At 52.9% G+C, this 115,343-nt stretch carries 101 protein-coding genes, 1 other RNA gene and 2 pseudogenes (1 of these 104 running past the window's edge); 59 read left to right on the forward strand and 45 right to left on the reverse strand.

Features of this window, described 5'->3' with window-relative positions; all coding sequences use genetic code 11:
* Positions 1-279 precede the first annotated feature (279 nt).
* From nrdE to HHI26_RS09020, 4 genes are all read right to left on the reverse strand, one after another.
* A complete protein-coding gene (gene nrdE, locus HHI26_RS09005; RefSeq protein WP_133845800.1) occupies positions 280-2,430 on the reverse strand; it encodes a class 1b ribonucleoside-diphosphate reductase subunit alpha in 2,151 nt (716 codons plus the stop codon).
* Entirely contained in the window at positions 2,403-2,813 is a 411-nt protein-coding gene (gene nrdI / locus HHI26_RS09010) for a class Ib ribonucleoside-diphosphate reductase assembly flavoprotein NrdI (protein WP_133845801.1), read from the reverse strand. Before nrdI ends, nrdE begins: the two co-directional genes overlap by 28 nt.
* Before the next feature lie 4 nt (positions 2,814-2,817).
* Positions 2,818-3,060 (reverse strand): glutaredoxin-like protein NrdH, encoded by a 243-nt coding sequence (gene nrdH / locus HHI26_RS09015; RefSeq protein WP_133845802.1) that lies wholly within the window; start codon positions 3,058-3,060, stop codon positions 2,818-2,820.
* A 285-nt stretch (positions 3,061-3,345) separates the two neighbouring features.
* Complete coding sequence (locus tag HHI26_RS09020; protein WP_133845803.1) at positions 3,346-3,669, reverse strand: DUF883 family protein; 324 nt, start codon at positions 3,667-3,669, stop codon at positions 3,346-3,348.
* A 151-nt stretch (positions 3,670-3,820) separates the two neighbouring features.
* Between HHI26_RS09020 and HHI26_RS09025 the strand changes: the two genes are divergently transcribed.
* Complete coding sequence (locus tag HHI26_RS09025) at positions 3,821-4,156, forward strand: DUF2002 family protein (protein WP_133845804.1); 336 nt, start codon at positions 3,821-3,823, stop codon at positions 4,154-4,156.
* 112 nt (positions 4,157-4,268) lie between these two features.
* Positions 4,269-4,691 (forward strand): hypothetical protein, encoded by a 423-nt coding sequence (locus HHI26_RS09030; RefSeq protein ID WP_166653754.1) that lies wholly within the window; start codon positions 4,269-4,271, stop codon positions 4,689-4,691.
* Between the two features lie 42 nt (positions 4,692-4,733).
* On the opposite strand, the gene speG is transcribed toward HHI26_RS09030, so the two are convergent.
* The 20 genes and pseudogenes from speG to HHI26_RS09135 all read right to left on the reverse strand — a co-directional run bounded on the left by speG (position 4,734) and on the right by HHI26_RS09135 (position 23,012).
* On the reverse strand, positions 4,734-5,300 hold the full coding sequence (gene speG, locus HHI26_RS09035; protein ID WP_133845806.1) for a spermidine N1-acetyltransferase: 567 nt from the start codon (positions 5,298-5,300) through the stop codon (positions 4,734-4,736).
* A gap of 113 nt (positions 5,301-5,413) precedes the next feature.
* Entirely contained in the window at positions 5,414-6,280 is an 867-nt protein-coding gene (locus tag HHI26_RS09040) for a nucleoside-specific channel-forming protein Tsx (RefSeq protein WP_133845807.1), read from the reverse strand.
* A gap of 410 nt (positions 6,281-6,690) precedes the next feature.
* Positions 6,691-7,836 (reverse strand): DUF4056 domain-containing protein, encoded by a 1,146-nt coding sequence (locus HHI26_RS09045; protein ID WP_133845808.1) that lies wholly within the window; start codon positions 7,834-7,836, stop codon positions 6,691-6,693.
* The gene (locus HHI26_RS09050) at positions 7,836-8,843 is read right to left on the reverse strand and encodes a BamA/TamA family outer membrane protein (RefSeq protein WP_241008255.1); all 1,008 of its coding nucleotides are present in this window, start codon (positions 8,841-8,843) and stop codon (positions 7,836-7,838) included. The genes HHI26_RS09045 and HHI26_RS09050 overlap by 1 nt, the downstream gene beginning before the upstream one ends.
* A 128-nt stretch (positions 8,844-8,971) precedes the next feature.
* Positions 8,972-10,006: a hypothetical protein gene (locus HHI26_RS09055; protein ID WP_171148949.1), complete on the reverse strand. Its 1,035-nt coding sequence runs from the start codon at positions 10,004-10,006 to the stop codon at positions 8,972-8,974.
* A gap of 250 nt (positions 10,007-10,256) precedes the next feature.
* Complete coding sequence (locus tag HHI26_RS09060) at positions 10,257-11,108, reverse strand: PA4780 family RIO1-like protein kinase (protein WP_167863440.1); 852 nt, start codon at positions 11,106-11,108, stop codon at positions 10,257-10,259.
* Between the two features lie 582 nt (positions 11,109-11,690).
* Positions 11,691-12,206, reverse strand: a complete 516-nt coding sequence (locus HHI26_RS09070) for a hypothetical protein (RefSeq protein ID WP_171148950.1) — start codon at positions 12,204-12,206, stop codon at positions 11,691-11,693.
* Between the two features lie 109 nt (positions 12,207-12,315).
* A pseudogene (locus tag HHI26_RS09075) lies at positions 12,316-12,757 on the reverse strand (integrase); the annotation flags it as partial.
* Between the two features lie 210 nt (positions 12,758-12,967).
* Entirely contained in the window at positions 12,968-13,282 is a 315-nt protein-coding gene (locus HHI26_RS09080; protein WP_159338574.1) for a hypothetical protein, read from the reverse strand.
* 2 nt (positions 13,283-13,284) lie between these two features.
* Positions 13,285-13,692, reverse strand: a complete 408-nt coding sequence (locus HHI26_RS09085; protein ID WP_171148951.1) for an RNase A-like domain-containing protein — start codon at positions 13,690-13,692, stop codon at positions 13,285-13,287.
* 9 nt (positions 13,693-13,701) lie between these two features.
* Positions 13,702-14,106 (reverse strand): hypothetical protein, encoded by a 405-nt coding sequence (locus HHI26_RS09090; protein WP_171148952.1) that lies wholly within the window; start codon positions 14,104-14,106, stop codon positions 13,702-13,704.
* 109 nt (positions 14,107-14,215) lie between these two features.
* Positions 14,216-14,788 (reverse strand): annotated as a pseudogene (locus HHI26_RS09095) (integrase arm-type DNA-binding domain-containing protein); the annotation flags it as partial.
* Positions 14,789-15,605: 817 nt separating this feature from the next.
* Positions 15,606-17,873: a hypothetical protein gene (locus HHI26_RS09100; protein WP_171148953.1), complete on the reverse strand. Its 2,268-nt coding sequence runs from the start codon at positions 17,871-17,873 to the stop codon at positions 15,606-15,608.
* A gap of 1 nt (position 17,874) precedes the next feature.
* The gene (locus tag HHI26_RS09105) at positions 17,875-18,588 is read right to left on the reverse strand and encodes an NYN domain-containing protein (RefSeq protein ID WP_171148954.1); all 714 of its coding nucleotides are present in this window, start codon (positions 18,586-18,588) and stop codon (positions 17,875-17,877) included.
* 456 nt (positions 18,589-19,044) lie between these two features.
* On the reverse strand, positions 19,045-21,366 hold the full coding sequence (locus HHI26_RS09110; protein ID WP_171148955.1) for a primase-helicase zinc-binding domain-containing protein: 2,322 nt from the start codon (positions 21,364-21,366) through the stop codon (positions 19,045-19,047).
* A gap of 14 nt (positions 21,367-21,380) precedes the next feature.
* Positions 21,381-21,719, reverse strand: a complete 339-nt coding sequence (locus HHI26_RS09115) for a DUF5375 family protein (RefSeq protein WP_171148956.1) — start codon at positions 21,717-21,719, stop codon at positions 21,381-21,383.
* The gene (locus HHI26_RS09120; protein ID WP_171148957.1) at positions 21,709-21,972 is read right to left on the reverse strand and encodes a hypothetical protein; all 264 of its coding nucleotides are present in this window, start codon (positions 21,970-21,972) and stop codon (positions 21,709-21,711) included. The genes HHI26_RS09115 and HHI26_RS09120 overlap by 11 nt, the downstream gene beginning before the upstream one ends.
* Complete coding sequence (locus HHI26_RS09125; RefSeq protein WP_171148958.1) at positions 21,969-22,496, reverse strand: host cell division inhibitor Icd-like protein; 528 nt, start codon at positions 22,494-22,496, stop codon at positions 21,969-21,971. The genes HHI26_RS09120 and HHI26_RS09125 overlap by 4 nt, the downstream gene beginning before the upstream one ends.
* Before the next feature lie 13 nt (positions 22,497-22,509).
* Positions 22,510-22,758, reverse strand: a complete 249-nt coding sequence (locus HHI26_RS09130; RefSeq protein ID WP_171148959.1) for a hypothetical protein — start codon at positions 22,756-22,758, stop codon at positions 22,510-22,512.
* Positions 22,755-23,012, reverse strand: a complete 258-nt coding sequence (locus HHI26_RS09135) for an AlpA family transcriptional regulator (RefSeq protein ID WP_171148960.1) — start codon at positions 23,010-23,012, stop codon at positions 22,755-22,757. The genes HHI26_RS09130 and HHI26_RS09135 overlap by 4 nt, the downstream gene beginning before the upstream one ends.
* Before the next feature lie 514 nt (positions 23,013-23,526).
* Here HHI26_RS09135 and HHI26_RS09140 point away from each other — a divergent pair.
* Positions 23,527-24,237 carry a hypothetical protein gene (locus HHI26_RS09140; protein ID WP_171148961.1) on the forward strand — a complete coding sequence of 237 codons (711 nt, stop codon included), beginning with the start codon at positions 23,527-23,529 and terminating at the stop codon, positions 24,235-24,237.
* Positions 24,234-24,479, forward strand: coding sequence for an ogr/Delta-like zinc finger family protein (locus HHI26_RS09145; RefSeq protein WP_171148962.1), 246 nt, complete (start codon positions 24,234-24,236; stop codon positions 24,477-24,479). Before HHI26_RS09140 ends, HHI26_RS09145 begins: the two co-directional genes overlap by 4 nt.
* A gap of 566 nt (positions 24,480-25,045) precedes the next feature.
* Here HHI26_RS09145 and HHI26_RS09150 read toward each other — a convergent pair.
* From HHI26_RS09150 to smpB, 3 genes are all read right to left on the reverse strand, one after another.
* Positions 25,046-26,257, reverse strand: a complete 1,212-nt coding sequence (locus HHI26_RS09150; RefSeq protein WP_171148963.1) for an integrase domain-containing protein — start codon at positions 26,255-26,257, stop codon at positions 25,046-25,048.
* A 193-nt stretch (positions 26,258-26,450) separates the two neighbouring features.
* Positions 26,451-26,814, reverse strand: a transfer-messenger RNA (tmRNA) gene (gene ssrA, locus HHI26_RS09155).
* A gap of 49 nt (positions 26,815-26,863) precedes the next feature.
* A complete protein-coding gene (smpB, locus tag HHI26_RS09160) occupies positions 26,864-27,346 on the reverse strand; it encodes an SsrA-binding protein SmpB (RefSeq protein ID WP_133845816.1) in 483 nt (160 codons plus the stop codon).
* Positions 27,347-27,505: 159 nt separating this feature from the next.
* Here smpB and HHI26_RS09165 point away from each other — a divergent pair, with 159 nt between their 5' ends.
* Together HHI26_RS09165 and HHI26_RS09170 are read left to right on the forward strand one after the other, a co-directional pair.
* The gene (locus tag HHI26_RS09165) at positions 27,506-27,940 is read left to right on the forward strand and encodes a type II toxin-antitoxin system RatA family toxin (protein WP_171148964.1); all 435 of its coding nucleotides are present in this window, start codon (positions 27,506-27,508) and stop codon (positions 27,938-27,940) included.
* Positions 27,933-28,220: an RnfH family protein gene (locus HHI26_RS09170; RefSeq protein ID WP_171148965.1), complete on the forward strand. Its 288-nt coding sequence runs from the start codon at positions 27,933-27,935 to the stop codon at positions 28,218-28,220. Before HHI26_RS09165 ends, HHI26_RS09170 begins: the two co-directional genes overlap by 8 nt.
* Positions 28,221-28,262: 42 nt before the next feature.
* On the opposite strand, the gene bamE is transcribed toward HHI26_RS09170, so the two are convergent.
* From bamE to nadK, 3 genes are all read right to left on the reverse strand, one after another.
* Positions 28,263-28,610 (reverse strand): outer membrane protein assembly factor BamE, encoded by a 348-nt coding sequence (bamE, locus tag HHI26_RS09175; protein ID WP_133845819.1) that lies wholly within the window; start codon positions 28,608-28,610, stop codon positions 28,263-28,265.
* 183 nt (positions 28,611-28,793) lie between these two features.
* Positions 28,794-30,455: a DNA repair protein RecN gene (gene recN / locus HHI26_RS09180; RefSeq protein WP_171148966.1), complete on the reverse strand. Its 1,662-nt coding sequence runs from the start codon at positions 30,453-30,455 to the stop codon at positions 28,794-28,796.
* Between the two features lie 86 nt (positions 30,456-30,541).
* The gene (gene nadK, locus HHI26_RS09185) at positions 30,542-31,420 is read right to left on the reverse strand and encodes an NAD(+) kinase (protein WP_133845821.1); all 879 of its coding nucleotides are present in this window, start codon (positions 31,418-31,420) and stop codon (positions 30,542-30,544) included.
* Positions 31,421-31,543: 123 nt separating this feature from the next.
* Between nadK and grpE the strand changes: the two genes are divergently transcribed.
* Positions 31,544-32,125 carry a nucleotide exchange factor GrpE gene (gene grpE, locus HHI26_RS09190; protein ID WP_171148967.1) on the forward strand — a complete coding sequence of 194 codons (582 nt, stop codon included), beginning with the start codon at positions 31,544-31,546 and terminating at the stop codon, positions 32,123-32,125.
* A gap of 90 nt (positions 32,126-32,215) precedes the next feature.
* Here the strand turns inward: grpE and HHI26_RS09195 are convergent, their stop codons facing one another.
* The gene (locus tag HHI26_RS09195; protein ID WP_133845823.1) at positions 32,216-33,781 is read right to left on the reverse strand and encodes a methyl-accepting chemotaxis protein; all 1,566 of its coding nucleotides are present in this window, start codon (positions 33,779-33,781) and stop codon (positions 32,216-32,218) included.
* A gap of 190 nt (positions 33,782-33,971) precedes the next feature.
* Entirely contained in the window at positions 33,972-34,655 is a 684-nt protein-coding gene (gene ung / locus HHI26_RS09200) for a uracil-DNA glycosylase (protein ID WP_133845824.1), read from the reverse strand.
* A 290-nt stretch (positions 34,656-34,945) separates the two neighbouring features.
* On the opposite strand from ung, the gene grcA reads away from it, so the two are divergent.
* Complete coding sequence (gene grcA / locus HHI26_RS09205) at positions 34,946-35,329, forward strand: autonomous glycyl radical cofactor GrcA (RefSeq protein WP_133845825.1); 384 nt, start codon at positions 34,946-34,948, stop codon at positions 35,327-35,329.
* A gap of 229 nt (positions 35,330-35,558) precedes the next feature.
* Here grcA and srmB read toward each other — a convergent pair whose 3' ends face one another.
* Complete coding sequence (gene srmB, locus HHI26_RS09210; protein ID WP_133845826.1) at positions 35,559-36,887, reverse strand: ATP-dependent RNA helicase SrmB; 1,329 nt, start codon at positions 36,885-36,887, stop codon at positions 35,559-35,561.
* A gap of 132 nt (positions 36,888-37,019) precedes the next feature.
* On the opposite strand from srmB, the gene HHI26_RS09215 reads away from it, so the two are divergent.
* Entirely contained in the window at positions 37,020-37,757 is a 738-nt protein-coding gene (locus HHI26_RS09215) for a tRNA1(Val) (adenine(37)-N6)-methyltransferase (protein WP_133845827.1), read from the forward strand.
* Here HHI26_RS09215 and nadB read toward each other — a convergent pair whose 3' ends face one another.
* Entirely contained in the window at positions 37,758-39,359 is a 1,602-nt protein-coding gene (nadB, locus tag HHI26_RS09220) for an L-aspartate oxidase (protein ID WP_133845828.1), read from the reverse strand.
* Between the two features lie 474 nt (positions 39,360-39,833).
* Between nadB and rpoE the strand changes: the two genes are divergently transcribed.
* The 11 genes from rpoE to acpS all read left to right on the forward strand — a co-directional run bounded on the left by rpoE (position 39,834) and on the right by acpS (position 49,161).
* Entirely contained in the window at positions 39,834-40,409 is a 576-nt protein-coding gene (gene rpoE / locus HHI26_RS09225; protein ID WP_062744587.1) for an RNA polymerase sigma factor RpoE, read from the forward strand.
* A 29-nt stretch (positions 40,410-40,438) separates the two neighbouring features.
* Positions 40,439-41,092, forward strand: coding sequence for an anti-sigma-E factor RseA (rseA, locus tag HHI26_RS09230; protein WP_133845829.1), 654 nt, complete (start codon positions 40,439-40,441; stop codon positions 41,090-41,092).
* Positions 41,089-42,045 (forward strand): sigma-E factor regulatory protein RseB, encoded by a 957-nt coding sequence (rseB, locus tag HHI26_RS09235; RefSeq protein ID WP_133845830.1) that lies wholly within the window; start codon positions 41,089-41,091, stop codon positions 42,043-42,045. The genes rseA and rseB overlap by 4 nt, the downstream gene beginning before the upstream one ends.
* The gene (rseC, locus tag HHI26_RS09240) at positions 42,042-42,506 is read left to right on the forward strand and encodes a SoxR-reducing system protein RseC (RefSeq protein WP_133845831.1); all 465 of its coding nucleotides are present in this window, start codon (positions 42,042-42,044) and stop codon (positions 42,504-42,506) included. The genes rseB and rseC overlap by 4 nt, the downstream gene beginning before the upstream one ends.
* 238 nt (positions 42,507-42,744) lie before the next feature.
* Positions 42,745-44,544 (forward strand): translation elongation factor 4, encoded by a 1,800-nt coding sequence (gene lepA, locus HHI26_RS09245; protein WP_133845832.1) that lies wholly within the window; start codon positions 42,745-42,747, stop codon positions 44,542-44,544.
* 29 nt (positions 44,545-44,573) lie between these two features.
* The gene (gene lepB / locus HHI26_RS09250) at positions 44,574-45,509 is read left to right on the forward strand and encodes a signal peptidase I (protein ID WP_133845833.1); all 936 of its coding nucleotides are present in this window, start codon (positions 44,574-44,576) and stop codon (positions 45,507-45,509) included.
* Positions 45,510-45,649: 140 nt separating this feature from the next.
* The gene (gene rnc / locus HHI26_RS09255; protein WP_133845834.1) at positions 45,650-46,330 is read left to right on the forward strand and encodes a ribonuclease III; all 681 of its coding nucleotides are present in this window, start codon (positions 45,650-45,652) and stop codon (positions 46,328-46,330) included.
* On the forward strand, positions 46,327-47,232 hold the full coding sequence (era, locus tag HHI26_RS09260; RefSeq protein WP_133845835.1) for a GTPase Era: 906 nt from the start codon (positions 46,327-46,329) through the stop codon (positions 47,230-47,232). Before rnc ends, era begins: the two co-directional genes overlap by 4 nt.
* A gap of 5 nt (positions 47,233-47,237) precedes the next feature.
* Entirely contained in the window at positions 47,238-47,975 is a 738-nt protein-coding gene (gene recO / locus HHI26_RS09265) for a DNA repair protein RecO (RefSeq protein WP_133845836.1), read from the forward strand.
* 74 nt (positions 47,976-48,049) lie between these two features.
* The gene (gene pdxJ / locus HHI26_RS09270; protein ID WP_133845837.1) at positions 48,050-48,781 is read left to right on the forward strand and encodes a pyridoxine 5'-phosphate synthase; all 732 of its coding nucleotides are present in this window, start codon (positions 48,050-48,052) and stop codon (positions 48,779-48,781) included.
* Positions 48,781-49,161, forward strand: a complete 381-nt coding sequence (gene acpS, locus HHI26_RS09275; RefSeq protein ID WP_159338031.1) for a holo-ACP synthase — start codon at positions 48,781-48,783, stop codon at positions 49,159-49,161. The genes pdxJ and acpS overlap by 1 nt, the downstream gene beginning before the upstream one ends.
* On the opposite strand, the gene HHI26_RS09280 is transcribed toward acpS, so the two are convergent.
* Complete coding sequence (locus tag HHI26_RS09280) at positions 49,158-49,412, reverse strand: YfhL family 4Fe-4S dicluster ferredoxin (protein WP_133845839.1); 255 nt, start codon at positions 49,410-49,412, stop codon at positions 49,158-49,160. The genes acpS and HHI26_RS09280 overlap by 4 nt on opposite strands.
* Before the next feature lie 58 nt (positions 49,413-49,470).
* On the reverse strand, positions 49,471-50,310 hold the full coding sequence (locus HHI26_RS09285; protein WP_133845964.1) for a MurR/RpiR family transcriptional regulator: 840 nt from the start codon (positions 50,308-50,310) through the stop codon (positions 49,471-49,473).
* Between the two features lie 187 nt (positions 50,311-50,497).
* Here HHI26_RS09285 and murQ point away from each other — a divergent pair, with 187 nt between their 5' ends.
* The 4 genes from murQ (at position 50,498) to tadA (ending at position 53,969) form a co-directional block, all read left to right on the forward strand.
* On the forward strand, positions 50,498-51,394 hold the full coding sequence (gene murQ / locus HHI26_RS09290; protein ID WP_171148968.1) for an N-acetylmuramic acid 6-phosphate etherase: 897 nt from the start codon (positions 50,498-50,500) through the stop codon (positions 51,392-51,394).
* 17 nt (positions 51,395-51,411) lie between these two features.
* Positions 51,412-52,776, forward strand: a complete 1,365-nt coding sequence (locus HHI26_RS09295; RefSeq protein ID WP_171148969.1) for a PTS transporter subunit EIIC — start codon at positions 51,412-51,414, stop codon at positions 52,774-52,776.
* A gap of 3 nt (positions 52,777-52,779) precedes the next feature.
* Positions 52,780-53,418: a phosphatidylglycerophosphatase C gene (yfhb, locus tag HHI26_RS09300; protein ID WP_133845842.1), complete on the forward strand. Its 639-nt coding sequence runs from the start codon at positions 52,780-52,782 to the stop codon at positions 53,416-53,418.
* A gap of 71 nt (positions 53,419-53,489) precedes the next feature.
* Positions 53,490-53,969: a tRNA adenosine(34) deaminase TadA gene (gene tadA / locus HHI26_RS09305; protein ID WP_133845843.1), complete on the forward strand. Its 480-nt coding sequence runs from the start codon at positions 53,490-53,492 to the stop codon at positions 53,967-53,969.
* 43 nt (positions 53,970-54,012) lie between these two features.
* Here tadA and mltF read toward each other — a convergent pair whose 3' ends face one another.
* Positions 54,013-55,470 carry a membrane-bound lytic murein transglycosylase MltF gene (gene mltF, locus HHI26_RS09310; protein WP_133845844.1) on the reverse strand — a complete coding sequence of 486 codons (1,458 nt, stop codon included), beginning with the start codon at positions 55,468-55,470 and terminating at the stop codon, positions 54,013-54,015.
* Between the two features lie 270 nt (positions 55,471-55,740).
* On the opposite strand from mltF, the gene purL reads away from it, so the two are divergent.
* From purL to glnB, 5 genes are all read left to right on the forward strand, one after another.
* The gene (gene purL, locus HHI26_RS09315; RefSeq protein WP_171148970.1) at positions 55,741-59,625 is read left to right on the forward strand and encodes a phosphoribosylformylglycinamidine synthase; all 3,885 of its coding nucleotides are present in this window, start codon (positions 55,741-55,743) and stop codon (positions 59,623-59,625) included.
* Between the two features lie 621 nt (positions 59,626-60,246).
* Positions 60,247-61,677, forward strand: coding sequence for a HAMP domain-containing sensor histidine kinase (locus HHI26_RS09320; RefSeq protein WP_133845846.1), 1,431 nt, complete (start codon positions 60,247-60,249; stop codon positions 61,675-61,677).
* Positions 61,677-62,408: a two-component system QseEF-associated lipoprotein QseG gene (gene qseG / locus HHI26_RS09325; RefSeq protein WP_133845847.1), complete on the forward strand. Its 732-nt coding sequence runs from the start codon at positions 61,677-61,679 to the stop codon at positions 62,406-62,408. The genes HHI26_RS09320 and qseG overlap by 1 nt, the downstream gene beginning before the upstream one ends.
* A complete protein-coding gene (gene glrR, locus HHI26_RS09330) occupies positions 62,405-63,739 on the forward strand; it encodes a two-component system response regulator GlrR (RefSeq protein WP_133845848.1) in 1,335 nt (444 codons plus the stop codon). Before qseG ends, glrR begins: the two co-directional genes overlap by 4 nt.
* 176 nt (positions 63,740-63,915) lie before the next feature.
* Entirely contained in the window at positions 63,916-64,254 is a 339-nt protein-coding gene (gene glnB / locus HHI26_RS09335) for a nitrogen regulatory protein P-II (RefSeq protein WP_062744629.1), read from the forward strand.
* Positions 64,255-64,329: 75 nt separating this feature from the next.
* Here the strand turns inward: glnB and hmpA are convergent, their stop codons facing one another.
* Entirely contained in the window at positions 64,330-65,514 is a 1,185-nt protein-coding gene (gene hmpA, locus HHI26_RS09340) for an NO-inducible flavohemoprotein (protein ID WP_133845849.1), read from the reverse strand.
* Between the two features lie 332 nt (positions 65,515-65,846).
* Here hmpA and glyA point away from each other — a divergent pair, with 332 nt between their 5' ends.
* Positions 65,847-67,100: a serine hydroxymethyltransferase gene (glyA, locus tag HHI26_RS09345; protein ID WP_133845850.1), complete on the forward strand. Its 1,254-nt coding sequence runs from the start codon at positions 65,847-65,849 to the stop codon at positions 67,098-67,100.
* A 121-nt stretch (positions 67,101-67,221) separates the two neighbouring features.
* The gene (locus HHI26_RS09350) at positions 67,222-68,358 is read left to right on the forward strand and encodes a 3-phenylpropionate MFS transporter (RefSeq protein ID WP_133845851.1); all 1,137 of its coding nucleotides are present in this window, start codon (positions 67,222-67,224) and stop codon (positions 68,356-68,358) included.
* On the opposite strand, the gene csiE is transcribed toward HHI26_RS09350, so the two are convergent.
* A complete protein-coding gene (csiE, locus tag HHI26_RS09355; RefSeq protein WP_171148971.1) occupies positions 68,359-69,627 on the reverse strand; it encodes a stationary phase inducible protein CsiE in 1,269 nt (422 codons plus the stop codon).
* A gap of 201 nt (positions 69,628-69,828) precedes the next feature.
* Here csiE and HHI26_RS09360 point away from each other — a divergent pair, with 201 nt between their 5' ends.
* Positions 69,829-70,407 (forward strand): DUF1007 family protein, encoded by a 579-nt coding sequence (locus tag HHI26_RS09360; protein WP_241008257.1) that lies wholly within the window; start codon positions 69,829-69,831, stop codon positions 70,405-70,407.
* Entirely contained in the window at positions 70,398-71,399 is a 1,002-nt protein-coding gene (locus HHI26_RS09365) for a nickel/cobalt transporter (RefSeq protein WP_133845854.1), read from the forward strand. The genes HHI26_RS09360 and HHI26_RS09365 overlap by 10 nt, the downstream gene beginning before the upstream one ends.
* 62 nt (positions 71,400-71,461) lie before the next feature.
* On the opposite strand, the gene suhB is transcribed toward HHI26_RS09365, so the two are convergent.
* On the reverse strand, positions 71,462-72,265 hold the full coding sequence (gene suhB, locus HHI26_RS09370; RefSeq protein WP_133845855.1) for an inositol-1-monophosphatase: 804 nt from the start codon (positions 72,263-72,265) through the stop codon (positions 71,462-71,464).
* Between the two features lie 268 nt (positions 72,266-72,533).
* Between suhB and trmJ the strand changes: the two genes are divergently transcribed.
* The 5 genes from trmJ to sseB all read left to right on the forward strand — a co-directional run bounded on the left by trmJ (position 72,534) and on the right by sseB (position 77,605).
* Positions 72,534-73,259: a tRNA (cytosine(32)/uridine(32)-2'-O)-methyltransferase TrmJ gene (trmJ, locus tag HHI26_RS09375; RefSeq protein WP_133845856.1), complete on the forward strand. Its 726-nt coding sequence runs from the start codon at positions 72,534-72,536 to the stop codon at positions 73,257-73,259.
* A 168-nt stretch (positions 73,260-73,427) separates the two neighbouring features.
* Positions 73,428-73,925: a Fe-S cluster assembly transcriptional regulator IscR gene (gene iscR / locus HHI26_RS09380; protein ID WP_133845857.1), complete on the forward strand. Its 498-nt coding sequence runs from the start codon at positions 73,428-73,430 to the stop codon at positions 73,923-73,925.
* A gap of 141 nt (positions 73,926-74,066) precedes the next feature.
* Positions 74,067-75,266 carry an IscS subfamily cysteine desulfurase gene (locus HHI26_RS09385; RefSeq protein WP_167864706.1) on the forward strand — a complete coding sequence of 400 codons (1,200 nt, stop codon included), beginning with the start codon at positions 74,067-74,069 and terminating at the stop codon, positions 75,264-75,266.
* A 183-nt stretch (positions 75,267-75,449) separates the two neighbouring features.
* Positions 75,450-76,739 carry an aminopeptidase PepB gene (pepB, locus tag HHI26_RS09390; protein WP_133845859.1) on the forward strand — a complete coding sequence of 430 codons (1,290 nt, stop codon included), beginning with the start codon at positions 75,450-75,452 and terminating at the stop codon, positions 76,737-76,739.
* Positions 76,740-76,825: 86 nt separating this feature from the next.
* Entirely contained in the window at positions 76,826-77,605 is a 780-nt protein-coding gene (gene sseB, locus HHI26_RS09395) for an enhanced serine sensitivity protein SseB (RefSeq protein ID WP_133845860.1), read from the forward strand.
* 86 nt (positions 77,606-77,691) lie between these two features.
* On the opposite strand, the gene sseA is transcribed toward sseB, so the two are convergent.
* A complete protein-coding gene (gene sseA, locus HHI26_RS09400) occupies positions 77,692-78,546 on the reverse strand; it encodes a 3-mercaptopyruvate sulfurtransferase (protein ID WP_133845861.1) in 855 nt (284 codons plus the stop codon).
* Between the two features lie 182 nt (positions 78,547-78,728).
* Here sseA and HHI26_RS09405 point away from each other — a divergent pair, with 182 nt between their 5' ends.
* The 14 genes from HHI26_RS09405 (at position 78,729) to HHI26_RS09470 (ending at position 100,642) form a co-directional block, all read left to right on the forward strand.
* Positions 78,729-84,683: an alpha-2-macroglobulin gene (locus tag HHI26_RS09405; protein WP_171148972.1), complete on the forward strand. Its 5,955-nt coding sequence runs from the start codon at positions 78,729-78,731 to the stop codon at positions 84,681-84,683.
* A 24-nt stretch (positions 84,684-84,707) separates the two neighbouring features.
* On the forward strand, positions 84,708-87,023 hold the full coding sequence (gene pbpC / locus HHI26_RS09410; RefSeq protein WP_171148973.1) for a penicillin-binding protein 1C: 2,316 nt from the start codon (positions 84,708-84,710) through the stop codon (positions 87,021-87,023).
* A gap of 219 nt (positions 87,024-87,242) precedes the next feature.
* Positions 87,243-87,674, forward strand: a complete 432-nt coding sequence (ndk, locus tag HHI26_RS09415) for a nucleoside-diphosphate kinase (protein WP_062744669.1) — start codon at positions 87,243-87,245, stop codon at positions 87,672-87,674.
* 169 nt (positions 87,675-87,843) lie between these two features.
* Positions 87,844-89,013: a bifunctional tRNA (adenosine(37)-C2)-methyltransferase TrmG/ribosomal RNA large subunit methyltransferase RlmN gene (locus HHI26_RS09420; RefSeq protein WP_133845864.1), complete on the forward strand. Its 1,170-nt coding sequence runs from the start codon at positions 87,844-87,846 to the stop codon at positions 89,011-89,013.
* 87 nt (positions 89,014-89,100) lie between these two features.
* Positions 89,101-89,832: a type IV pilus biogenesis/stability protein PilW gene (gene pilW / locus HHI26_RS09425; protein ID WP_133845865.1), complete on the forward strand. Its 732-nt coding sequence runs from the start codon at positions 89,101-89,103 to the stop codon at positions 89,830-89,832.
* On the forward strand, positions 89,822-90,805 hold the full coding sequence (rodZ, locus tag HHI26_RS09430) for a cytoskeleton protein RodZ (RefSeq protein ID WP_133845866.1): 984 nt from the start codon (positions 89,822-89,824) through the stop codon (positions 90,803-90,805). The genes pilW and rodZ overlap by 11 nt, the downstream gene beginning before the upstream one ends.
* A 40-nt stretch (positions 90,806-90,845) precedes the next feature.
* Positions 90,846-91,967, forward strand: coding sequence for a flavodoxin-dependent (E)-4-hydroxy-3-methylbut-2-enyl-diphosphate synthase (gene ispG / locus HHI26_RS09435; protein WP_133845867.1), 1,122 nt, complete (start codon positions 90,846-90,848; stop codon positions 91,965-91,967).
* A 64-nt stretch (positions 91,968-92,031) separates the two neighbouring features.
* A complete protein-coding gene (gene hisS / locus HHI26_RS09440; RefSeq protein ID WP_133845868.1) occupies positions 92,032-93,309 on the forward strand; it encodes a histidine--tRNA ligase in 1,278 nt (425 codons plus the stop codon).
* Positions 93,310-93,346: 37 nt separating this feature from the next.
* Entirely contained in the window at positions 93,347-93,967 is a 621-nt protein-coding gene (locus HHI26_RS09445; protein ID WP_133845869.1) for a YfgM family protein, read from the forward strand.
* Between the two features lie 44 nt (positions 93,968-94,011).
* Positions 94,012-95,193, forward strand: a complete 1,182-nt coding sequence (bamB, locus tag HHI26_RS09450) for an outer membrane protein assembly factor BamB (RefSeq protein ID WP_133845870.1) — start codon at positions 94,012-94,014, stop codon at positions 95,191-95,193.
* Between the two features lie 219 nt (positions 95,194-95,412).
* Entirely contained in the window at positions 95,413-96,912 is a 1,500-nt protein-coding gene (der, locus tag HHI26_RS09455) for a ribosome biogenesis GTPase Der (protein WP_133845871.1), read from the forward strand.
* 65 nt (positions 96,913-96,977) lie between these two features.
* Positions 96,978-97,196, forward strand: coding sequence for a zinc ribbon domain-containing protein (locus tag HHI26_RS09460; protein ID WP_133845872.1), 219 nt, complete (start codon positions 96,978-96,980; stop codon positions 97,194-97,196).
* A 261-nt stretch (positions 97,197-97,457) separates the two neighbouring features.
* Positions 97,458-99,884, forward strand: coding sequence for a glucose/quinate/shikimate family membrane-bound PQQ-dependent dehydrogenase (locus HHI26_RS09465; RefSeq protein ID WP_171148974.1), 2,427 nt, complete (start codon positions 97,458-97,460; stop codon positions 99,882-99,884).
* A 224-nt stretch (positions 99,885-100,108) separates the two neighbouring features.
* Positions 100,109-100,642 carry a hypothetical protein gene (locus HHI26_RS09470; RefSeq protein ID WP_171148975.1) on the forward strand — a complete coding sequence of 178 codons (534 nt, stop codon included), beginning with the start codon at positions 100,109-100,111 and terminating at the stop codon, positions 100,640-100,642.
* 113 nt (positions 100,643-100,755) lie between these two features.
* Here HHI26_RS09470 and xseA read toward each other — a convergent pair whose 3' ends face one another.
* On the reverse strand, positions 100,756-102,129 hold the full coding sequence (xseA, locus tag HHI26_RS09475; RefSeq protein ID WP_159338042.1) for an exodeoxyribonuclease VII large subunit: 1,374 nt from the start codon (positions 102,127-102,129) through the stop codon (positions 100,756-100,758).
* A 170-nt stretch (positions 102,130-102,299) separates the two neighbouring features.
* Between xseA and guaB the strand changes: the two genes are divergently transcribed.
* From guaB to HHI26_RS09505, 6 genes are all read left to right on the forward strand, one after another.
* On the forward strand, positions 102,300-103,766 hold the full coding sequence (gene guaB, locus HHI26_RS09480; RefSeq protein ID WP_133845876.1) for an IMP dehydrogenase: 1,467 nt from the start codon (positions 102,300-102,302) through the stop codon (positions 103,764-103,766).
* A gap of 84 nt (positions 103,767-103,850) precedes the next feature.
* Positions 103,851-105,431, forward strand: coding sequence for a glutamine-hydrolyzing GMP synthase (guaA, locus tag HHI26_RS09485; RefSeq protein WP_133845877.1), 1,581 nt, complete (start codon positions 103,851-103,853; stop codon positions 105,429-105,431).
* Positions 105,432-105,776: 345 nt separating this feature from the next.
* Entirely contained in the window at positions 105,777-106,214 is a 438-nt protein-coding gene (locus HHI26_RS09490; protein WP_171148976.1) for a HigA family addiction module antitoxin, read from the forward strand.
* 215 nt (positions 106,215-106,429) lie between these two features.
* Entirely contained in the window at positions 106,430-108,682 is a 2,253-nt protein-coding gene (locus HHI26_RS09495) for an AAA family ATPase (RefSeq protein ID WP_171148977.1), read from the forward strand.
* Positions 108,679-110,964, forward strand: a complete 2,286-nt coding sequence (locus tag HHI26_RS09500) for a restriction endonuclease (protein WP_107333261.1) — start codon at positions 108,679-108,681, stop codon at positions 110,962-110,964. Before HHI26_RS09495 ends, HHI26_RS09500 begins: the two co-directional genes overlap by 4 nt.
* Positions 110,965-111,510: 546 nt before the next feature.
* Positions 111,511-112,323 (forward strand): DUF6602 domain-containing protein, encoded by an 813-nt coding sequence (locus tag HHI26_RS09505; protein WP_107333260.1) that lies wholly within the window; start codon positions 111,511-111,513, stop codon positions 112,321-112,323.
* Between the two features lie 76 nt (positions 112,324-112,399).
* Here the strand turns inward: HHI26_RS09505 and HHI26_RS09510 are convergent, their stop codons facing one another.
* On the reverse strand, positions 112,400-112,636 hold the full coding sequence (locus tag HHI26_RS09510) for a hypothetical protein (protein ID WP_241008258.1): 237 nt from the start codon (positions 112,634-112,636) through the stop codon (positions 112,400-112,402).
* Positions 112,637-112,734: 98 nt separating this feature from the next.
* Here HHI26_RS09510 and HHI26_RS09515 point away from each other — a divergent pair, with 98 nt between their 5' ends.
* Positions 112,735-113,541, forward strand: coding sequence for a hypothetical protein (locus tag HHI26_RS09515; RefSeq protein ID WP_223878568.1), 807 nt, complete (start codon positions 112,735-112,737; stop codon positions 113,539-113,541).
* Positions 113,542-113,823: 282 nt separating this feature from the next.
* Here the strand turns inward: HHI26_RS09515 and HHI26_RS09520 are convergent, their stop codons facing one another.
* Positions 113,824-114,531, reverse strand: a complete 708-nt coding sequence (locus HHI26_RS09520; protein WP_107333259.1) for a hypothetical protein — start codon at positions 114,529-114,531, stop codon at positions 113,824-113,826.
* Positions 114,532-115,343: the 3' portion of an HAD family hydrolase gene (locus tag HHI26_RS09525; protein ID WP_107333258.1), read on the reverse strand. Its footprint extends 37 nt past the window's final position; the window shows 812 of its 849 coding nt (coding positions 38-849); the start codon falls outside the window, past its right edge; the stop codon is at positions 114,532-114,534.

A 115,343-nucleotide genomic window follows, 5' to 3' on the forward strand; every position in this document is an offset into this window, starting at 1 on the left:
CAGGCATGCCTGACCCCTACGCGATACGGTACTGTACATATGGTGCACTATTTGTCGGGTCAGGCATGCCTGACCCCTACGCAATACGGTGCTGTGCATGTGGTGCACGATTTGTCGGGTCGGCATGCCTGACCCCTACGCAATACGGTGCTGTACATGTGGTGCACGATTTGTCGGGTCGGCATGCCTGACCCCTACGCAATACGGTTCGGGGCATGCTGTGCATGCTGTGCATGATGTGTAGGGGCGAGGCATGCCTCGCCCTCCCACAGCGATGTTTTACAGCGAGCAGGACACGCAGCCTTCAACTTCGGTGCCTTGCAGTGCCATCTGGCGCAGACGGATGTAATACAGCGTCTTGATGCCTTTTTTCCAGGCGTAAATCTGAGCTTTGTTGATATCGCGCGTGGTGGCGGTATCACGGAAGAACAGCGTCAGTGACAGTCCCTGATCCACGTGGCGCGTGGCTTCCGCGTAAGTATCAATAATCGCTTCCGGGCCAATGTCATAGGCATCACGATAGAACGCCTGGTTATCGTTGTTCATAAACGGCGCAGGGTAATAGACACGGCCCGTTTTTCCTTCCTTGCGGATTTCAATGCGCGACACAATCGGATGGATGCTCGATGTGGCGTGGTTGATATAAGAAATCGAACCGGTCGGTGGGATCGCCTGTAAATTCTGGTTATACAGCCCGTACTGCATCACCGATTCTTTCAGTGCCTGCCATTGTGCCTGCGTAGGGATGGCGATCCCCGCTTTGGCAAACAGCGCAGCGACCTGAGCCGTGCGCGGCTGCCAGCTCTGTTCTACATATTGATTGAAGTATTCACCGCTGGCATAACGTGAGTCGGCAAAGCCACTAAAGCTGGCACCACGTTCGCGCGCCAGCAGGTTTGAGGTGCGCAGCGCGTGATAGGTGACGGTATAGAAGTAGATATTGGTGAAATCCAGCCCTTCGTCGGAACCGTACTGAATGCTTTCACGCGCCAGATAGCCATGCAGGTTCATCTGTCCCAGGCCGATAGCGTGCGACTGCGCATTGCCCTGTTCAATGGAGGGCACGGAATGGATATGGCTTTGATCTGACACCGCTGTCAGGCCACGTACAGCAATCTCCACCGTGCGTGCGAAATCGACAGAATCCATGGCATGGGCGATATTCAGCGAGCCGAGGTTACAGGAAATATCCTTACCGATGCGCTTGTAGCTGAGGTCATCGTTATATTCCGTAGGGGTATTGACCTGCAAGATCTCCGAACACAGGTTGCTCATATTGATGCGGCCATGAATCGGATTGGCGCGGTTAACCGTATCTTCGAACATAATGTACGGGTAGCCGGACTCAAACTGGATTTCGGCCAGCGTCTGGAAGAATTCGCGCGGATTAATAAAGGTGCGACGGATGCGCTCATCGGCCAGCATTTCGTCATACTTCTCGCTGATGCTGATATCGGCAAAGGGCAGGCCGTAAATGCGTTCGACATCGTACGGCGAGAACAGCGCCATCGGCTGGTTGTCTTTCGCCAGCTGGAAGGTGACATCCGGGATCACCACGCCAAGCGACAGCGTTTTGATACGAATTTTTTCATCGGCGTTTTCACGCTTGGTATCAAGAAAACGCAGGATGTCGGGGTGGTGCGCATTGAGATAGACAGCCCCTGCGCCCTGGCGCGCACCCAGCTGATTGGCGTAGGAGAAGGCATCTTCCAGCATCTTCATCACCGGGATCACCCCGGAAGACTGATTTTCGATGCGCTTGATTGGCGCACCGGACTCACGCAGGTTTGACAGCAGGAAGGCAACACCACCGCCGCGTTTGGAGAGTTGCAGCGCGGAGTTCACCGCACGGCCAATCGACTCCATATTGTCTTCGATGCGCAGCAGGAAGCAGGAAACCAGCTCACCGCGTTGCTGCTTACCGCAGTTCAGGAAGGTTGGCGTGGCAGGCTGGAAGCGGCCAGCGAGAATTTCATCGGTCAGTGACAGGGCGAGCGCCTGATCGCCTTTTGCCAGCGTCAGGGCCACCATGCAGACGCGTTCAGTGAAGCCTTCCAGATAGCGTTTTCCGTCGAAGGTTTTCAGCGTATAGCTGGTGTAAAACTTCCATGCACCGAGAAACGTCTGGAAGCGGAAACGACGGTCGTAAGCCTGCTGAAACAGCGAACAGACGAACTCAAACGGATAGGCATTCAGAACGTCAGCTTCGTAATAGCCTTCGGAAACCAGATACTGTAAACGGTCAGCAATAGAGTCGAACTGAACGCTATTAGGGATCACGTGCTGGATAAAATACTGACGCGTGGCCTCACGATCTTTCTCGAACTGAATATGACCTTCAGCATCGTACAGATTAAGCATGGCATTAAGCGCATGGTAATCCGGCGTTGCTGCGGTGGCCTCTATGAGTGTGCTGTCTGTCGCTGCCAAAATTGGGTTACTCCCTTGTGTACGTTAGCGATATCGTCAGAGGTGCCCATTAGCTCAAAGCGATAGAGATAAGGCACCTGACATTTTCGCGCAATAATGTCGCCAGCCAAGCAGTAAGCCTCGCCAAAATTGCGGTTGCCAGCAGCGATAACGCCGCGGATCAGCTGACGATTATTGGTGTCATTCAAAAACTGAATCACCTGTTTAGGGACCGCACCCTGAGCCGTGCCGCCGCCGTAGCTGGGCACCACCAGAATGTAGGGCTGATCAACCTGCAAGCACTGCGCGTAGTCCAGTGGAATACGCACAGCAGGCAGATTTAAACGGGTGATAAATCGATGGGTATTTTCAGACAGGCTGGAAAAGTAAACCAGCGTGGTCATGATCTCATCCCCGCGCCGCAGCCAGGTGGCTCAGCGCATGGATTTTGTCCGGACGAAAACCGCTCCAGTGATCCTGTTCAGCCATCACCACCGGCACCTGGCGGTAACCGAGAGACTTCAGTGTCTCCACATGTGCAGGTTCGCTGTCCAGATTGATCAGCTGATAATCGATGCCTTTCTTGTCCATGGCATTTTTTGTGGCATTGCACTGGACACAGTTATCTTTAGTGTAAATAATAATGCGCATGATTCGTATTTACCTTGTGGGCTGGTTATCTTGAGTATCTGGCGCCAGTTTACTGCCCAGGAAGCGCCACCACTGCCACACCATGTTGTGTGGTCTTGATGGGGTAAATACTAGATATAGTGCCGCCGAAATGCAACCACACAACATATAGGATTTTAGTATTTGTTAAGTCAGCTCACACTGAAGCCTTGTGCCACAAGGATTGCGCCCGATTAAAAAGTTTTGCTGACAAAAAAAGCCCGCAGCTTTCGCCACGGGCCTCTTTTTCTAACGCAAATTTTTCGACTATCTGCTGGATGTGGTGGTGGCAATAAGCGCCCCAACGAGGATACCCAGTGCTGTACCGATACCTACACCATGCCAGGGCTTATCGTGGATGTAGTTGTCGACATGATTTCCGGCGTCTTTCGCGGCCTGGGTTACGCGGTTGCGGCCATGGAGTTTGGCCCGCGTCTCTTTCAACAGGGATTCGGCCCGAGAGCGTGCCTCATCCGCTTCTTCCTTTGATTTGCTTCCCCAGGATTTCAATAAATCATCCAGGCTATCAGCCAGCAGAGAAACATCCTGATTCAGGTCTATATCGTTATTTTTTGTGGTCCGGTTGAACATTTTTTGCTCCCTTACTCTGAAAACGTACTATTAAGTATAGAACACACGCAGAGAACGCCATGCACGACAGGGCGTTTATGGACTATTCCGAAAGCGCTGACTGTGCAGCCTGTTGTAAGGTTGCCGGGTTAGCAGACTTAGAGGAGCAAGTATGTATTTACGACCTGATGAGGTAGCTCGCGTACTGGAAAAAGCGGGATTTGAGATGGATGCGGTCACCGCAAAAACTTACGGTTACTGTCGCGGTGAAGACTATGTGTATGTTAACCGTGAGGCACGTCTGGGTCGAACCGCTCTGGTCATTCACCCAACGCTCAAGGAGCGAAGCCAGGCGATCGCCACGGCATCATCGGATGTTAAAACCTGCGACCATTACGTCCGTTTCCCGATGTATCTGGTCGGGGAATCAAACGATCACTACGGCATCCCTCATGGTTTCAGCTCACGCGTTGCGCTGGAACGCTATCTGGAAAGAATGTTTGGTTAACCCCAGCGTGCCAATGGCTGAATAAACCACCAATTCGTCGCGCTATTAACGCGCTAGCTTGCCTTATCTGACGCGTAGACTGTTAGCATGATGGATTCAGGCAGGATGAATGATGAAACGGCTGATAGCAGCGCTGGCAGCAGCGTGGATGTTAAGTGGTTGCGCCACGATTGTCGGTAGTGAAACCCAGGATGTGACGCTTCAGACTCAGCCCCCAGGGGTGAAGTTTGTGGTACAGGATGAAACGGGTAAAGCGGTGGCCGAAGGTTACACGCCAAAAACCGTTACGCTGCAGAAGTCTAACGGCAACTACTTCGGTAAGAAAAAGTATCTGGTGATGCTGGAGCGCGCAGGCTATGTTCCGCAAACGCTCCCACTGAAAGAGAGCCCGAACCTGTGGTATCTGCTGGGCAACATTCCGCTGCTTGGCATCCCTGGCTGGCTGGTGGTCGACCCGTTCTACGGGGGCATGTACAAGATTGAACCGGAACGCTTGCAGACCATCATGAATCCGGTTGGCGCGCGAGGCGGCTAAACGAACAACGGCAGGTCGGGCTATCCCACCTGCCGTTGTTGTTTACTGCGCCGTGGTTTTGACCATACCCTGCGCGGGTTTAAATTTTTCCAGATACTGATGCTGGAAAATGCACATGCGGATGGTATTGCGATATTCACCGTTGATAAAGAACTCGTGGATCAGCTCGCCTTCAATTTCAAAGCCCAGCTTACGGTAAATATGGATGGCCTTTTCGTTCTCTTTATCGACGATCAGGTAAAGTTTGTAGAGATTAAGGACCGAAAATCCGTAATCCATCGCCAGTTTCGCGGCTTTACTGGCCAGCCCTTTTCCCTGATGGCTGGGGGCAATAATTATCTGAAACTCTGCACGACGGTGGATATGATTAATCTCCACCAGTTCAACCAGCCCGGCATTACTTCCATCGTGTTCAACCACAAACCGACGTTCGCTCTGATCGTGGATATGCTTGTCGTAGAGATCGGACAGCTCAACAAACGCCTCGTACGGCTCTTCAAACCAGTAGCGCATCACGCTGGCGTTGTTATCCAGCTGATGAACAAAACGCAGATCCTCGCGTTCGAGCGGGCGCAGTTTCACACTGTGATCAACAGACTTGGCAGACATAAAAATTCCTTTTAGCGGACGCAATATTGCCGGAGGAGTATAGCGGTTTATTGCAGGCAAAAAAAACGCGCCCGAAGGCGCGTTATGTCAGCATTGGGGATATCCCCGGGTTATCAGAAGTTGTAACCGACAACCAGGTAGTAACCGAAACCGTTTGATTTCACGTTAAAATCACCTTTACCGAAGTTCAACTCGGTGCCGTCATTCCACTGGCCGCCGTTGTGGAAGTAACGCGCCACAACAGAGTAGTGCCAGTGATCATAGCCCAGCGAGAGAATATGGCTGGACGCGATAGAGTTGCTGGTGCGTGACGGGCCGGCTTTATCGGCGAGGTCAGAACCCCAGTCAAAGTTGGTAAAGCCGATATAGGTCAGGTTGCCGCCCCACAGCTGAGTCAGTGGAACGAAGTATTTCACCTTGAAGCGGTAGCCGTCCCAGCTGTCTTCATTGGCTGCACCGTAGTTTTCCCACTGGTATTTGGCATACACGTTCAGTGACAGGCCCACATCAGAATGGGTGTCGATGTCGGTACCCAGACCCATATACCAGGTATTCTGGCGGCTCGCCTTGTTGTCGCCCATATCGTAGATATAGTTGTTGGCGAAATACCACTCTTTGAACGGACCAAAACCAAGGTTGGTGCCGGTCAGTTTATCAATAGAGAAGCGCGGTTCGATCTCCATGAAGAACGGAGAACCATCATCCCACGCGCCGACATCGTTACCGTTACCCACGCCGAAGAATTTAGGAACGTCGATGTAGCCGTAGAAATCGAACCAGTCCTTTTTCGCAAACGCTTCATATTCCAGATAGACGTCGTTGTTCAGCTGCGGCCCGAAGCGGGTGTGATAGCTTCCTACGACGTTCACGCTCTGATGCCACCAGTCAGAAACATATTCCGGACTGTTGGTTTCGGCGAGAGAAACATTGGTATAGGAAAGTGCTGCCAGTGCGCCAGCCATCATAATTTTATATTTCATTATTATTACCACATGCTCTGAGACCCTGCTCGGCAGCCAGCGCGCTGGTCGGGTCATGTTATCTACGGGCGACAAATGGGTGCTTGTGACTGTAACAAAAACACCCGCCATGAATACTGCGGCAGTGTGCCGCTATCAGGGCATTAGGAAATAGAGATTGCTCACACTTGTCAAATTCAGTTTCATTTTAATTCAGTTAAAGTGTGATGAATGTCACATTAAAGTGCCGTGTGAGGGGAACTTTTCCCGTAATGGGGTTTAGGGCCGTTTGTGGCAAGGCGAAAACGGTTGCCTGCCGGAAATGGCAGAAATACGGGGAGAGTGGACATACTGAAACACCAGGAGTGTGCTTCACGCTCTCTGGTTATTAATAATATTTTCTTATATTACGGAGGGTTGGCAGGGGGGCGTTAATCACACTGGTTACCGATTTTTGCCAGGGCGTGGCGGTCATTTTTTGCTGCCTGTTGCGCCAGAGTGACAAAATCATTATCGCTATACATCAATGACGGCGAAGGCAGGTTAGCCATATGATCACCGCGCCAGATTTCAAGTCGTGCAAATTGTGACAACGGACGATGGTCAAAATGATCGGGTAACGTCAGCCACAGTTCCGGCACAGTATCCGCAGGACGCGACGGCAGCCGCTGGTGACTGACGCTGTAGTTGCGCAGACGCACCAGAAATTTGTCGGGCAGGCGACAATGGTTGTTCCACCATATGCCATCCAGCATATCAAAGTGAAAGCGGGTGGCTTGCGGGCTGACGGCTTGTAGCTGTGCGAGCGCCTGCGGAAGCATCTGTGCCATCGAATATTGATACTGCGGCAGTGATGATGCTCCGCCCGCATTAAGTATATCTGTAGCCATGCGCGCCCCGAGCAGATTGGAATAGAGATCTTCTGGTGAAAATGCGGAAACGGTTTCAGGATAGCCGGGTACGGACTCGAAGCCATACCACTGAGCGACCTCATGCCAGGCGGCGAGCTGAAAGGCGAGGTAAGCCGCCAGACTGACACTCAGATTGTAACGCGCCAGCGTGTCTTCAGGGGGCGAGAACTGCCGTAGTCGGATAATGCGTTGCCCGAGTTCATCGCTCATCTTTATCGTGGTAGCACGCCCCAGCGCTGGCCAAATTTTGCTGAACAGCCATAGCGTGTTGTCCGCGGTATCACGCACATGAGCAAGGTCAATAAATCCGCCCCGTCGGGTATAGATAATACCGTTGAGCTCACTGTTTATTCCCGTCAGTGTCGTAAAGATGCTTTTCCAGCTGTCGTTATAGTGATGCTTTCCCGTGTTATCAGGATCGACGACATTACGTAATTGAAAAAAGGGGACAGGAACCCCTAAAAGCTTAGCCCGAATGTTATAGCCAAAAGCACAACAAGGGCGCAGACCATCAGGAGGAGGGAGTGGCAGGATCGCTGGCCAGACGTGTTGCGCGGGTGGGGGCGGAAGCTGAAAATCACCCGGCGTTATCGGCTTATCAGTCAGGGGAATGCTGGCATGGCAGGCGTTAAGGAACAGGCATAACAGGAGCAGTACTTTTTTCATCAGAAGGCTTCTCCTACCTGAAAATAGAAGCCTGAGCTTTTCTGTCCTACACCGTAATCCAGACGCAAATTCATTCTTTTCTTAATTTCAAAACGATAGCCGATACCGACAGAAGGGAGCCAATGCCCGTCCACAACCTCACTGGGATGGGGAGACATGCTGCCTGCGCCAGCCCAGGCAACCATTCCATGTCGCCAGCTGAGTTTTTTACGCAGTTCAATCTGCGTAGTGAGCACATTGCGATCGCGATATCGTCCCTGGTAGTAACCGCGCAGGTGATGGCTGTCGCCGAGTGTGCCGTCCATCGTCCAGGGCACATTGCCGCCGGCAAAACGGCCGTACAGATCCCATGCCAGCAGCGTGGTTGGGTTGACGGCGTGGTAAAGGTTGTATTGCATATCCCAGATGGAGAGTCGGTTATCTCCGCCTAATTCCGGGAGGTAATCGGTGTAGCGGAGATTCAACAACTGTCCCTTAGAGGGGTTAATGGTGACATCTCGTGTGTCGTAGCTGAATAGCAAACTGACACCGGTGTTAAGCTCGTTTAGCGGTACCGGATGCTGGAAGAAACTGCCTGCCGCCTTATTCTGTAGTCCGGTTGCCTTCTCATAGGCGAGGGCCCCCCCCATACCGACATAGGTATGCGCCTGTAATCGATACAGGATCTCTGGATTGAACGACAGGGTGCGCGAGTTATAGGACTGTTTCCCTCGCTGGTGATGGCCCTCCGCATATCCCTGGCCCCAATAATCCAGTGGGCGATAGCTGACATCGCCGCTCAGAATAAAACGCCATTGGTCATTACGCAGAAATGTGTTGTTTTCGTAACCAACGCCAAAGGCGCCTGTAGAGCTGACAAATCCGGTCAGTGAGAGCGACGAAATCGGGGCCCGCTGTTGTTCTTCATCGGGACGATAAAAGCCTACAGCCGCCACCCCGATGCCAATGCCCAGCTCGGGAGTATAAAAGGGGCCTGGCACAACGCCCCAGTCGATCCTTTTGTGCATATCAACAGGGTCTGAGCTGAATCTGGCAAGATAGCCGTCGACTGTCGCCCTGCTGGGTAATAATGTTGCCTCAGACAAAGTTGGAATTAACAATAACCCCACTAACAGGGCGCGGAAATAGCGCATATTTAGAAACGGAACTCGCCGCCAACCATAATACTATTACGTTTCTCAAAGCCCACTTCAGTCATGACATTAAAGTTACGTGTCAATTCGTACTGACCACCCACCAGTATATTCCAGGGTGACTGGAGGTGCTGTTTGACACGAAAGCGTCCTTCTTTGTCTTTATTAACGAAGTTAACCAGGTTAATCAAATTAGCCGGCATATGTAGATTGCTCAGATTGCCACCAAAATTCTGGGAAACATCCTGGTACATGCTGCCAACCCATAAACTGGCGTGAGAAACGGGAATAGAATATTTCGTTGATCCAGGAACGGTAAAACGATACCCAATGCGCGGCGTAAACGTATAGGCGGTAGTACTACCGTCAAGGATATCAAAGTTCGTACGGGTATAATTGAAATCCATAGTGCCAAACCAGTTATGGTAGCCATAGGCCATGGTTGTGCCCGCACCATAGGTGGTCCCTTTGAATTTCAGGATAAAATCGATATCTGACATTTTTCCGATGATGGGTGCATTAACGGAAACAGTAGAGTTTGAACTTCCCTTGGTATGCCCGACAACCGCGTAAACATTTAAGAAAGGGAATAACCAGGTGTCCAGTTTCGCGGTATCAGTCAGAGACCTTTCCCGCGTGTGGCCGACATCGATTTTAAAAATGCTCTGAGGGATAGGAAAGCCGAAAAGTTTAAGTCCGGAAAAGTCGATGCTATTAACTTTGATGTTCTGGCGCATATTCATATGGTTATAGCCAATCCCATAAGGATCGGGCAAGTCATAACCCCGCTTGCGTATTTCTTCACCAAAGAAAGGCAGCGGTCCTGTCGTTGGGCCAAATAAGTCTGGGGACTTTGTTGCTTCTGCTTCTTTTGCTTCTTTTTCTTTCTTTAAATCGACATTATCACCGTTATAGTCGAGTGAAAGCGGCGTACGTATTGCGTTTGGGACACCGGCAAGGGCGGCTGTGACCGGGGCTGTACAAAAAAAAATGCCGAAAAGCAGTCTCGCTGTCGCGTGAGGATAATTCTTCATCATAACAATCCATGTATTTTAAGAAGTGAGGGACTGCAGCATAACGACAGCGAGAGGGGGTTTCATTTCAGAAAATGCGATGTCTTAAGGAGGAGCACTTTGTAGCGGCTGTTAGGGAAGGGAGGTATTAGATTTTATAACATGGCAAGGTATCACATTTTTCTACGCTATCGGTTCAGTGTTAAATAAGCCCACCAGTATTAACCTTGTGGGCTGTCATCATCCTGCTGCTGTAACCTGGCGCACTCTCTTATTAATCTTCGCGTTCCTGGGCTGCTCGCTGACGGTCGTAAAACTCATCTTCTGCTGAGATGATTTCATCCATCAGGGAATCCATATCCACATCATGGACCTCTTCAACGAACAGACCGGTGAGCGGGGCTTCTGGTGTTAATTTGCCGTCTTCATACAGCAACCAGATTTCTTTCGCATAACGTGTTTGCAGAAGCTGTGGTGCGAACTGGCCGTAGTAAGTAGTGATGTTATTCACATCACGTTCAAACATGGATTCAGCATGATTATTAGCGGCGGCATCAACGGCCTGGGGCAAGTCGATAATGACCGGCCCTTGTGCATCCAGCAGCACGTTAAACTCCGATAAATCACCATGCACAATCCCTGCACACAACATGCGCACGATATTGCGGATCATCTCGTGGAAATCAGTAACGGCCATCTCTTCCGTTAAGGTCACATCACTGAGACGTGGGGCAACTCCACCGTTTGCATCAGTGACCAGTTCCATCAACAACACCCCGTCCATACAAAGATAGGGCTGTGGCACGCGAACTCCGGCATTCGCCAGGCGGAACAAGGCATCAACCTCTGCCGTTTGCCAGGTCTCTTCCTGTTGCTTACGGCCGAACTTTGAGCCTTTTTGCATGGCACGGGCATTACGGGTATTACGGACTTTACGCCCTTCCTGGTACTGCACGGCTTGCTTGAAGCTACGCTGGGTTGCTTCTTTATAAACTTTGGCGCAGCGGATGTTGTCACCGCATAAAACGGTGTAAACGTCTGCTTCTTTACCGCTTTTTAGTCGCTGAAGCACATCGTCTATCAGGCCATCATCAACCAGAGGCTGGAGTCTGTTGGGAATTTTCATGCGGCTTTATACCTTATTTCAGCCGATTTTCGTATCAATAACAAAGACGGCGGTACTGGAAAAAATGGCAAATTTTGAATCTATATTATACCAGGCCGAACCGGTGCCAGGAGCGTAGCGATGATACCCGTAGACAGGCCCGGCAGAAAGCGAAACTGTGACGCCATAAGATGCCCGGAATACGCCACGGCTGCCCCTGTGCGTAGCAGTGCAAATCAACGTGGGGGATGCTAAAAAACCGGGGGATGGTGCCATCCTGCTAACGGATTGTACATGATGACGTTACAGTCCGGCACCATACCATGAAACCGTAGAGGATGTCAGATGAACCCGGGTAAGAAAGGCCTCTGCGGCTTCGGGGGGGTATGGGATGAGAATTGCCACAAGCAACAGCAGTCAAAGACGGCGCTGATTGCCATCGACTATCTGCGCCTGATTCAGCTGAAGGAAACAGCCGTCACGATCTGGTCGTTGGTGAGGTGTCCAAAGGACTTACATCACTGGCTAAAACCATCCGCACACCTGTGGTCGCACTCAGCCTGCTTTCCCGCAGCGTTGAGTAGCGGGCTTCATATTTATTCGTCACGCTTTTGCTTCAGGTAAGCTGAGAGCCAGGTCAGGAAGTCGATTAACGTTGGGGGGAAACCCGGCGCAATCGCCAACTCTGTTTTCAGTAATTAGGTTCATGGCTGGTCCAGCCAGCTCATTTGTTGGATATTCAGCAAGAAATTTATCGATTTCATCAATAAGATCATTATCTATTGCACCAATAACGTCTATCGAAGAGTCCACAACTTCAGGGTAAGTTTCTCCATACGCATCGATATCATTACCGAGAAATACAGAGAAGTATGTTCTGATATTTTTGTAATCAATCATGATTTCACTTCCCATCCAGACTGTGTGCCCCCACAATAATGCATCCCGCTTCACTCCGGTAGGTTCCGGGACCAGGCAAAGGGCGGTGGCACCGGCCAGCTCCAGCACACTCCCGAGAAACCCGATGCCACCCCAGATACGCTCAGTGAGCACAGATTCATCAGCCATGACGGCTGCCAGCTGGACCGGGGTCATTGCAATACTAAAACCGTTTTCCATAACCTTTCCTTGTTATCAAGCTATCCAGAATTGATAGTAATGGCGCGGAGTGAACGGGTAAACGTTATCCTGTACGCCATCATCTTTTTCGTAAAAACACTTATTTTCATAAAGCTGGCATATTCTTCTTTTGAGTTTTCTCAAAGGCCTTACCGATATTAACGCTATAAACAACGCCAATAAGCCCGGTATTTTTGGCGTATACCATCACCTCATTAACACGCTTGCTTGAACCGGCTGTATGGCTTTGAGCAGAGCATTGGCTTCGATGTCGGTAATGCAGATTTCACCAATAACAGGAAAAAAATCTCTCTCCAAAGACCGCCAGATATCTTCAGCATAATTTTCAGTTACGCTTGTTTTCTTCACGTTCCCCCAACATTCGGCAATCAATTTGAAAGTTTTGATTTTGGCTTCTTGTGAAGATCGAAGCTGCTCTTTCTGATGTTCAAGAGGATCGATCTGCTTTGCAAGTAATGCACGCGATTCTGCTCTCAGCTTCCATGCGTCGGAAAGTGTGACCGAGGGGGGGGGGAGGTTCCAAAACTCTGCCGGTTGCCTGGATATGCAGCCAACATGAAGTGATCTCTTCCCTTTGTTCTTTGTTCAGTACCGGCATTAATTGGTATACATTATTGGGATTCATCTTTCTGTATACCAATATTCACCGGATTTGGCTGAATCTCTATGGACAGCTATAAATACAAAAAAGCCCGCAGGGCTTACGCCTTTGGACTGAACCCATATAGCGGGCTTTATATTTATTCGTCACGCTTTTGCTTCAGATATGCTGATAGCCACGCTAGGAAATCCAGTAAAGTTGGGGTGTAATAGCGAGTGTCCCCAGCAGACCCTTTTGTCAGAAGATTAAGAGCGACAGCAGCAGATTCATTGTCAGGGTAAGTTTGACGAAAATCATCTATGTTGCTGATTAGATTATCGAGATAAGAACCGCCGCCTTCGGCATAATCGTTGAAAGCAGAATCGACGATCTCAGGATAATTTTCGCCATATTCATCACTATCCTGACCGAAAAATACAACGAAAAAATTACTTATATCAGTAAAGTCTTTCATTTTTAATGAACCGGGTAAGCTGTCAAAATGTAATAGGGCATATTATTGTACAATTGTTTTTTTAAAATAATTTCTATTTTTGTGGTTTTAGCTGTACTGGTTTCTCCATATTTAACGAGGATACCTACATACTCTTTTACGTCATAACGTAAAACCAGATTATGTTTTGAGCCTGCACTGGTATTTTTTGCCCACTGGCGAATTTTGTTTCGGTTGGCTTTAAGCGCTTTACTTGCTGCTTTCTCTGCAATTTTAAGCGAAGAAAATGAGCTGGCCGCATGGGTGGGTTTAAAGGTACCTGACTGTGTGCCCCTGGCAACTTTATCGACTAATTCTTGTGCGGTTTTACCGACGTGTTTTCTGATTGCATGCCCACCCCCACGGGCACGCGTCAAAGCCTCATGTCGCATAAGTTGGACCTATCCCAATCTGACCGAAGCAACCCGCGCAGCGCCAGCTACAGAGAACGGGAGGATCACATCCACGGCGATACCAATCTGGTCAGCAGTGGACTTATCTGCTCCCAGCTCTCTTGCGATACCCGCCGTAGCGCGAGCGGTCACTGAGGCTGTTGGTCTGCCGGAATACACCTGATAGGCAGAAGCACTCATCCCATCCAGACTGTGCGCCCCCACAATAATGCATCCCGCTTTTGTCACTCCGGTAGGTTCCGGGACCAGGCAAAGGGTAGTGGCGCCGGCCAGCTCCAGCACACTCCCGAGAAACCCGATGCCACCCCAGATACGCTCAGTGAGCACAGATTCATCAGCCATGACGGCTGCCAGCTGGACCGGGGTCATTGCAATACTAAAACCGTTTTCCATAACCTTTCCTTGTTATCAAGCTATCCAGAATTGATAGTAATGGCGCGGAGTGAACGGGTAAACGTTATCCTGTACGCCATCATCTTTTTCGTAAAAACACTTATTTGCATAAATCTGGCATATTCTTCTTTTGAGCTTTCTCAAAGGCGTTACCGATATTAACGCCCGGAACAGCGTCAATAACCCCGGTATTTTTGGCGTATACCATCACCTCATTAATGCGCTGGCTTGAACCGGCTGTATGGCTTTGAGCAGAGCATGAGCTTCGATGTCGGTAATGCAGATTTCACCAATAACAGGAAAACCTCTCTCTCCAAAGACCGCCAGATATCTTCAGCATAATTTTCAGTTACGCTTATTTTCTTCACATTCCCCAACGTTCGGTAATCAATTTGAAAGTATTGATTTTGGCTTCTTGTGAAGATCGAAGCTGCTCTTTCTGATGTTCAAGAGGATCGATCTGCTTTGCAAGTAATGCACGCGATTCTGCTCTCAGCTTCCATGCGTCGGAAAGTGTCATCGGGGGGGTAGGCTTCAAAACTCTGCTTGGTGAAGGGGTGATAGTAGCGAAATTGCCAGAGTTTACTTCCACTGGATTTCATTAAGAGCGTCAGCCCATCATTATTTAAAGTTGGTAATAGACGTCTTTAGGTTTGGCGGCTTTGATTTCCGTATCGGTCAATGGCTATGGTTTGACTTGCCATGCTCAGTCTCTGCTCCTGGAGGCCCATCGAAAAACATAATCGTTTTCATTGGGCCTATCAACCGGCCTAAAATGTTCGGATTTAATGAGTTGAGTTCGGACTTCACGGGGCAAATCGAGGGCACAAAAAAGCCCGCAGGGCTTACGCCTTGCGGGCTTTTAGGGCTGGCGGAATCTGACTTTTATCCATAAGTATATGTTTTTTTGGTTTTTTTGTCTAATTCAATTTCAGTTGATATACCTAAGCGTATACCAATACTGTTTAGTCTGTGACTTTTCTACAGCTTACAAGTTAAGGCCGTAGGAAACTAAATTCTCAGATTATCATCAGAAAAAAAAGATTTTACGAAAAAGTGTTCACCCTGTTCACTTTTTATTTTTATGATGATTAATCATGAGGTTAATTGGTGATCACTTAGGCGAGTACTCTTCACCACTCTTCACCCGAGTTAACACTATTCACCCACAGGCGTAAAAAGTGAACAGATCGGTTTGATTTTTTTCACATTGCGCAGGTGAACAGCTTTACTGTTTGGCCGAGCGCACTTGTAGGAGTTAAGACTAAGATTACTGAGCATGTCAGGGCGTTGTGAAATTTCGTATTTCTAGCTTGTCACTAAGGCATAGTATAACTGCTAAGCATAAAGCTTGTGTCATACGTTGGGAAGGAGATGGAAAACATTGTGCTTGATTTTTAATTCGCATCACGAATAAGTAATGACTGGCAAATATAAATATTATAGAAATAATATCAAAAATAAATTCATGGGCTGAAGTCTCGTTCAGCCCCTAGGTATCAGTTGAACCCAGATATGAAGTTTTTGTATGACCCCTGTGCGCTTGCTAAATGTGAATTCAGTTCCTGAAGAGGACGGCCAAGTTTGAAACGACGTTGCTGCCCTGCACCTCTGTTCTCAATTTCTTCGATGATTTTAGTTTCTATTAATTCTGGTAATGTTATATCGATAAATGATTTACCTCTATCGCCTAATTTAATCTTAATGACAGATTCGCTAATGTGAGTGCTTCTCATGAAGTATCGTAGTAGTTTTTCAACATTTACAAGTTCATCGTCCATAGACATCATTTCAATATCAAATGATGTTAGCAGTTCTCTACTTGGTGTCGTGGAATTGTATTTGCCAAGATAAGATTCAATTGCCACTGGCTCCCAGATTTCAAGGCCTGCGTATTCTACTCTCACCGAATCAAACTTACATTCTGAGAATAAATTATTTTCTATTTTACTAGATGCATGTATCCTCATTTGACCAAAGTTACATTTTTCAAAGTTGCAGAGTTCAACTTCAGTATTTTCATAACTACTTTGTGAGAAATAACAATTGATGAAAGTGACATTTTTCAGTTTGCAATCACGAATTGCATCAATACCAAACATCATGTCCATTAACTCTAGTCCATTTGAGTCAATATCACTAAGCAATTTCAAAATTATATTGCCACAGTTTTCTTTTGTGTAAGATGCTTGTCCATCTAGTTTATTTACAGATGATAAGAAATTTGCAACTTCGATGATTCTGTCTAAATCCTGTCGTTTAATAGATCTAATTAATTCCAGCTGGGAGTTTTCAGGTAAAATCCCGCGACGTAAAATACTTAATGTTTCTGATGAAGATGTTTTATTTAATGGAATTATAGCACGCGCAAGTCCATCACCAAGAAAATACTGACGGAATTCATCGTGATCGAACTCAACGGCAAGGCTAATATCTGATGAGGATACTAAAAGAGCATGCCCTTTAATTCTCTCCCTTATTTGTTGTGATTTTTGGGCTGATAGTTTTTTTGATTCGCAAAAAAATTCTGTGACGACATCTAGGTGATCTTGCTTTAAATATTCTATGCGGCTTTCCCACATGTTTATTGCAATTAGCGAAAGTAACTCGCAATGCTCATCGACTGTTATAAGTGTGGCGCCAATATCACCAGAACGATCTATCCATTTTTCATTGGCTTCTCGTTCTATTATACTTCTAACGAATACTGAAAAGAAATCCGAACCGGAAGAGTGAATTTTCTCTATAAATTTATCTATTGATATACTTTGTTGCGCGATATCTACTAGGCGCTTGACTAAAACTGGGCGAGTTAATAAAGAATGATCTTTCCCCAATCGCTCAGCAACTCGATTGTAAATATCTTCAGGGTTTATTAATTTGCGATTTTTACAATATTGTAAAAACTGCACTTCTGCCCAGCGGTGTAATTCAACCTTTGAAAACCCAACGGAATAATTACTAATGGTATCATATAACTTTTCTTGAGATCTAAGGTTTTCAAACTCAAAGTAGGCTTTGCGTGCAGCTATCGCTACAGTCCCTGTAGAATCTAATGAACTAACTAATATGCCCATTGCAGATAATGCTTCACCAGAACTATTTTCAACAAACATTTCCTCAAAACCATCGAAAGCTGGTACGATAACTCCCATTCTTACCAATGCTAGAAAAGAGTTATAATAAAGAAATGGAAAACGATATTTATTTTGCAATGCACCTACAGTAATGTCATCGAATCGTAAAAAGTGTCGGCCACCTAAGATAATTGGTACTAAAAGCCAATCTGAAGAACCATTATTAAATTTTTCTGCCTGTCTTCTGGCTGCGGAATTAATTAAGGATGTCTTACCTTCTCCTGCGTCACTTGTAATATATAAAACAGAGGTTTCCAACGGGCTTTTTGAATCCAAACTTAATAAAACTTCATTAAGAGCATCTGATACATGAAGTGATTTTTCGTCCGGGTTAGACTCAAGTGTGTTAAGAAGATCTGCAGTTGGAGATACATAATTAGGTTGCTCTGGAATTTGGTCCAAAATGCGAGAGCTTAACAAATTTAATTTTGCCAGTCTTTCTACAATCCATTTGCTTGCATGCATTTTACCACTTGTATCATTGATGTAAATATCCCCAAGATTAGCGGTTATTCCAATATCAATAAGATCGCCATTTATTGTAAACATCATTCTCTGACTATCATGTATTATTTCCGATCCAGGATCTGCAAAAGTTGAAATAATAGATTTGAATGTGTCTATTTGCATTTTATATTCCTAATTCAATGAGTGTTTTCGCACCTATTTTTATAGGGGGTGGCGAATTTCTCATTTGTGGATGGACTCGAATTATTTTTTTACCCTTGAGCATCAATGTTCTAATTGGAGGTAAGAAATCGTCATCTGCACTCACTATAAAAAGATAATCATTATTTTGTCCTGAAAGATATATCAGGTCACATGTAAGCATCGTATCAACAAGTTTTTGCTCATGTCTATACACAATTGAATTACTCTGTGAAACACAGCCTAGAGCAGGGCAACGCCCTTTCTGTAAAACTTTTTTCACAAGAGGTAAAGGGCAATCATTTGAATTGCAACCAACTGATGAAGGTGTTTCAACGCGGATATTACTTGGGCGACCTTTGCGACGATATGTATTAAATAAATGATGGCCGGGCTCTTCTAATAATGAAACTGCAAGCTCCGCAGTTACTTTAATAACTGCGACCTGCCCGGCTTCTGTTAAAACACGCATTACGGCGGGGAATTCTCTTTGGATACTAACTGATACCTGTTGGGATACAATACTTAGTGTATCACCTTCATACCAGCCTCCATATAATCTAATTTCACATTCCCCTGCGTTTTCATCGAACAAATAAGATGATTGGGTAAAAATCCTTTGAACAACATCAAATATCCCTGCATTTTTTTGAAGCAAGCTCAGGTTGTCGTAATCAATACATACTGTTATTTTCATTCATCGGTATACCTAAAATATTACTGCTAAATAAAGTTGTCAGCCAGATGGGTGAATATTCTTATTTGAACTAGCTTTAAAATAAGATCTCCACCAAATAGATGAATATACTTAATTGTTATGGTTTGATGATCAGGTATCATACTATTAAATATAATAACCTTGTGAACACTTAACCCGAAAAAATTATAACTTACTATATTGCAATATCTTACTATAGATTTACATTTTAAATCACATTCAATGAATATTAAGTATAACTAATGTTATCCGTCAAGTAAGTTTTTACTCTACTATTTTTTTACATTGGTAATCGGTGTAATGCATTGATTTTAAAGTGCTTTATTTATTCTGTTTTTTTGAATTTTGGTTGAGTATTCAAACTCTCTGGAATTTTAAGATAGGACGCCCAATAAGATCAAACCGGCCGGAGCCGATTTGATCTTATTGGGTTGATTATGCGTCGCAGCGCGGGAGCCAGTCAGACTCGCAGTCGCCACTCAGCTCAAGGCTGGTCTGGACACCGTTCTTCGTCTTGCGCTTCAGCAGCTCTATCTCGTACTCCTTCAGCGTCTGCGGAATAGCCTGCCCGAATGCCGTCAGGCTCATGGGATGCTGGTGCCCCCTGGACTCCATAAACGACAGGTACGCGTGGTACAGGTAGCGCTTCGGGTTCAGGGGCCGGATGTTGGCGTTGCCAATAAACAGCCCGGTCGGGGTTGCCAGCGGCATCAGGTAGCCGCAGAAGTCGACCAGCGGGTCGGAGTGGCGTTTGATTTCCAGCGCCTCGCCTGAGGTCTGCTGCGCCTGCAGCAGCTTTCTGGCCTCCTCCGGCTTCGCAAAGCGCTGCATCAGGTGGCGCACGATAACCGCCAGCTCCAGCCGGATTTTATCCAGCAGCTGCGGATCGCGCTCGTCCGGCGGTATCGTCTCCGGGAACGGCAGGATAACCCGGCGGCGGGACACGCCCCCGCTGCGGTCGCTGAAGCGCATCGGGTTGTTGTTCACCGCCAGTATCACCGCCGGAATATAGGCCGAGTAGGCGTCGCGGTACTTCGGGTCAATCGCCACCGCATCGCCGCCGGTGATGGCCTTGATGCCCGCCCCGTCGCCGCTCCACTTCTCCTGGTCAGGCAGGGTGATAAACGAGTAGCCGACCACGCTGGCGCGCTCACGCGGCGACTCCAGCGTTTCAATGCTGGCCGAGGTGGTGTTGTCCTTCCCGGCCAGCAGGGTGCCGATTTCCGCCATCATACTTTTCCCGCTGCCGCCGGGGCCGGTAACCTCCAGGAACATCTGCCAGTCATAGCGGTTTGCCAGCACCATAAAGAGCGCCGCGAGAATACGCTCCTGCTTGTCGTGGCTGCGTCCGGCGGCCCGCGTCAGCCACTTCCAGAAGTTCGGCGCGTGCTCCGCGAGGCTTTCGCCCGGCTTCGGCGCGGTGTAGCTCACGCTGTTCACCGAGCGCAGCCAGTTCTCCCGGTCGTGCGGGCTGAAGGTGCCGGTGGCAGTGTCATACACCCCATTGCGGAAGCCAATCAGGCGGCGCGCCGGGTCGCCCATCTGCGGCACCATCAGCTTCAGGGTGTCCAGGATGCTGTTAATCCCGGCGGCAGAGAATGGGGCGCGGGCGGTCTGGAACAGTGCGGCAATCTCCCGGCGCAGCGTCTGCTGCGGCACGACCAGCCAGGCACCGTTTTCGTAGCGGCAGATTTCCTCGCCCACCGGCGGCACGGCCAGCGCGTTGCCGTAGTGCGCAACCAGCAGCTCCGCCTTTTCGCTGGCGCTCATGCCCTTCAGGTCGGCCTCACTCACCGACTCAAACGGGCCGGGCGCAGCCGGCTGCGTGAACGCGGCCAGCAGCGCACGGGCGGCGGTGTCGCCCTGCGTCTGCCACAGGTCGTTCCAGTCGCCCGCCACCGGCGGCAGGGCCGTCTTTCCGTCGCAGGCTTTCGCGGCCTCTTCGGCCTTACGCTGGCCAGCACCGTTGTCGTCGCTGTCAGCGGCCATCAGCATCAGCGCGTCCGGGTACTGCTCCCGGAGCTGGCGCGCCAGCTCCGGGAGGTTGTTCGCACTCAGGGCTACGTAAACCGCCTGGCCGGTGAGGCGGTGCACGGTCAGGCCGGTGGCAACCCCTTCGGTCAGCCAGAGCGTTTTACCGTCCGGGACGCCGCACAGGTGGAAGCTGCCCTTTACCCGCCCGTCCGGCAGGGTGCGCTTGTCGCCCGCCGCGTTAATGAGCTGCACGTTAACCACGCCGCCCTCCGCACCGGTGAGCGGCACCAGCAGGTCACCGGCCTGAAAGGCGACACCGCCGCAGCGCAATCCGGCGGCCAGCGTCAGCGCCCGCGTGCCGTCCAGCCCCTTCGCCAGCAGATAGGCGTTATCCGTGCGGGCCACGGCGGCGGCAATCAGCCCGGCGGCACGTTCAGCCGCGTCAGCCCGGGCGCGGGCTTTCTCCTCCGCGCTCTTTTCTGCGTTCACCGGCAGGCCGGATACGGGCAGCGTGCCGAGCATGGCAGCGACCTTCAGCGCGGCCTCCTTTGCGCCCACTTCCAGCACCTTCTCCACCAGGTTCAGGCCGTCACCGGCCCCGCACTGGTTGCACAGCCAGGTGCCGCGACCATCGCGGTCGTCAAAGCGGAAACGGTCTTTCCCGCCGCAGGCCGGACAGGGGCCGTGATGGCCGCCCGTAGTAACGGGGATGCCAAGTGCAGGCAGCAGCAGCGGCCACTGACCGGCGGCGCTTTTTACGGTATCTGAGACAATATTTTTCATGGTCTGCTTCTCCCTCAGTGCAGCGTGGCGCGGCTGGCGGCAGAGAGCTGACCGCAGAACAGCTCGTCCATCATGGTGACGCCGAGCGGGGTCAGGCGCGGCGGTGCGGTCAGCAGGTCAGGCCCGACCATATCGGCCAGCATGGTGCAGGCCATCTCCATGCCTGCCTCCGGGCCGTGGCGGCGCACGTAAAAGCCCTCCAGTTCAAGGGCGATGGTCATCTGCAGTTCGTCGAGGGTGGCCGCCACGCGGATGCCCTGCTGCCCGCAGGCGTTAAGGTAGCCCTGCGCCAGCGCACGGCGGTAAACGGCGGTGCGCACCTCCACCGGGAGGCAGGAGTGGTTATCGGTCATGGCACAGCTCCTTTTCCAGAAAACCGTTTTCGCAGGTGGCAACCACCTTGCCGAGCTGGTCGGTCAGCAGGGCAATCACCGAGGCCAGCGCCTCGCCGTCAGGGACGTGACGGCTGTCGCCGGTGGCAATGACCAGTGAGAACATGTCGAGAACGGTGACGCCGACGCCGTGGGCGTGCCGGAGGCGCAGAAAGTCGGCGTGAGGAATGGAATAGGTTTCGTCGCCGTGCATACGTGCAGAAAGGGTATTCATGCGGCCACCGCCTTAACGGGCACTCGACCGGCAAACGACAGCATGTAGTCACGCACCAGGCTCAGGCGGGCGGTGCGCTCGTCGGCGGCCACGGTGCGCAGCATGCAGGGACGGGCATCGGCGCGTGAGCGACGGACGGCGGCAAAGATAAAGGTGAATTCGGGGTGAGCGGTAAGGTGAACCGTAGCCATGATGGCAGTCTCCATTGAGTAGCGGTTAACGCTACCACCAGAGTTCCTACACTCAGGGGTGGTAGCCCAGACGGGGGTAGGAATACCGGCCTCAATGAATACCGGCCAGCCCGAGGGCTGCCCCGCCTGAGCCACCATTATCTTAAAGTCACAGCGGCACAGAAACCGCTGCGCAAAAAATTGGCGCACTGAGGCTACGACGTAAAAAAACACGCATGGCGCGTGTTGTGTCGCCATTGAGTAACTCGGGTTCCTACGCCCGGCTGCCGATTTTGCGGCAGCGGGAAAACTATAGACCGGCGGCTCGCCAGAGAAAAGGCTTTTTTCACACATCGGGGCGTTTTTCTCAGCAATCGGTCAGGACGTGATCGGACTGCTGCGGATTTGATCGGAATGTCTCTTTCTTATCTCCTCCGTTTTTAGCATCGGACTTCTGGCTCGCGGTACGCACGCAGATATGCCCGTGTGCGCCGCTGTTAAAGGCAGGAATGACTCCGCCCTTACCCGTCGCAGCGGCCAGCAGGTTTTCAGCCACGTAAGCCGCTTCGTCAGGCGTCAGCGGGAAAGTACGGGTGCCAATGTTGAGGGTGATCATGCTGCACCCCCTGTGCGCTGCGCGATACGGGTCTGCATCCAGTCGTCAACCTCTGACGCCAGCCAGGCGACGTTCTTGCCGCCGAGGGAAATCTGTGACGGGAACTGCTCACGGCTGATTAAGTCATAGATGGTTGAGCGTGACAGGCCGCAGGTGCTGATGACTTCGGGCAGGCGCATAAAGCGGTCACGCGGATAGTGCAGATGGCCTGCTGGCGGGATGGCTGGGGCGGATGAAGGTGAAGCTAACTGCATTGTGTTACCTCGTTTTTGTATCCGGGCGGCGCTGGCCGGTTCCGGCGGTGTTGTTTCGGTAACTCCCTATTTTCAGCATATTTTTCCCGGATGCAACAAGCCCCATCTTGCCCATAAATGAGCAAAACAGGTTTTTGCGCAACGGGCTTACCCTGAGATGATAGTGAGTTAACACCTATGCCGGTTTTGGCTATTGATTGTTGCTTTATTAATAGATTTAAACATTAAACAAGGCTTGCCAGAGAAAAGGCTCATTTTCAGGAAAGGTGAACAGTGGTGAACACTTAGTGAATACTCACCATCAAAGTGTTCACCCCTTTACTTACTGTATTTACTATCTTTTTTATAAAGGTGAACAGTAGTGAATAGTTTTTAGTAAAACTAAAATCTCAAGGTGGGTATGTCAGGACTGAAGCGGGTCTGTTTGCTCACTGACAGGCAAGAGGCAATGAAATGATTTGTTTGTTGGTACGCCGCAGAATGGCCTCACCTTTACAGACGACGAGATATCACCATGAGCAACGCAGAGCCGCAGACCGCAACAGAGAAGTTCGAAGCAGCCAGGACGAAACACACGGAGAACATGAAGCGCTATAACATTATCTGCGCTGATATTTTACGCTGTGATAAAGAGCGAAAGGCGGCAGTTGAGGCGGGAAAGGAAGCCGAAACCAACTGGCGCAGCCGTTTTCGTACTCTGCGGGGCCAGCTAACCGACGAGCTAAAGGCAGAGCACAGTCAGCGTATTGCCAGCCGCGAGCTGGCCGACGAGTTTACAGGTCTGATATCGGTGCTTGAACTGGATAAACAGAGTGCAATGCTAGACTGCTGCGCCAGCGGCAGGGCGTATGTTGAGGCGTACCGGACGGCCTTTGCGGAAATCACCGACCGGCACTGGGAAGCCGCGATGAAAACCATCAGCCCAGAGCTACTGTGGGCCATTCGCCTGCGGCTTCAGCGCGAGGAAGTCCTGCCCACGCACGGTGAAGGTGGCAGCGCATCTGGCGCAGTCGCGGGAGTGATTGGCAGCAGACTGACGAGAACGGCATCGGCGCTGCCTCTGAAGATACTGGAGGAGATGCCGGAGCTGAAGAACATTGGCATGCACACACCGCCTCTGACAGGTGTTGATATGGACCTGTATCGCAGTCCGATATCCCGCATGAAGCTGGGGGAGCGTATCAGTGCACAGCGCGAAGCCATTGAAGGAGGAAAAGCATCATGATGCACTGCCCGTTCTGCAAAAGCTCTGCACACGCCAAGTCTAGCCGGTATATGTCCGAACAGGTGAAGGAGCGCTATCACCAGTGCACTAACATCGACTGCTCATGCACGTTCAAGACGCATGAAAACATCACTAAGGTCATTACCTGCCCGCCTCAGCAGGAACCGCAGCCGGTGGCTCCAGAGCCACAGAGTAAGGCGCAGACAATCGGGCGCTATGGTTCATCCTTCCGGTCACATTAATCCCTGATGCCGCTGCCACCCCAGCGGTTTTTTTTGCCCGGCGTTTGCCCTTCGAAAGCCCTTTTTCTGGCCAGCCCGCTTTGTAAAGAGCCGTGCATGCATAAGGTGCATGGATTTGCATGCAGTTGCAGGGCACATAACCCCCATTGAAGGCAGGCATGGCGGGGCCTGAGCCACCTAATGCAGTTGCATTAAATGCGACCGATAAAGCGGGCAGGCGAGGAGGGGGTAGTATTGCGCGCTGGCACCTTTGCAGGTGCGGCGCAGGCGCAGCATGCTTCACTCTGACGTGCGCACGGGATTGTGATTAATAGCGTGATGCGAAAATGCAGAGGGCGTTAGAGGGCCGCTGAGGGCGTTACAGTGGGGCGTGTTTTGGTGGTAGTTAGGATGAAAGAAAGGGCAAGGTTGTCGTGCCATGATCGCATTACCTGCAATGCGTGTTGTTGAGGTTGAATTGTCAGAATGTGACTACTCAGGCCGCTGGGCTGTGCGGATCCGATAGCCAGGCAGTGCACGTACTGGCTATCGTTTATTATCTTAACCAAAAGCGTAGTATGAGCCTTTTATACCGCTTTAATCAGTTGGTGATGCTTATAAACAAAAGCACCCCACCAGTTCATCAAATCGATACGTTGCTCAAGATATGTCGAACGGTTGTATGCTCTGCGAACTTCATTTTTATCGCTATGGGCCAGAGCGGCTTCAATAACGTCAGGATTAAAACCAGCTTCATTTAATGCTGTACTGGCAATTGAGCGCAGTCCATGTGCAACCAGTTTGCCGCCATACCCGATACGTTTCAACGCTGCATTAGCTGTTTGACTATTCATTGGTTGCTTTGGATCGTTCCTACTCGGAAATGCATATTCACGATGAGCGCTGATAGGTTTCATCACTTCCAGAATCTCCAGCGCTTGCGGTGATAAAGGAATGATGTGTTCACGCTTTGCTTTCATCCGCTCGGCTGGAATCGTCCATAGCCTTGCATCGAGATCGAACTCTGCCCAGCGGGTGCCTGAAGCCTCAGCCGGTCGCACGAGCGTCAGGAGCTGCCATTCAATCAAACAGCGGGTCGATACGGATAAATTCGACATTATCAATGAGCGCATAAGCTTCGGTAGTTCTTCTGGCCGCAGGGTTGGCATATTTTGCTTTTTAGGTTTTTCAAACGCCATCCCAATACCTGATGCAGGGTTAGCATCTATCAGCCCGGTATTAACTGCATAAATCATTATCTCGTTAATACGCTGTACTAAACGGCGAACAGTTTCGAGAGCACCACGGGCCTTGATTGGCTCCAGCGCTTCAACCAGTTTACGGGCTTTAATTTCCTGCACAGGGATATCGCCGATTGCAGGAAAGACATCTTTCTCAAGAGAACGCCAGATATCCTTTGCATAATCCGGGGTGACATTTGCCTGCTTCAACGCAAACCAGTTAGCGGCCACTGTGGAGAAAATGCTGTCTAACGCTATCTGCTGTTGCTCTGTAGCCTGTTCGGCTTGCGTTTGTGGATCAATGCCATTAGCCAGCAATGAGAGGTAATCAGCGCGCAGGCGTCTGGCATCTGCAAGCGACAGTGCAGGGAAAGCACCGAGGCCCATCATGGTGCGCTGCTTTGTTGCAGGTCGTTGATAGCGAAAACGCCAGAGTTTCTTCCCGGTCGTTTTTACCACCATGAAAAGCCCGTCACCATCATGGAGCGTCAAATCTTTATCGATGGCTTTGGATCGAAGAACTTCTGTGTTGGTTAGAGGGCGCGTAGTCCGTGCCATGCGGGGCTTTCCTGCGTCAATTGGTATACGTTATTGGCATACATCTTACTGTATACCAATTCGTATACCAATAATCACCGGATTTAGTCGGATGTCTATGGATTACTACAGACACAAAAAAACCCGCAAGGCTTGCACCATGCGGGTTCTCAGGACTTCTATGGATGGCTCTGGAACCATCTTCGAAGAATTTTGGTGGAGCTGGCGGGAGTTGAACCCGCGTCCAGAATTACTACACCGTCGGCACTACATGCTTAGTCCATCTTTACATTCGCCGGTCAGCTGCGAACGGACACGCCACTGACAAACTAGCCTGATTAGATTTTAGCGCTTCAACCCCAGGCAAGGTATTCACGCGAGTTCTTTTAGGTTTGACCTCTCTTGATCCCCGTCTTAAGAACGGAAGCTAGGGAGAGAGGGCTCTAAGCAGGTTATTAAGCTGCTAGTGCGTAGTTTTCGTCGTTTGCAACTATTTTTTTGCGGCTTTTTACGAGGCAAACCGCCCCTCGGCATGCTCCTAGGGCTTTGCAAATCCTGTCGAATCCAGAATCAGCCCCAAGTACTGTTTCGCAGTATATCAGAAAAACCTGTCGTTGTACCAGTAGGTTAGCGATTAGCGTGCTTCATGATACGTGCTTTGTCTTGTTTCCACTCACGATCTTTAATGTCATCGCGCTTGTCGTGCTCTTTCTTACCTTTGGCCACGCCGATCTTCAGTTTGGCCCAGGCATTCTTCCAGTACATCGACAGTGCAACGATAGTAAAACCATCACGATTGGCTTTACCTATCAGGCTATCCAGCTCGCGCTTTTTCAGCAGCAGCTTACGGCTGCGCGTGGGATCGCAAACATAATGCGATGAGGCGACGCTCAGAGGCTGGAAAGTTGACCCGAACAGGTAGGCCTCGCCATCGCGTAGCATGATGTAGCTATCACTGATGTTGGCCTTACCAGCGCGGAGAGATTTGACTTCCCATCCCTGGAGCGAAAGCCCGGCTTCGAACTCTTCTTCAATGAAGTATTCGTGGCGGGCGCGCTTGTTCATGGCAATGGTCGCGGAACCGGGTTTATGTGCTTTTTTCTTTGTCATAGTGCCACTTAGTGTACATGAAGCAGTGATTAATGGCATCCCCTGTAGCGCCAGGCATGGGGGAAAAGCCTATTCTAGCAGATGGTTAGCAGGAGAGAATTTTTGTTTGATTGCCGGCGATGGTATTATTGGTATGTTTAGAAAATGACAGGAATCGATATGTCCCAGATTAGTCGTTCGGCGCTGGTGCCGTACAGTGCGGAACAAATGTACCGCTTAGTGAATGATGTTCACAGTTATCCGCAGTTTTTACCGGGTTGCACCGGTAGCCGGGTGCTGGATGCCAGTTCCGATCAAATGACGGCCTCGGTGGATGTCTCTAAAGCTGGAATCAGTAAGACATTTGTCACGCGTAACACGCTGACGGATAACCAAAGCATCCATATGCAACTCGTTGACGGCCCGTTCCGCAAACTGAGCGGCGGCTGGCGCTTTACGGCGTTGAGCGATGAAGCCTGCAAAGTGGAGTTAAATCTGGATTTCGAGTTCACCAATATGCTGGTCGAACTGGCTTTTGGCCGTATTTTTAAAGAGCTGGCCAGCAGCATGGTACAGGCTTTCACCCAGCGCGCGAAAGAGGTGTACAGTGCCTGATATCGCTGTGGAAGTGGTGTATGCATTGCCAGATAAACAGTACCTTTACAGCGTAAAGGTCGCAGAGGGCAGCACCGTTGAGCAGGCCATTGTCGCTTCTGGTCTGCTGGCTCTGCGCAGCGATATTGATTTGCAGGAAAACAAAGTAGGCATCTTCAGTCGCGCGGTGAAACTGCATGATGTGGTACAGAGCGGCGATCGTATTGAAATCTATCGTCCGCTGATCGCCGACCCTAAAGATCTTCGTCGTCAGCGTGCTGAACGCGCGGCAAAAAAATAAGGCGCAATCTGCGCCTTATCTTGTTGAGCTCACAACCTGCTTTTAGCCTGCGTTAGCAGACAGAGCAGCTTTGTTATCAATGTTAGTCAGTGTGCCGCTCTGATCGAAGGTCAGGGTCAGTGTCTGCTGCTTCACCGCCTCGTGGCCTGGCTGCTGGCGGAACACGTAATACCAGACGTTGCTGCCAAACGGATCATGCATCATCGGCGTACCCAGGGTATAGGCAACCTGCTGCTGGGTCATCCCCGTATGAATTTTAGCAACATCGTTCGCAACCAGGTAGTTGCCCTGGTTGATATCCGGGCGGTAAACCACGCGCTCCAGAGTGGAACAACCCGCGGTCATCATCAGAAGAACCACCGCAGCAGCAGTCAGCGTTTTACAGCGCATAATCAATGTTTATTCCTTTGTGGCTATATTCGTTTCCCCTGAAACCGCAGCTCCGGGTCTTTCGGGTTTATCAGTGTGCAATGATGATACCAGCGTAACTTGCCGATGATAATAAACCTTTCCGCAGTTTAAAACCTCTGCGAAGCAACGATATGACCACAATCCGGTAAAAAAGTGCAATCTTCACGCGGCTAAAAGTTCTTTTGCGTTCGCCAGCGTGTTGCGTGTGACTTCGCTGCCACCCAGCAGGCGCGCCAGTTCTTGCAGGCGTGCACGCTTATCCAGGGGCTTCATATGCGTCTCTGTCATCGCGCCATCGGTCTCTTTGCTGACATAGAAATGCTGATGACCACAGCCAGCGACCTGCGGCAGATGCGTCACGCACATAACCTGCGTGGACTCACCCAACTGACGCAGCATTTTACCGACTACCGCGGCGGTGGGTCCGCTGATACCGACATCCACTTCATCGAAAATCAACGCCGGTGTGTCCATCTTACGTGCAGTAATGACCTGAATCGCTAACGCAATACGTGACAGTTCCCCGCCGGAAGCGACCTTCGCTAACGGTTGAACCGGCTGGCCTGGGTTGGTGCTGACGCGGAAATCAATGCGGTCAGCGCCTTCCGCAGTCAGATGCTCGGGGTTGAACTGGATATCAATCGTAAAGCGCCCGTGGGGCATCGACAGCATATGCATGCTTTCGGTAATTAACCCGGTAAGCTCATCAGCAAAGTGAACCCGCCGCTCATGCAATTGCCGTGCGCAGTTGAGGGCAGCATCGTAATGAAGGCTGACGGCCTGGCTCAATTCATCCTGGTCGCTTTCCTGCTGATCCAACAACAACTGTTCAGCGAGAAGCTGCTGGTAGAAAGTCGGCAGTTCTTCAGGAGCGATGTGGTGCTTACGCCCGAGGCCGATCTGGCGTGACAGCCGTTGTTCCAGTTCATGCAGACGGTTAGGATCGAGATCCAGCCGATCGCAATAATGGCGCAGTTCATCACTGGCCTCGCTGATCTGGATTGCGGCTTCTTCCAGCATGGCAAAAACGCCGCTGAGCTTATCATCCATCTCAATCAGCTCGGCCATCAGCTGGCGTGCGTTATACAGCTGACTTTGCAGATTGTTATCGTCGCCATCAGCCAGCATCAGCAGAGTCTGCTGGCTGGTGGAGAGGAGCTGTCCGCTGTTCGCCAGACGTTTGTACTCTTCATCAATCTGCTCATATTCACCGCTGATCGGGGCGAACTCATTCAGCTCTTTGAGCTGATACTGCAACAGTTCACGACGGGCTTCACGCTCCTGTGACTGTTGCTGATGCTGGGCAAGGGTGCGACAGCTCTGATGCCACTGGCGATAGTGTTGCGCCATGTTTTGCATCAGCAACGGCTCGCCCGCATAGGCATCCAGCAGATTTTTTTGATGTTCAGGTTTGAGCAGGAGCTGGTGAGCATGTTGACCGTGGATCTGAATCAGCGCCTGGCCGAGATCGCGCAGCTGTGAAAGAGGCACGGCGGTGCCGTTGATAAAGCCACGCGAACGCCCATCGCTGCTGATCACCCGGCGTAGCAGACATTCATTGCCATCGTCGAGTTGATTGTCGGTTAACCAGCGCTGGGCTGATGGAGTATCTTTCAGCGAGAATCGCGCACAGATGTCGGCGCGTGCCGCACCCTGGCGCACCATATCTGCATCGGCCCGGCCCCCCAGGCATAAACCCAGCGCATCGATAGCGATGGATTTACCTGCGCCGGTCTCACCGGTAATGGCCGTCATTCCGCGCTGAAAGTCGATCTCCAGCTCACGTACAATCGCGAAGTTACTGATGGTCAGTTGTGCCAGCATGATGGTATTCCTGTATGAAAACACAGATATGGTTTTTCATACAGTATATACTGGTTTTATAAACAGTAAACCCGCTGGCAGCAGTTTTAGAATAATTTTTTTGACCAACCCAGCTTTGAGCTTAGCGTGTTGAAATAATTGTAATTTTTAGGGTGTATCAAGTTGAGGTGGTAATCACTTCGCCGGATTAATACATCTTCACCCTGTTGAATGGGGAGTGCTATCTGGCTGTCACAACTGATCTCCAGATCGCTGCGCATATGAGAAAAACGCAGACGAATCGTACTGCTGCTATTGATCACTAGCGGGCGAGCCGAGAGGGTATGGGGGAACATCGGTACCACGGCGATAGCATCCAGCGATGGCGTCAGAATAGGGCCACCTGCTGACAGTGAATAAGCCGTCGACCCGGTCGGCGTCGATATGATCAAGCCATCCGAACGCTGTGAAAACGCGAAATTTTCATCAATGTACACTTCGAATTCGATCATATGTGCCACTTTACCCGGGTGCAGCACCACTTCATTGATAGCCGTACCAATACGCGGGCTGCCGGACTGGCGGCAGACCTGAGCTTCCAGCAGGAAGCGGCTCTCGATGAAGTATTCTCCTTCCAGCACGTCAGCGAGTTGCTGCTGAGCGTTATCAGGATCGAGATCGGTGAGAAACCCGAGATTGCCGCGATTAATCCCGATGACCTTAATATCGTAACGTGCCAGCACCCTTGCTGCGCCCAGCATATTCCCGTCACCGCCTACCACCACCGCCAGGTCGGCCTTGCGGCCAATCTCTGCCAGCGTTCCGGTCTGCACGCCTTCCAGTTTTAACTCACGCGCAATCTGCTGCTCAATAATCACCTGATAGCCTCTCGCTGTCAGCCAGCGATAGAGCATCTCGTGGGTGGTTAGTGCAGTGGGATGGCGTGGATGGCCGACGATCCCGATGCAGTTGAAGTGGTTATTCATGTTCCTGGCATTCCTCACGAGGTAAACTCCCCCGACAATGTGACTGGTTCCCTTGAAACCGCGATTCTGATCCCCATAATAAGCGAACCAGCGAGATGAATATGCACAAACGCGGAGAAATTCATGAGTAGTAAAGAACAGAACACACCTAACGAGCAAGTCTCAGACGAAATTGAGATGGAGCAGGCGCAAACCCAGGACGCGGAGACAGCAGAAGTGGTGGACCCGCGGGATGAGCGTATTGCACAACTGGAAGCCCAACTGGCGGAGTCGCTGGGCGGTGTGCGTGACGCACAGCTTCGTGCTCAGGCTGAGATCGAAAACATCCGTCGCCGTAGTGAACTGGATGTGGAAAAAGCGCACAAATTTGCGCTGGAAAAATTTGCCAACGAGCTGTTGCCAGTGATTGATAGCCTGGAACGCGCTCTGGAAGTGGCGGATAAATCCAATCCTGAGTTGGCCGCTATGATTGAAGGCATCGAACTGACCATGAAATCCCTGCTGGGCGCTGTGCGCAAGTTTGGCGTGGAAGTGGTGGGGGATATCAACGTGCCGTTCAACCCGGAAGTCCATCAGGCAATGTCTATGATGGAATCTGAAGACGTTGCGCCAAATCATGTGCTGATGGTGATGCAGCGTGGCTATACCCTGAACAGTCGCCTGCTGCGCCCGGCGATGGTTGCAGTATCGAAAGCTAAAAATTAATTGCTGTAGGGGGGGACCTTTTTTTCCGGTCGCCCCTGTGTCTGCCTGTTTAAAATAGCCGCCTTGTGCGGCTATTTTTTTGCCGGTGAATTAGTGGTAAGCGGGTTCATTCACCTTAAACACGCGTATTGCCAGAGACAGTTGTTCGGCCTGTTCCTGCATTGACTGGGCTGCCGCTGCCGACTGATTCACCAGCGCCGCATTCTGCTGAGTCACCTGATCCATCTGCGTGATGGCCATGTTGATCTCATCAATGCCGCTGCTTTGCTCGGCGCTGGCGATAGTAATCTCACCGATAATTCCGGTCACGTTTTTCACGCTGCTGAGAACGTCGTCCATGGTCAGCCCGGCTTTTGCGACCTGTCGACCCCCTTCATCAACCCGTGCAACAGAATCCTGAATCAGCTGTGCAATCTCTTTGGCAGCGGATGCCGAGCGCTGTGCCAGGCTGCGAACCTCCGAAGCCACAACGGCAAAACCACGCCCTTGCTCACCTGCACGGGCGGCTTCTACCGCCGCATTCAGCGCCAGGATATTGGTCTGGAAGGCAATACCGTCAATCACACTGATAATATCGACGATTTTCTTCGATGATCCGTTGATCATTTCCATCGTGCTGACCACCTGCTTCACCGCATCGCCGCTCTGTTCCGCCACCAGAGAGGCCTGAGCGGCTAACTGGTTAGCCTGGCGAGCGTTATCGGCGTTTTGTTTCACCGTGGCGGTAATCTGCTCCATCGCAGAGGCGGTTTCTTCGAGGGAGCTGGCCTGTTGCTCAGTGCGTGAGGAGAGATCCATATTACCCGCTGAAATCTCACTGGATGCCGTGGCAATCAGGTCCGTACCGGAACGGACTTCGTTAACAATTTTCAGCAGATTGTCATTCATGTTTTTCAGCGCCAGCATCAATTGACCGGTTTCATCCGTCGAGTTGACATGAATGGTGGTGCGCAGATCGCCAGCGGCAACATTTTCAGCAATGCCGACGGCTTCACGCAGCGGGCGCACAATCGAACGGGTTAAGAAGAAGCCGAGCAGCATCGCCGCAGCGATAGCCAGTAGCGAGAAAATCAGCGTGATGTGAATGGCGGTGGTGCCATCACTGACGGCATTGGCTCCTTCAGCCTGCAACTGTGAGGACTGTGAATCCGCAAAACTCACCACTATATCGAGAAACGCATTCTGCGAGGTGGTGATTTTTCGCAGTACATATTCCGTGGCCGGCGCAACATCTCCTGCACGGATGAGGGTCAGCAGTTCTTGTTTATCACTCTCAAAACGCTGGGCGGCATCTTTGACGTCCTGGATTTTTTTAATCCCCATCTCAGTGCTTTGCAACTGTGCGATTTTTTCAATCGCCGCATTGGTTTTCTGCGTCGCGCCATCGAGCTGCTTAAACCGTTTGATGTTACTGTCCGGACGGGCAATATCCAGAACCATACCGCGCAAATATTTAATCTGTTCGTTGACGCCATCGCGTACATCAAATGCCAGCCGGACTTTGATATAACGATCGCTGACGATACTGTCTACCGCCTGATTAATGTTGCCAATTTTGAGTGTTGCTGTGGCACTAACGATAATCAATAACAGTATCACCAGGCCGAAGGCGGCGCCCAGACGGACACCTACTTTCATATTCTTCATGGATAACATCCGTTCTTCTCCCCTGAATGGACCAGCCAATCTTGGGCGCATGAATATGCACCCTGAAGCCGATCAGATCGGCAGGGAGAGGGAAATCTTGATAAAAAATTGTGACGAAAATCGCATTATTACGTGTGGGAATGTAAATGAACAGGATGCCCGTGCCTGACAGGGGGTTGATACCCCCTGATAATCGAGCTTACTCGGAAGGTAAGTGCGGAACCCAGTCAATGGGGGTTTCGCCGTGCTCACTGAGCCACTGATTGGTTTTCGAAAAATGGGCAGAGCCGAAGAAACCGCGATGCGCAGAGAGCGGGGAAGGGTGGGGGGCTTGTAGTACGTGATGGCGGTTACGGTCAATAATCGCGCCCTTTTTCTGCGCGTGAGAGCCCCACAGCAGAAATATCACGCCCTCACGATGCTGATTAATGGCCGCAATCACATTATCCGTAAAGGTTTCCCAGCCGAATTTAGCATGTGAATGTGCCTGGCCCGCTTCCACGGTTAGTACGGTGTTGAGCAGCATCACGCCCTGACGTGCCCAGCTTTCGAGAAAGCCGTGTTTTGGTCGCTCAAAACCAGGAATATCCGTGACCAGTTCTTTATACATATTCACCAGTGAAGGGGGTACCGCAACACCAGGCAGAACGGAGAACGCCAGCCCATGTGCCTGATTCGGACCGTGGTAGGGGTCCTGACCTAAAATCACCACTTTCACTTCGCCCAGTTCAGTGAGACGAAATGCGTTAAAAACGTCTTTTTGCGGTGGATAGACGGTCTTACCGGCTGCGCGCTCTGCCGCGACTTTTGCCAGTGTTTCCCTGAAATAAGGCTTCTCTTTTTCCTCGGCCAGCACGTCGTGCCAGGTCATGGTATTGACCATTACCGTCTCCTTCTCATCATCAAAGTGCGTAGCTTATCGCGCTTTGCCACAAGGTAATACTTAAAATAAAGTTGAAAATTTGCAAAAAAAGAAGAATTTTTTGATTTGATAAAATTGATATAAAACAGAAAGTTGCTGTTTTCAGGCTTTAAATTCCTCCTCGCAGGTTGATTTGTATCAAGGAGACACCATTCTGGTGCTGGTATACAGATCCCAGAAGATCACGGTTTTTTTCATCAACCTGGCGCTGGAAATGAGAGCAGCGCCGTATTGCCTGGGAGGCGACTCACATGATTACCGGAATTCAAATTACTCAAGCATCCAACAGTGCATTACTGAATTCATTCTGGCTGCTGGACAGTGATAAAGCGGAAGCGCGTTGCGTTTGTGCCAAAGCAGGTTATAGCGAAGATCAGATCGTGCCAGTCAGCGAGCTTGGCCAGATCGAATATCGTGAAATTCCACTGGAAATGAAACCGCAGGTGCGCGTGGAAGGCGGCCAGCATCTGAACGTGAACGTCCTGAGCCGTGAAACGCTGGAAGAAGCCGTAAAAAACCCGGAAAAATACCCACAGCTGACTATCCGTGTTTCGGGCTATGCCGTGCGTTTTAACTCATTGACGCCAGAACAGCAGCGAGATGTGATTACCCGTACCTTTACTGAAAGCCTGTAAGCCTGAACGGGGTACGATAAAAGGGCCGGGGGTGAAAAATACACCTTCGGTCCTTTTTTATTAACATCATGATTACATTGTGCAGAATCTGTTTTTAACAGGCCGGGGATGTAACGAAAATTATTCATTTGTATTAGAACGTGAGTTTTCTTGCTCTGACCCCTGTTTCTGTCAATTTCAGGCAATAAAAAACCGCCCCAATAAGGCGGTTTTTTGTCATGCAGTGTGATTATTCAGCACTGTCAGTTTTTGCTGCTGTTGGCTTACGACGTTTACCCACATTTTTGGCATCGCGATGACGCTCTTTAACGCGCGGCTTCTCTTCCTGCTTCTCTTTATCTTTTAACTGCTTGCGCTTGGCTAACACTTTCTTCGAGGGTTTGCCTTGCAGCTTTTCGCTGGGTGCGCGCGTGACCGGGCGCAGTTCATCAACGGTGCGCGCTTTCAGCGGCTCCTTGATGTAACGAATGATTCTGCCCAGCAGCATGTTGTCGTGCGCTTCAACCAGTGAAATAGCGATACCTTTTTTGCCTGCACGGCCGGTACGGCCAATGCGGTGCAGGTAGGTGTCGGCGGTCACTGGCATATCGAAGTTAAACACGTGGCTGACATCGTCGATGTCGATGCCGCGTGCAGCAATATCGGTTGCGACCAGGACGTTTACACGACCTTCAGCCACACGTTTAATCGCTTCGTTGCGCTTCGCCTGAACCAGTTCCCCTTCCAGATAGCTGGTGTTAATGCCTGCTTCACGCAGCCAGCCACACAGCTCGTGCACACGCTCACGTTTACGCACGAAGACCACTGAACGGGTCACTTCCGGCTGTTTCATCAGGTGGATCAGCAGCGCAGTTTTGTGTTTGATATCATCCGCGCGGTAGTACCACTGCTGGATTTTCTTACGCTCACGGCGCGCCGGGTCGGCTTCAATTTCAATCGGCTCGTTCAGAATGCGCTCGGCGAAATCTTTGATCGCTTCGCCTTCCAGCGTGGCGGAGAACAGCAAAGTCTGCTTACGCCAGCGGGTTTCAGCCGCAATGGTTTCGATATCCTGAGCAAAGCCCATATCCAGCATGCGGTCGGCTTCATCGAGAACCAGCGTTTCAACTGCACGGCAGTCAAAATTCTCTTCTTTAATGTATTGCAGCAGACGCCCGGTAGTCGCTACCACGATGTCCTGGTTTTCACTGAACACTTCGGCATGGTTCATAAACGCAACGCCACCCGTGATAGTGGCAATATCCAGATGCGTATGTTTGGCCATTTCACGCGCCTGGTCTGCAACCTGCATCGCCAGTTCGCGCGTTGGGGTCAGGATTAAAATGCGTGGCGGGCCAGACTTCTTACGCGGGAAGTCGAGCAGATGCTGTAATGCGGGCAGCAGGTAGGCCGCAGTCTTGCCTGTACCGGTTGGTGCCGAACCCAGAACGTCGCGACCCTCCAGTGCTGCCGGAATAGCTTCTGCCTGTATGGCAGTAGGACGCGTGTAGCCTTTCTCCTGCAGGGCTTGCAGTAGGCTCTCGTCTAGTTCGAGTTCGGAAAAAGTGGTTACAGTCATGGTCTACCTCAGTTTGGGGCGCTGATTATAGACAGATTGAACACGATCTTCATCTGTTTGTGTGGAGTTAATGACTTTTCCTTCGTCACAGTTTGTCCTATGCTAGCGCCGTTTCCCTTTCAGGTCAGTCAAATGTCACAACAGAAAGCCATTCTCCGCGCCAACGGATTCACCTTCAAACAGTTTTTTGTCGCCCACGATCGCTGTGCCATGAAAGTCGGCACCGATGGTGTGCTGCTCGGTGCATGGGCCCCTGTCGCGAATGTACAGCGAGTGCTGGATATCGGCACGGGCAGCGGCTTGATCGCGTTGATGATGGCGCAGAGAACGGCAGAGTCCGTGAACATTGATGCCGTTGAACTGGATGAAATGGCGGCCGCGCAGGCGCAGGAAAATGTGGCGGCCTCGCCCTGGTCGGGAAGAGTGCATGTGCACCAGGCCGATATTGTCGAATGGTCTCAGCGCTGCGATCAGCGTTATTCGCTTATCGTCAGTAACCCCCCTTATTTTTCACCGGGGTCGGAATGTGCATCGCCTGAGCGGGCTTCGGCGCGCTATACCACCGATCTGACGCATGATGTGCTGTTGGTGTGCGCGGAAAACTTGATCGCGGAAGAGGGCTTCTTCTGTGTGATCCTGCCGGAGTCGGCGGGAAGTAAGTTGGTTGAGTTGGCTTTACAGCGCGGCTGGCATCTGCGTTTTCGCACTGATGTTGCCGATAATGATACCCGGCCGCCCAATCGGGTGCTGCTGGCGTTATCACCCAAGCCGGGCGAGCAATTACTGGATCGCATGACGATACGCGGGCCGGACCATCAGTATTCCGATGCTCACTGCAGCCTGACCCGCGATTTCTATCTGTTCCGCTAATCAGGGCGCCAGAATCGTTGGTAACGCCTCGCCCAGGGCTTCCGGATAGTCGAGGGTGTAATGCAGGCCCCGGCTCTCTTTACGTGCCATTGCACAGCGTACCATCAGCTCAGCGACCTGCACCAGGTTACGCAGCTCCAGCAGGTTGTTGGAAATGCGAAAATGGGCGTAATACTCGTCAATTTCCTGTTGTAGCGTCGTGATGCGGCGCAGCGCGCGCTCCAGCCGTTTCGTGGTGCGTACAATCCCCATGTAGTCCCACATAAATAACCGCAGTTCATGCCAGTTGTGCTGGATGACCACGCGCTCATCAGAATCATCCACGCGGCTTTCATCCCACGCGGGCAGGCCCTCGACCCTCTCAACAGCAGGCAGGCGCTGATTGATGTCTTCTGCCGCAGACCAACCGTACACCAGGCACTCCAGCAGCGAGTTCGATGCCAGGCGGTTGGCGCCATGCAGCCCGGTATAACTGACCTCTCCAATAGCATAAAGTCCGTTAAGGTCGGTACGCCCTTGCTGGTCGACCATGACACCGCCGCAGGTGTAGTGCGCTGCCGGAACAATCGGGATCGGCTGTGTGGTGAGATCAATGCCCAGTGTCAGCAGTTTCTCGTAGATCATCGGGAAGTGCGCACGCACGAACTCCGGCGGCTGGTGGCTGATATCCAGGTACATGCAGTCAGCGCCAAGGCGTTTCATTTCGTGGTCAATGGCGCGTGCCACAATATCGCGTGGTGCCAGTTCGCCTCGTTCATCGAAGTCGGGCATAAATCGGCTGCCATCCGGGCGTTTTAACACCGCGCCTTCTCCACGCAGTGCCTCGGTCAGCAAGAAGTTACGTGCATCCGGGTGGAACAGGCAGGTCGGATGGAACTGGTTGAATTCGAGATTAGCGACCCGACAGCCCGCGCGCCATGCCATCGCAATACCGTCCCCGGAGGCCACATCTGGGTTGGTGGTGTACTGATAGACTTTTGCTGCACCCCCGGTGGCCAGTACCACGGCACGTGCACGGCAGGTTTCTACGGCTTCTCGTTGACGGTTCCAGATGTAAGCGCCCACCACGCGGCGCTCGCCAGGCAGGCCGATTTTATCGGAGACGATCAGGTCAACAGCATTACCGCGCTCAATCAGGGTAATGTTTGGGTGACTTAACGCCTGGCTGACCAGCGTGTTTTCCACGGCTTTCCCGGTGGCATCCGCGCTGTGCAGAATGCGGCGATGGCTGTGACCGCCTTCACGCGTCAGGTGATAGCGTTCTTCGCTGTCCACCGGGGTTTCTTTATCGAACAGCATGCCGTTATCAATCAACCACTGCACACAATGGCGTGCATTACTGGCGATAAACGAGACGGCCTCGCGATCGCACAGGCCGCCCCCTGCAATCAGCGTATCTTCAACGTGCGACTCAATGCTGTCTGTTTCATCAAACACGGCGGCAATCCCGCCCTGGGCATAAAACGTTGAGCCTTCACTGACCGGACCTTTACTCAGTACGGTGACCTGATGTTTCTCTGCCAGGCGTAATGCCAGTGATAAGCCCGCCGCGCCACTACCAATAATCAACACATCACAGCTGTAATCGGAAGAAAGAGTCATGTTGTTTAATTTACTAAACAGATTGTTTGTTGAGCATAGCACTCACTTATCCAGGCAAAAAGGCTTTTTATTGGCCCCTCTCCACAGTGGGAGCTAAATCAAAAATTGAACAAGCCTCACGGCGTTGGTGACATCACGTAAATGCACCAGGCAGGCTTTACTCTGGCGAACTGTCACGTGTTGACGTGATTATAAGGTGAAAAAACTGGCTTCTTGCGTTACTCTGCGGGCGTCATCAGGCTCCTGATCGATGATGTTCCGGGAGTGAGAGAGAGGCAGTGGCCCACAGGTCAGCGAGAATGCATAAAAACGCGTGCTGGTTTGTCGATGTCCCCTGATGGCACAACAAATATAATGGCGTAATGGAACTTTTCCGATGAATGCGACTCAGACTGGATGCTTGTTCATAATGATTGAGTTATTGCTGGAAGTGCGATTACGCGTGGAGACAAGTTTGGGGAGATCTTACCTCGGATGAGCGAGCAGCTAACGGATCAGGTCCTCGTTGAACGAGTGCAGAAGGGAGATCAGAAGTCATTTAACTTACTGGTGGTTCGCTATCAGCATAAAGTGGCCAGTCTGGTTTCCCGCTATGTGCCGTCAGGGGATGTGCCTGATGTAGTGCAAGAGTCGTTTATTAAAGCCTATCGTGCGCTGGAATCTTTTCGGGGCGACAGTGCTTTTTATACCTGGCTCTACCGGATTGCCGTCAATACGGCCAAAAATTACCTGGTTGCTCAGGGACGTCGTCCACCATCGAGCGATGTGGACGCTATCGACGCCGAGAATTTTGAAAGTGCGGGAGCGCTGAAAGAAATTTCGAACCCTGAGAACTTAATGTTGTCGGAAGAATTGAGACAGATAGTTTTTCGTACCATCGAGATGTTACCCGAAGACTTGCGTATGGCAATCACCTTACGTGAACTCGATGGCCTGAGCTACGAAGAGATAGCTGTGATCATGGATTGCCCGGTCGGTACGGTTCGTTCACGTATTTTCCGCGCCCGTGAAGCTATTGATAATAAAATTCAACCGCTTATCCAACGCTAGCGATAGCGACACAGGAAGGGTATTGAGGCATGCAGAAAGAACAACTTTCCGCTCTTATGGACGGTGAAACGCTGGACAATGAATTGATGTCTGCGTTGTCTAAAGACGTTGTGCTGCAAAAAGACTGGGAAAGCTATCATCTGATTCGCGACACACTGCGCGGCGATGTCCCACAACTGCTTGATTTTGATATTTCTGCCCGTGTGATGGCAGCGATTGAGAATGAGCCAGCAAAAAATATTACGCATCTGATTCCGGAAGAACAGCCTGTGCCGGCACAGGTCGCAGCCATGCCATTTTGGGCGAAACTGCGTCCATGGGCGGCTCAGATTACTCAGGTGGGCCTGGCTGCCTGCGTTTCACTGGCGGTGATCGTCGGTGTGCAGCAGTACAACAAACCGGCTGATGTCCAGTCCCCAGATTCTCCGGTATTCAATACGTTGCCGATGATGGGGCAAGCCTCTCCGGTCAGCCTCGGTGTGCCAGCGGACAACGCCAGTACGCAGCTTAATGCGAATCAGCAGGTGCAGGATCAACGTCGCCGCGTTAACGCGCTATTGCAGGATTACGAACTGCAACGTCGTCTGCATGCTGAGCAGTTACAGTTTGAGCAAAGCCCTGATCAACAGGCTGCTGCTCAGGTTCCAGGTACTCAGTCGTTAGGAATGCAACCGCAGCAATGAAGCCGTTTTGGTGCGCCGCCAGTTTTATCGCTGGCTGCCTGATTTACTCCTCTGTCGCCCCGGCCGCGTCAACGCCCTCCGGGGCGTTGTTACATCAGATGGAACAGGCCAGTCAGTCTCTCAGCTATGAACTCGCCTATATCAACGTATCGCGACTGGGCATCGAGTCACTACGCTACCGTCATTCCATCATCAACAACAAAAGCTATGCGCAGTTGCTTCAGATGGATGGCCCGCGCCGCGAGATTATCCAGCGTGGCAATGAGGTCAGCTATTTTGAATCGGGCCTTGAGCCGTTCACCATGACGGGGGATCATATTGTCGATTCGCTGCCTGCGCTGGTGTATGCCGATTTCGACCGTCTGGCTGAAACCTACGATTTTGTTTCCGTTGGACGCACGCGTATTGCCGATCAGCTGTGTGAAGTGATTCGCATCGTCCCTCGTGATGGCACTCGTTACAGTTATATCGTCTGGTTGGACAGCGAAACGAAACTGCCTTTGCGGGTTGATCTCCTCGATCGTGATGGCGAGACACTCGAACAGTATCGGGTGGTCAGTTTCGCGGTGGATGACGGCGTTCGCAATATCATGCAGGGGTTGGAAAGCGCCAAGCTTCCTCCGGTGTTATCTGTCCCTACGTCAAATGCCGTGACATTTAACTGGAAAGCGGGTTGGCTGCCAGCAGGGATGAAGGAAGTGGCGAAAAGCCGCCGTCAGCTTCCCTCACTTGACCGTCCGGTTGAAACCATCCTCTTTACTGATGGCCTGTTTAGCTTCTCCATTAACGTGACGCTTGCCGATAAAACCAGTTCGCCACAGCAATTGCGCACTGGTCGTCGTACGGTCCAAACTGAAGTGCGTAATAATGCGGAGATCACGGTAGTGGGTGAACTGCCACCGGCTACCGCTAAACGTATTGCTGATAGTGTCACTTTAGGGGCCGCGCCATGATGAGAGAATGGGCAACGGTAGTGTCGTGGCAGAATGGTATTGCCACGCTGCACTCCGAAATCAAAACATCCTGTAGCAGCTGCTCGGCACGCAAAGGCTGCGGCAGTCACATGCTGGATAAGCTCGGGCCGAAGAACGCGCATGTGATGAAAATCGCCAGTGCGCAGCCGCTTACCCCCGGCCAGCGTATCGAACTGGGCATTGCTGAAACCAGCCTGCTCAGCTCGGCGTTTCTGGTTTACATGACCCCGCTGATCGGGCTTTTTGTCCTGGCCGGTGTGTTTCAGATGTTGTTTCACAGCGATCTGGCGGCTGCCTGCGGTGCGCTGCTGGGCGGCGTGGGCGGGTTTATTATTGCAAAAGGTATCTCCGGAATATTGGGCCGTTCTGCCTCTTTCCAGCCGGTGATCCTCAGCGTGGCATTGCCACCTGACGCTATTCACGTCAGTACCGATGCCTGACCCGCGAAAAGACGGTTGGCTGTATTCCCTCGCCAACCGCCTTATTTCACCTCGTCATCTTCCCTGTTTCCCGTTCGATATGGTCATGCATGCGTTTTTGCCTGACCGTGAAGATTCCACCCCTTTGATATGTAGTGTAGAATGCTGCCTTTCGGGCCAGTGTTCGCCTGTGATATCACGCTCTCCTGACTTCGCATCGCGAGAGTTCCAGAATTTGTAAGGCAGAAAAATCTCAATAATGAAGCACATAAGAAACTTTTCTATCATCGCCCACATCGACCATGGCAAATCAACGCTTTCTGACCGTCTGATCCAGATTTGTGGTGGATTGTCTGAACGTGAAATGGCTGCGCAGGTTCTGGATTCTATGGATTTGGAACGCGAGCGCGGTATTACCATTAAAGCGCAAAGCGTTACCCTCGATTACCATTCGCCAGATGGTAAAACTTACCAGCTCAATTTTATCGACACCCCAGGTCACGTAGACTTCTCGTATGAAGTTTCACGCTCTCTGGCCGCCTGCGAAGGTGCATTGCTGGTGGTAGATGCCGGGCAAGGCGTAGAAGCCCAGACCCTGGCAAACTGCTACACCGCAATGGAAATGGAACTGGAAGTCGTACCTGTATTGAATAAGATCGATTTACCTGCTGCCGATCCCGATCGTGTTGCCCAGGAAATTGAAGACATCGTCGGCATTGATGCCACCGATGCCGTGCGCTGCTCGGCAAAAACGGGTATTGGTGTGCCTGACGTGCTTGAACGTCTGGTCCGTGATATCCCGCCACCACAGGGTGACCCGGATGGCCCGCTGCAGGCGTTGATTATTGACTCCTGGTTCGACAACTACCTTGGCGTCGTCTCTCTGGTGCGTATTAAAAACGGCACCATGCGCAAAGGCGAAAAAATTAAGGTGATGAGCACTGGTCAGACGTACAATGCTGACCGTCTGGGCATCTTCACCCCGAAACGCGTTGATACCGATGTCCTGAACTGCGGCGAAGTCGGCTGGTTGGTCTGTGCGATCAAAGACATCCTCGGCGCACCAGTAGGGGATACCCTGACGCTGGCTCGTCACCCGGCAGACAAAGCACTGCCTGGTTTCAAAAAGGTTAAACCTCAGGTTTATGCCGGTCTGTTCCCGATCAGCTCTGATGATTATGAAGCCTTCCGCGATGCGCTCGGTAAACTGAGCCTGAACGATGCGTCTCTGTTCTATGAACCAGAAAGCTCTACCGCGCTGGGCTTTGGTTTCCGCTGTGGCTTCCTTGGTTTGCTGCACATGGAGATCATCCAGGAACGTCTGGAGCGTGAATACGACCTTGAGCTGATCACTACCGCGCCGACGGTGGTTTATGAAGTCGTCACAACGGACAATCAGACCATTTACGTTGATAGCCCGGGCAAACTGCCACCGCTGAACAACATCGAAGAATTGCGTGAGCCGATTGCAGAGTGTCATATGCTGTTGCCGCAGGAGTTCCTCGGTAACGTGATCACGCTGTGTATTGAGAAGCGTGGCGTGCAGACCAACATGGTTTACCACGGTAATCAGGTTGCGCTGACGTATGAAATTCCGATGGCGGAAGTGGTGCTCGATTTCTTCGACCGTCTGAAATCCACCTCTCGCGGTTATGCGTCACTGGATTACAACTTCAAACGTTTCCAGGCATCGAACATGGTGCGCGTAGATGTGTTGATCAACTCCGAGCGCGTGGATGCGCTGGCGCTGATTACGCACAATGATAACGCGCCGTACCGTGGCCGTGATCTGGTTGAGAAGATGAAAGAATTAATCCCGCGTCAGCAGTTTGATATTGCGATTCAGGCGGCGATTGGTAACCACATTATCGCCCGTTCTACGGTTAAACAGTTGCGCAAAAACGTCCTTGCCAAATGTTATGGCGGTGACGTCAGCCGTAAGAAAAAGCTGCTGCAGAAACAGAAAGACGGTAAGAAACGCATGAAACAGGTCGGTAACGTTGAGTTACCGCAGGAAGCGTTCCTTGCCATCCTCCACGTGGGTAAAGACAGTAAATAAGCCCGGCTTCGGGCTTCGAGGGAACTGGAATGGCTAATATGTTCGCCCTGATTTTGGCGATAGCAACGCTGATTACCGGCATTGTCTGGTGTATCGACAAATATAAATGGGCACCGGCCCGGCGTGCGAAACGTGCTGCCGCGCAGGCACAAGGTATCGAAGCCACCAAGGCAGACAAACAGCCAGGTTGGGTAGAAACAACGGCTTCGGTTTTCCCGGTGCTGTTCGTGGTGTTTGTGGTGCGTTCGTTTATTTATGAGCCGTTCCAGATCCCGTCAGGTTCAATGATGCCGACGCTGTTAATCGGTGATTTTATCCTAGTGGAGAAATATGCCTACGGCATTAAAGATCCGATTACCCAAACGACGCTGATCGAAACGGGTCATCCGAAGCGTGGCGATATCGCGGTGTTCAAATACCCGAAAGATCCCAGCATGGATTACATCAAGCGTGTCATCGGGTTGCCGGGCGATCGGGTGACTTACGATCCGCTGAGCAAAACCGTGTCGATTCAGCAGACATCTACTGCGCTGCCCGTCACTTACTCGGATGTTGAAGAGAGTGACTTCATTCAGACCTTCAGCGGTTTCAGTGGTAATGAACTGGGCAACGGGTTCTTCCAGAAGCCGAAAGGTGAAACGATGCAGGGTGGCGTGCGTTTAGCCACCCGCAACGAGACGCTGGGGGATGTCACTCACCGTATTTTACTGATTGCACAGGCACCGAGCCAGCCAGGCTCTTACTACCAGCAGGCAGGTCAGCCGCAGTCCACCTGGGTCGTGCCTGAAGGCATGTACTTTATGATGGGCGATAACCGTGATAACAGTGCTGACAGCCGTTACTGGGGCTTTGTTCCTGAGCGTAATCTGGTGGGTAAAGCGACCGCAATCTGGATGAGCTTTGATAAGCAGGAAGGCCAATGGCCAACCGGCGTTCGCCTGAGTCGTATCGGCGGCATTCATTAATGATCGCCTGCGGGCGACATTAGCAAAGGGTGGTCTGCCAGGTTTGGCAGGCCACTGCACACGAAACAGATCGTGTTGGTGTTCAGGCTCAGCCCTGTTCCGTGTGCAGGATAATTGACGCATTAAGAAATTGGTAACGCATGAACCCCATCGTAATTAACAAGCTTCAACGAAAGCTGGGCTACACTTTTACCCATCAGGAATTGTTACAGCAGGCGCTGACTCACCGTAGTGCCAGCAGTAAACACAACGAAAGACTGGAATTCCTGGGCGACTCTATTCTGAGCTACGTGATTGCTAATGCCCTTTATCAGCGCTTCCCGCGCGTGGATGAAGGTGACATGAGCCGTATGCGTGCCACGCTGGTTCGCGGCAACACGCTGGCAGAGATGGCACGGGAATTTGACCTTGGCGAGTGTCTGCGCCTTGGGCCGGGTGAACTGAAAAGCGGCGGCTACCGCCGTGAATCGATTCTGGCTGACACCGTAGAAGCGCTGATTGGCGGGGTATTCCTCGACAGCGACATTCAGTCGGTGGAACAACTCATCCTGAGCTGGTACGCCAGCCGTCTTGATGAGATCAGCCCGGGCGATAAACAAAAGGATCCAAAAACGCGTCTGCAGGAGTTCTTGCAGGGTCGTCATCTGCCGTTACCATCCTATCTGGTGGTACAGGTTCGGGGCGAAGCGCACGATCAGGAATTTACTATTCACTGTCAGGTAAGCGGCATGGCAGAACCGGTTGTGGGAACCGGATCCAGCCGTCGCAAAGCTGAACAGGCAGCAGCCGAACAGGCGCTGATTAAGCTGGGAATTGAATGAGCGAACAAACTACCCATTGCGGCTTTATTGCTATTGTAGGCCGTCCGAACGTTGGTAAATCTACCTTACTGAACCAGTTACTGGGACAGAAGATTTCCATCACCTCGCGTAAGCCACAAACCACGCGTCACCGCATTATGGGCATCCATACCGAAGGGGATTATCAGGCGATCTATGTCGATACCCCGGGCCTGCATATGGAAGAAAAACGGGCGATCAACCGCCTGATGAACCGTGCTGCCAGCAGCTCGATCGGTGATGTTGAAATTGTGATCTTCGTTGTTGAAGGGACCAAGTGGACCGCCGACGATGAGATGGTACTGAATAAGCTGAAAGACGGCAAAGTACCGGTGCTGTTAGCGATCAACAAGGTCGACAACCTCACAGACAAAAGTATTCTACTGCCACACCTGCAATTCCTGGGTCAGCAGATGAACTTTATGGATGTGGTGCCGATCTCAGCCGAAAAAGGCACCAATGTTGATACTATCGCCAGCATCGTCCGTAAGCGCCTGCCGGAAGCGGAACACCATTTCCCGGAAGACTACATCACCGATCGTTCCCAGCGCTTTATGGCGTCTGAAATTATCCGTGAAAAACTGATGCGCTTCCTCGGTGCCGAACTGCCGTACTCCGTCACGGTTGAGATCGAACAGTTCCTGACGAACGAGCGTGGTGGTCTGACGATCAATGGTCTGATTCTGGTCGAACGTGAAGGCCAGAAGAAAATGGTGATCGGTAACAAAGGCGCCAAAATTAAAGTCATCGGTACGGAAGCTCGCCGTGATATGGAAGAGATGTTTGAGGCGAAAGTCCACCTTGAACTGTGGGTGAAAGTGAAGTCCGGCTGGGCGGATGATGAACGCGCCTTACGCAGCCTGGGCTATACCGACGACCTCTGATACTGATGGATGGCTGGCAACGCGCATTTGTCCTGCATGGACGTCCCTGGAGCGAAACCAGCCTGCTGCTTGACCTGTTCTCTGAACAGCATGGCAGGGTACGGGTGCTGGCTAAAGGCGCCCGTTCCAAGCGCTCAAGTCTGAAGGGCGCGTTGCAACCCTTCACGCCGCTGCTGGTACGCTGGGGCGGCCGTGGCGAGGTGAAAACCCTGCGCGGCGCTGAACCTGTGTCGCTGGCGCTTCCTCTCAGCGGTACAACGCTCTACTGCGGCCTCTACGTCAATGAACTTCTTTCGCGCGTGCTGGAAGATGAAACCCCCTTTAGCGAGCTTTTCTTCGACTACCTGCACTGTATTCAGGCGCTGGCGGCTGACGCCGGGTCACCCGAACCTGCACTCAGGCGTTTTGAACTGGCTATGCTGGGTCATCTTGGTTATGGCGTCGATTTTCTTCACTGCGCAGGCAGCGGCGAAGAAGTCGCCGATGGCATGACGTACAGTTATCGTGAAGAGAAGGGGTTTATTGCCAGTCTTGTGGTCGGGCATCGCAGTTTTACCGGTCGCCATTTACGCGCACTGTATCTGCGCGAATTCCCGGATGCAGACACCCTGCGCGCAGCCAAACGTTTTACCCGCATTGCCCTTAAACCTTATCTGGGGGGCAAACCGCTAAAGAGCACGGAACTGTTTCGCCAGTTTTTGCCGAGAAAACGACCAGATGCAGCCCTTCCTGGTGATGAATAGCCACGGGTAATATCCCTGCGTGCCGTGAACGTTGTACACTCCCTAAAACCTTTCGCGATCTTCAGAGGACTATCATGGCAGAGCTGTTGTTGGGCGTTAATATCGATCATGTTGCTACCGTACGTAATGCACGTGGTACGCATTATCCGGATCCGGTACAGGCGGCATTTGTCTCTGAGCAGGCAGGAGCAGACGGTATTACCGTGCATCTGCGTGAAGACCGCCGTCATATCACCGATCGCGATGTGCGCATCCTGCGTCAGACCATCCAGACACGCATGAACCTGGAAATGGCCGTTACGGATGAAATGGTGGACATTGCCTGTGACATCCTGCCGCACTTCTGTTGTCTGGTCCCTGAGAAGCGCGAAGAAGTGACGACCGAAGGTGGGCTGGATGTGGCCGGACAGCAGGACAAAGTGACGGCGGCGGTAAAACGGCTGAATGATGCCGGCATCCTGGTGTCACTGTTTATCGATGCTGACCATCGCCAGATTGATGCCGCTGTTGCTGCCGGTGCACCTTATATCGAGATCCACACCGGTGCTTACGCTGAAGCCGAAGAAGGCACGGCACGCGATGCTGAGCTGGCGCGGATTGCTGAAGCTGCCACCTATGCCGCCGGGAAAGGCCTGAAGGTCAATGCCGGACACGGCCTGACGTACCACAACGTGCAACCGATCGCCGTTCTGCCAGAAATGCACGAGCTGAACATCGGGCATGCCATTATTGGGCGTGCTGTATTTAGCGGTCTGGCTGAGGCAGTGAAAGAGATGAAACTGCTGATGCGTGAAGCACGTCGTTAATGGCAATCCTGGGTCTGGGTACAGATATTGTCGAGATCGCCCGCATTGAAGGGGTGATCTCCCGGTCCGGCGACCGCCTGGCAAAGCGTGTGCTGAGTGATAATGAGTGGGCACAGTACCAGGCACACCAGCAGCCGGTGCGTTTTCTCGCCAAGCGTTTCGCGGTAAAAGAAGCGGCAGCCAAAGCCTTTGGCACCGGGATCCGTGGTGGCCTGGCGTTTAATCAGTTTGAAGTCTATAACGACGAGCTGGGTAAACCCGGACTGCGTTTTTTCCAGCATGCTGAAGAAGTGGCGAAGAAGCTGGGGGTGGCGCACGTGCACGTTACGCTGGCTGATGAACGACACTATGCCTGTGCGACGGTAATTATTGAGAGCTAGCCCGCAGGATGCAGCACCACGAACTTTTCCCACAGTCGGTCATGACTCTCGATATGCAGCGGATCAACGATAATCGTATGATCAATCGGGCACACCTGCTGGCAGGTGGGGGAGTCGTAATGGCCGATGCACTCCGTACAGCGATCGGTATCGATCTCGTAGAATTCATCCCCCATTGAGATCGCTTCGTTAGGGCACTCCGGTTCACACATATCGCAATTGATACATTTTTTGGTGATCAGCAGTGCCATAATTCTCTCAAGTCATTAACAGGATAAAGTGCGCGGGTATTATACGCGCACTCCAGGCTCAAACCAGCTTTTTCACCAGCGCTTCACTGTGGCGAATATGACTGGAAGCACGTTCTGGATCGCGCTGAATCAGCGCCATAAACAGCAGGTCTGTCAGCGCCAACTGCGCAGTGGTTGACGAGATGGCGGCGCTGCGTGTTGTCTGCTCTTCTGCAACGGTATACAGACAGTGGCTGGCCGACTGTTGCAGTGTATTCGGTGTAAAGCCTGTAAAGGCCAGCACGGTGGCACCAATGCGCTGTGCTTCCTGTGCTGCGAGGTTGATTTCGCGGCGTTCACCGGTATAGGAGATAGCCAGTAGCACATCACCCACATCTAGTGCCTGCACGCTGGACAGCAGTGCATGCATATCCTGCTCGGCCACGGCACTGATGCCAATCTTCATTAGCTTCCAGGAAAAATCTTTCGCTACCAGACCTGAAGCACCAATCCCGACCAGCACAATACGCCTTGCCTGCTTCAGCAGACGCAATGTCTCCAGCAGCATCTCTTCACTGTTAATATCCAGCGTAGCGCGAATGGCAGAGCTTTTCTCGGTGAACAGTTTTTCGCCAACCACCTTCAGCGCATCATCGCTGAGAATATGGTTATGCACGGTAATCGCATCTTTCTCGGCCAGCGATTCACTCAGCGCCAGCTTCAGTGCAGGGAACCCTTTATAGCCGAGTTTTTGCGCAAATTTTACCACGCTTGACTGACTGACGCCTGATTCATCCGCCAGCTTTTGTGAACTCAGGTGGCGTGCCCGGTCAGGCTGCGACAGCAGGTAGTCAGCTAACCGACGTTCGTTCAGCGCCAGGCTAGGATAAAGCTGACGGATACGCAGCAATGAACTCATCATTTTTCCTCTTGCGAAATCAGGCCCATCATATTGAATTATCTGTAATGATAACATTCAGCAGGCTAAGTCTAACGCGACATTTAATGGTTTCCATGATTAAGAACGGGAAAATGTGTCGTCGCGTAGAATAAAATATTCATTTATTATAACTTAAGTGCGAATTAAAAATTCAAAAGGAGAAATAATGAATCTCGGTTCACTGGTATCAGAAACGCGTAACCCGGACACATTCGACCTCGACAATCTGTCAACGCTTGAGATGGTGTCTAAATTTAATCAGCAGGATGCGACCGTTGCTGCGGCCGTTGCCCTGACATTACCGCAGGTTGCAATGGCGGTGGATGCGGCCGCTGCTGCGCTCACCGCGGGCGGCCGCCTGATTTATATGGGGGCGGGCACCAGCGGCCGTCTCGGCGTGCTGGACGCATCCGAATGTCCTCCTACCTTTGGGGTGGCGCATGGCGTTATTGTGGGGCTGATTGCCGGTGGCCCTGGTGCGTTACTCAAGGCGGTGGAAGGAGCGGAAGATAACGAGCAGTTGGGCATCAGCGATTTACAGGCGCTGAATCTGACGGTGAACGACATGGTGGTGGGTATTGCCGCATCTGGCAGAACGCCTTACGTCATTGGCGCGTTGCGGTATGCCCGGCAGTTTGGCTGCCGCACTGCGGCGATCTCCTGTAACCCGTACTCACCGATCGCACACGAAGCAGAGATTGCTATTTCACCGGTTGTCGGGCCTGAGGCGCTGACCGGGTCGACCCGTCTCAAGTCCGGTACCGCACAGAAGCTGGTATTGAATATGCTCTCTACTGGCGCCATGGTGAAAATCGGTAAGGTGTACCAGAACCTGATGGTGGATATGCAGGCGACCAATATCAAACTGGTCGATCGTGCGCGGCGTATGGTGTGTGAGGCGACGGGCTGCGATGCAGAACAGGCCGAAACAGCCTTGCTGCAGGTGCACTACGAAGTTAAGACGGCCATTTTAATGATCCTGGCGGATCTCCCGGCCGAGCAGGCAAAGCAGCGGCTGACACAGCATAAAGGATTTTTACGCGCGGCACTTTCTAACGAATAACGGAAAAAGGATCCCTCATGGACAAATCCACCCGGCTGGCACAGGCGCTGTTACAGGGCATTGGCGGAGCTGCCAATATTGCCCGACTGGAAAACTGTATGACGCGGGTACGCGTTGAAGTCATTGATGAGAGCAAACTGGCGCTGGATAACCTGCGTCAGCTGGAGGGGATAAAAGGGTACGTGAAGCAGGGAAGTCAGCACCAGTTTATCGCAGGTCCCGGAGCGGCAGCAAAAGTGACGGACGCGATGCGCAACCTCATCTCACCCGCAGGCGTTATCGCGGCGGGCGACACTGTGCAGCAGAACAAGGCACAGGCGAAAGCGAAATATCGTGCGCCGCTGAGTGATGCATTACGTCAGTTGGCGAATGTGTTTATCCCGCTGATCCCGGCATTTATTGCCTCCGGTTTGATCACCGGGCTGATCAATATCATCAAACGTCCGGATATCGTGGGGAATATTGCTACGCAGTACCCTAATCTGATCGGTCTGGCCGCGATCTTCGGCAGTGCCGTTTTCACGATAATGAATATTCTGGTTGGGGTGAATACCGCCAAAGTTTTTGGCGGTTCCACCGCGCTGGGTGGCGTGATGGCGGGCATTCTCTCCAGCCCCGCACTGGCGCAGATCACGTTATTTGGTGAGCCGCTACAACCGGGGCGCGGTGGGGTAATAGCGGTTCTGCTGGTGGTGGTACTGATGTGCTGGATTGAAAAACGTCTGCGCCAGCGTCTGCCCGAATCGCTGGAGCTGATCCTCAACCCACTTCTGACTACACTTATTACTGCGTCACTGGCTATTGTACTGTTACAGCCTGTCGGTGGGATGATCTCTGATACGATTGCCCATGGGGCGATACTGGCGATCGACCGCGGTGGTGTGCTGGTCGGTGCCTTGTTGGCCGGAACCTTTCTGCCACTGGTGCTGACCGGTTTGCATCAGGGACTGGTGCCGATCCACGTTGAACTGGTTCAGGCGCACGGTGCGAATGCGCTGCTGCCGATCCTGGCCATGGCCGGGGTAGGGCAGATTGGCGCATCGCTGGCGGTACTACTCAAAACACGTAACGCAAGGCTGAAAAAACTGGTCAAAGGTGCACTGCCGGTAGGTATTCTTGGGATTGGCGAACCGTTGATTTTTGGTGTCACCCTGCCGCTGGGGCGCCCGTTTATTGCCGCCTGCCTCGGCGGCGCCGTTGGCGGAGCGGTCATTAGCTATGCTAAGGTCGCCACGTTGATTACGTTTGGCCTTTCCGGGCTGCCACTGGCACTGACGATTGTGGCCGGTAAGGTCATGATGTATCTGGCAGGCTGGTTGACCGCAGTTATCTGTGGTTTCCTGTTTGCCTGGTTTATGGGCTTCAATGACCCTGAGGAGTAAGGTTTGACAACCAGTCGGGAACGACGCGTGGTATTTTTTGACCTTGATGGCACCCTGCACCAGCAGGATATGTTTGGCACTTTTATGCGCTGGCTATTGTGGCGTCAGCCGCTCAATTTATTGCTGGTGGTGCCACTGCTGCCGGTGACAGGGCTTGGGTTGCTGATTAAAGGTCGTGCGGCGCGCTGGCCGATGAGCCTGCTGCTATGGTCGATTACGTTTGGCCGCAGTGAAGCGCGTCTGGCAGAACGAGAGCAGCAGTTTGCCCATTGGTTCCGCCAGCGAGTGACCGCATTTCCCGTAGTGCAGCAGCGGCTGACAGATTATCTCAGCAGTGAAGATGCCGATGTCTGGCTGATAACCGGTTCACCGCAGCCGCTGGTCGAACAGGTCTATTTTGACTCCGCATTTTTGCCGCGCGTCAAATTGATCGCCAGCCAGATGTCACGCGCTTATGGTGGCCGGGTACTCTCGATGCGCTGCCTCGGCCATGAAAAGGTCGCGCAGCTGGAAGAGCAAATTGGCACGCCGTTACAACTTTACAGCGGTTACAGCGACAGCAAGCAGGATAACCCACTGCTGTTTTTCTGCCAGCATCGTTTCCGAGTGACACCTGTAGGTGAGTTACAACAGTTGGAATAAGCGTCTGGCAGGATAGTCTCTCCGCGACATTTAACGCTATAATGCCGCGCTTTTTTTTGCTGGAGACTCAGGTGACCGACATTAACGATGAATTCTGGATGCGCCACGCGCTTCAACTGGCTCAGCGCGCCTGGGACGAGGGCGAAGTGCCGGTGGGTGCCGTTCTGGTGCATGAAGGAAGGGTGATTGGTGAAGGCTGGAACCGCCCGATTGGTCACCATGACCCAACGGCGCATGCCGAAATGATGGCAATACGTCAGGGCGGCAAAGTCATTGAAAATTACCGCCTGCTGGATACCACACTGTACGTCACGCTGGAACCCTGCGTGATGTGCGCGGGGGCGATGGTACACGGTCGTATTGGACGTCTGGTCTTTGGCGCGCGAGATGCAAAAACCGGGGCAGCCGGTTCGCTGCTTGATGTGCTGCGACACCCGGGGATGAATCATCAGGTGCAGATTGAGCAGGGGGTCCTTGCTGAAGAGTGTGCTGCGCTGCTGAGTGAATTTTTCCGCCAGCGGCGTGCCGAAAAGAAGGCCCAGCGCCCGTAGGGACGGACCTTCTTTTTTCGGTCCGCCTGTCTGAGCTGAGTCATCAGTTCAATGCGATTTTCGCTTCAACCGTTGGATAGCCGTTACCCAGTTCGGCTTCCGTTGCCGCCTGTTGTGCCAGCTTTCTTTCCTGATCCTGCAAATAGCCGACAAGGCTTATCTGGTATTTGCGGATATTTTCCACATAGGCATAGGCTTCATGGCCGCGGGCATAGCCGTAACTGGTCTGGCTGTAATAGCGTTTCTGGCTGAGCATCGGCAGGCGAATCTTCACGTCGGCCCAGCTATCCGGATTACCCTTCTGTTTATCCGTCAGTTTACGCGCGTCCAGCATATGGGCGTAACCCATGTTATACGCCGCCAGAGCAAACCAGATGCGTTCGTCTTCAGGGATCGTTGGCGGTACCTTTTCCATCATACGCACCAGATACTCACTGCCGCCACGAATGCTCTGTTCCGGATCGGTCCTGTCACTGACATTCAGGCTATCCGCAGTATTGCGCGTCAGCATCATCAGGCCACGCACGCCAGTCGGGGATGTGGCCTGTGGGTTCCAGTGGGACTCCTGGTAAGAGATGGCTGCCAGTAAACGCCAGTCAATAACCTGCGCGTACTTCTCGAAAAGTGGCTGGAAGTCTGGCAGCGTTCCGTCAATGGCACGCAGAAAGGTGCGAGTATCGACATAATCGAACGTGCCGACGTGCCCCAGGTACTTCTCATCCAGACGGGCCATTGCGCCTTCTTCGCCCATCTGATTAAAGAAGTCGAGTAGCGCGGCATTCATGCTGTCATCCTGTTCACGCTGGACATACCAGGTGACCGGCTCTTCATCCGTGATATCAAAAGCCACTGCCAGCTGTGGATGGATGCGCTGCATCAGCGCGATAGTGACGGAATCGCCCACGGTATAGTCGAGTTTGCCATCGGCCACGGCTTCCAGCAGGCCCTGAGGCGTTTGATCGGTCGAGATCGCCCAGTCAAGATCGGGGTACTGATGCGCTTTCATTTCACGCAGGGTCGACAGATAAGCCGATCCTGACGCCGCCGTCAGGCGCCCCTTCAGATCGCCCAAATTTTTCGGCCGTGGTGCGCCGATACGGTACACCAGCTGTTGTGAAACAGAATAGTAAGACGGACCCGCACGAAAACGCGCCAGTCGTTCATTATTGTAAATTAACCCTGCCGCCAGCATGTCGGCTTTATCATCTTCGAGGTCATCAAACAGATCGCCCAGGTTCGGACGCACGGTGATTTCCAGCTTAACCCCTAAATAATCGGCGAAGCGCTTCGCCAGCTCATAGTCCATACCCGCTGGGGATTGATTGACTGTGTAGTAAGTCAGCGGAGAATTTATGGTGCTGATACGCAGCACTCCCCGCGATTTTATCTGTGCGATACGGTCGGTCGAACCGCCGTACCACGGTATCGAGGGCCACAGTGCCAGCGCAAGAAGCACGGTGATCAGCCCGACCAGCAGATAATTAAATTTAAGGCGTTTCAAATAGTTATCTCTCGATGGTTCTCAGGTATCTGTCTTCTATGGCAGTATTTATTGTCTATAATTGGTCCTGAGCGTGGGGCATTCTGCTCAACTCCGCGCAGCTCCGCAACTGAAATCCACCTGTTTTGTGCGTTTTTCAGTCAATTCCTTATCGCGATTAATTCTGCGCAAACGGTTTCGTAACCGGTGGGGATTCTCTATAATACCGCCCGTTTTCCCCTGTTGCGCCCAATGAAGCGTCGCCCGGCGCTTCGAGACGAGAGATCTTTAATGATGGAAATTCTGCGTGGTTCGCCCGCTCTGTCGGCATTTCGTATTAACAAACTGCTGACCCGCTTTCAGGATGCTCACCTGCCGGTGAGTGATATTTACGCTGAGTACGTCCATTTTGCCGATGTCAGCGCGCCGCTGAGCGAGGATGAAAAATCCCGTTTGCAGCGTCTGCTGAAATACGGTCCCTCTCTGGCTGAACATACCCCGGAAGGCCGCCTGCTGCTGGTCACTCCGCGTCCCGGCACTATCTCGCCGTGGTCTTCGAAAGCGACAGACATCGCCCACAACTGCGATCTCCCTCAGGTACTGCGTCTTGAGCGCGGCTTGGCCTTCTATGTGAAGGCACCGCAGTTGAGCGAAGCGCAGTGGTCAGAGCTGGCTGCACTGCTGCATGACCGCATGATGGAAACCGTCTTTGCCGATCTGAGCCAGGCCGATGCGCTGTTTGCTCATCATCAGCCTGCACCGCTGCAAAGCGTCGACCTGCTGGGTGAAGGCCGCAACGCGCTGGTTCAGGCCAATATCAAACTGGGCCTGGCACTGGCCGATGACGAAATCGACTACCTGCAGGCGGCGTTTGAAAAACTCGGGCGCAACCCGAACGATATCGAGCTGTATATGTTTGCTCAGGCTAACTCTGAGCACTGCCGTCATAAAATCTTCAACGCCGACTGGGTGATTGATGGCAAAACGCAGCCGAAATCGCTGTTCAAGATGATCAAAAATACCTTCGAGAAAACCCCGGACCATGTGCTGTCAGCGTATAAAGACAATGCGGCCGTTATGGAAGGTTCTCAGGTAGGGCGCTTCTACGCCGATCCACAGGGCCGCTATGATTTCCATCAGGAAGATGCACATATCCTGATGAAGGTTGAAACCCATAACCACCCAACGGCGATTTCTCCGTGGCCGGGTGCGGCGACCGGTTCCGGTGGCGAAATTCGTGATGAAGGCGCAACCGGGCGTGGCGCTAAACCGAAAGCGGGTCTGGTCGGCTTCTCTGTTTCTAACCTGCGTATCCCGGGCTTTGAACAGCCGTGGGAAGAAGATTTCGGTAAGCCGGACCGTATTGTGACGGCACTGGACATCATGACCGAAGGCCCTCTGGGTGGCGCGGCATTTAACAACGAATTTGGTCGTCCGGCGCTGACGGGTTACTTCCGTACCTACGAAGAACGCGTTAACAGCCATAACGGCGAAGAGCTGCGCGGTTACCACAAACCGATCATGTTGGCAGGCGGTATCGGTAACATTCGTGCCGACCACGTGCAGAAAGGTGAAATCACCATTGGTGCCAAGCTGATCGTGCTGGGTGGCCCGGCAATGAACATCGGCCTGGGTGGCGGAGCGGCGTCTTCAATGGCCTCAGGCCAGTCTGACGCGGATCTCGATTTCGCTTCCGTACAGCGCGACAACCCGGAAATGGAACGTCGTTGCCAGGAAGTGATTGACCGCTGCTGGCAGTTGGGTGAAGAGAACCCGATTCTGTTTATCCATGACGTGGGCGCGGGCGGTCTGTCTAACGCCATGCCGGAGCTGGTGAGCGACGGCGAACGTGGCGGTCGTTTCAACCTGCGTGACATCCTTAACGATGAGCCAGGCATGAGCCCGCTGGAAGTGTGGTGTAACGAATCTCAGGAACGTTATGTTCTGGCTGTATCGCCGGATAGCCTGGCGCTGTTTGATGCGCTGTGTAAACGTGAGCGCGCACCGTACGCCGTGATCGGTGAAGCGACCGAAGAGATGCACCTGTCGCTGGCTGACAGCCATTTCGACAACACGCCAATTGATATGCCGCTGGACGTGCTGTTGGGTAAAACCCCGAAAATGACCCGTGACGTGACCACACTGAAAGTGAAAGGTGACGCGCTGGTGCGTGAGGGAATGACTGTTGCAGATGCCGTGAATCGCGTACTGCACCTGCCAACCGTGGCGGAAAAAACCTTCCTGATCACCATCGGTGACCGTTCGGTAACCGGTATGGTTGCCCGTGACCAGATGGTCGGCCCGTGGCAGATCCCGGTAGCGAACTGTGCGGTGACTACCGCCAGCCTCGACAGCTACTACGGTGAAGCGATGTCGCTGGGCGAACGTGCTCCTGTCGCGCTGCTGGATTTTGCGGCCTCCGGTCGTCTGGCCGTCGGCGAAGCACTCACCAACATTGCGGCAACCGACATTGGCCCGCTGACGCGCATCAAGCTGTCAGCCAACTGGATGGCCGCTGCCGGTCACCCGGGTGAAGATGCCGGCCTGTATGAAGCGGTGAAAGCGGTGGGTGAAGAGCTGTGTCCGGCGCTGGGTATCACTATCCCGGTCGGCAAAGACTCTATGTCGATGAAAACCCGCTGGCAACAGGGGAATGAGCAGCGTGAGATGACTTCTCCGCTGTCCCTGGTGATCACCGCATTTGCCCGAGTGGAAGACGTGCGTAAAACCGTCACACCGCAGTTGCAGACCGGTGATAACGCGCTGCTGCTGATCGATCTGGGCAAAGGGGCCAACGCCCTCGGCGCAACGGCGCTGTCACAGGTTTACCGTCAGCTGGGTGATAAGCCTGCCGATGTGCGTGATGTGCAGCAACTGGCTGGCTTCTATAATGCCATCCAGGCGCTGGTGGCCGACGGCAAACTGCTTGCCTACCACGACCGTTCTGACGGCGGCCTGCTGGTCACGCTGGCTGAAATGGCCTTCACGGGTCACTGCGGTGTAGACGTCGACATCGCGGCACTGGGCAGCGATAGCCTGGCTGCCCTGTTTAACGAAGAGCTGGGTGCGGTGATTCAGATCGCAGCGGCCGATCGGGCGGCGGTTGAGCAGGTCTTTGCCTCTCATGGGTTAGCTGACTGTGTGCATGTGCTGGGCCAGGCCGTGGAAGGGGATCGTTTTGTGATCACTTCCGGCGGCTCTGCCGTGTACAGCGAAAGCCGTACCACGCTGCGTACCTGGTGGGCTGAAACCACGTGGCAGATGCAGCGTCTGCGCGATAATCCAATCTGTGCCGATCAGGAACATGACGCGAAGAAAGACGATCGCGATCCGGGCCTCAACGTTGCACTGACCTTTAAGCCACAGGAAGATATTGCTGCGCCTTATATTGCGACCGGTGCACGTCCTAAAGTGGCTGTGCTGCGTGAGCAGGGCGTTAACTCTCATGTTGAAATGGCTGCGGCCTTCCATCGTGCCGGGTTTGATGCGGTAGACGTGCATATGAGCGACCTGCTGGCTGGCCGTCGTGGTCTGGATGACGTGCAGGCGCTGGTTGCCTGCGGCGGCTTCTCTTACGGTGACGTCCTGGGTGCGGGTGAAGGCTGGGCGAAGTCGATTCTGTTTAACGCCCGCGTACGTGACGAATTCGAAACCTTCTTCCACCGTCCACAGACACTGGCTCTGGGCGTCTGTAACGGCTGTCAGATGATGTCTAATCTGCGTGAACTGATTCCGGGCAGTGAAGAGTGGCCACGCTTTGTGCGCAATCAGTCCGAGCGTTTTGAAGCCCGCTTCAGCCTGGTTGAAGTGGCTGCCAGCCCGTCTCTGCTGCTGGACGGCATGGTCGGTTCCCGTATGCCAATCGCCGTATCGCATGGTGAAGGCTTCGTGGAAGTGCGTAATGATGCTCATCTGGCCCAGCTGGAAAACAAAGGTCTTGTGGCGCTACGCTTTGTGGATAACTTTGGCAAAGTGACCCAGCAGTACCCGGCGAACCCGAACGGTTCCCCGAACGGAATCACGGCGGTGACCAATGAAAGCGGTCGCGTGACCATCATGATGCCGCACCCGGAGCGTGTGTTCCGCACGGTCAGCAACTCATGGCACCCGGCAGAATGGGGCGAAGACAGCCCGTGGATGCGTATCTTCCGCAATGCGCGTAAACAACTGGGCTAATCCTCTGCGTTGACGCGATGGTAATAAACCGGCCTGAACGTGTGGCCGGTTTTTTTTCGCCTGTCTTAAAGGGATTAGCAGGGGAGTGTTGCCATTTCACAACAAATTAGATGTGAGTTGTCGTTAAATGGAGACGTTTAATTTATTGATTTTAATGGTAAAAATTAAATTTATCTGTGGGTGTTGTTGTATGGCGACACTTAACCGGACCCGATGGTCAAAATCACCTGCCCGATGAATACTTCCAATGTATAAGGTTTTATTTATTAATGGCTTATAAATTTATTTTCAATGTGGCATGTTAATTGCTATAATCACCTCAGTGGCTCATTCACCTGGTTATGACAGCCCTGCGTAAGCGGACAAGTGCTCATAACACCCAGAATGACGCACAATACGGTGCCTGTCGTCCACCTCACCGATAATCGTTCACTCTGTGACGTTATCAAACATCGGACGCAACGTTGAGTAAGGCACCACCTATTCAGTTACGCTGGCTCACCGGCGTAACGCCAGTGGCCGGTTCAGTGAACCGGCCATTTTCATTTTACGCTTTCACACTTTCTTCTCTGCTCACTCTCAGCTAGCATCGCCCTAACTCCTGGAAAGAGAAATTGTGTCGTGAAGAAATGGCGTCTGTTACCGCGATCGCTACGTCAGCTGGTGCTGATGGCGTTTTTACTGGTGTTATTACCGCTGCTGGTGCTGGCCTGGCAGGCATGGGAAAGCCTCTCGGCGCTGAGCGACCGGGCGGCCGATACCAATCGCACCACGCTGACCGATGTGCGTCGCAGCGAAGCCATGGCCCGTACCGCCCTGGAACTGGAACGTAGCTACCGCCAGTATTGCGTGTTAGATGATCCGATGCTGGCACGCCTCTACCAGACGCAGCGCAGCCGCTATTCACAAATGCTGGATGCCCACGCCCCGGTACTGCCGGATATTCGTACCTGGCAAAGCCTGCGTCAGAACCTTACTCAACTCAGCCAGATGAAATGCGAAAACAGCAGCCCGGTGTCGCAGGCCGCCGATCAGCTCGAGCTGTTCTCTGCCGCCAACGGTCAACTGGTTCAGGCTACACGTGAAGTGGTGTTCTCACGTGGGTTACAACTGCAACGAGAGATTGCCGAACGCGGCCAGTATTTTGGCTGGCAGGCATTGATTCTTTTCCTGCTCAGCCTGGGGCTGGTGTTGCTGTTTACCCGTATGATTATCGGCCCGGTAAAAGCGGTAGAGCGCATGATTAATCGTCTGGGGGAAGGGCGGCCGCTGGGGCACAGTCTGGCGTTCAAAGGCCCGCGTGAGCTCCGTTCACTCGGACAGCGTATTATCTGGCTCAGTGAGCGGCTGGCCTGGCTGGAGTCGCAGCGTCATGAGTTTCTCCGCCATATTTCCCATGAATTAAAAACACCGCTGGCCAGCATGCGTGAGGGCACTGAATTGCTGGCTGACGAGGTTGCCGGGCCGCTGACTGCTGACCAGAAAGAGGTGGTCAGCATTCTTAACGACAGCAGTCGTCATCTGCAAACGCTGATTGAACAGCTGCTGGACTACAACCGAAAGCTGGCTGATGGCCCGGTAGCGCTGGAAGATGTTCAGCTGCGGCCGCTGATCGACTCACTGGTTGCCGCTCACAGCCTCACGGCCCGCGCTAAACAACTCCATATCAACATCGACCTTAAGGCTGACAGCTGTCGTGCCGAACCGACGTTGTTGTTGAGGGCAATCGATAATCTTTACTCCAATGCGGTACACTACGGCGCTGAATCTGGAAATATCTGGATCCGCAGTCTTCAGCAAGGAAACCGCGTGGTGATTGAGGTCGCAAATACCGGCCCGCCTATTCCTGCGGCTGAGCGAGCAATGATCTTTGAACCGTTCTTCCAGGGAAATCTACAGCGCAAAGGCGCGGTAAAAGGAAGCGGGCTGGGATTAAGCATTGCGAAAGACTGCCTGCGCCGGCTGCAGGGCGATCTGCAACTGATCGACAGCGTTGATGCTGATGTCTGCTTTCGCATCGAATTAAACACTACCGCCGGGACGTTATTATAATGCAATCATCACGTTTTTCTGCCTTACTGCAACACGGGCGTATGGGCAGACTGACCGGCGCCTTCATACTGGCGTTTGGCCTGCTGGGGTGTAGCCAGCAGCCGTCGCAAAAGGTGGCCAGCCGCGCCGATATCACACTGAATGAGCCTGATGTTAAAATCGTCGACTATCAGCTGGTGTCCTGTGAGCATATATGGGCATTTAACGATGAGGCCGCAACGGGTAATCCTCTTTACTGGCTGCGCGCTATTGACTGTGGCATCCGGCTATCGCCAGCCGATGCACGTGCTGAAGCACGGCGCTGGCCAACGGATAACTGGCAGAGTGCCTTCAAACAGGCCGTATTGTTGAATAATGGCAATATTACCCCCGTTGAGCGTCGCCAGTATTTGAACCGTCTGGACAGTTACAGCTATGATTATCCGGCCTCTGTGCGCCCGTTAATGATGTTGTGGCGTGAAGGGCAGGGATCGCTTTTACAGCTATCCGAAGAGCGGATGCGTTATGCCCACCTTCAGGAGAGCAGTGATGGTCAACTGGATGGGCTGCGTCAGCAGCAAATCGCCCTGAAGAACGATCTCGCTGTCACCCGGCGCAAACTTGATACGCTGACGGATATTGAACGCCGACTCTCTTCGCGTCGCTCCCCGGATGCCACTGACACCAACAGCCACGGTAATGACAAAAACAACCCGGCTGATAACGCGTCACAGGATGATGACAATCCATGATCAAAAAATCGGCACGGTTACTGCTGGTAGATGATGACCCCAGCCTGCTGAAACTGCTGGGGATGCGTCTGAGCAGTGAAGGGTTCAGCGTTACTACCGCTGAAAGTGGTCCGGACGCGCTGCGCGTGCTTAACCGCGATACGCTTGATCTGGTGATCAGCGATCTGCGTATGGACGAAATGGACGGTATGGCGCTGTTCGCTGAAATCCAGAAGCTCCAGCCAGGCATGCCGGTCATTATTCTTACCGCCCACGGTTCCATTCCGGATGCCGTGGCGGCAACTCAGCAGGGCGTATTCAGTTTCCTGACTAAACCGGTCGATCGTGATGCGCTGTATAAAGCGATAGATGATGCCCTGGTCCATCGGGCGCCGACCAGCGATGAAGCCTGGCGCGAAAGCATTGTCACCCGTAGCCCGCTGATGCTGCGCCTGCTGGAGCAGGCGCGCATGGTGGCGCAGTCGGATGTCAGTGTACTGATTAACGGACAGAGCGGAACTGGCAAAGAAGTGCTGGCGCAGGCTATCCACGCGGCCAGCCCGCGTGCAGGTAAAGCCTTTATCGCTATTAACTGCGGCGCGTTACCGGAACAACTGCTGGAATCAGAACTGTTTGGTCATGCGAAAGGGGCCTTTACCGGTGCCGTCAGCAGTCGTGAAGGGCTGTTTCAGGCCGCAGAGGGCGGCACGCTGTTCCTCGATGAAATTGGTGACATGCCGCAGGCGTTGCAGGTGAAATTGCTGCGCGTCTTGCAGGAGCGTAAGGTACGCCCGCTTGGCAGTAACCGCGACCTCGACATTGATGTGCGTATTGTCTCTGCCACCCATCGCGATCTGCCAAAAGCGATGGAAAAGAAAGAGTTTCGCGAAGATCTGTTTTATCGTCTTAACGTGGTGAATCTGAAGATCCCTGCACTGCATGAGCGGGCAGAAGATATTCCCCTGCTGGCCAATCATCTGTTGAAGCAGTCGGCTGAACGGCACAAACCTTTTGTACGTAGCTTTTCCACCGATGCCATGCGACGTCTGATTGCCGCTGCCTGGCCGGGCAACGTCAGGCAACTGGTGAATGTGATTGAACAGTGTGTCGCGCTGACCTCCGCGCCAGTGATTGGAGAGGCGCTGGTGGAACAGGCGCTGGCAGGAGAAAATACCGCGCTGCCTACTTTTGCTGAAGCCCGCAACCAGTTTGAACTCAATTATCTGCGTAAATTGTTGCAAATGACCAAAGGCAATGTGACTAACGCGGCAAGGCTGGCGGGGCGTAACCGTACTGAGTTCTATAAACTGTTATCGCGTCATGAGTTGGATGCTGCCGATTTTAAAGAATAATTTTCACTGCGGTAACGCTGCCTGATTATGGTAGTTTAGCTGCCTGAAAAGAGACGGACGTCCGGTATACCTCAGACATGTTCGGTCTGCTGCCCGTGCGCAGGCAGGCTGAGCGTAACGGGTATATAGTTAACTGATTATCCGTCCGGGCACGGAGGGAGAGAAAAGGGTCTGCCATGAAAAAGATTGATGCAATTATCAAACCGTTCAAACTGGATGATGTGCGTGAAGCGCTGGCGGAAGTCGGCATCACCGGGATGACCGTGACTGAAGTGAAAGGCTTTGGTCGTCAGAAGGGCCACACCGAGCTGTATCGTGGCGCAGAGTACATGGTCGATTTTCTGCCAAAAGTGAAAATCGAAATCGTGATTGCGGACGACATCGTGGATACCTGCGTTGATACCATCATGCGTACGGCGCAGACCGGTAAAATCGGCGATGGTAAAATCTTCGTGTTCGACGTTGCGCGCGTGGTGCGTATTCGTACTGGCGAGGAAGACGAAGAAGCGATCTGATTGTCGTTTTCGGGGTCCCAACGGGCTGACCGCATTGCGCGGCCAGCCCGTTTGCTTTTATAACACTTTATGCGGCTATAACGCTTTATGCGGCCCGAACACTTCGTAGTGGATGTGCTCTTTTTTAACCCCTAACTCTAGCAGCCCCTTTTCTTCCGCTTCCATAAAGGCCAGTGGGCCGCAGAGATAATAGTGCATCGCCGGATCGCTGACGCGTGATTCCAGCGGCAGCAAGTTCATCAGCCCACGCTGGTGATATTTCCCTTCATCCTGCGCCTGCGGATGGTTGTACCAGATGTGTTGCCAGAACTGCGGCAACTGCGCCCCCAGCGCGGTCACTTCCTCAGCGAAAGCATGGGTTGCGCCATTCTCGGTGGCGTGCAGCCACTGTACTGTGGCGGGATGTTTATCTTTCGCCAGCTGGTTTAGCATCGCCAGCATCGGCGTCAGGCCGACACCACCCGACATCAGTGTCACCGGCGTCTCAGCCGTGATATCAAGGAAGAAATCCCCGGCAGGGGGGGCCAGATGAACGCGCTGGCCGGGCTGCTGCTGATGCAGCCAGCTGGACATCACACCGCCTTCATCATGGCGCACGGCAATACGATAGTCACGACCGTTGGGCGTGCGCGTCAGGGAATACTGGCGAATCTCCTGATTCTCAAAACCCGGGTCTTTCACCCATACCGCCAGATACTGCCCGGCTTTATAATCTGCGACCGGTTGGCCATCGACGGGAGTCAGGATAAAACTTTTGATCACGGAACTCTGCGGGACGATCTCGCTGATAACAAATTCACGATGGCCACCGCGCCAGCCGCCGACTTTTTCTTCGGTTTCTTCATAAATCTGCTCCTCACGCTGTACAAAAATTCCGGCCAGTACGCCGTAGGCTTTGCCCCATGCTGCCAGCACCTCTTCACCCGGATGCAGCATTTCATCAATACTCGCCAGCAAGTGCTCACCGACGATCGGATAGTGATCGGGACGAATAGCGAAACTGGTGTGTTTCTGCGCAATTTTCTCTACGGCAGGGCCCAGCGCGGCGAGGTTATCCAGATTGCTGGCGTAGGCGCAGATGGCATTAAACAGCGCTTCCGGCTGATTACCTGTGCTCTGGTTGCTCATATTAAAGATGTCTTTCAGCTCAGGGTTGTGGGCAAACATCCGCTGATAGAAATGCGAGGTCAGGCGAGGGCCGAGTGCAGCAACGGCGGGGATAGTAGATTTGACGATGGCAATGGTTTGGCTGTCCAGCATGGTGTGCTCCTTAGCAAGAAATTAAACATGTATTTAAAATGCATGTTATTCGCAACATACTCCGCTGTAAATACACCTTTAGAGTGAGAGGGTATTTTTCCGCACGCGATGTACGGTCTTGTTGAAAAAACAGCATCTGGCAGATGAGGAGAATTCCTTATCCGGGACTTGCAAAGAACAGTAACTAACCCTTGCCACACCTGAAGCCAATCGTTTGCGTAAAAAGGCAGTGGTTAAGCTATTCAACAGGTGCATAAACAGTTTAAACTATTGCCCATCGCTCCCCAGCGGGGGCATTCATTATTGCAAGTCAGTTGAGTCAGGAGATGCAAATGTTAAAACGTGAAATGAACATTGCCGATTATGATGCCGATTTATGGCAGGCGATGGAGCAGGAGAAAGTGCGCCAGGAAGAGCACATCGAGCTGATTGCTTCAGAGAATTACACCAGCCCACGTGTTATGCAGGCTCAGGGATCTCAGCTGACGAACAAGTACGCTGAAGGTTATCCGGGCAAGCGCTACTACGGTGGTTGTGAGTACGTGGATATCGTTGAGCAGCTGGCTATCGACCGTGCTAAAGCCCTGTTTGGTGCAGACTACGCCAATGTGCAGCCACACTCCGGTTCCCAGGCTAACTTCGCGGTATACACTGCGCTGCTGCAGCCGGGCGATACCATTCTGGGTATGAACCTGGCACACGGCGGTCACCTGACTCACGGTTCCCCGGTTAACCTGTCTGGTAAGCTGTATAACGTCATCCCTTACGGCATCGACGAGACCGGCCAGATTGATTACAACGAACTGGCTGAACTGGCGAAAAAGCACCAGCCAAAAATGATCGTTGGTGGTTTCTCTGCTTACTCTGGCGTGTGCGACTGGGCAAAAATGCGCGAAATCGCAGATACCGTTGGCGCTTACCTGTTCGTTGATATGGCGCACGTGGCGGGTCTGATTGCAGCTGACGTGTACCCTAACCCGGTACCTCATGCGCACATCGTGACCTCCACCACGCACAAAACCCTGGCAGGCCCACGTGGCGGCCTGATCCTCGCGGCTGGCGGTGACGAAGACCTGTACAAAAAACTGAACTCTGCTGTCTTCCCTGGTGGCCAGGGTGGCCCGCTAATGCACGTTATCGCGGGTAAAGCTGTCGCCTTCAAAGAAGCGATGGAGCCTGAGTTCAAAACCTACCAGCAGCAAGTGGCTAAAAACGCTAAAGCAATGGTGGAAGTGTTCCTGGCACGCGGCTACAACGTGGTTTCTGGCGGTACGCATAACCACCTGTTCCTGCTGGACCTGGTAGACAAAAACCTGACCGGTAAAGAAGCTGACGCAGCCCTGGGCCGTGCCAACATTACCGTGAACAAAAACAGCGTGCCTAACGATCCGAAAAGCCCGTTTGTGACTTCAGGTATTCGTATCGGTTCCCCGGCTGTCACCCGTCGTGGTTTTAAAGAAGCAGAAGTGCGCGAACTGGCAGGCTGGATCAGCGATATTCTCGACAATATCAATGATGAAGGCGTGAGCGAGCGTGTGAAGAAGCAGGTGCTGGAAATCTGTGCACGCTTCCCTGTATATGCATAAATCCGTCCTTACCTCCTGATTTAATGGGAGCCTGAGTACAGATAGCGGGACACGAAAGTGTCCCGCTATTTTTTTATCCTGTGCGGCGGTGTACATTAGCCTCCACTTTGTCGGAGGGAAAATGACGATACGTTCCACGTACTGGCTTGGACTGAGCTACTTCACCTATTTCTTCGCCTATGGCGTCTATTTACCGTTCTGGGGCGTCTGGCTAAAAGACAGCGGCCTGCAACCGGAAAAAATCGGCCTGCTGCTGGGCTGCGGCATGATTGCCCGCTTTGCCGGTAGCCTGCTTATCGCCTCACGCGTCACTAACCCTTCACGACTGATTAGCGTCCTGCGTCTGCTGGCTTCGCTGACGCTGTTATTTGCGCTGGGCTTCTGGGCAGGTTCCCAGTGGGTGTGGCTGCTGCTGGTGATGGTCGGATTCAATCTGTTCTTCTCACCGCTGGTGCCGTTGAGCGATGCGCTGGCCGCAACCTGGCAGCGACAGATCGCCCTGCCTTACGGTCCGGTGCGGTTGTGGGGTTCCCTGGCGTTTGTGATCAGCTCGGCGCTTACCGGTGTGCTGGTGACACATTTTTCCTATCACGCCATCCTGATGCTGCTGTGTGTGGGATGCGGGGCGATGATTGCAGGTATGATGCTACGCCCGGCGGTGATGCCGCAGGGGATGGAAAAACAAACCGAACATAGCGGATGGGCGCAGTGGAAGCAGATGCTCAGTGAAACCGCCGTCTGGCGCTTCCTGCTATGCGTGACGCTGATGCAGGGGGCGCATGCCGCCTACTACGGCTTCAGTGCCATTTACTGGCAGGAAGCAGGCTACTCGTCGAGCATTGTGGGCTATTTATGGTCGCTGGGCGTCGTGGCTGAAATTGTGGTGTTTGCCGCCAGCAACCGACTGTTCCGCCGCTGGAGCGCACGCGATCTGCTGTTGCTGTCCTGTGTCTGTGCTGTTTTACGCTGGAGTATGATGGCGTCGTCCACGGAACTGGGTTGGCTTGTCGTTGCACAAATTCTGCACTGTGGCAGTTTCACTATTTGTCATCTGGCGGCTATGCGCTTTATCGCTGCCCGCGACGGGAGCGAGGTGATCCGCCTGCAGTCAGTCTATTCCGCACTGGCAATGGGCGGTGGCATTGCTCTGATGACCATGGTGTGTGGTGTGCTGTTCCAGCACCTGCAAGGCGGCGTGTTCTGGGTGATGGCACTGCTGGTTGTGCCAGTGCTGTTCCTGCGGCCAAAAGTGACCTGATTATGACTCCAGCAGCAGGCGGATACTGCGCTGCTGGTGTTCGCCCAGCGGCAGTTCAGCATGGATCAGCGGTGGTGAGTAGAGCGGCAGCGGCGTGGCATAAGGCGTGATCACCAGCGCGATCCCTTTCGGTGCGCTGTGGCGCTGAAAGTCGGCAACATCCTGGTACTTAATCGTCAGCGGCAGCAGCGTCAGTTCACGCAGCTGCTGCTCAACCTGCTGCTCCAGTTCGCTATCACGACCAATCAATAACAACACCTGCTTCTCTTGCAAGGCGCTTTCCTGCATCAGCCATGCGCCAAAAATAATCGCAATCAGACCCATCTCTTCATCGGTGAACTGCACGCTGTATTGTTGTTCCAGCGCGGCGATAGCCTCACGCGTAGTACGCAGCAGACGCGGGTACTGCTGGGCGATATCGTCAACCAGATTGTGATCGATGCCGATGGAAAACAGAGTACGCTCCAGCGCCTGCGCCAGATGCGTATAAAGTTGTGCGCTTAGGCCCGCGTCATTACTGAATACCATGCCAGACAACGCCTGAAAGCGCTGAATTAACAGCTCCACGGACTGGAGAAGTTGGCGTTCATGAGCGCTGAGGGTGTGTTGTCTCTGGGGAACATGCAGTTGGCTGAAGAGCAGGGCGAGTAACGCAACCTCATTAACCGCCGCCTGATAGCCACGTTTACTCCAGCAGCGGGCAATCGCCTGTGCCAGTGAAAACTCCGGTTTACCTTCGATCCAGTGCAGTTGCTGTGCGGTAAAGTCCGGCTGGCAGTGCCAGGCGAGAGCATAGCGCAGCCAGACCTGTAAAAATTGGGTATCGCGAGCGCTGAACTCGCGGTCCAGATGAAGTGAACAATACTGGACCAGTGCTGCCAGGTTATGCTCATCGTACAAGGCCTTATCCACTGGCAGCGTCTGAAGTTGTTGCTTAATGACGGAGGAAAAGTCGTTATGGATAAACGCCGGAGACAGCCGCAGAGCCCGCCGTAAGTTATGTAGCATGCACAGACGCTGATCTAAATGCGTTCCACGAAGGCGCAACGCGCCCAGCTCATCCAGCTCAATGGCAAGATGGTGATAGCGCTGGATTTCCTCTGCCACCTCCGCTATATCTTGCCGGGTTACGGCGTGATCCACACCGTTAAGCTGGCAAACCGATTCCACAGTGACGAAGGATTCAGGCAGGCAGAGCATTAAAAGCAGGTGGCAACGGCGCTGTGGACTGGAGAGGACAGACATTTCAGGTGAGTGTGTACTCATCATCTGTGATCCCAGTAGCGATTGATTATGCTAAGAATAGCCTTAGCCAGCCACGTTGTGGTCAATCGAGTCAGTTTTATTCAGAGCTTTTAAGACAGGTCACAAAAATAATCGACAAAAACTGGAGTGGAGTTTAATTTGTTACATTATAACAGGTGTGCAGTGGGGGCCGCAGGGCTGATAATCGTTTTGTCCCCGGTTGCCATGGCGCATCCGCACAGCTTTATCGATATGCAGACCACGCTGGTTCATCAGGGCGATCGGCTCACCGGGCTGAAAATGCGCTGGGTGATGGATGAAATCACCTCTGCCGATCTGTTATACGATGCAGGAACGGCAAAACCGGATTCAGTGGTTTGGAAAAAACTGGCGGCAGAAGTGATGGCTAATGTGTTAGGCCAGCATTACTTCAGCGAATTCTGGCACCAGAAGCAGCCGGTGAAGTTCGATAATCTGCCGCCGGAATACCATCTTTCACGGCAGGGGCATCAGGCGGTGCTGGAGTTTATTCTGCCGCTGGCACATCCGCAGTCGCTAAAAGGCCAGCGGTATACGTTTTCCACTTTTGATCCCACTTACTTTGTAGATATGTATTACGACTCTGAAAAAGCACTGACAGTCCCGGCAGAACTGGTATCACAATGTCATTTCGAGCTGCAAACCCCCAAACCGGATGCCTCCATGCAAGCCTATGCGCTGTCACTGGATAAAGCAGATGCGCCAGCGGAAGAGATGGATCTTGGTCGCCAGTTTGCCCAGACGGTGACGCTGATATGTCAGTAAGTGGCCTCAGCCGCGCTCCGCGTAGAGGGGCGATATGGCCGTTCGCGCTGTTGATGTCAGGGATGCTCCTGGGAGGGCTGTGGATTTGGCAGCACTGGCCGCAAATCCTGTTGCAAAGCATTATGTGGCAGAAGAGTCTGCATCAGCAGATGACCGGGCTGTTACAACAGGTTGCCAGCAATCCTCATCAGGCCGGGCTGGCGCTAATGGGTTTCAGCCTGCTTTATGGCGTATTACATGCGCTCGGCCCCGGCCATGGCAAAGTGGTGATAGCCACCTTTCTTGCTACCCACCCGACGAAAATGAAAACCAGCCTGCAACTGACGCTGGCCGCGGCTGTAGTGCAAGGGGCAGTGGCGATTGCGCTGGTGACGATAATGCTGGGCGTGTTGCAACTCTCTTCGCGCCAGATGCATCTCAGCAGCTACTGGCTGGAAAAAGGGAGCTATCTACTGGTGATCGGCCTGGGCCTGTGGCTGTGCTGGCGAGCCCTGAAAAAATTGTGGCTGCAGCTGCGCCCGGCACCTGTCCGAATGACCATCACCCGTATTTTGCCTGCGGGGCATCAGCACAGTGAACACTGTGGCTGTGGGCATCAGCATGTGCCGGACAGTGCGATGTTGTCGCAGGCGACGGGATGGAAAACGAAGGTGGCAGTGGTACTGTCGATGGGGTTACGACCCTGCTCGGGGGCCATTATGATGTTGCTGTTTTCAAAGGTGATCGGTGTTTACTTCTGGGGGGTGCTATCCGCGCTGGTCATGGCACTGGGCACGGCGCTAACGGTATCGGGCATGGCGCTGGTGGTACAGCTCTCGCGCTCCCTCGCACAGCGTTTAACACGTAATACAGGATCTGCTGCCTGGCATGTAGTGGCATTGAACTGTCTGGCTCTGACCGGTGGCGTGCTGCTGATTGCCGCTGGAGCCATGCTGTGGCTGAGTGCGCAACCCGCGATGTCAGGCGGTATCCGACCGATGTTCCTGCAGTAAATCTTGCGCAGGGGGCAGGCATGCCTGACTCAGGGCGCGGCATGCCGCGCCCCTGGGACGAATTAACGCTTCAGCGCTTCACTCAGTTCATCACGCATGTTGGCCAGCATCGCTTTCACGACGCGTGGGTTACCTGCAACGATGTTACCTGAATGCATATAACCATGCGCGCCAACAAAGTCAGTCACCAGACCGCCAGCTTCACGCACCAGCAGCTCACCCGCGGCGAAATCCCATGGCTTCAGACCAATCTCGAAGTAACCGTCCACGCGACCCGCAGCCACATAGGCCAGATCCAGCGCAGCAGAACCGGTGCGACGGAAGTCAGCACACTGGGTGAACAGTTTGCCGAGGATATTGATATACGGAGTGGCGTGCTGCTTCAGTTTGAACGGGAAGCCGGTGGCCAGAATGGTGCCATCCAGATCGCGGGCGGTGCCGCCGCGCAGACGATAGCCGTTAAGCTGGGTGCCCTGGCCGCGTACGGCGCTGAACAGTTCATTACGCATTGGATCGTAAACAACGGCAACTTCAGTACGGCCTTTGATGCGAACGGCAATAGAAATACAGAAGTGGGGAAGGCGTTTGATGTAGTTGGTGGTGCCATCCAGTGGATCGATAACCCATTGCACATCCTGGTCTTCGCCTGGCAGTTCACCGCACTCTTCAGAGATGATGGTGTGCTGTGGGTAAGACTTGCGGATCACTTCAATAATCTGGCGTTCCGCTTCACGGTCAACATTGGTGACAAAGTCATTGCTGCCTTTCTGGCTGGCTTCGACGGAGTCCGGGGTTTCATAGTGCTTGGCAATTACGTTTCCGGCCTTGCGCGCAGCGCGCACGGCAATGTTGAGCATTGGATGCATAGTTAAGTTTCGTCTCGCTGGATGTTAAAGAACGGTTTACCCTTCATGCTTGAAGCTGTCGCTGTGTTAGCTGCACTCACTCACCCGAATCACTTACTTAAGTAAGCTCAGCGGGATTCGCTCTCTTGCTGCCTTGCTACAGCATCAATCACTTTGGATAAATATCATAATCTGATAGAAAACGGCGCGTAGTATAGCAGGGCAGAACGGCAAATGTCCTTAAAATATGTTAGCATCGTCGAATTAACTCTCAGACCCCAGAATCCTTATGCTGCAAAATATCCGAATTGTGCTGGTGGAGACCTCTCACACTGGCAACATGGGCTCTGTCGCTCGTGCGATGAAAACCATGGGTTTAACGAACCTTTATCTGGTCAATCCGCTGGTTAAACCGGACTCACAGGCTATTGCCCTGGCGGCCGGTGCCAGCGATGTGATTGGCGATGCGAAAATTGTCGACACTTTCGATGAAGCGATTGCCGGGTGTGGCCTGGTGGTCGGCACCAGTGCGCGCTCGCGCTCTCTGCCGTGGCCGATGCTCGACCCACGCGAGTGCGGTTTAAAAAGTGTAGAAGAGGGCCAACAGGCGCCTGTTGCGCTGGTATTTGGTCGCGAACGCGTTGGCCTGACTAACGAAGAGTTGCAGAAGTGCCACTACCACGTCGCCATTGCTGCTAACCCGGACTACAGCTCGCTGAACCTGGCGATGGCTGTGCAGGTCATTACCTATGAAGTGCGTATGGCCTGGCTGCAGTCGCTGGAAGCGGAGCAAGAAGCGCCGGTTGAGTCACCTTATCCACTGGTCGATGAGCTTGAGCGCTTCTATCAGCATATGGAGAAAATGATGATCGGCAGCGGTTTTATCCGTGAAGCCAGCCCGGGGCAGGTGATGAGTAAAATGCGTCGCCTGTTTACCCGTGCTCGCCCTGAACGTGACGAGCTGAATATCCTGCGTGGGATGCTCTCTTCACTGGAGAAGCCACGGGGCGAGTAAGGGTGTATCGGTGAATAAAATAACAGCATAATAGTTGAGTATTTTACTTGGTTAAATAGTTGAGTGTTTTAGTAGGTTAAATACTTGACCAATTTAGTCAGGAATGTCAGACTTGCGTCCATATTTTGTTAACACCCATCCAGGGTTATAACCGAGGTTGTAAACGCCATGAGACTGACATCCAAAGGCCGTTATGCTGTTACCGCTATGCTTGATGTTGCACTGCATTCCCATGAAGGCCCGGTGCCTTTAGCGGATATTTCAGAGCGTCAGGGCATTTCCCTTTCTTATCTTGAGCAGCTGTTCTCCCGTCTGCGTAAGAATGGTCTGGTGGCCAGCGTACGTGGTCCGGGTGGCGGTTATCTGTTGGGCAAAGGCTCTGATGCCATCGCAGTGGGCGCAGTGATTACTGCCGTTGACGAATCTGTCGATGCCACTAAATGTCAGGGTAAAGAAGGCTGCCAGGGCGGCGAGCGTTGCCTGACTCACGTGCTGTGGCGTGATCTGAGTGAGCGCATCAGCGACTTCCTCAACAATATTACACTGGCAGAACTGGTCAATAACCAGGAAATCCTGGAAGTGGCTGACCGTCAGAACAGCAATGAAATCCGTCGTGCGCCAAACGGCCGCATGCAGGAAACAATTAACGTCAATCTGCGCGCCTGATCGCAGTCCGGGCGGGGTTTGTTCTTCGCCCCCGGAAATGAATAAAAGGCCTGACGGGCCTTTTATTCATTTCTGCTTCCAGCAAAGATTTCAGGGCGCAGAAGGGCGGCAATCAAGAAACCTCCCGGAGCTTAACGAGCAATGAAATTACCGATTTATCTGGATTATTCCGCCACCACACCCGCCGACCCTCGTGTGGCCGCAAAAATGATGCAGTATCTGACTCTGGACGGAACCTTCGGTAATCCGGCCTCGCGATCGCATCGTTATGGCTGGCAGTCAGAAGAAGCGGTGGATGTTGCCCGCAACCAGATTGCAGAGTTAGTGGGCGCTGACCCACGTGAAATCGTCTTTACCTCCGGTGCAACAGAAGCCAACAACCTCGCCATCAAAGGTGCAGCCACTTTCCATCAGGAAAAGGGTCGTCACATCATCACTTGTACCACGGAGCATAAAGCGGTCCTGGATACCTGTGCTCAGTTAGAGCGTGAGGGATTCAGCGTCACTTATCTGAACCCGCGCCCTGATGGCACGTTGGATCTGCAACAGCTGACCGCGGCGCTGCGTGATGACACGGTGCTGGTGTCAATTATGCACGTCAATAATGAGATCGGGGTGGTGCAGGATATTGCCACTATCGGCGAACTTTGCCGTGAGCGCGGGGTGATTTTCCATGTTGATGCCACGCAGAGTGTGGGTAAATTACCTATCGATCTGAGTATGCTGAAAGTCGATCTGATGTCTTTCTCTGCGCATAAAATTTACGGACCGAAAGGCATCGGTGCGCTCTATGTCAGCCGTGCACCGCGTATCCGTCTGGAAGCCCAGATCCACGGTGGCGGTCACGAACGCGGTATGCGTTCCGGTACGCTGCCGGTGCATCAGATTGTGGGAATGGGTGAAGCCTATCGCATCGCCAAAGAAGAAATGGCCAGCGAGATGGCACGCCTGGGTGCGCTGCGTAGCCGCCTGTGGGCGGGTATTGGCCATATCGAGGAGGTGTACCTCAATGGTTCACTGGAGCAAGGTGCGGCGAATATTCTCAACGTCAGTTTTAATTACGTTGATGGTGAATCACTGATTATGGCGCTGAAGGATCTGGCGGTCTCAACCGGCTCAGCCTGTACCTCTGCCAGTATGGAGCCGTCTTACGTGCTGCGGGCCATTGGTCTCAACGATGAGTTGGCACACAGTTCGATCCGCTTCTCTCTCGGGCGTTTTACCACCGAAGAAGAGATCGACTACACCATTCAGCTGGTGCAAAAATCCCTTAGCCGTCTGCGTGAGCTCTCCCCTCAATGGAAAGCGTTTAAAGCCAGCGGTGCTGTTCAGGCAGGTTGATTCTCACTCCCGCACAAACAGTAACGGGCCAGATTCTGGCCCGTTCTGCGTAGTACGCCGCATCCCGCGAAAACATCCCTGTCACATTTCTGTTAGTCTGGTTGTACAATCCTCCTGCGGAAAAATCGCAGCGGCCGGTCAAACCCCGGTCTGAAAGATGAAATAATGAAAAGGAGCCATGCGATGACCACCTCTATGAATATTACCCTGTCAACGGCTGCGGCCGATCTGCGTTGGGGCGAAAAAGCGATCCTGAGCAGCAACGACAGCGGCCTGACTATCCATCTTACCGGCAGTGAACCGCTGGCCACTATCCAGCGCGCTGCGCGCAAAATTGATAGCCAGGGTATCCGTCATGTCAGCCTGAGCGGCGATGGCTGGGATCTGGAGAACAGCTGGGCGTTCTGGCAGGGCTACCGTGGTCCAAAAGGCGAGCGCGAAGTGCAGTGGGCCGCGCTGGCAGATGCCGAACAGGCGGAGCTGAACAACCGTCTGAAAATTATCGACTGGGTGCGTGACACTATTAACCTGCCCGCTGAAGAGCTGGGGCCGGAACAGTTAGCCACCCGTGCCATTGACCTGCTGTGTGATGTGGCCTGTGATGCGGTCAGTTACCGCATTACGAAAGGTGATGACCTTAAAAAGCAAAACTATCTGGGGCTGCATACTGTCGGGCGCGGTTCATCGCGCAGTCCGGTACTGTTGACGCTGGATTATAATCCCGGTGGCAACGATGAAACCCCGGTATACGCCTGCCTGGTCGGCAAAGGAATCACCTTTGATACCGGCGGATACAGCCTGAAACAGAGCGGCTTTATGGACTCCATGAAGTCGGATATGGGAGGGGCGGCAACGCTGACCGGTGCTCTGGCGCTGGCAATCAGCCGTGGTCTGAACAAACGTGTGAAACTGATCCTGTGCTGCGCGGATAATATGGTCAGCGGCAATGCCTTTAAACTGGGCGACATTATTCGTTACCGCAATGGCAAAACCGTTGAGGTGATGAATACCGATGCTGAAGGCCGTCTGGTACTGGCCGATGGGCTGATTGATGCCAGTGCGCTTAACCCTGAACTGATTATTGATGCGGCGACCCTGACGGGTGCAGCAAAAACCGCATTAGGTAACGATTACCACGCGTTGTTCAGCTTTGACGATGCACTGGCGCAGTCGTTGCTGGAAAGTGCTGCCGGGGAGAACGAGCCGTTCTGGCGTCTGCCGCTGGCGGAGTTCCACCGCAGTCATCTGCCGTCAAATTTTGCTGATTTGAACAACATTGCCAGCCCGTCGCACTCTGCCGGGGCCAGCACCGCCGCTGCGTTCTTGTCGCATTTCGTGAGTGAATACAAGCAGGGCTGGCTGCATATCGACTGTTCTGCTACCTACCGTAAAGGTGCCGTGGATCAGTGGTCTGCGGGTGCCACCGGGCTGGGTGTGCGTGCCGTTGCGAACCTGCTGTTAAACAAAGCGTAATATAACGGGCCGATCGCAACACGATCGGCCCTTGTAGGGACGGACCCTTTTTCCGGTCCACCCGCAGTCTTGTCTGGAACACATTCATGAACGATCTTAACCCGCGGCTGGAAGAGGTGCTGAAACTGGCAGCAGTAGAGCCGGCGCACCGTCCGGAGTTTTTTGCCCTGCTGATGGATGCCAGCGTTGTGGTCCCCGGCGAAAGCGCCCAGCCTGAGCAGGCGATCGATGCCAGCACTCCAGTTGATTTACAGCACTGGGAAAAAGAAGACGGCACCAGCATTATTCCGTTCTTCACCTCAGCGGAAGCACTGCAACAGGCCGTGAGTGGCGAGCAGGCTTATCTGGTGATGCCGGTGCGCACTTTGTTCGAAATGACTCTGGGCGAAGCCCTGTTTCTGAACCCCAAATTGCCTAACGGCAAAGAGTTTTCTCCGCGTGAAATTGCCCACCTGTTAGATGAGGGCAGCAGTGCTCTCAGCCAGCAGACGGTGCTGGAAGGCGGAACCTCGCTGTTGCTGTCGGAAATTGCTGAGCCTCCGGCACAGATGATCGATTCGCTGACCCAGCTTTTTGCCAAGTATAAAACCGTGCGCCGCGCCTACGTGGCGGAGATCAAAGAACATGCTGACCAGCCCGCTAATCTGCTGATTGGCATTGAAGGCGATGGCGATCTTGAAGCAGTGATTCAGGCGGCCGGCAGTGTGGCAACGGATACGCTGCTGGACGATAGCCCAATTGATATTTGCCAGGTCGTGGAAGGGGAGAAAGGTATCAGCCACTTCTTTATTGCCCATATCACGCCATTCTATGAACGGCGTTGGGGAAGTTTCCTGCGAGATTTCAAAGTCAAAAACATCGATTAACGATCGTTTGCTGCATGGGACGACCCTTTTTTAGTCGTCCCACGGGCGATCCCCGTTGCTGCTGGCGGATCGAAGACGATCCGCCGCTACAGTGAATCGTTAACGATCGGCAGGTCGTTACGGGCTCCCCATTCGCCCCAGGAACCGTCGTATAACGCGACGTTTTTCACGCCGAGGCTGGTTAACGCCAGAATCACCACCACCGCGGTGACGCCAGAACCACAGCTGGCAATCACAGGCTGCGACAAATCCACACCCTGCTGACTGAATATTGCCTGTAATTCCGCAGAGGGTTTCAAACGCCCTTCGGTGACCAGCGAGTTCCAGGGAACGTTCAGGCTGCCTGGAATGCGTCCACGGCGCAGTCCAGGACGCGGTTCATCCACTTCTCCGTGAAAACGGTTAGCAGCACGGGCATCAATAATCTGCGCGCCACCTTCATGACTAACCAGCAGGACATCAGTGACGCGTTTGACTTCGCCTTCACCCTGTTCGGCCTCGAACTCGCCTTCCGCGATGTCCAGGGCACCACTTTCCAGCGGCAGTTGCGCCTGTTTCCAGCCCGCCAGCCCGCCAGCCAGAATGGAAATTTGCTTCACACCAAAGTGACGCAGCATCCACCAGGCGCGGGGAGCCGAGAACAGATTGCCCTCATCGTAGATAACCAGATGTTTGTCATCGCTGATCCCCAGTTCACGCATTGCCACTGCGAACGTTTCCGCTCGCGGCAACATATGCGGGTAAGCACTGGTATGGTCCGACAGGGCCTCAATATCGAAGAAGGGCGCATTTGGCAGATGCTCTGCCAGATACTCTTCCTGGATGTTGCGGGTTTTCTCCTGCCCTGGCGGCAGCATACGTGCGTCCAGAACCTGGATGTTGTCATTGGTCAGATGCTCTGCCAGCCAGTCAGCAGAAACAAAAAGAGAGGGAGTCGTCATCGCGGCCTCATTGTCAGTAACGTTTAGCTGAGTGTCAGCGATTTTGTTAGCTATCACAAGGCGAAATGACACTATTCAGAGCCACCTCTGGATTCCTGCAAATTGTTTGCATTCGCAGATAGAAATTGCGCAGATAAACTATTACTCTTTGACCAATTTTGTAACAGGGAAGGTTCTATCTGATGGATGTGCTCAAATTTCTCCTGCGCTTACCGTTCACCGTGCTGAAAGCACTGTGCTGGCTGCTCTCGCGCCTTTTTCGCGTGCTGGGACTGTTGCTGCGCCCGCTGCTGGGTGAGATCAACTGGCGCGGCCCAGGCTGGGTTTCACCCCTTAAAGCAGGCTTCGCCCGGCTTGAGCAGGGGATTGACCGACATCCGAAGACCATTGCCCTGAGTGTGCTGCTGCTGGCGGCTGCAGGTGTTGCCAGCGTGTATGGCTGGCAGTGGTGGCAGAACCGACCTAAACCGATTGACGTTGCCCCGCTGGCCATCCAGAACAGCAGGGTAGAGGTCGTCAACCCGGAAGGGATTGACTACACCGCCGCAAAACCTGCCGTGCAGGTGCTCACCCTGAGGTTCAATCAGTCGGTTGCCCCGGTCACGCTGGTCGGAAAAAAGGTCAGCGCAGGGATTAGCCTGAAGCCCGCCTTAGCCGGGGAATGGCAGTGGCAGAATGCCTGGACGCTGATTTTCACCCCGCAGCAGCCGCTGCCAATGGGGGCGAGCTATGAGGCGACTCTTGAGCCTGACACTTTGCTGGCCCCGCAAATCCGTATTGAACAGACGCGCCACCGCTTCATTGTGCCTGCTTTTGACTATCAAATTGGCAGCAGCGAGTACTATCAGGACCCGCAGGACAGCAGCCAGCACAGCGCTATTTTCAATATCAAATTCAACGCGCCGGCCGATGTGCAGAGCGTGGAAAAACAGTTGTCGCTCGGCCTGAGCGCCGCGCAGGGGCAGCCAGAACAGCCGCTTAAGTTCAGCGTAACCTGGGATGAAAAGAAACTGAATGCCTGGGTGCGTTCCACTGCGCTACAGCCAATGGATCACGGCGGAGCTGTGCATTTGCAGGTGAGCAGCGGGGTGAAATCCTCACGTCCTGGCAATCCGGTGACGCGTAAAAGTGATGGATGGGTGACGGTCCCGAATCTTTACAGCCTTAGCCTGAGTGATGTCAGTGCGGAAGTGGTCGATAAACCCGGCAGCCAGGGCGAACGCGCACTGATTGTTGGCTTTAGCGATGCCGTACGTGACAACGATGTTCGCAAAGGGGTGAAAGCCTGGCTGTTGCCACAGAAGGACCCACGTCGTCCGGCCAGTGAGCAAACAGAAGAAGAATTCATTCCCTGGGATGTGAGCAATATCGATCAGAGCGTGATTAACCGCTCTCCGGTCGTGTCGCTCAGCCTGAACGAAGCAGAAGAAACCTGGCAACCGCAGTTCAGCTTCAAATTTGATGCCCCGGCAAAACGTTATTTGCTGGTGTCGGTGGATGCTGCGATGACGTCCAATGGTGGCTACAAAATGCCGGAAAAACAGTGGCGCGTGGTTCAGGTGCCAGACTATCCGAAGCTGCTGCAGTTTGCCGCTCAGGGGGCGCTACTGTCAGTTAACGGCGATAAACGCATTAGCGTGGCCGCACGTAACGTGCCGGGGCTGCGCGTGGACATCAAACGTGTTATTCCCAGCCAGTTGCAGCATATCGTCTCATTTAAAAGCCGCCAGTTCGCTTCGGCTGATTTCAATCGCCTGAACGACGAATACTTCACCGAGCGCTTTCGTTATCAGACGCCGGTGAATAATGATAAACCCGGTGAGGTCAGCTATCAGGGCATCGACCTGTCGCGCTATCTCTCAACCCGTCCCGATTCCCATCGCGGCATCTTCCTGCTGACCCTGTCTGAATGGTCTCCACAGCAGAAAGAGGCCCAGCCTCAGGAAGAGGAGTATCAGGAAGAGGAATCGCAGCAGGCGATCACCGGGGATTCACGCTTTGTGGTGGTGACCGATCTGGGCATCATTGCCAAACGTTCGCAGGATAAAACGCGTGACCTGTTTGTGCAGTCGATCAGCGGCGGTCAGCCAGTGGCGGGTGCGCAGGTCTCGGTCGTGGCGAAGAACGGTGAAAAACTGCTGACCCGTCAGACGGGCAGCGATGGTCACGTCAGTTTCCCGTCGTTGGAGGTGTATACCAACGAACGTGAACCGGTGATGTTCCTGGTGGAAAAAGAGGGGGATGTCTCCTTCCTGCCGACCGGCCGTGACAACGATCGTGGCCTCGATTTCTCCCGTTTTGATGTGTATGGCGAAACCACACCGGACGATACCCGCACTCTCGGAAGCTATCTGTTCTCTGATCGTGGTGTCTATCGCCCGGGCGATACCTTCCATATTGGTCTGATCACCCGCGCCGCCGACTGGTCCGTGCCGGTAGGCGGCATACCGGTTCGCGCTGAAATTCGCGACCCGCGCGATAAACTGATGCGTACCGTTCCGTTGACCCTCAGCGCCAGCGGATTTAACGAACTGAGTTTTACCACGGAAGAAAGCTCTCCTACGGGCGAATGGAATATCTATCTCTATCTGCCGGGTAAAGACGACGACTCAACACGCCTGCTCGGCAGCACGGCGGTTAACGTCAAAGAGTTCGAACCGGATCAGCTCAAGGTCAAGCTGACCCTGACCCCCGACCATCAGCAAGGCTGGGTCAAGCCGGATGCACTGAAAGCCAATATTGATGTCCAGAACCTGTTCGGCACCCCGGCACAGGGGCGCCGTGTGGCGTCCAAAATGACGCTGCGTCCCGTCTACCCGGCGTTCGATCGCTATGCAGATTACGCCTTCTATGAAGCGCGTTCGGCCAGTGACGGTTATGAAACTGAACTGGAAGACAGCACCACGGATGATAACGGTGCGGCAGCGATTAAACTGGATCTGAGCGGTTTCGGTGAGTCGACCTATCAGCTGCAATTACTGTCGGAAGCCTTTGTCGCTGGCGGCGGTCGTTCAGTGGCAGCTACCGCCCGTACGCTGGTCTCTCCGTATGATTATCTGATTGGTGTGAAAGCCGATGGAGAGTTGGGTTACATTCATCAAAATGCCCAGCGCAACGTGAATCTGATCGCGATTAATCCGTCGCTGGATACCATTGCGCTTAACGGCCTGACGCTGCGCCTGTTAGAGCAAAAATATCTGTCGGTGCTGACGCGTCAGGAGTCCGGTGTCTATAAATATCAATCCAGGCTGAAAGAGATCCCGGTTTCCGATGCTGCATTTGACTTGCCTGCCAGCGGTCACTCGATGGCACTGGCGACCAATAAGCCCGGTGATTTCGTGCTGGTGGTAGAAAATGCCAAAGGTGAGGTGCTGAACCGCATCGCTTATAGCGTGGCGGGTGAAGCCAACCTGACCCGTTCGCTCGATCGTAATGCCGAACTGAAACTAAAGCTAAACAGCGACAAGTATCAGCCGGGCAGTGAAATTGAAGTGGCGATCAACGCACCCTATACCGGCAGCGGCCTGATCACCATTGAAAAAGATCGTGTCTACAGCTGGCAGTGGTTCCACACCACCACCACTAACTCGGTGCAGAAGATCCGCATTCCGGCAGAGCTTGAGGGCAATGCCTATATTAACGTGCAGTTCGTCCGTGATATTAACTCGGATGAGATCTTCATGAGCCCGCTCAGTTATGGTGTGATGCCGTTTAAAATCAGTAATGAAGCGCGGAAAAACACCCTGAAACTCGATGTGCCAGAGGTGATTAAGCCAGGTGAAGATCTCACCATTAACGTCACCACGGATGCCCCGCAGCAGGTGGCCGTTTTTGCCGTAGATGAAGGGATCTTGCAGGTGGCGCGTTATCGTCTGACCGATCCCCTGGATTACTTCTTCCGTAAGCGTGAACTTAACGTTGAGAGCTCGCAGATTCTTGATCTGATCCTGCCAGAGTTCAGCAAGCTGATGTCGCTGACTTCTGCCCCAGGCGGTGATGGCGGTGAAGGCCTCGATCTACACCTCAACCCGTTCAAACGTAAACGGGACAAGCCGGTGGCGTACTGGTCGGGGATCACCGAAGTGAACGGCCACGCACAGTTTACTTATCCGGTGCCGGACTATTTCAACGGTAAAATTCGGGTGATGGCGATTTCGGTCACGCCAGAAAAAATAGGTAAAGCGCAAACCGGCACCACCGTGCGTGACAACTTTATTCTGACGCCGAACGTCCCCTCAATGGTCGCTCCGGGGGATGAATTTGACGTCAGCGTGGGCGTGAGTAATAACCTGGAAGGCCTGGGTGATGGCAAACTGCCGGTGGCAATCAAGGTGACGCCTCCGCCGCAGCTGGAAGTGGTCGGGCAGCCGGAACAGTCGCTTGAACTGGCGGCTAAGCATGAGGGTGTGGTCAACTTCCGTCTGCGTGCTAAATCTGAATTGGGTGATGCGCCACTGGTCTTTAGTGCGCAATACAGTGATAAAACCAGCCGCCGGACGATCAGTACCTCGGTACGCCCGGCAATGCCGTTCCGAATCCAGACGGTGATGGGACGCATGAGCGGGAATCAGCAGCAGGTGGATAATTTACGCCAGATGTTCGGTGCTTATGCACAGCGTCAGGCTGCGGTCTCGAACTCACCGCTGGTGTTAACCAGCGGGCTGGCAAGTTATCTGGCGGACTACCCGTACTACTGCTCTGAACAGATTGTCAGCCAGTCGATCCCGCTGTTGCTGCAGAGTGAACACCCGGAACTGCGTGGCAATCTGAATGCGGATAAAGTGCGTCAGCAGCTGAAAGGCATTCTCGACGTGTTGCGTTCACGCCAGAACGCTGACGGTGCTGTCGGGCTGTGGATGGCGTCACCACAGGCCGATCCGTTTATCACACCGTATGTGGTGCAGTACCTGCTGGAGGCGAAAGCCGCCGGTTATCCGCTGCCTGCCGGTATGCTGGACGATGCCAATGTTGCACTGCGCGCACTGGCGGCCAACGGTTATGAAGACCTCTACCACCTTCGACTGCGCGCCTGGGCCGTTTATCTGCTTACGCGGCAGGGCGAAATCACCACGAATGCGCTGGCCTCAGTGCAGGAGACACTGAAAAAACGCTACCCGGACAGCTGGCAAACCGATCTCAGTGCGCTGTATCTCGCTTCCTCATGGCGCTTACTCAAGGCCGATGATGAAGCTGAACGGTTGCTGGCGCCGGGTTGGAAGGCGCTGGACAAGGCCTATAATAAAAGCTGGTGGACGCAAAACTACTACGATCCGCTGGTGCAGGATGCGACCCGGTTGTACCTGATTACCCGTCACTTCCCGGAAAAAGTATCGGCTATCCCGCCACAACTGCTGGAAAATATGGTGCAGGCACTGAGGGAAGAGCGTTACACGACCTTCTCCGCGGCGATGAGCATTCTGGCGCTGGAAAGTTACTCAGAACAGGTGGCACAACAAAACGATCCGCAGGCGCTGACGATTAACCAACTGGGGCGTGACAATAAAGTTCCTCAGCTGATTTCTGCGCTAAAGGGGCGGTTTGCACAGGGTAACTTCAGTGGGGATGCGGCTTCTGTTCAGTTCCGCAATGCAGGAAACGCACCCGCCTGGTATGTGGTCACACAGGCCGGTTATGACCTCGCTGCACCAGAGAAAGCGATCAGCCGTGGGCTGGAAATCAGCCGCGATTACACCGATGCCGCAGGTAAAACGGTCGACAAGGTCTCACTCGGTCAGACCATTAACGTGCATCTGAAAATCCGTGCGAATTCAAAAGCAGCGCTGAGTAATCTGGCGATAGTTGACCTGTTGCCGGGTGGATTTGAAGTGGTCCAGCAAACGCCTCCACCGCCAGAGACAGATGATGAGGAACAGCAGGATGCGCCATCCGCAAGCTGGCAGTCGCCGCTGGCGGCAAGCGGATCAACCTGGGCACCGGACTTCAGCGATATTCGTGAAGATCGTGTGATCATCTATGGCAGTGCCACCACGGAACTGCAGGAGTTTGTTTACCAAATCAAAGCCACCAACACCGGAAGTTTTGTCATTCCTCCGGCGTACGGTGAAGCGATGTATGACCGTGAAATTCAGGCGATGTCAGCCAGCGCAGGCAAGATTGATGTGGTACCGGCTGAATAGCCGGGCTTCGGGTAGCATGAACACATGAAACGTCTGTTGCAAAATCTGGCAATGGCGCTGGGATTACTGGCGCTGCTGGTGGCAGGCTTTCGTTTGTGGCCACATCCGCCGTTATCACAAGGTGTCCCGCTGTCCACGGCATGGTATGACCGTCATGGCACATTGCTAAGGCTGTCGCTGGCCAGCGACGATCGATATCGTCAGTGGACGCCTCTGGAGGCGATTTCGCCGTTGGCGGTGGACGGACTGTTGCTGCATGAAGATCGCTGGTTCTGGTACAACCCCGGCGTAAACCCGCTAAGCCTGGCGCGGGGCTTCTGGCACAGCTATGTGCTGGGCGGCAATAAGCAGGGCGGATCGACCATCACCATGCAACTGGCGCGCATGGTGTGGCAACTGAATACCCGATCGCCAAAAGGCAAGATAGTTCAGGTGTTGCGCGCCCTTCAGCTTGAACTCAGTTACTCCAAACACGATATCCTGGAAGCCTATCTGAATTACGCTCCGTATGGGCGTAACATCGAAAGTATTGGTGCAGCCAGCCTGATCTACTTTGCCAAACCCCCTGCACAGTTGACGCTGGCAGAGGCGTTGACGCTGGCGGTACTGCCTCAGTCACCCAGTTTGCGTATTAATCCTCGCAGTGATGAAGTCAGCCCGCCGCTGATGCAGGCGCGCAACCGCTTGTTCCTGCGCTGGCAGCAGCATTATCCCACCGACCACAGCCAGCAAGCGCTGTTTCAGCTGCCGTTAGCCCTGCGTCAGCCGCAGGATTTGCCTTTTATCGCACCGCACTTCATTGAACAGTTGCAGATCGGAGAACGTCAGCCCCGGGTGGACACCACGCTGGATGCCAGTCTGCAACGGCTGGTTGAAAGACAGGTCAACGCGTTTATTCGTCGTAATCAGAGCCGGGGGATTCATAATACCGCCGTGCTGCTGGTGGACAGCCGCGATATGGGAGTACGTGCTATGGTCGGCTCGGCCGACTATTACAACCGCCAGATTCAGGGGCAGGTGAATGGCACAAACGCTAAACGTTCCCCGGGTTCCGCGTTGAAGCCCTTTATTTATGCACTGGGGATGGAGCAGGGCGTGCTGCATCCGATGACCGTTCTGAAAGATGTGCCTTACTCCTTCGGCAGCTATGCGCCCGAGAACTTTGACCGCCGCTTCCTCGGGCCGGTGACTGCGACCGACGCCCTCAATTTCAGCCGAAATATTCCGGCGGTGACCATTGCTTCACGGCTGCGCCAGCCGGGTTTCTATCAGTTTTTACAGTTGGCGGGTATCAGTAATCTTGCCAGCGAAAAACATTATGGACTGTCGCTGGTGCTGGGGGGGGGAGAGGTGACTGCCCAGGAACTGGCGAAACTCTATGCGATGCTGGCTAACCGGGGCGAAGTTCGCGCGCTGCGGCTGCGTCAGCAGGACCCTCAGTCGCCGGCATTTCGCCTGCTGAGTGAAGAGGCCAGTTTTATGACGCTGGATATTCTGCGTCAGCACCGCCGCCCTGGCGATACATTAGCGCAGCGCCCGTCATCGCTTCCTGTTTACTGGAAAACCGGCACCTCCTGGGGCTTTCGCGACGCATGGAGCGTCGGTATTTTTGGTCCTTATGTGCTGGTGGTGTGGCAGGGGAACTTTAACGGGCAGGGCAATAACGCGTTTGTCGGCGTTGAGGCTGCCGCACCGTTGTTTTTCAATATTATCGACAGTGTGATTGCCAGCTATCCGGGACTGAGTGAGCCTAAGCATCGCTTCCCGGTGCATCTGAAACGTGTGGAAATCTGCCTGCCGAGTGGCGATCTGCCCACGCAGTGGTGCCAGCAGCGCGGCAAAAGCTGGTTTATTCCGGGTAAATCCCCGATTAAAGTGGATACGGTTTACCGCCCCTTACGTATTGATAATCAGAGTGGGCAACCCGTCTGTGCCCCCTGGGATACAGAGACCAGCCATATTGAAGTGTTTGAGTTCTGGCCCTCCGATCTTGCCAACGTCTTTATGCAAGCCGGGTTGCCCAAGCGCCAGCCGCCAGCGGTTACCTGCCAGCAGGGCGCAGTGGGAGGAGATGCACCACGCATAACGTCGCCGTTGAAGAACACCACTTACCAGCTGCGTCAGTCGCAGAAAGGGCGGGACAATATCAGTTTCAGCGCGGTGACCGATGCGGACAGTGCCACTGTTTACTGGTTTGTTGATGATGTTTATCTTGGTAGCAGTGCCAGTAAAACGCCCCTCGACTGGCGGCCCTCCCGCCCGGGAAAATATCGTATTCGTGCGGTAGACGACCGTGGCCGTGCCGACAGTCGTCTGATTAATGTGGCGTTGATCAACTAATTTCAGACGGATCCCCAGGCGCTTTTCTGGTCATCAATCCACGGGCTGCGTAAAATAGCCGCAGGTGGGGAAAAAATGTCGCGATGAGGATCGGGTTTTTCATTAAATTATTGAATCTCCGATAGGCATCTCTCGCGATGCCCCCTATAATCTGCGGCCATTTTCCCGGCCGGGAACCGTTTTCGCGGCTAAACTCGAAAGATAATACAGGGGTCAACAATGACTATTGAGCGTACATTTTCCATCGTAAAACCAAACGCTGTGGCAAAGAATGTTATCGGTGCCATCTTCAACCGTTTTGAAAGCGCTGGCTTCAAAATCGTTGGCAGCAAAATGCTGCACCTGAGCAAAGAGCAGGCTGAAGGTTTCTACGCTGAACACCAGGGTAAACCTTTCTTTGATGGCCTGGTTGAATTCATGACCTCTGGTCCGGTTGTTGTTTCCGTACTGGAAGGCGAAAATGCCGTACAGCGTCACCGTGACCTGATGGGTGCAACTAACCCGGCGAACGCGCTGGCGGGTACGCTGCGTGCTGACTACGCAGACAGCTTCACAGAGAACGCGACTCACGGTTCTGATTCTGCTGAATCTGCTGCCCGTGAAATCGCTTACTTCTTCGGCGAAGGCGAAATCTGCCCGCGTACCCGTTAATTCGGTTGCCTGACGGAAAAGGGTTTACAAAAAAAGTGTGTTTGCTGCTTTAACCCTTACGAAGTCATGAGTACAATAATGCGCCCCTGACGTTGTGTTCAGGGGCGCTTCTATTTTATTCACTTCAAACCCAGAGCCATAACGTGTAACAACGAGGCCAGAGAATATTATGTCAGAACTTATTGTGACGCCGTCGTCCGAATCTCCTGCAATTGCCATCCCTAAAAAAGACAAAATCAACCTGCTCGATCTCAATCGTCAGCAGATGCGTGAGTTTTTTGCCAGCATGGGTGAAAAACCGTTTCGTGCCGATCAGGTGATGAAATGGATCTATCACTACTGCTGTGATGATTTCGATGAGATGACCGACATCAACAAGGTTTTCCGTAACAGGCTGAAAGAGGTCGCTGAAATACGCGCACCAGAAGTCGCGGAAGAACAACGCTCAGCCGATGGCACCATTAAATGGGCCATTCAGGTGGGTGGGCAGCAGGTAGAAACCGTCTACATTCCAGAAAAAGATCGCGCCACGCTGTGTGTCTCTTCCCAGGTGGGCTGTGCGCTGGAATGCAAATTCTGTTCAACGGCGCAGCAGGGCTTTAACCGTAACCTGCGTGTATCCGAAATTATTGGTCAGGTATGGCGTGCAGCTAAAATCATCGGTGCCGCCAAAGTCACTGGCCAGCGCCCTATCACCAACGTGGTGATGATGGGGATGGGTGAGCCATTGCTCAACCTGACCAATGTGGTTCCGGCAATGGAAATTATGCTGGATGATTTTGGCTTTGGCCTGTCAAAACGCCGCGTGACGCTATCCACGTCGGGTGTAGTTCCTGCGCTGGATAAGCTGGGCGATATGATCGATGTGGCGCTGGCGATCTCGCTGCATGCGCCTAATGACACAATTCGTGACGAAATTGTACCGATCAACAAAAAGTACAATATTGCGACGTTCCTGGCATCCGTCAGCCGTTATATCGGCAAGTCTAATGCTAATCAAGGGCGTGTGACCATCGAGTACGTGATGCTCGATCACATCAATGACAGCACTGATAATGCGCATGAATTGGCCGCGTTGTTAAAAGATACGCCGTGCAAAATTAACCTGATCCCGTGGAACCCCTTCCCGGCAGCACCTTATGGTCGCAGTTCGAACAGTCGCATCGATCGCTTCTCTAAAGTGTTGATGGATTACGGTTTTACTACTATTGTGCGTAAAACCCGTGGTGATGATATTGATGCTGCGTGTGGTCAGTTGGCAGGTGATGTTATTGACCGTACTAAGCGCACGTTGAAAAAGAAATTGGCTGGAGAAGCCATCTCTGTGAAGGCGATCTGAAACCCGGTGTTTTCCTGCCTAATTCCGTATTGAACCTGGCAATATTGGCGTACGATAAGTGGCTGATAAAAACAGGGAGAGACAGGGATGCGGGCAGGGATAATCGCCTTTGTGCTGATAATGTTGCTGGCGGGATGTCAGACTTCGCCACAGCCAGATGCACTGGTTGAAACACGGATTCAGTTGGGAATGGCCTGGTTGGCGCGCGGTAACAATGATGCTGCACGCAGGAATTTGCAGCGTGCAATCGCCATTGCACCAGGCGATTACCGTACCCAACTGGCGATGGCTCGCTACCAGCAGCAGACAGGCAACAACAGCATGGCGCAGCAACATTATCGTCACGCCCTGAAATTAGCAGCGCAAAACAGCTATGTGCTTAATAATTACGGTGCGTTTCTCTGCGGATTAGGGCAGTATGATGCGGCACAACGGCTGTTCAGCAGGGCAATGGATGATTCAGCAAATGGGCTTCGTGCCGACAGTGTTGAAAATTCCGGCTATTGTTTTTTGAATGCCGGCCAGCATGAAAAAGCGCGAGAAGCGCTGAAGGATGCGGTGAAAATCGATCCGACCAAAGGAATGCTAATGCTGGCAGAAGCCGAAAGGCGATTTGGAAAGGGGAGTCGTGCAGATTCACGGCTCCTGTTAGATGTTTATCAACACAACTTTCCTGTTTCGGCAGAAAGCCTGTGGTTAGAGATTCGCTTCGCCGCGCAGGTCAATCAGCCCGATGAAGTTCATTATTATGGGGCTCAACTTGCGCGAATTTTTCCACAATCGATACAGTACCAGCATTTCTTAGCTAATGAATACTGAAGCCACTCAAGACAAACCTAACGTAAATTCAACAGGCGAGCGCCTGCGTGGTGCCCGTGAACTCATGGGCCTGACTCAGCAGAATGTTGCTGAACGCCTCTGCCTGAAACTTTCCACTGTTCGTGATATTGAAGAGGACAAGTCGCCTGCCGACCTGGCATCGACCTTTTTGCGTGGCTATATCCGTTCTTACGCGCGTTTGGTTCGCGTGCCGGAAGAAGAGCTGCTACCGATGATGGCCAAGCAGGCCCCGGTCAGAGCCGCGAAAGTTGAACCGATGCAAAGTTTTTCCCTCGGTAAACGCCGCAAAAAACGCGACGGCTGGTTGATGATTTTCACCTGGCTGGTGTTGTTTGTGGTGGTGGGATTGACGGGAGCCTGGTGGTGGCAGAATCACAAAGCCGCTCAGGATGATCTGGTTTCAATGGCCGATCAAAACGCGTCGTCCGAAGGGGATAACAGTCAGTCGATCCCTTTGACCGACAGTAATGCCAACAGCGCCACTGATAGCAGTGGGCAAACGGCCATTCCACTGGATACCACACCAGCAGCAGATTCTGCGAACACGGGCAGCACTCCAGCTGCCACGGCGCAGGTACCTGCGGCAAATACTCAGGCTGATAATTCTCAGCCTGCTGTGGTTTCACCAAGTCAGGCACCGGCTGAGGCCGGTGTCAGTGGGCAACTGCCTACCAGCAGCGCCGGCGTCAGCCAGCCTGCTGTTGACCCAAACGCCGTAGTGATGACTTTTTCCAGCGATTGCTGGCTGGAAGTAACCGATGCAGCAGGCAAGAAACTGTTCAGCGGTATTCAGCGTAGTGGTGGTAAACTCAGCCTTGCCGGCACCGCCCCCTATCGTTTGAAGATTGGTGCGCCGGCCGCAGTACAGATCGAATATCAGGGTAAACCTGTCGATCTGAGTCGTTTCATCCGTACTAACCAGGTTGCTCGCCTGACTATCGGTGCGCAATAACGCATCTTCCTCTGGTCGCGAGTGATTGTGGAGAAAGAATATGCATAACGAAGCACCCATTACCCGTCGCAAATCAAAGCGCATTTACGTCGGCAAGGTGCCCGTGGGTGACGGTGCACCTATTGCCGTCCAGTCCATGACCAATACCCGCACTACCGACGTTGCCGCTACGGTCGCTCAGATCAAAGCTCTGGAGCGCGTTGGTGTCGATATCGTGCGTGTGTCCGTACCAACGATGGATGCCGCAGAAGCTTTCCGTCTTATCAAACAGCAGGTAAATGTCCCGCTGGTCGCTGATATCCATTTTGACTACCGTATTGCCCTTAAAGTTGCCGAATATGGCGTGGACTGTCTGCGCATCAACCCCGGCAACATTGGTAATGAAGAGCGTATTCGCTCTGTGGTGGATTGCGCGCGTCATTACAATATTCCCATCCGCATTGGTGTTAACGGCGGATCGCTGGAAAAAGATTTGCAGGAAAAGTACGGTGAGCCCACTCCGCAGGCGCTGCTGGAATCCGCGATGCGTCATGTGGACATCCTCGATCGCCTCAACTTTGATATGTTCAAAGTCAGTGTGAAAGCCTCCGACGTGTTCCTGGCCGTTGAGTCCTATCGACTTCTGGCGAAGCAGATCGACCAGCCGCTGCATTTGGGCATCACCGAAGCGGGTGGTGCACGTGCGGGTGCCGTCAAATCGGCCATTGGCCTGGGGTTGCTACTGTCGGAAGGCATCGGCGATACGTTGCGTATCTCGCTGGCGGCCGACCCGATTGAAGAAGTAAAAGTCGGCTTCGATATCCTTAAGTCGCTGCGTATTCGCGCGCGCGGTATCAACTTTATCGCCTGCCCAACCTGTTCACGTCAGGAATTTGACGTGATCGGCACGGTGAATGCGTTAGAAGAGCGGCTGGAAGATATCATCACACCGATGGATATTTCGATTATCGGCTGTGTGGTGAACGGCCCGGGTGAAGCCACCGTTTCCACGATGGGCGTCACTGGCGGCAGCAAGAAAAGCGGTTTCTACGAAGATGGCGTGCGTCTGCGCGAGCGTCTGGATAACGACAATATGATCGATCAGTTGGAAGCCCGCATTCGTGCGAAAGCCACCATACTGGACGCATCGCGCCGGATTGATGTCCAGCAGGTCGAAAAATAAACTGCAAGGGGCGGCCTTTTATTTCGGTCGCCCCTTGCTGAATCAAATTGATGAGAGAAAACTAGTGGCGAAGAATATCCAGGCCATTCGCGGCATGAACGACTATTTACCTGCTGATACCGTGGTATGGCAGCGTATCGAACAGATCCTCAAGCAGGTGCTGGGCAGCTATGGATTCAGCGAAATTCGCCTGCCGATTGTAGAGCAGACCCCGTTATTCAAACGCGCTATCGGTGAAGTGACCGATGTGGTTGAAAAAGAGATGTACACCTTTGATGACCGCAACGGTGAAAGCCTGACGCTGCGTCCTGAAGGTACCGCGGGTTGTGTACGCGCGGGCATTGAACACGGTCTGCTGTACAATCAGGAACAGCGTCTGTGGTATATCGGCCCGATGTTCCGCTATGAGCGTCCACAAAAAGGGCGTTATCGTCAGTTCCATCAGATTGGTGCTGAAGTGTTTGGTCTGCAAGGCCCGGACATCGATGCGGAACTGATCATGATGACGGCCCGCTGGTGGAAAGCACTGGGTATCTCTGAGCATGTCAGCCTGGAGCTGAACTCCATCGGTTCACTGGAAGCCCGTGCCAATTACCGTGATGCGCTGGTGGCCTTCCTCGAACAGCATATTGACGTGCTGGATGAAGACTGCAAACGCCGCATGTATACTAACCCGCTGCGCGTGCTGGATAGCAAAAACCCGGATGTTCAGGCACTGCTGAATGATGCACCAACGCTCGGTGATTATTTGGATGACGAGTCCCGCGAGCATTTCGCCGGGCTGTGCAGCCTGCTCGATGCAGCCGGTATTGCTTATACCGTCAACCAGCGTCTGGTGCGTGGCCTCGACTATTACAACCGGACCGTGTTTGAATGGGTGACCAGCAGCCTCGGTTCACAGGGCACCGTCTGTGCCGGTGGACGTTATGATGGCCTGGTTGAACAGTTGGGTGGACGTGCAACCCCGGCGGTCGGTTTTGCGATGGGCCTGGAACGTCTGGTCCTGCTGGTGCAGGCGGTTAATCCAGAATTTGAACCGACGCGTATTGTTGATGTCTATGTTATCGCTTCGGGTCAGGGCGTACAGAGCGCGGCGATGCTGCTGGCAGAACAGCTGCGTGACGCGCTGCCGGAACTGAAGCTAATGACTAACTTTGGTGGCGGTAACTTCAAGAAGCAGTTTGCCCGTGCAGACAAGTGGGGCGCCCGCATTGCACTGGTACTCGGTGAAGATGAAGTGGCCAATGGCCAACTGGTGATTAAAGATTTGCGTAACGGCGAGCAACAAACGCTGGCACAAAGTGCTGCGGCAGCTACGCTGGCATCGATGTTACAGCGTTAAGCCTCTGCGGCGGCACGATTTAAAGGAGTAGGATTGCGTGGAAGTGTATAGCAACGAGAACGAACAGGTAGATGCGCTGAAGAACTTCTTTGCTCAGAATGGCAAAGCGTTAGTGGTTGGCGTTGTTCTGGGCGTCGGCGCATTACTGGGCTGGCGTTACTGGAGTAATCATCAGGACAGCGGATCGCGTGAAGTGTCCGCGTCTTATCAGCAGGTGACGTCGGCGCTGGACGCCACGAAACCCGCTTCGCTTGACGCAGTAGCTAAATTTGCCAGCGAAAACAGCAATACCTACGGTGCACTGGCTTCTCTGGATTTGGCAAAACGCTATATTGACAACAATCAGTTGGATAAAGCGGTAGACCAGTTGCAGAGCGGCCTCAAGAGCACCAAAGATGCTAACTTGCAGTCGGTTCTGAACCTGCGCCTTGCACGCATCCAGTTACAGCAGAAGCAGCCTGACGCCGTGTTGAAAACACTGGAAAGCGTTAAAGGTGACGGCTGGGCAGCTATCGTGGCTGATGTACGCGGTGAAGCGTTACTCAGCAAAGGCGATGTCAAAGGCGCACGCGATGCGTGGAGCAAAGGAATCGCTTCTGATGCGTCTTCGACGCTGAAAGAGATGCTGCAAATGAAAGTGAATAATCTGCCGGGCTAAATAGCTCCTTGTACATTTGGCCTTACAGGCACAAGAGGGATTTCATGGAATTGCGTAAGTTACTTCTGCCGGGACTGATGTCAGTCACCTTGCTCAGCGGATGTTCATGGTTCAGCGGTGAAGAAGATGTTGTCAAAATGTCACCGTTGCCGACAGTGCAGAATCAGTTCGAACCAGAAAAAGTCTGGAGCACCTCAGTGGGCAATGGCGTAGGTGATTTCTACTCCAACCTGCACCCGGCCTGGTCTGAGAATACCGTCTATGCCGCTGACCGCCACGGTGTGGTCAAAGCGCTGAACTCAGGCGATGGCAAAGAACAGTGGAAAGTCGACCTGGCAGAAAAAACCGGTTGGTTATCCAGCAATATTCCCGCGCTGCTCTCCGGTGGCCTGACCGTTGATGCGGGTCATGTCTATGTCGGTAGTGAGCGTGGTCAGGTTTATGCGCTGAACACCAGCGATGGCTCTATCGCCTGGCAGACTAAAGCGGCCGGTGAAGTGTTGTCCCGTCCGGTTGTCAGCGATGGCCTGGTGCTGGTTCATACCAGCAACGGCATGCTGCAAGGTCTGGATCAGACCAGCGGTAACATCAAGTGGACCGTTAACCTCGACGTGCCAGCCCTGAGTCTGCGCGGTGAGTCTGCACCTGCGACGGCCTTTGGTGCTGCCATTGTTGGTGGTGATAACGGCCGCGTCAGCGCGGTGATTATGAACCAGGGCCAGATTATCTGGCAGCAGCGTATCTCCCAGCCAAGTGGTGCGACGGAAATCGATCGCCTGGCCGACGTAGACACAACGCCGGTTATCGTTAACGGTGTCGTGTATGCCTTAGCCTATAACGGTAATTTGACCGCGCTGGACCTGCGTTCAGGCCAGATTCTGTGGAAACGCGAAATCGGTTCCGTTCACGACATGATCGTCGACGGTGGCCGCATCTTCCTGGTAGACCAGGATGACCGTGTGATTGCACTGAATACCGACGGTGGCGTGAGCCTGTGGCGCCAGAGCGATCTGCTGCACCGTAACCTGACATCACCCGTTCTGTATAATGGCTATCTGGTCGTCGGTGACAGCGAAGGTTATCTGCACTGGATCAATACTGACGATGGCCGTTTTGTTGCTCAACAGAAACTGGACAGCTCCGGTTTCCAGACCGAACCGGTTGTTGCCAGCGACAAGCTGCTTATTCAGTCTAAAGACGGTGAGGTTTACGCGATTACGCGTTAATTCCTCAGCAAGTCTGTGCCCCACAGAATTCAGCCTGCCGCGACTGCAGCGGGCTGAAAGTTGAAGGGTAAGCGGCTCCTGATTGTTCAGGGGCCGTTTTGTTTTATCCAAGGCGTGTTATTCTAGGCGCCATCGGCCTGAGTACAGCGGCAGTTTATCTGCCGGAACAGCGAATAATATCGCAGCCAGGCGCTTATTTTTTAGTTATGAGGCTTTACTATGGTACCTGTGGTCGCGCTTGTCGGGCGTCCCAATGTGGGAAAATCCACCCTGTTTAACCGTTTAACGCGTACACGAGATGCGCTGGTGGCGGATTTTCCAGGGCTGACTCGAGATCGCAAATATGGTCGCGCCGAAATAGAAGGGCGTGAGTTTATTTGTATCGATACCGGTGGTATCGACGGCAACGAAGAGGGCGTGGAAACACGCATGGCGGAACAGTCGCTGTTGGCGATTGAAGAAGCCGATGTTGTGCTGTTTATGGTCGATGCGCGTGCCGGGCTGATGCCTGCTGACACCGCTATTGCCAAGCACCTGCGTTCGCGCGATAAGCCAACCTTTATCGTCGCCAACAAAACCGATGGCCTGGATGCCGACTCAGCCGTGGTCGATTTCTGGTCACTCGGTCTGGGCGAGATCCATCCGATTGCTGCCTCCCACGGGCGTGGTGTGACCAGCCTGCTGGAACTGGTATTGCTGCCATGGATGGATGTTGTTGCACCAGAACGTGAGCTGACGGAAGAAGAAGAAAACGAAGCCTACTGGGCGGAGTTTGCGGCAAAAGAAGCCAAAGCCAATGGCGAAATGCCGGAAGACGAAGAAGATGATTTCAACCCGCTGGATCTGCCGATCAAGCTGGCGATTGTCGGTCGTCCGAACGTAGGTAAGTCAACGCTCACTAACCGTATTCTCGGTGAAGAGCGCGTGGTGGTTTACGACATGCCGGGTACCACGCGTGACAGTATTTATATCCCGATGGAGCGTGACGGGCGTGAATATGTCCTGATCGATACGGCCGGGGTGCGTAAACGCGGAAAAATCACTGAAACCGTTGAAAAGTTCTCGGTGATCAAAACCCTGAAAGCGATTGAAGATGCCAACGTTGTTCTGCTGGTCATTGATGCGCACGAAGGTATTTCCGATCAGGACCTCTCACTGCTGGGCTTTATCCTCAATAGTGGGCGCTCACTGGTGATTGTGGTCAACAAGTGGGATGGCCTGTCACAGGAAATCCGTGATGAAGTGAAAGAGCAACTGGACTACCGTCTGGGCTTTATCGACTTCGCCCGTATTCACTTTATCTCTGCTCTGCACGGCAGTGGCGTGGGTAACCTGTTTGAATCGGTGACCGAAGCTTACGACTGTTCAACACGTCGTGTTAACACCTCCATGTTGACGCGTATTATGAACATGGCTGCCGATGACCATCAGCCGCCGCTGGTGCGTAGCCGCCGCGTGAAGCTGAAATATGCCCACGCCGGGGGATATAACCCACCGATTGTGGTCATCCACGGAAACCAGGTGAAAGATCTGCCGGACTCCTACAAACGTTATCTGATGAACTACTTCCGTCGTTCACTGGAAATCATGGGTACGCCAATCCGTATTCAGTTCAAAGAGGGTGAGAACCCTTATGAAGGCAAACGTAACCTGCTGACGCCAAATCAGCAGCGTAAGCGCCAGCGCTTGATGAGCCATCTGAAAAAGAACAAACGTTGATCCACAAGGGGGCCTGATGGCCCCCTTTGTTTTATGCTGAAAAGCAAAGACGATGGAGAAACCCGATGGACAGACTTTGCCCGCATTGCCAGCACCCCCTCACGACCACGGACAGCGGTGTTTTCTGCCCGCACTGCCAGCATCATTTCGTTGCCTGTTGCCCTGATTGCCATCTTCCTCTGACTGTCCTGAAAGCCTGTGGCGCAGTGGACTACTTCTGTGAGCATGGGCACGGCTTGATGTCCAAAAAACACCTGCTATTACTCCCCGTTGATAATCCATAAACCCCGGAAATAATCACGATAATCATTTTGTGCGATTTCCCGTCTATAGTTATCGAAGATAGACGGGTTGTTAATTTTCTGTTTATCAGATTATGAACCTGGTGGTACAATTCTGCCGCTTGCTACCGGTGCTCAGCCACGCCAGCCGTGAGGTCAGAGCATCAGCGGTGAAAGCAGGACGGGATCGCTTCCGTGTAACATGTTAATAAAAATAAGGTATTCATAAAAAGCTGCCTTATTTTCTCCAGGAGTATTTCTGCTATGCCTCAAATAAATGCCGGGTCATCTAAATGGCTGGGCCTGTGGTGTTTCTTGCTGGGATTAATTTTACTGGCAACAGGCCTTTACTTTGTCATTGGTGGGGGAAAATTAGTTTCACTCGGTGGGAGCTGGTATTTCGTGATTGCCGGTATTGTCACCGTGCTGTCCGCCATCCAGTTCTTCCGTCGCCGGGCTTCCGCAGTGGTGATTTTTGCCCTGGTGTTTATTGGTTCCGCTATCTGGGCAGTGCTGGATGCCGGTATCGACTTTTGGCCGCTGGTTTCCCGCCTGATGTTCCTGGCAGGTATGCTGCTGCTGGCGTTGATCACCTGGCCGTCTCTGCGCAAACATGAAGGCAAACCTGCCTGCGCGAAAGGGGCTTATGGCCTTGGCGTGGTGACCGTGGTTGGCCTGCTGGCAACCCTTTATGGCATGTTCCAGCCGCATCCGACCGTCGCAAATGGTCAGGAGCTGCCGCTGGTGCCCGTTGATAAGTCAACGGAGCAGAAAAACTGGGATAACTACGGTAACACCGCAGGCGGTAGCCGCTTTGTGGCTCTGGACCAGATCACCCGCGATAACGTGAAAGATCTGAAACCTGTCTGGACCTACCACACCGGTGATATCCCGGAAAGCCCGACCGGCAGCGGCGCTGAAGATCAGCAAACGCCATTGCAGATTGGTGATCGCGTATTCCTCTGTACTCCGCATAACAACGTGATTGCTCTGGATGCTGATACCGGTAAGCAGCTCTGGAAAACCGAGATTAACGCACAGTCTCAGGTCTGGAACCGCTGCCGTGGCCTGGCTTATTTCGATGTCAGCAAACCGCTGGAACAGCCTACCGTTCCTGACTCAACGCCTGTCACACCTGTGACGCTGGCTGCGGGCGATACCTGTCAGCGCCGTATTCTGATGAACACCATCGATGCGCGTCTGGTCGCGATCAACGCCGACAATGGTGAAATGTGCCAGAACTTCGGTGACAAAGGTTTTGTTGACCTGAAAGCCGGCCTGGGCGATGCCAGCGATCCGAAATATCAGTTAACCTCAGCGCCAACTCTGGCCGGTACGACTGTTGTCGTCGGTGGCCGTGTGGCGGATAACGTGCAGACTGATATGCCTGGCGGCGTACTGCGCGGCTTTGATGTGATCACCGGTGAAATGCGTTGGGCCTTTGACCCGGGCAACCAGGATCCAAATGCGAAACTGGAAGAGGGTAAAACCTTCGTTCGCAGCACGCCGAACTCCTGGGCACCGATGTCCTATGACGCGGGCATGAACACCGTGTTCCTGCCGATGGGAAGCTCTTCTGTAGACCTGTGGGGGGCGAACCGTAACGCGCTGGATCATAAATACGGTGCCTCGATTCTGGCACTGGATGCGACCACCGGTAAAGAGAAGTGGGTTTATCAGACCGTGCATAACGATCTGTGGGACTTCGATATTCCGATGCAGCCAAGCCTGATCGACTTCCCACAGAAAGATGGCAGCACGAAGCCAGCGGTGGTGTTTGGTACGAAAGCGGGCCAGATCTTTGTGCTGGACCGTCTGACGGGTCAACCTCTGACGGAAGTGAAGGAAGTGCCGGTTAAACCAGGTAACATCCCGAACGAGCAGTACACCCCAACGCAGCCGAAATCCGTAGGTATGCCGGAGATTGGTGCGGGTACGCTGAAAGAGTCTGACATGTGGGGCGCGACGCCATTTGATCAGCTGGCTTGCCGTATTGGTTTCAAAGCCATGCGTTACGATGGCCTGTACACTGTACCGGGGACTGACCTCTCTCTTAGCTTCCCGGGATCGCTGGGTGGCATGAATTGGGGCAGCCTGTCGACCGATCCGAATAACCACTACATCTTCGCCAATGACATGCGTCTGGGCCTGTGGGTGCAGATGGTGCCGGTGAAAGCCGATGCGAAAGCCAGCGATGGCGGTGAAGCGGTTAACACTGGTATGGGGGCCGTTCCGCTGAAAGGCACGCCGTATGCCGTGAACAAAAACCGCTTTATGTCGCCAATGGGTATCCCTTGCCAGAAGCCACCATTTGGTACGCTTTCGGCTATCGACCTGAAAACACAGAAAGTGGTATGGCAGGTTCCGGTTGGCACCGTGCAGGACACCGGTCCGCTAGGCGTGAAAATGCATGCACCGATGCCGGTAGGTATGCCGACACTGGGCGGTACGCTGGCAACACAGGGCGGCCTGGTGTTTATCGCAGGAACGCAGGATTACTACCTGCGTGCATTCGATACCTCAACCGGTAAAGAAGTATGGAAAGCCCGTCTGCCAGTGGGCAGCCAGGGTGGCCCGATGAGCTACAAATCACCGAAAACCGGTAAGCAGTACATCATCATCTCTGCGGGCGGTGCGCGTCAGTCCCCCGATCGTGGTGACTATGTGATCGCTTACGCACTGGACAAATAAGGCGCAGCGACTCACTCGCTAACCTGATGTCAAAAAAGCCCCTTCATCGCTGAAGGGGCTTTTTTTGTCGGTCACTTTGTGGAGTTAACACTATCCGTCCTGGATGAGAGGGTAAAATCATGCAATTATCGGGTCTTTTGAGCCAGGGCGGGAAACACTAAGCGCGCTGTTATAATTGAGTCATAACGTTTATCCCCTCTGATAATGAATAAAAGGAGAGATTAATGGAAAAGATAGAAAACCTGATAATAACACTGAAACAGTGCATTCCAGCATTGGATACCGCGCCATTACAGAGCGAAAAACCACTTAATGATGAGCAGTTTACGCTCTTAGAGTGGCTGTATAAGCACCTTAGCGCGCAAAACCTCATGGTCTATAAGGAATGGAAAGAATACACCGGTGATATTCCCGCATTAAAAACGCTGTCTGATTTATCTATGCCTGAAGCACCCGCGGACTTTATTTTTTCAGCTATCGAGAAAATAGATTGGTCAACAGCCAGTATTGATCCCTATGAGATAGCCTATTTCGTGCCGTGGCTCGAGCATATTAATTTTTATTTAAAGCCGCACGCATTAAGGTTAATCACCCTGCTGCCATTTGAAAATGCCTATATTTTCTGTGTGCGGGATGATGAAGTCTTACTGCAAAAACTGGAGGCAAGCCTGCAAGCTTTTGACATGGGCATCCATGACCGGCAGCCAATGGATCAACAACAGGTATTAGCGGACATCGAACAGCTGATTTCTGAATAACGAGCCGCACCAGACATTCGCCGGAGAAAAGAGTCAGACGGCCTCAACAACCGCCAGACTCATTTGCGTGACAAAGACTCGCTGCGTTTATTATCCCTGAATTGAAGCGTCATTCAGGACGCGTTGCGTTTACGTGCTTTCTTCACCGGCGTAATGGCGGTGACTTCACTCTCCACCCAACCGTCATCCAGGCGGGTTTTCAGCACGTCACCAGGGTGTAGCTGTTGCGTCTTTTTCACGACCTGGCCGTCTGCCGCTGTGGTGACACTGAAACCACGTGCCAGCGTGGCCAGCGGGCTGACCCCTTCCAACTGGGCCGCAAGATTGCCGAAGCGCTGTTTATTGGCGTTGAGCTGCTGCTGCATGGCCTGTTGCAGTCGGTGATGCCACTGCTGGAGCTGCTGTCCGGCGCGCTGGACGCGCATTTCCGGGCGAATGGCACTCAGACGCTGCCCCACGCGCTCCTGCTGGCGTACTGCCTGGCGAAGCCTGAGCTGCATGGCATCATCCAGTCGGCGCTGTAGCTTCATCAGCGCCGTCTGCTGGCGTGCCAGACGCAGTTGCGGGTGCTGTTGTTGCAGACGATGTTGAATGCGGGTGAAAGTCCGCTGCTGCTGCGCGAGGTAATAATCCATCGCCATTTCCAGCCGCTGCTGTTGTGACTGGAGCTGGCGCAGCAGTTCGATCTGATTACGACTGACCAGCTCCGCTGCCGCAGAAGGCGTGGGCGCGCGCAGGTCGGCCACAAAGTCGGCGATGGTCACATCGGTTTCATGCCCGACGGCGCTGACAATCGGAATGCGGCTGGCATAAATTGCCCGCGCCACACGCTCATCGTTAAAACTCCAGAGGTCTTCCAGCGAGCCGCCGCCGCGTCCCACAATCAATACATCGCACTCATTGCGCGCATTGGCCAGCTCAATGGCCCGTACGATGCCTGAGGGCGCTTCTGCGCCCTGTACCTGGGTCGGGTAGATAACCACGGGCAGTGACGGGTCGCGTCGCTGTAGCACGCGTAGCACGTCGTGTAGCGCGGCACCGCTGGCAGAGGTGATCACCCCAACCTGGCGTGCCGGGTCCGGCAGTGCCTGTTTATGGCTCTGCTCAAACAGTCCTTCTGACATCAGCCGCTGCTTCAGTTGCTCGAACTGTTGCTGCAACAGGCCATCTCCGGCGGGTTGCATACTTTCGGCAATCAACTGGTAGTCGCCGCGTGGCTCATACAGCGTAATGGTGGCGCGCACCAAAACCTGCTGGCCATTTTGCGGACGGAAGGTGACACGGCGGTTGCTGTTGCGGAACATCGCACAGCGAACCTGGGCGCCATCATCCTTCAACGTGAAGTACCAGTGACCGGAAGAGGGCTGGGAGAAATTTGAGATCTCCGCGCTCAACCAGACCTGGCCCATTTCCATCTCCAGTAGCTTGCGCACTGTCGTATTGAGACGGCTGACGGTAAAAATATTGGCGGTTGGAGGTAGCGACATGTGATGAAGATCAAACTTTAAATCAGAGGGTTAATTAACCGATACTACATGGCTCAGTCAGGGGATCAAGAGTTTTTCGTAAATAATGCTGGAGGCAATCGATTACGCCCTGTATAATGCCGCGGCAATATTTTACAAGTTCTCATTCACCCTGAGGTTGAGATATTGCCATGCTAAGAATCGCTAAAGAAGCCCTGACATTTGACGACGTTTTGCTCGTTCCTGCACATTCAACTGTACTGCCAAACACGGCTGACCTCAGCACCCAACTTACCAAAACCATCCGTTTAAACATTCCTATGTTGTCCGCTGCTATGGATACCGTGACCGAAGCGGGTCTGGCTATTGCACTGGCACAGGAAGGTGGTCTGGGCTTTATTCACAAAAACATGTCCATTGAGCGCCAGGCTGAAGAAGTGCGCAAAGTGAAGAAACACGAAAGTGGCGTGGTTACTGACCCGCAGACCGTGTTGCCCACCACTGCCCTGAGCGAAGTAAAAATTCTGACCGAACGTAACGGCTTTGCCGGTTACCCGGTGGTGAACGGCGAAAACGAACTGGTGGGGATCATCACCGGCCGTGACGTCCGCTTCGTGACGGATTTGAGCCTGCCTGTTTCTGCCGTGATGACGCCGAAAGAACGTCTCGTGACGGTGAAAGAAGGCGAAGCGCGTGAAGTTGTGCTACATAAAATGCACGAAAAACGCGTTGAGAAAGCGCTGGTTGTGGATGACAGCTTCCACCTGCTGGGCATGATCACCGTAAAAGACTTCCAGAAAGCCGAACGTAAACCTAACGCCTGTAAAGACGAGCACGGCCGCCTGCGCGTAGGCGCTGCTGTGGGTGCCGGTGCCGGTAACGAAGAGCGTGTGGATGCGCTGGTCGCGGCCGGTGTTGACGTGCTGCTGATCGACTCCTCACACGGCCATTCTGAAGGCGTACTGCAACGTATCCGTGATACCCGTGCAAAATACCCTGACCTGCAAATCGTGGGCGGTAACGTCGCGACAGGCGCTGGTGCACTGGCGCTGGCTGAAGCAGGCGTGAGCGCGGTGAAAGTCGGTATCGGCCCTGGCTCAATTTGTACCACCCGTATCGTAACGGGCGTAGGTGTGCCGCAGATTACCGCTGTTTCTGACGCGGTAGAAGCGCTGGAAGGCACCGGGATCCCGGTTATCGCCGATGGCGGTATCCGCTTCTCCGGTGATATCGCCAAAGCGATTGCCGCGGGCGCTGCTGCCGTGATGGTCGGTTCCATGCTGGCCGGGACCGATGAATCTCCGGGCGAAATCGAACTCTACCAGGGCCGTTCATTCAAATCCTATCGCGGTATGGGCTCCCTGGGCGCGATGTCGAAAGGTTCGTCTGACCGTTACTTCCAGACCGACAATGCCGCTGACAAACTGGTGCCGGAAGGTATCGAAGGCCGCGTAGCCTACAAAGGCTACCTGAAAGCGATCGTACACCAGCAAATGGGTGGCCTGCGCTCCTGTATGGGCCTGACCGGCTGTGCTACCATCGACGACCTGCGCACCAAGGCTGAATTTGTGCGTATCAGCGGTGCGGGTATTCAGGAAAGCCACGTTCATGACGTGACCATCACCAAAGAGTCGCCGAACTACCGCATGGGTTCCTGATAACCCTGTACTGCACGCCCGGCTTCACTGCCGGGCGTTTTACTCGTAATCCCGAATTTGTACTACATCGCCTGGAATAGCCCAATGACGACGGAAAATATTCATAAACATCGCATCCTGATCCTCGATTTCGGTTCGCAGTATACGCAACTGGTTGCCCGCCGCGTGCGTGAACTGGGTGTCTACTGTGAACTGTGGGCGTGGGACGTGACCGAAGAGCAGATTCGTGGTTTTAACCCGAACGGCATCATCCTCTCCGGCGGCCCTGAAAGCACCACTGAAAACGACAGCCCTCGCGCACCTGACTATGTGTTTAACGCAGGCGTTCCGGTTCTGGGCGTGTGCTACGGCATGCAGACGATGGCGATGCAGCTGGGCGGCAAAGTTGAAGGCTCCAGCGAGCGTGAATTTGGTTATGCTCAGGTTGAAGTACAGACCAACAGCGCGCTGATCCGTGACATCGAAGATGCGATCAGCCCAGCCGGTAAGCCGCTGCTGGACGTGTGGATGAGCCACGGTGACAAAGTGACGGCGATCCCGTCTGACTTCGTGACCGTTGCCAGCACCGACTCCTGTCCGTTTGCCATTATGGCCAACGAAGAGAAGCGCTTCTACGGCGTACAGTTCCACCCGGAAGTGACACACACCCGTCAGGGTCTGCGTCTGCTGGAGCGTTTCGTGCTGGATATCTGCCAGTGTGAAGCCCTGTGGACCCCGGCTAAAATCATTGAAGATGCCGTTGAACGTCTGCGTGTGCAGGTCGGCAACGATAAAGTGATTCTCGGCCTGTCCGGCGGCGTTGACTCCTCTGTGACCGCAATGCTGCTGCACCGTGCGATTGGCGACCGTCTGACCTGCGTCTTTGTCGATAACGGCCTGCTGCGCCTGAACGAAGCAGAGCAGGTGATGGAGATGTTTGGTGACCATTTCGGTCTGAACATCATTCATGTGGAAGGCGAAAAACGCTTCCTCGACGCACTGGCAGGCACAGATGAGCCGGAAGCCAAGCGTAAAATCATCGGCCGCGTCTTCGTTGAAGTCTTCGATGAACAAGCTCTGAAGCTGGAAGACGTGAAGTGGCTGGCCCAGGGAACTATCTACCCTGATGTGATTGAATCAGCCGCTTCTGCTACTGGCAAAGCGCACGTGATCAAATCGCACCACAACGTGGGCGGCCTGCCGAAAGAAATGAAGATGGGCCTGGTTGAACCACTGCGAGAGCTGTTTAAAGACGAAGTGCGTAAAATCGGCCTGGAACTGGGCCTGCCGCACGCAATGCTGTTCCGTCACCCGTTCCCGGGCCCGGGCCTGGGTGTGCGCGTACTGGGTGAAGTGAAGAAAGAGTACTGTGACCTGCTGCGTCGTGCCGATGCGATCTTCATTGAAGAGCTGCATAAAGCCGACCTGTACAACAAAGTCAGCCAGGCCTTTACCGTCTTCCTGCCCGTCCGTTCTGTCGGCGTGATGGGCGATGGCCGTAAGTACGACTGGGTAGTTTCCCTGCGTGCTGTCGAAACCATCGACTTTATGACCGCACACTGGGCGCATCTGCCGTATGATTTCCTCGGCCGCGTATCCAACCGCATCATCAACGAAGTCGACGGGATTTCCCGTGTGGTTTACGATATTTCAGGTAAACCACCGGCGACGATTGAGTGGGAATGATTTAGGGGCTGGTAATAGCCTGCACGTAAAAGTAGTAAAACATCTATAAGCCCGCGTAACTGCGGGCTTTTTGTTTCTGCAATATCGAGTATGAACAACTAAGGGATAGTAGGTTTTTAAACGGTGATTGACCTTCTCGTACCCAACAAACTATTGGAGGGGAGTTGGCGACTCAGATACGTAAACAAACAGCTACTCGTCGGGATAACCGCGAACATGATGATTTTGCCGGAGATAGCTTATCCGGCAATAATAAATCTTGAATCATACGCGTCAGTTAACGAGATAGCGTGAACTGACGCTTTCACTGAGCGAACTTTACTCCTGCAACTCCAAGGAAAAACCATGTCCAGGACTCCCTATTCACGGTTACGCATCGAGGGCTTCCGCAAAGCAGAGGCTTCCCTGAGACTTGAAGGAATGGACCCCAATGGTACGCCGCTTTATGAGTCCATTAAGGCACGTATTATTTCAGGTGAGCTGACGTATGAGCAGGGGCGTTCGGAGATTCTTGCATATTACACAAAAGCAGATACCGCCGGGCCTGTGACAGTAGGGGAAATGCTGACAGAGGAGTTTTTAACACCGCTGAGCATGTCTCATGATGAACTGGCGGAAGCTATGGGGGTTTCTCTGAAGGATGTTGGGGATATCATATGCGGTCAGCGTCGTCTCAACGCTAATGAGGAGCGCCTTCTTGCTGGCATGTTTGGAACTGATGAGGACTTCTGGAGCAACCTTCAGAAGTCACGGGAACTTCATAAAAATGAAGGGAGTGATTGATCTATGTTTCCATCACATGTCATGCATTGAACCGCCCCTCAAATGTCATGATATTATAGGTTTTACAAGGAAAATTATCTGTCATCAGAAGTTCTTGCCATGAAGTGCCTGGATTTGATATTGAACATTATATTGGGAGTAGTCTTGACGACGTAACATTTCCGCGCTTTGGGGAGCCAGTAATCGACACGGGAGTCGTGCGAAAGGGGAAAATAATGCTGTCTAGTATTGAAATAGCAAACGAAGCAAGTTACGGCGCAAATACGCAACGTCTGTCAGGACTTCGTCCTATCAATTTTATTTTTGGCACCAACGGGTCGGGTAAAACAACTATTTCGCGCGTCATTGCGAATCCCGCCGGAAAACCAACCTGCGCAGTTACATGGACTGGCCAGCCATTAGAGTGTCTGGTCTACAATAGTGACTTTTGCTTTCGGAATTTCGCTCAACAGATTCCGGGCATTTTCACATTAGGGCAGGAGGAGGCTGAAACGCTTGCCAAGATCGAAGCGGCGAACGCCCAAGTGCAATCCCTGACCAGCGACATTGCTCAACTCCAAAATACTTTGGGGGACGTAAGCTCCGGCAAACTCGGGGAACTCCAGACTTTAAGGGCTGGCATCGAACAGAAATGCTGGGAAATCAAGACAGTCCACGATCCTCATTTTCAAGAGGCATTCACTGGCTTCCGAAATTCTAAGGTCAACTTTTGCGACAAGATCCTAATGGAGTGGGTGCAGAACTCTGCTGAGATTGTTCCGCTTGACGAGATCAAACAACGTGCACTGACAATTTTTGAGGAAGGGCTTGAACGGCTCACACCCATCGTAGTGTTTGACGCCAACGACCTTGTGGTCCTCGAAGGCTCAGCAGTTCTCTCGAAAAAAATTGTAGGGAAAGAAGACATCGACATCGCTGCACTTATACGTCGCCTTGGCAACAGCGACTGGGTACGGCAAGGCCTTGGTTATGTAGACGAAGCGGGATCGCAGTGTCCATTCTGCCAGCAGGAGATGAACGACTCTTTAAAAACAAAATTGAATGACTACTTTGACGAGACCTATCTTGCTGATATCACTGCAATCGACCGCATAAGGGACGCATATGACAGTTACTCCAAAACCCTTTTGGCTCGGCTCGAATTGATCCACAGCGCGGGAAGCAAGTATCTTGATGTGGTAGCGTTTCGCGCCGACATCGATCGACTCTCGGCTCGGTTAGAGTTGAATCTTCGGCAAATCGACCGCAAACGGAAAGAGGCAAGTTCGCGAATCACGCTTGAGCCCGTTGGTGAAATCGTCACCTCCCTTAAAGAGGCTATCTCCAATGCGAATACTGAGATAGGTAAGCACAATGCGACGGTTGACAATCTGGCGACCGAGCGGGCCACTCTTGTATCGCAAATCTGGAGATGTTTACTTGAGGAATCGAGGCTCGCATTCGCTGACCACGATACCGCGAAAAGGGGTCTCGATCTTGCCGTAACTGGCCTGACGGCTGGTCTTGCTTCAAAGCGAGCGGCACTTGCAGCGGCCAGTAACGAACTTGCCGCGTTGGAACGCGAAGTAACGAGTGTTCAGCCAACCGTTACCGAGATTAACGCCATTCTAAGATCGTTCGGCTTCACGGGATTCCGACTCGCGACCACTGGCCAGCATCAAAACCTCTATGAAATTGTGAGAGGAGATGGGAGAGAAGCTGCTACCACCCTTAGCGAGGGAGAGCGCACCTTCATCACTTTCCTCTACTTTTACCATCTCATTAGAGGCAGTATGAACGCAAGCGGTATAAACGCGGAGCGAGTCGTCGTGTTCGACGATCCTGTTTCTAGCCTCGACAGTGATGTGCTCTTTATCGTCAGTGCTCTGATCAAACGCGTGCTCGATGAGGCTTGCGGAGGGGCTGGGCTTATAAAGCAGGTCTTTCTATTGACGCACAATATCTACTTCCATAAGGAAGTATCTTTCGATCCCAAGCGCGGCACAGAATGCCGAGCACACGAGACGTTTTGGATTGTGCGGAAGGTGAACGATGTATCCGTAATCACCAGCTACAATCACAACCCGATCAGTACTTCTTATGAGCTCCTTTGGGCTGAAGTCAGGTCGCCGAACCGATCAAATATTGCGATCCAAAACACGCTAAGACGCATCCTCGAGAACTACTTCAAGATTCTCGGAAACCTCGATAAGGATGACATCTGCGCGAGATTCGAGGGCCGCGACCAGCAAATATGTGGTTCGCTCTTTACTTGGGTGAATGACGGGTCGCACAGTTTCAACGATGACCTGTACATTTCTGCCGATGATGCGATGGTCACCCGTTATCTCGATGTTTTTCGCAGGATTTTCGAAGTTACAAATCACCTCGCACATTACGAGATGATGATGGGGCCACAAACGCTAGCGACTCTGGCACTTGCGAATGAGAACACAGTCACCAACGCTGTAGACGATACGAAAGCATGAGTTACGACTTCAAAAATCTATCATCGGCCGACTTTGAAGACCTTGTTCGAGACCTCATAGGGCGAGAAGAAGGACTTCGCTTCGAAGCATTCTGTGCAGGGCCAGATGGCGGCATTGATGGCCGTCACGCGCAGGCTAATGGTAACGTCATTCTACAGGCGAAGCATTATGAAGGTTCGCCGTTCGGCAAGTTGACAGCCATTATGAAGCGTGAGCGATTTTCAATCGATAAGCTCGCTCCGGTTCGCTACATTTTAGCGACTTCCTGTAAGTTCACCCCGCTTAGCAAGGGTAAGCTCGCTCCGCTCATAGGCCCTAGTCTGAGGTCTGAAGCGGATATTTTTGGTCCGGAGGATCTCAACGGTCTTCTCCGGAAGTACCCAGATATTCTTAAGTCGCACATTAAACTGTGGCTTTCAGACGCAGGTGTTCTGGATCGAGTCGTCCGCGCGGCGGCCCATACCTTTGCCGCGTTCACGCGAGAAGACATAGAACAGAAGGTACGTGTCTACGCATCAAACCTCAGCTTCGACGAATCACTTGCTACGTTAGAGAAGCATCGGCTTCTTATCATTTCCGGGCCTCCGGGTGTCGGCAAAACAACATTGGCCGAGATGCTTTGCTACACCTTCCTGAGTGAGCAATGGGAGCTCGTTCCCATCCGTAGTCTGGAGGACGGCTTCGCTGCTATTGTCGACAGCAAAAAGCAGGTATTCCTATTCGACGACTTCTTGGGAAAGGTTGCTCTTGACCGGCAAGCTTTGGCACACAAAGATTCTGATTTGGCGCGGTTCATGAGCCGAGTACGTCGCTCACCGAATGCCCGTTTTATTCTGACAACGCGGGCCTACATCTTTGAGGAAGCCCGGAGGGTTTCAGAACATCTTGGCGATCAGCGCCTCGATGTGACGAAGTATGTACTCGATGTTGGTGTTTATACACGCCGGATCAAGGCACGAATTCTTTACAATCATCTTCTCGTCTCAGAGACGCCTCAGTCGTATATCCGGGCACTATTGGAAAGCAAGAAGCTTGGGGAAATTGTTGATCATAAGAACTATAACCCACGTGTCATCGAGGCTATGACAGACGCATTTCGTGTCCGTGAAATTGAACCTGCCAACTACCCTGCAGATTTTATCGATGCGTTGAATAATCCTAGCCAGATTTGGGACACCGCTTTCCGCACACACATCGATCATCGGTGCAGGCACCTTTTGATAGCGATGTTTTTTCTGGCGGAGTATGGGGTATCATTGGTGACCCTTCGCTCATCTTTTGAGCCCTTACATACAGCGATGAGCAGAACCTACGGCCTAGCGCATGGGCCTAAGGATTTCGAAGAAGCCCTTCGTATCCTAGAAGGTAGCTTCGTCAATATCGTCAATATCAGCGGACCAAGGGTCTCCTTTCTCAACCCCTCATTAAAAGACTATCTCTCAACCTATCTGCTGGACACTGAGCTCCTTATTCTCCTTGTCCCTACGGCAGCTTCTATAGACTGGTTGTCGAGCTTGTGGGACTTCGTGTATCCACGCGGCCTCAGTGAAGCCGATCAAACAAAGATTGCCCGAGCCTGCGTTGCCATGCTGGAGATGCTCGAAACGCGTCCACACTGGTGTCCGCGATCTGGCGATGCTCGTTCGCTTGAATACAACGACGCGGCAAATTCTAAGCGGCTGCGGATGCTGATGGATTGGTGGCAACTTACAAGCGAACGGAGGTTTGCTGATAGCATCATGACAATTGCCCGCAATCCACAGCAAGGGTTTGGTGCATGGTTAGATGGAGAAGCCCTGATCGACTTGTTTTGTCGGTTAAGCGAAAAGGGATGTGGGCAGCCATTCATTTACGAAGATGAATTACAAGAGCTTCTTGAAAAGGCGATCACGGACACGATACGCTGGAGTTCAAGTGACATCCTATCTACGCTTGTTGATGTGGTAGATGCAGCGCAAGGGCTTCCCATCAACATCACGTATGCCTTGCACACGGCTGTGCTCGAAGAGTTCGAGGAGAACACCAGTCGCATCAGCGAGGATGATAGCGAGTCCTCCTTATCGGATCGTATAGATACCCTTAAAAAATTCGCGCTGCGTTTCGGTGTGCCGGATGCTGTTTTAAATAGTGCCGTTTCAGCCATCGAGGACCGTATCGGTGAGATTGAAGACCAGAGTAGTCCTGCCCCCTTTCCGAGCTTTCCGTCTTCGAATAAGAGAGAGGGGGAGACATTTGACGACTTTGCTCTCCGAGACCTTTTCACTCCTCTCTTGGATCGATAGGCTAAGGTGGCGGTCTCATCCCTTAGCATTTTTAAACCAGAACCTCGCTGAGTGAGGTGTTCGTATTATTAGAGGGGGACAAATTCGTTCGCTACGTATCAGTTTAGGTTTGTTTATCACTATCTGTTGTTACAGCTGAAAGTGAGAGGTGCAGATTGATCAGAAGGTGGTAGAAGACTACTTCTTTATGCCCCCCTGTAACGGATCTTGCTTCCAAACCAGATATGATCCGCTGACTTACCCTGACCCTCAGTGTCTATATCGAGAATCTGGTGCGTCGGTCAAGGTAGTACTGTGCTGCGCGTTAGCTGAGTTAGACTTGTAAGCGCCGTCCAATCCATGCCACGTGCGGACTGCCATGGCATGCCATACCATTGCCTTGTGGCATGTGCATCGGAGCATAGCTCGGCAGGTTTGTTGCGTTTCTGACAAGAGCTGCAGCATGCTTCAATGAATTTATTTGGTGGATTTAACTTTAGGTTTGATATGGGTCAATGATTGTTTTATTGGCGAATGTTTAATCGAAGGCCTTACTGAGGAGAGGGCATGATAACGAAAAATATCGTTTCAAAGCTAAATAAGGCCGTTCTTGACGAGTTGGATCTTGCGCGAGAGATCGAGCACTCTGGAGAGAATGGCAGGGCACGAGAGAGTATTTTGAGACGTTTTCTGGCAAAGATTTTGCCGGGGAAATATAAGGTCGATACAGGTTTTGTTATTGATGCAGTTGGTGGCGTAAGTAGGCAGATTGATATTGTGATTTACAGGGATGATTATCACTCCGTTTTCGAGATCGGAGGTGTTAAGCATTTCATGGTTGAGTCAGTTGTTGCTGTCATAGAGAACAAAGCCTCTATCGCGAGTGCGGCTGCTCTTCAACAGGCTTTTGAGAACATTAAGTCGGTGAAGTTGCTCGATCGTAGTAATCGAGGTAAAAACTATCTTTTGCCAACTCGAAAAGTGGTGAGTAGGGCCGATTTTTATCACCAAGTGTTCGGTGCAATCCTTACCGAAAAGTCTCTCTCCACATCGTCGCTGCGTGCAGAATTTCAGGCCTTCTTTGAAGGTACGCCAGACAAAAGCTTGTGGCCAAACATGTACTGTGATGTGAGAGGTTCGTCATTCCGGTATGTTAGTGCTGATGAACACGTTGTAGTCGACCCCCGGAAGGCTGCAGCATTTTCAATTTCGGATCCAGCTGCAGAGACCTACAATCCCCCCCTTATTGAGCTTGCGTTCGAGCTTGTGTCACTGCTGCGAGTGCTTCAGGTGGTCGATTTCTCCGCTGCTGACTACTTCCATGGAATAAGTGGTCGCGCAGCGGAATACGTGCGCTTCCCGGATCAATTTAGAGGCTAGTTCTTGCTAGGCTCTGTACGTAAAGCTTTGATATTTGTCCATGCTGTGTTGAAAACAGGCTCTGAATGCTCATGTATTACGTCAGCAAGGCGAGGAAAAAGCCTATTGTCATGACGAACTTGATCAGCTCGCGGAACATTTCTCCTACTTCCGCACTTTGCCAAAGCAAGTTGCCGAACGTCCAAACGAACTGAATCCCAGCGAGCAGGAACAACAAATTTCGGGCATACCCTTGTAACTTCGGTCCCCACTCGCTGGATTTCTCCAGAATCATATCCAAGAGGCTTTGCATTGAAGTGTCGCTTTGCCCCAAATCGACTCCGGCGGCCGAGGCGCTTCCGGCATTGAGACGCTGACCGGGTACGCGGCCCGCGAGCTGGCCCCGGCCCGGCGATGCGGCAGGCGACGAGCTTGCAGGAGCTGCACGACGCAGCGGTCGAGCACGGCCTAGAGGTTCGCCAGCACGTCGCTGGCCTTGTCATAGGCGAGCCAGATTTAGGCATTTGGGCGAAGGCCAGCAACGTCGGCCGCGACCTTTCCATGAAGGCCCTAACCGACCGTCTTGGCCTGTTCCAGCCTTCCGAACGGCAGGCCGAGGCGATGGCGAACCGCAAGCGGTACGGGCCCCGACCCCGGCGGCCGGATAACCCGACGACAGCGGGGCTGTTCAACCAGTACCAGCGCGAGAGTGCGGCTTTCAATGCACAGGTGAGGCAGTGGAGCCAGACAGAGCGAATGCTTTTGAAGGTCGCGGGCAAGCGATCGACCAAACGCCTGATGTACGGCACTATCAAACAGCAGGCCGACGACTCACGCCAGAAGCACCGGCAGAGCGCAGACGCTCGCCGTCAGGCACTCTTCAAACAGACGACGATGCCCACTTGGGCCGACGGGCAGACGCAGCAGGCCGAGCGCGGCAACGCCGAGGCGCTGGCCGTCCTGCGTGACCGCGAGGAACGGACACGCCGCTGGAATGGGGAGCTACTGACCGCAGACCGGGCCGACAAGGCCAGGGCTGTTGTTCTCGACAAGCTCAAGCCTAAGGCCTGGAAAGACGGGACGATGGCGTACAGCACCATAGACGGCGGTATGGTGATTGACCGGAAGACTCACGTTCAGGCGCAGAAAGCCACGACCGGCGTGGCGCTGCTTGCGCTCGAACTGGCGTCCACGGTTCGAGGGCCAAGCTCTCATCGTGGAAGGCACAGACGAGTTTAGGGTTGAAGTCGCCTAGCTCGCCGGTATGAACGGCCTCAAAGTCACTTTCTCCGATCCGGCGATGGAGCAGATGCGCCGCGAGACGGCGGAGCATAAAGAAATGGAGAAATCCTTTCAGGCAGAAATCACGGCTCAGAAGGATACAAATGAGATTGCCGCCCACCGACTCTCGCGAGGTCGGACAGCTGATCTGTTATAAATTGGATTGTGAAATCCAATTTATAACAGAAAGAATTTCGCCAATGCCTAATCTTTTTCGGAGGAAGTTTCACTTCCAGCGTTTTAGCACTTTGGCACCAGCCTCCATCTCCCAGATACGAGAACCGCTTGTGTACCAGTTTTAGAATCAACGACTAAGGAGCCGGGAGTGATCCCTGCCATTCCAAGAAGTTCTTTCAGATGAGCCTCGCAGATCGCTTTAGCAGCCTTATCATCTATTTCCTGCGATTGAGCTACCACACCGCCGGAAAAGCTTTCGTTTCCTGAGCCCTCAGGAATGGTTTTTGGAGGCTTAATGGCGCACGCCAAAGTTACAGCCAAAACAATAATTGCTATGGCGAGAAGTCCATAAAAGCCGTCCATCTTATGACGAGAGTGAACTTCGTTGCCAAATATCCAAAGCTTGAAAGGACTTGCATTCTTAATGTGCGTCCCTAATCCCACGTTGATGCCGAGCTTTGTAAGCTCGCCTTCTGCGTCGATGCCCGCTTTCACGGCACCATCAAGCAGGCGATGATACCAAAGTCGATCCATCAGATAAAATGCGCATAAAGGCAGCAGAGAAGCCCCTATGATCAACGCTGCACTAGAGATCTGGTTGCCCCAGAGGTTAGTGAATCCGCCATCTTTGATGGCATAGCCCCCAAGGCCGAGGAATGCACCGGTTACAATAAGTGCGAAATTCCTGATGCGTAATTCCAAATCATTGAAGTGTTGTTGAACGTCGACAATTTTTTTCCAAACTTCAATGTGCGCCCCTTTTTCGTCCATTTAAATCCCCATTATCTCCAAAATTTCAGAAAAAGTTGTGCTCAGCGTATGAGTCGGGTTTATTGCCCCGGGTTTGAGTGCCGCTTGCTCGCGCTCCACCATTTCCGGAGTCCAATGAGTAACTTTTTTTAGCAGATCGTATTCTTCTGCTCTATGTTGGGCAGCACCATATGCGGCATAAACATCGGTAACATTAGCCTGCTGGGCCATAAAAACATCTTTTAGGAGATTGTCGCCGATATACACGGTATCTTCCGTGTTGAATCCCAACTCTTCGATGATGCTTAGTAGTATATGAGGGTTTGGCTTGTATTCTCCGTCTGGGGTAAACCGATGTTCGGTACTTTTTAACAGATAGTTTTCTGGAGAGTACTTGCGTATAGAGCTCGCCTCGCGTGGCAAATCGTGATCAACAGGGGAGTATAGATAGTCAACCTTTTGATCCAGCCCGAGTTTCCTAAATCTATAGTTAGTATAAAATGCTTTGGATTCGGTAAAAGCGGCGATGGTCACTCCTGCGTCTCGCAAACGATCCAAGGCTCCCTCGACGCCCGGATATAAGTGCAGATTCTCGCTCCGCGCTTTCCTAAAGCTATCTATAGCAGGTTGCATGGCTTCAAGTACTCTTTCGCCATACATCCGTTTAAATGATGGAAGTTCAGTTAAAACAAAAGCATATTCACTTGTCCCATATTTTTGATGGAGTTTGCTGCACTCTGAGTAAAACTCGTCCTCTTCAATGCCGGATATCTCAATGGCTGTCTTACTCATGGCCGAAAAACATTCATACCAAAGTTTTTGCCAGTCGAATA

Source organism: Erwinia sp. JH02 (genome assembly GCF_013074405.1).
Classification (GTDB): domain Bacteria; phylum Pseudomonadota; class Gammaproteobacteria; order Enterobacterales; family Enterobacteriaceae; genus Erwinia; species Erwinia rhapontici.

Excerpts from the sequence above, each read along its gene's own strand:
- nrdI (WP_133845801.1), bottom strand. The coding sequence starts at position 2,813 with ATGACCACGCTGGTTTACTTTTCCAGCCTGTCTGAAAATACCCATCGA.
- nrdH (WP_133845802.1), bottom strand. The coding sequence starts at position 3,060 with ATGCGCATTATTATTTACACTAAAGATAACTGTGTCCAGTGCAATGCC.
- HHI26_RS09020 (WP_133845803.1), bottom strand. The coding sequence starts at position 3,669 with ATGTTCAACCGGACCACAAAAAATAACGATATAGACCTGAATCAGGAT.
- HHI26_RS09025 (WP_133845804.1), top strand. The coding sequence starts at position 3,821 with ATGTATTTACGACCTGATGAGGTAGCTCGCGTACTGGAAAAAGCGGGA.
- HHI26_RS09030 (WP_166653754.1), top strand. The coding sequence starts at position 4,269 with ATGAAACGGCTGATAGCAGCGCTGGCAGCAGCGTGGATGTTAAGTGGT.
- speG (WP_133845806.1), bottom strand. The coding sequence starts at position 5,300 with ATGTCTGCCAAGTCTGTTGATCACAGTGTGAAACTGCGCCCGCTCGAA.
- HHI26_RS09040 (WP_133845807.1), bottom strand. The coding sequence starts at position 6,280 with ATGAAATATAAAATTATGATGGCTGGCGCACTGGCAGCACTTTCCTAT.
- HHI26_RS09045 (WP_133845808.1), bottom strand. The coding sequence starts at position 7,836 with ATGAAAAAAGTACTGCTCCTGTTATGCCTGTTCCTTAACGCCTGCCAT.
- HHI26_RS09050 (WP_241008255.1), bottom strand. The coding sequence starts at position 8,843 with ATGCACAAAAGGATCGACTGGGGCGTTGTGCCAGGCCCCTTTTATACT.
- HHI26_RS09055 (WP_171148949.1), bottom strand. The coding sequence starts at position 10,006 with ATGATGAAGAATTATCCTCACGCGACAGCGAGACTGCTTTTCGGCATT.
- HHI26_RS09060 (WP_167863440.1), bottom strand. The coding sequence starts at position 11,108 with ATGAAAATTCCCAACAGACTCCAGCCTCTGGTTGATGATGGCCTGATA.
- HHI26_RS09070 (WP_171148950.1), bottom strand. The coding sequence starts at position 12,206 with ATGGAAAACGGTTTTAGTATTGCAATGACCCCGGTCCAGCTGGCAGCC.
- HHI26_RS09080 (WP_159338574.1), bottom strand. The coding sequence starts at position 13,282 with ATGAAAGACTTTACTGATATAAGTAATTTTTTCGTTGTATTTTTCGGT.
- HHI26_RS09085 (WP_171148951.1), bottom strand. The coding sequence starts at position 13,692 with ATGCGACATGAGGCTTTGACGCGTGCCCGTGGGGGTGGGCATGCAATC.
- HHI26_RS09090 (WP_171148952.1), bottom strand. The coding sequence starts at position 14,106 with ATGGAAAACGGTTTTAGTATTGCAATGACCCCGGTCCAGCTGGCAGCC.
- HHI26_RS09100 (WP_171148953.1), bottom strand. The coding sequence starts at position 17,873 with ATGCAAATAGACACATTCAAATCTATTATTTCAACTTTTGCAGATCCT.
- HHI26_RS09105 (WP_171148954.1), bottom strand. The coding sequence starts at position 18,588 with ATGAAAATAACAGTATGTATTGATTACGACAACCTGAGCTTGCTTCAA.
- HHI26_RS09110 (WP_171148955.1), bottom strand. The coding sequence starts at position 21,366 with ATGAAAAATATTGTCTCAGATACCGTAAAAAGCGCCGCCGGTCAGTGG.
- HHI26_RS09115 (WP_171148956.1), bottom strand. The coding sequence starts at position 21,719 with ATGACCGATAACCACTCCTGCCTCCCGGTGGAGGTGCGCACCGCCGTT.
- HHI26_RS09120 (WP_171148957.1), bottom strand. The coding sequence starts at position 21,972 with ATGAATACCCTTTCTGCACGTATGCACGGCGACGAAACCTATTCCATT.
- HHI26_RS09125 (WP_171148958.1), bottom strand. The coding sequence starts at position 22,496 with ATGTGTGAAAAAAGCCTTTTCTCTGGCGAGCCGCCGGTCTATAGTTTT.
- HHI26_RS09130 (WP_171148959.1), bottom strand. The coding sequence starts at position 22,758 with ATGATCACCCTCAACATTGGCACCCGTACTTTCCCGCTGACGCCTGAC.
- HHI26_RS09135 (WP_171148960.1), bottom strand. The coding sequence starts at position 23,012 with ATGCAGTTAGCTTCACCTTCATCCGCCCCAGCCATCCCGCCAGCAGGC.
- HHI26_RS09140 (WP_171148961.1), top strand. The coding sequence starts at position 23,527 with ATGAGCAACGCAGAGCCGCAGACCGCAACAGAGAAGTTCGAAGCAGCC.
- HHI26_RS09145 (WP_171148962.1), top strand. The coding sequence starts at position 24,234 with ATGATGCACTGCCCGTTCTGCAAAAGCTCTGCACACGCCAAGTCTAGC.
- HHI26_RS09150 (WP_171148963.1), bottom strand. The coding sequence starts at position 26,257 with ATGGCACGGACTACGCGCCCTCTAACCAACACAGAAGTTCTTCGATCC.
- smpB (WP_133845816.1), bottom strand. The coding sequence starts at position 27,346 with ATGACAAAGAAAAAAGCACATAAACCCGGTTCCGCGACCATTGCCATG.
- HHI26_RS09165 (WP_171148964.1), top strand. The coding sequence starts at position 27,506 with ATGTCCCAGATTAGTCGTTCGGCGCTGGTGCCGTACAGTGCGGAACAA.
- bamE (WP_133845819.1), bottom strand. The coding sequence starts at position 28,610 with ATGCGCTGTAAAACGCTGACTGCTGCTGCGGTGGTTCTTCTGATGATG.
- recN (WP_171148966.1), bottom strand. The coding sequence starts at position 30,455 with ATGCTGGCACAACTGACCATCAGTAACTTCGCGATTGTACGTGAGCTG.
- nadK (WP_133845821.1), bottom strand. The coding sequence starts at position 31,420 with ATGAATAACCACTTCAACTGCATCGGGATCGTCGGCCATCCACGCCAT.
- grpE (WP_171148967.1), top strand. The coding sequence starts at position 31,544 with ATGAGTAGTAAAGAACAGAACACACCTAACGAGCAAGTCTCAGACGAA.
- HHI26_RS09195 (WP_133845823.1), bottom strand. The coding sequence starts at position 33,781 with ATGTTATCCATGAAGAATATGAAAGTAGGTGTCCGTCTGGGCGCCGCC.
- ung (WP_133845824.1), bottom strand. The coding sequence starts at position 34,655 with ATGGTCAATACCATGACCTGGCACGACGTGCTGGCCGAGGAAAAAGAG.
- grcA (WP_133845825.1), top strand. The coding sequence starts at position 34,946 with ATGATTACCGGAATTCAAATTACTCAAGCATCCAACAGTGCATTACTG.
- srmB (WP_133845826.1), bottom strand. The coding sequence starts at position 36,887 with ATGACTGTAACCACTTTTTCCGAACTCGAACTAGACGAGAGCCTACTG.
- HHI26_RS09215 (WP_133845827.1), top strand. The coding sequence starts at position 37,020 with ATGTCACAACAGAAAGCCATTCTCCGCGCCAACGGATTCACCTTCAAA.
- nadB (WP_133845828.1), bottom strand. The coding sequence starts at position 39,359 with ATGACTCTTTCTTCCGATTACAGCTGTGATGTGTTGATTATTGGTAGT.
- rpoE (WP_062744587.1), top strand. The coding sequence starts at position 39,834 with ATGAGCGAGCAGCTAACGGATCAGGTCCTCGTTGAACGAGTGCAGAAG.
- rseA (WP_133845829.1), top strand. The coding sequence starts at position 40,439 with ATGCAGAAAGAACAACTTTCCGCTCTTATGGACGGTGAAACGCTGGAC.
- rseB (WP_133845830.1), top strand. The coding sequence starts at position 41,089 with ATGAAGCCGTTTTGGTGCGCCGCCAGTTTTATCGCTGGCTGCCTGATT.
- rseC (WP_133845831.1), top strand. The coding sequence starts at position 42,042 with ATGATGAGAGAATGGGCAACGGTAGTGTCGTGGCAGAATGGTATTGCC.
- lepA (WP_133845832.1), top strand. The coding sequence starts at position 42,745 with ATGAAGCACATAAGAAACTTTTCTATCATCGCCCACATCGACCATGGC.
- lepB (WP_133845833.1), top strand. The coding sequence starts at position 44,574 with ATGGCTAATATGTTCGCCCTGATTTTGGCGATAGCAACGCTGATTACC.
- rnc (WP_133845834.1), top strand. The coding sequence starts at position 45,650 with ATGAACCCCATCGTAATTAACAAGCTTCAACGAAAGCTGGGCTACACT.
- era (WP_133845835.1), top strand. The coding sequence starts at position 46,327 with ATGAGCGAACAAACTACCCATTGCGGCTTTATTGCTATTGTAGGCCGT.
- recO (WP_133845836.1), top strand. The coding sequence starts at position 47,238 with ATGGATGGCTGGCAACGCGCATTTGTCCTGCATGGACGTCCCTGGAGC.
- pdxJ (WP_133845837.1), top strand. The coding sequence starts at position 48,050 with ATGGCAGAGCTGTTGTTGGGCGTTAATATCGATCATGTTGCTACCGTA.
- acpS (WP_159338031.1), top strand. The coding sequence starts at position 48,781 with ATGGCAATCCTGGGTCTGGGTACAGATATTGTCGAGATCGCCCGCATT.
- HHI26_RS09280 (WP_133845839.1), bottom strand. The coding sequence starts at position 49,412 with ATGGCACTGCTGATCACCAAAAAATGTATCAATTGCGATATGTGTGAA.
- HHI26_RS09285 (WP_133845964.1), bottom strand. The coding sequence starts at position 50,310 with ATGAGTTCATTGCTGCGTATCCGTCAGCTTTATCCTAGCCTGGCGCTG.
- murQ (WP_171148968.1), top strand. The coding sequence starts at position 50,498 with ATGAATCTCGGTTCACTGGTATCAGAAACGCGTAACCCGGACACATTC.
- HHI26_RS09295 (WP_171148969.1), top strand. The coding sequence starts at position 51,412 with ATGGACAAATCCACCCGGCTGGCACAGGCGCTGTTACAGGGCATTGGC.
- purL (WP_171148970.1), top strand. The coding sequence starts at position 55,741 with ATGATGGAAATTCTGCGTGGTTCGCCCGCTCTGTCGGCATTTCGTATT.
- qseG (WP_133845847.1), top strand. The coding sequence starts at position 61,677 with ATGCAATCATCACGTTTTTCTGCCTTACTGCAACACGGGCGTATGGGC.
- glrR (WP_133845848.1), top strand. The coding sequence starts at position 62,405 with ATGATCAAAAAATCGGCACGGTTACTGCTGGTAGATGATGACCCCAGC.
- glnB (WP_062744629.1), top strand. The coding sequence starts at position 63,916 with ATGAAAAAGATTGATGCAATTATCAAACCGTTCAAACTGGATGATGTG.
- hmpA (WP_133845849.1), bottom strand. The coding sequence starts at position 65,514 with ATGCTGGACAGCCAAACCATTGCCATCGTCAAATCTACTATCCCCGCC.
- glyA (WP_133845850.1), top strand. The coding sequence starts at position 65,847 with ATGTTAAAACGTGAAATGAACATTGCCGATTATGATGCCGATTTATGG.
- HHI26_RS09350 (WP_133845851.1), top strand. The coding sequence starts at position 67,222 with ATGACGATACGTTCCACGTACTGGCTTGGACTGAGCTACTTCACCTAT.
- csiE (WP_171148971.1), bottom strand. The coding sequence starts at position 69,627 with ATGATGAGTACACACTCACCTGAAATGTCTGTCCTCTCCAGTCCACAG.
- HHI26_RS09360 (WP_241008257.1), top strand. The coding sequence starts at position 69,829 with ATGGCGCATCCGCACAGCTTTATCGATATGCAGACCACGCTGGTTCAT.
- HHI26_RS09365 (WP_133845854.1), top strand. The coding sequence starts at position 70,398 with ATGTCAGTAAGTGGCCTCAGCCGCGCTCCGCGTAGAGGGGCGATATGG.
- suhB (WP_133845855.1), bottom strand. The coding sequence starts at position 72,265 with ATGCATCCAATGCTCAACATTGCCGTGCGCGCTGCGCGCAAGGCCGGA.
- trmJ (WP_133845856.1), top strand. The coding sequence starts at position 72,534 with ATGCTGCAAAATATCCGAATTGTGCTGGTGGAGACCTCTCACACTGGC.
- iscR (WP_133845857.1), top strand. The coding sequence starts at position 73,428 with ATGAGACTGACATCCAAAGGCCGTTATGCTGTTACCGCTATGCTTGAT.
- HHI26_RS09385 (WP_167864706.1), top strand. The coding sequence starts at position 74,067 with ATGAAATTACCGATTTATCTGGATTATTCCGCCACCACACCCGCCGAC.
- pepB (WP_133845859.1), top strand. The coding sequence starts at position 75,450 with ATGACCACCTCTATGAATATTACCCTGTCAACGGCTGCGGCCGATCTG.
- sseB (WP_133845860.1), top strand. The coding sequence starts at position 76,826 with ATGAACGATCTTAACCCGCGGCTGGAAGAGGTGCTGAAACTGGCAGCA.
- sseA (WP_133845861.1), bottom strand. The coding sequence starts at position 78,546 with ATGACGACTCCCTCTCTTTTTGTTTCTGCTGACTGGCTGGCAGAGCAT.
- HHI26_RS09405 (WP_171148972.1), top strand. The coding sequence starts at position 78,729 with ATGGATGTGCTCAAATTTCTCCTGCGCTTACCGTTCACCGTGCTGAAA.
- pbpC (WP_171148973.1), top strand. The coding sequence starts at position 84,708 with ATGAAACGTCTGTTGCAAAATCTGGCAATGGCGCTGGGATTACTGGCG.
- ndk (WP_062744669.1), top strand. The coding sequence starts at position 87,243 with ATGACTATTGAGCGTACATTTTCCATCGTAAAACCAAACGCTGTGGCA.
- HHI26_RS09420 (WP_133845864.1), top strand. The coding sequence starts at position 87,844 with ATGTCAGAACTTATTGTGACGCCGTCGTCCGAATCTCCTGCAATTGCC.
- pilW (WP_133845865.1), top strand. The coding sequence starts at position 89,101 with ATGCGGGCAGGGATAATCGCCTTTGTGCTGATAATGTTGCTGGCGGGA.
- rodZ (WP_133845866.1), top strand. The coding sequence starts at position 89,822 with ATGAATACTGAAGCCACTCAAGACAAACCTAACGTAAATTCAACAGGC.
- ispG (WP_133845867.1), top strand. The coding sequence starts at position 90,846 with ATGCATAACGAAGCACCCATTACCCGTCGCAAATCAAAGCGCATTTAC.
- bamB (WP_133845870.1), top strand. The coding sequence starts at position 94,012 with ATGGAATTGCGTAAGTTACTTCTGCCGGGACTGATGTCAGTCACCTTG.
- der (WP_133845871.1), top strand. The coding sequence starts at position 95,413 with ATGGTACCTGTGGTCGCGCTTGTCGGGCGTCCCAATGTGGGAAAATCC.
- HHI26_RS09460 (WP_133845872.1), top strand. The coding sequence starts at position 96,978 with ATGGACAGACTTTGCCCGCATTGCCAGCACCCCCTCACGACCACGGAC.
- HHI26_RS09465 (WP_171148974.1), top strand. The coding sequence starts at position 97,458 with ATGCCTCAAATAAATGCCGGGTCATCTAAATGGCTGGGCCTGTGGTGT.
- HHI26_RS09470 (WP_171148975.1), top strand. The coding sequence starts at position 100,109 with ATGGAAAAGATAGAAAACCTGATAATAACACTGAAACAGTGCATTCCA.
- xseA (WP_159338042.1), bottom strand. The coding sequence starts at position 102,129 with ATGTCGCTACCTCCAACCGCCAATATTTTTACCGTCAGCCGTCTCAAT.
- guaB (WP_133845876.1), top strand. The coding sequence starts at position 102,300 with ATGCTAAGAATCGCTAAAGAAGCCCTGACATTTGACGACGTTTTGCTC.
- guaA (WP_133845877.1), top strand. The coding sequence starts at position 103,851 with ATGACGACGGAAAATATTCATAAACATCGCATCCTGATCCTCGATTTC.
- HHI26_RS09490 (WP_171148976.1), top strand. The coding sequence starts at position 105,777 with ATGTCCAGGACTCCCTATTCACGGTTACGCATCGAGGGCTTCCGCAAA.
- HHI26_RS09495 (WP_171148977.1), top strand. The coding sequence starts at position 106,430 with ATGCTGTCTAGTATTGAAATAGCAAACGAAGCAAGTTACGGCGCAAAT.
- HHI26_RS09500 (WP_107333261.1), top strand. The coding sequence starts at position 108,679 with ATGAGTTACGACTTCAAAAATCTATCATCGGCCGACTTTGAAGACCTT.
- HHI26_RS09505 (WP_107333260.1), top strand. The coding sequence starts at position 111,511 with ATGATAACGAAAAATATCGTTTCAAAGCTAAATAAGGCCGTTCTTGAC.
- HHI26_RS09520 (WP_107333259.1), bottom strand. The coding sequence starts at position 114,531 with ATGGACGAAAAAGGGGCGCACATTGAAGTTTGGAAAAAAATTGTCGAC.